The sequence below is a fragment of the Spiroplasma endosymbiont of Virgichneumon dumeticola genome, from assembly GCF_964264745.1.
GTDB lineage: Bacteria > Bacillota_I > Bacilli_A > Mycoplasmatales > VBWQ01 > Spiroplasma_E.
This window is the reverse complement of the sequence record NZ_OZ183478.1, coordinates 576,714-692,056: the sequence shown is the minus strand read 5'-3', so window position 1 is coordinate 692,056 and position 115,343 is coordinate 576,714. Positions and strand designations below refer to the sequence as shown.

Annotated in this window: 150 protein-coding genes, 1 tRNA gene and 2 pseudogenes (2 of these 153 cut by a window edge); 84 read left to right on the top strand and 69 right to left on the bottom strand. The window is 26.8% G+C overall.

The features are described from left to right. Positions 1–597, bottom strand: partial view of a LemA family protein gene (locus ACFEL4_RS04425; RefSeq protein ID WP_308149807.1) — the 5' portion only. 12 nt of this gene lie to the left of the window's left edge; the window shows 597 of its 609 coding nt (coding positions 1–597); its start codon is at positions 595–597; the stop codon falls past the left edge of the window. A gap of 203 nt (positions 598–800) precedes the next feature. On the opposite strand from ACFEL4_RS04425, the gene ACFEL4_RS04420 reads away from it, so the two are divergent. Together ACFEL4_RS04420 and ACFEL4_RS04415 are read left to right on the top strand one after the other, a co-directional pair. Beyond that, a complete protein-coding gene (locus tag ACFEL4_RS04420) occupies positions 801–1,337 on the top strand; it encodes a hypothetical protein (protein ID WP_375317285.1) in 537 nt (178 codons plus the stop codon). Next, the gene (locus ACFEL4_RS04415; protein ID WP_375318272.1) at positions 1,232–1,621 is read left to right on the top strand and encodes an IS1595 family transposase; all 390 of its coding nucleotides are present in this window, start codon (positions 1,232–1,234) and stop codon (positions 1,619–1,621) included. Before ACFEL4_RS04420 ends, ACFEL4_RS04415 begins: the two co-directional genes overlap by 106 nt. Before the next feature lie 116 nt (positions 1,622–1,737). On the opposite strand, the gene ACFEL4_RS04410 is transcribed toward ACFEL4_RS04415, so the two are convergent. The 11 genes from ACFEL4_RS04410 to ACFEL4_RS04360 form a co-directional block, all read right to left on the bottom strand. Beyond that, positions 1,738–2,502, bottom strand: a complete 765-nt coding sequence (locus tag ACFEL4_RS04410) for a Nif3-like dinuclear metal center hexameric protein (RefSeq protein WP_375318271.1) — start codon at positions 2,500–2,502, stop codon at positions 1,738–1,740. A 9-nt stretch (positions 2,503–2,511) separates the two neighbouring features. Continuing rightward, positions 2,512–3,861: a sigma-70 family RNA polymerase sigma factor gene (locus ACFEL4_RS04405; RefSeq protein WP_375318270.1), complete on the bottom strand. Its 1,350-nt coding sequence runs from the start codon at positions 3,859–3,861 to the stop codon at positions 2,512–2,514. 34 nt (positions 3,862–3,895) lie between these two features. Next, positions 3,896–5,689: a DNA primase gene (gene dnaG, locus ACFEL4_RS04400; protein WP_375318269.1), complete on the bottom strand. Its 1,794-nt coding sequence runs from the start codon at positions 5,687–5,689 to the stop codon at positions 3,896–3,898. Positions 5,690–5,702: 13 nt separating this feature from the next. Next, a complete protein-coding gene (locus ACFEL4_RS04395) occupies positions 5,703–7,109 on the bottom strand; it encodes a glycine--tRNA ligase (RefSeq protein ID WP_375318268.1) in 1,407 nt (468 codons plus the stop codon). 180 nt (positions 7,110–7,289) lie between these two features. Then, the gene (locus ACFEL4_RS04390) at positions 7,290–7,592 is read right to left on the bottom strand and encodes a DNA repair protein RecO C-terminal domain-containing protein (RefSeq protein WP_375318267.1); all 303 of its coding nucleotides are present in this window, start codon (positions 7,590–7,592) and stop codon (positions 7,290–7,292) included. Between the two features lie 270 nt (positions 7,593–7,862). Then, positions 7,863–8,624: an IS1595 family transposase gene (locus ACFEL4_RS04385; protein ID WP_375318266.1), complete on the bottom strand. Its 762-nt coding sequence runs from the start codon at positions 8,622–8,624 to the stop codon at positions 7,863–7,865. Continuing rightward, complete coding sequence (locus ACFEL4_RS04380) at positions 8,602–8,928, bottom strand: hypothetical protein (RefSeq protein WP_375318265.1); 327 nt, start codon at positions 8,926–8,928, stop codon at positions 8,602–8,604. The genes ACFEL4_RS04385 and ACFEL4_RS04380 overlap by 23 nt, the downstream gene beginning before the upstream one ends. A 2-nt stretch (positions 8,929–8,930) precedes the next feature. Then, entirely contained in the window at positions 8,931–9,827 is an 897-nt protein-coding gene (gene era / locus ACFEL4_RS04375) for a GTPase Era (RefSeq protein WP_375318264.1), read from the bottom strand. Positions 9,828–9,830: 3 nt separating this feature from the next. Then, positions 9,831–10,265: a cytidine deaminase gene (cdd, locus tag ACFEL4_RS04370; RefSeq protein WP_375318263.1), complete on the bottom strand. Its 435-nt coding sequence runs from the start codon at positions 10,263–10,265 to the stop codon at positions 9,831–9,833. A 13-nt stretch (positions 10,266–10,278) separates the two neighbouring features. Next, positions 10,279–10,752: an rRNA maturation RNase YbeY gene (gene ybeY / locus ACFEL4_RS04365; RefSeq protein WP_375318262.1), complete on the bottom strand. Its 474-nt coding sequence runs from the start codon at positions 10,750–10,752 to the stop codon at positions 10,279–10,281. A 213-nt stretch (positions 10,753–10,965) separates the two neighbouring features. Beyond that, the gene (locus ACFEL4_RS04360) at positions 10,966–11,262 is read right to left on the bottom strand and encodes a hypothetical protein (RefSeq protein ID WP_375318261.1); all 297 of its coding nucleotides are present in this window, start codon (positions 11,260–11,262) and stop codon (positions 10,966–10,968) included. Between the two features lie 18 nt (positions 11,263–11,280). Between ACFEL4_RS04360 and ACFEL4_RS04355 the strand changes: the two genes are divergently transcribed. Together ACFEL4_RS04355 and ACFEL4_RS04350 are read left to right on the top strand one after the other, a co-directional pair. Beyond that, entirely contained in the window at positions 11,281–11,817 is a 537-nt protein-coding gene (locus ACFEL4_RS04355; RefSeq protein WP_375317285.1) for a hypothetical protein, read from the top strand. Continuing rightward, positions 11,712–12,101 carry an IS1595 family transposase gene (locus ACFEL4_RS04350; RefSeq protein ID WP_375316929.1) on the top strand — a complete coding sequence of 130 codons (390 nt, stop codon included), beginning with the start codon at positions 11,712–11,714 and terminating at the stop codon, positions 12,099–12,101. Before ACFEL4_RS04355 ends, ACFEL4_RS04350 begins: the two co-directional genes overlap by 106 nt. Here ACFEL4_RS04350 and ACFEL4_RS04345 read toward each other — a convergent pair. Further along, complete coding sequence (locus tag ACFEL4_RS04345; protein WP_375318260.1) at positions 12,098–13,021, bottom strand: ATP-binding cassette domain-containing protein; 924 nt, start codon at positions 13,019–13,021, stop codon at positions 12,098–12,100. The genes ACFEL4_RS04350 and ACFEL4_RS04345 overlap by 4 nt on opposite strands. On the opposite strand from ACFEL4_RS04345, the gene ACFEL4_RS04340 reads away from it, so the two are divergent. Further along, positions 13,021–13,842 (top strand): IS1595 family transposase, encoded by an 822-nt coding sequence (locus ACFEL4_RS04340; protein WP_375318259.1) that lies wholly within the window; start codon positions 13,021–13,023, stop codon positions 13,840–13,842. The genes ACFEL4_RS04345 and ACFEL4_RS04340 overlap by 1 nt on opposite strands. 54 nt (positions 13,843–13,896) lie before the next feature. Here ACFEL4_RS04340 and ACFEL4_RS04335 read toward each other — a convergent pair. From ACFEL4_RS04335 to ACFEL4_RS04320, 4 genes and pseudogenes are all read right to left on the bottom strand, one after another. After that, positions 13,897–14,016, bottom strand: a pseudogene (locus ACFEL4_RS04335) (cysteine peptidase family C39 domain-containing protein); the annotation flags it as partial. A gap of 88 nt (positions 14,017–14,104) precedes the next feature. Next, positions 14,105–14,320 (bottom strand): hypothetical protein, encoded by a 216-nt coding sequence (locus ACFEL4_RS04330; RefSeq protein WP_308149821.1) that lies wholly within the window; start codon positions 14,318–14,320, stop codon positions 14,105–14,107. Between the two features lie 1,157 nt (positions 14,321–15,477). After that, the gene (locus tag ACFEL4_RS04325; RefSeq protein WP_375318258.1) at positions 15,478–16,602 is read right to left on the bottom strand and encodes a MupG family TIM beta-alpha barrel fold protein; all 1,125 of its coding nucleotides are present in this window, start codon (positions 16,600–16,602) and stop codon (positions 15,478–15,480) included. 126 nt (positions 16,603–16,728) lie between these two features. Beyond that, complete coding sequence (locus tag ACFEL4_RS04320; protein WP_375317188.1) at positions 16,729–17,532, bottom strand: IS1595 family transposase; 804 nt, start codon at positions 17,530–17,532, stop codon at positions 16,729–16,731. On the opposite strand from ACFEL4_RS04320, the gene ACFEL4_RS04315 reads away from it, so the two are divergent. Continuing rightward, positions 17,532–17,663, top strand: coding sequence for a hypothetical protein (locus ACFEL4_RS04315; protein ID WP_375318257.1), 132 nt, complete (start codon positions 17,532–17,534; stop codon positions 17,661–17,663). The two genes, ACFEL4_RS04320 and ACFEL4_RS04315, sit on opposite strands and share 1 nt — an antisense overlap. Before the next feature lie 145 nt (positions 17,664–17,808). Continuing rightward, complete coding sequence (locus tag ACFEL4_RS04310; protein WP_375318256.1) at positions 17,809–18,057, top strand: lipoprotein; 249 nt, start codon at positions 17,809–17,811, stop codon at positions 18,055–18,057. A gap of 168 nt (positions 18,058–18,225) precedes the next feature. Here the strand turns inward: ACFEL4_RS04310 and ACFEL4_RS04305 are convergent, their stop codons facing one another. The 8 genes from ACFEL4_RS04305 to ACFEL4_RS04270 form a co-directional block, all read right to left on the bottom strand. Beyond that, a complete protein-coding gene (locus ACFEL4_RS04305; RefSeq protein ID WP_375318255.1) occupies positions 18,226–18,903 on the bottom strand; it encodes a hypothetical protein in 678 nt (225 codons plus the stop codon). After that, the gene (locus ACFEL4_RS04300; protein ID WP_375318254.1) at positions 18,896–19,576 is read right to left on the bottom strand and encodes a ribulose-phosphate 3-epimerase; all 681 of its coding nucleotides are present in this window, start codon (positions 19,574–19,576) and stop codon (positions 18,896–18,898) included. Before ACFEL4_RS04300 ends, ACFEL4_RS04305 begins: the two co-directional genes overlap by 8 nt. Positions 19,577–19,596: 20 nt before the next feature. Next, on the bottom strand, positions 19,597–20,472 hold the full coding sequence (gene rsgA / locus ACFEL4_RS04295; RefSeq protein ID WP_375318253.1) for a ribosome small subunit-dependent GTPase A: 876 nt from the start codon (positions 20,470–20,472) through the stop codon (positions 19,597–19,599). 23 nt (positions 20,473–20,495) lie between these two features. Next, on the bottom strand, positions 20,496–21,491 hold the full coding sequence (locus ACFEL4_RS04290; protein ID WP_375318252.1) for a serine/threonine protein kinase: 996 nt from the start codon (positions 21,489–21,491) through the stop codon (positions 20,496–20,498). 100 nt (positions 21,492–21,591) lie between these two features. Then, positions 21,592–22,341, bottom strand: a complete 750-nt coding sequence (locus ACFEL4_RS04285; protein WP_375318361.1) for a PP2C family protein-serine/threonine phosphatase — start codon at positions 22,339–22,341, stop codon at positions 21,592–21,594. A 15-nt stretch (positions 22,342–22,356) separates the two neighbouring features. Then, positions 22,357–23,640 carry a methyltransferase domain-containing protein gene (locus ACFEL4_RS04280; protein WP_375318251.1) on the bottom strand — a complete coding sequence of 428 codons (1,284 nt, stop codon included), beginning with the start codon at positions 23,638–23,640 and terminating at the stop codon, positions 22,357–22,359. 353 nt (positions 23,641–23,993) lie between these two features. Then, positions 23,994–24,350 carry a SemiSWEET family sugar transporter gene (locus ACFEL4_RS04275; RefSeq protein ID WP_375318250.1) on the bottom strand — a complete coding sequence of 119 codons (357 nt, stop codon included), beginning with the start codon at positions 24,348–24,350 and terminating at the stop codon, positions 23,994–23,996. Next, positions 24,350–24,700 (bottom strand): SemiSWEET family sugar transporter, encoded by a 351-nt coding sequence (locus ACFEL4_RS04270; protein ID WP_375318249.1) that lies wholly within the window; start codon positions 24,698–24,700, stop codon positions 24,350–24,352. Before ACFEL4_RS04270 ends, ACFEL4_RS04275 begins: the two co-directional genes overlap by 1 nt. Before the next feature lie 92 nt (positions 24,701–24,792). On the opposite strand from ACFEL4_RS04270, the gene ACFEL4_RS04265 reads away from it, so the two are divergent. The 5 genes from ACFEL4_RS04265 to ACFEL4_RS04245 all read left to right on the top strand — a co-directional run bounded on the left by ACFEL4_RS04265 (position 24,793) and on the right by ACFEL4_RS04245 (position 31,807). Then, the gene (locus ACFEL4_RS04265) at positions 24,793–25,917 is read left to right on the top strand and encodes a hypothetical protein (RefSeq protein WP_375318248.1); all 1,125 of its coding nucleotides are present in this window, start codon (positions 24,793–24,795) and stop codon (positions 25,915–25,917) included. Position 25,918: 1 nt separating this feature from the next. Continuing rightward, entirely contained in the window at positions 25,919–26,347 is a 429-nt protein-coding gene (locus ACFEL4_RS04260) for a hypothetical protein (protein WP_375318247.1), read from the top strand. Continuing rightward, positions 26,347–28,476, top strand: a complete 2,130-nt coding sequence (locus ACFEL4_RS04255) for a hypothetical protein (protein WP_375318246.1) — start codon at positions 26,347–26,349, stop codon at positions 28,474–28,476. The genes ACFEL4_RS04260 and ACFEL4_RS04255 overlap by 1 nt, the downstream gene beginning before the upstream one ends. Before the next feature lie 138 nt (positions 28,477–28,614). After that, on the top strand, positions 28,615–29,826 hold the full coding sequence (locus ACFEL4_RS04250) for a hypothetical protein (RefSeq protein WP_375318245.1): 1,212 nt from the start codon (positions 28,615–28,617) through the stop codon (positions 29,824–29,826). After that, positions 29,798–31,807 carry a hypothetical protein gene (locus ACFEL4_RS04245; protein WP_375318244.1) on the top strand — a complete coding sequence of 670 codons (2,010 nt, stop codon included), beginning with the start codon at positions 29,798–29,800 and terminating at the stop codon, positions 31,805–31,807. Before ACFEL4_RS04250 ends, ACFEL4_RS04245 begins: the two co-directional genes overlap by 29 nt. Positions 31,808–31,906: 99 nt before the next feature. Here ACFEL4_RS04245 and ACFEL4_RS04240 read toward each other — a convergent pair whose 3' ends face one another. The 3 genes from ACFEL4_RS04240 to ACFEL4_RS04230 form a co-directional block, all read right to left on the bottom strand. Next, positions 31,907–32,089 (bottom strand): hypothetical protein, encoded by a 183-nt coding sequence (locus ACFEL4_RS04240; RefSeq protein ID WP_375318243.1) that lies wholly within the window; start codon positions 32,087–32,089, stop codon positions 31,907–31,909. 621 nt (positions 32,090–32,710) lie between these two features. Then, on the bottom strand, positions 32,711–33,016 hold the full coding sequence (locus ACFEL4_RS04235; protein ID WP_375318242.1) for a hypothetical protein: 306 nt from the start codon (positions 33,014–33,016) through the stop codon (positions 32,711–32,713). A gap of 182 nt (positions 33,017–33,198) precedes the next feature. After that, positions 33,199–34,416: a hypothetical protein gene (locus ACFEL4_RS04230; RefSeq protein WP_375318241.1), complete on the bottom strand. Its 1,218-nt coding sequence runs from the start codon at positions 34,414–34,416 to the stop codon at positions 33,199–33,201. A 72-nt stretch (positions 34,417–34,488) separates the two neighbouring features. Between ACFEL4_RS04230 and ACFEL4_RS04225 the strand changes: the two genes are divergently transcribed. Together ACFEL4_RS04225 and ACFEL4_RS04220 are read left to right on the top strand one after the other, a co-directional pair. Next, positions 34,489–35,592, top strand: coding sequence for an Mbov_0401 family ICE element transposase-like protein (locus tag ACFEL4_RS04225; RefSeq protein WP_375318240.1), 1,104 nt, complete (start codon positions 34,489–34,491; stop codon positions 35,590–35,592). 317 nt (positions 35,593–35,909) lie between these two features. Then, positions 35,910–36,758, top strand: coding sequence for a hypothetical protein (locus ACFEL4_RS04220; RefSeq protein WP_375318239.1), 849 nt, complete (start codon positions 35,910–35,912; stop codon positions 36,756–36,758). A 497-nt stretch (positions 36,759–37,255) separates the two neighbouring features. On the opposite strand, the gene ACFEL4_RS04215 is transcribed toward ACFEL4_RS04220, so the two are convergent. Both ACFEL4_RS04215 and ACFEL4_RS04210 read right to left on the bottom strand, forming a co-directional pair. Next, positions 37,256–37,645: an IS1595 family transposase gene (locus ACFEL4_RS04215; protein WP_375317577.1), complete on the bottom strand. Its 390-nt coding sequence runs from the start codon at positions 37,643–37,645 to the stop codon at positions 37,256–37,258. Continuing rightward, on the bottom strand, positions 37,540–38,076 hold the full coding sequence (locus tag ACFEL4_RS04210) for a hypothetical protein (protein ID WP_375317642.1): 537 nt from the start codon (positions 38,074–38,076) through the stop codon (positions 37,540–37,542). Before ACFEL4_RS04210 ends, ACFEL4_RS04215 begins: the two co-directional genes overlap by 106 nt. Between ACFEL4_RS04210 and ACFEL4_RS04205 the strand changes: the two genes are divergently transcribed. The 5 genes from ACFEL4_RS04205 (at position 38,076) to ACFEL4_RS04185 (ending at position 42,176) form a co-directional block, all read left to right on the top strand. Then, the gene (locus tag ACFEL4_RS04205; RefSeq protein ID WP_375318238.1) at positions 38,076–38,918 is read left to right on the top strand and encodes a hypothetical protein; all 843 of its coding nucleotides are present in this window, start codon (positions 38,076–38,078) and stop codon (positions 38,916–38,918) included. The two genes, ACFEL4_RS04210 and ACFEL4_RS04205, sit on opposite strands and share 1 nt — an antisense overlap. Continuing rightward, positions 38,872–40,227, top strand: coding sequence for a hypothetical protein (locus ACFEL4_RS04200; protein ID WP_375318237.1), 1,356 nt, complete (start codon positions 38,872–38,874; stop codon positions 40,225–40,227). The genes ACFEL4_RS04205 and ACFEL4_RS04200 overlap by 47 nt, the downstream gene beginning before the upstream one ends. Before the next feature lie 24 nt (positions 40,228–40,251). Further along, positions 40,252–41,301 carry a hypothetical protein gene (locus ACFEL4_RS04195; RefSeq protein WP_375318236.1) on the top strand — a complete coding sequence of 350 codons (1,050 nt, stop codon included), beginning with the start codon at positions 40,252–40,254 and terminating at the stop codon, positions 41,299–41,301. A gap of 183 nt (positions 41,302–41,484) precedes the next feature. After that, a complete protein-coding gene (locus tag ACFEL4_RS04190; RefSeq protein WP_375318095.1) occupies positions 41,485–41,814 on the top strand; it encodes a hypothetical protein in 330 nt (109 codons plus the stop codon). Positions 41,815–41,882: 68 nt separating this feature from the next. After that, positions 41,883–42,176, top strand: a complete 294-nt coding sequence (locus ACFEL4_RS04185; RefSeq protein ID WP_375318235.1) for a hypothetical protein — start codon at positions 41,883–41,885, stop codon at positions 42,174–42,176. 28 nt (positions 42,177–42,204) lie between these two features. On the opposite strand, the gene ACFEL4_RS04180 is transcribed toward ACFEL4_RS04185, so the two are convergent. The 6 genes from ACFEL4_RS04180 to ACFEL4_RS04155 form a co-directional block, all read right to left on the bottom strand. Next, positions 42,205–42,600, bottom strand: coding sequence for a hypothetical protein (locus ACFEL4_RS04180; RefSeq protein WP_375318097.1), 396 nt, complete (start codon positions 42,598–42,600; stop codon positions 42,205–42,207). Positions 42,601–42,719: 119 nt separating this feature from the next. Then, positions 42,720–42,908 carry a hypothetical protein gene (locus tag ACFEL4_RS04175; RefSeq protein ID WP_375318234.1) on the bottom strand — a complete coding sequence of 63 codons (189 nt, stop codon included), beginning with the start codon at positions 42,906–42,908 and terminating at the stop codon, positions 42,720–42,722. A gap of 320 nt (positions 42,909–43,228) precedes the next feature. Then, on the bottom strand, positions 43,229–43,417 hold the full coding sequence (locus ACFEL4_RS04170; protein ID WP_375318099.1) for a hypothetical protein: 189 nt from the start codon (positions 43,415–43,417) through the stop codon (positions 43,229–43,231). 14 nt (positions 43,418–43,431) lie between these two features. Next, a complete protein-coding gene (locus ACFEL4_RS04165; protein WP_375318233.1) occupies positions 43,432–43,557 on the bottom strand; it encodes a hypothetical protein in 126 nt (41 codons plus the stop codon). A 117-nt stretch (positions 43,558–43,674) separates the two neighbouring features. Continuing rightward, on the bottom strand, positions 43,675–44,328 hold the full coding sequence (locus tag ACFEL4_RS04160) for a hypothetical protein (RefSeq protein WP_375318232.1): 654 nt from the start codon (positions 44,326–44,328) through the stop codon (positions 43,675–43,677). Further along, positions 44,321–44,443, bottom strand: coding sequence for a hypothetical protein (locus ACFEL4_RS04155; protein WP_375318231.1), 123 nt, complete (start codon positions 44,441–44,443; stop codon positions 44,321–44,323). The genes ACFEL4_RS04160 and ACFEL4_RS04155 overlap by 8 nt, the downstream gene beginning before the upstream one ends. Here ACFEL4_RS04155 and ACFEL4_RS04150 point away from each other — a divergent pair. Then, positions 44,424–45,245 carry an IS1595 family transposase gene (locus ACFEL4_RS04150; RefSeq protein WP_375318230.1) on the top strand — a complete coding sequence of 274 codons (822 nt, stop codon included), beginning with the start codon at positions 44,424–44,426 and terminating at the stop codon, positions 45,243–45,245. The genes ACFEL4_RS04155 and ACFEL4_RS04150 overlap by 20 nt on opposite strands. On the opposite strand, the gene ACFEL4_RS04145 is transcribed toward ACFEL4_RS04150, so the two are convergent. The 6 genes from ACFEL4_RS04145 to ACFEL4_RS04120 all read right to left on the bottom strand — a co-directional run bounded on the left by ACFEL4_RS04145 (position 45,242) and on the right by ACFEL4_RS04120 (position 47,094). After that, a complete protein-coding gene (locus ACFEL4_RS04145; RefSeq protein WP_375318229.1) occupies positions 45,242–45,586 on the bottom strand; it encodes a hypothetical protein in 345 nt (114 codons plus the stop codon). The genes ACFEL4_RS04150 and ACFEL4_RS04145 overlap by 4 nt on opposite strands. After that, positions 45,564–45,734, bottom strand: a complete 171-nt coding sequence (locus ACFEL4_RS04140; protein WP_375316903.1) for a hypothetical protein — start codon at positions 45,732–45,734, stop codon at positions 45,564–45,566. Before ACFEL4_RS04140 ends, ACFEL4_RS04145 begins: the two co-directional genes overlap by 23 nt. 89 nt (positions 45,735–45,823) lie before the next feature. Continuing rightward, on the bottom strand, positions 45,824–46,045 hold the full coding sequence (locus tag ACFEL4_RS04135; protein WP_375318228.1) for a hypothetical protein: 222 nt from the start codon (positions 46,043–46,045) through the stop codon (positions 45,824–45,826). Positions 46,046–46,268: 223 nt separating this feature from the next. After that, positions 46,269–46,442 carry a hypothetical protein gene (locus ACFEL4_RS04130; RefSeq protein ID WP_375316906.1) on the bottom strand — a complete coding sequence of 58 codons (174 nt, stop codon included), beginning with the start codon at positions 46,440–46,442 and terminating at the stop codon, positions 46,269–46,271. After that, positions 46,432–46,599, bottom strand: coding sequence for a hypothetical protein (locus ACFEL4_RS04125; RefSeq protein ID WP_375317664.1), 168 nt, complete (start codon positions 46,597–46,599; stop codon positions 46,432–46,434). Before ACFEL4_RS04125 ends, ACFEL4_RS04130 begins: the two co-directional genes overlap by 11 nt. 6 nt (positions 46,600–46,605) lie before the next feature. Then, the gene (locus ACFEL4_RS04120; RefSeq protein ID WP_375316908.1) at positions 46,606–47,094 is read right to left on the bottom strand and encodes a hypothetical protein; all 489 of its coding nucleotides are present in this window, start codon (positions 47,092–47,094) and stop codon (positions 46,606–46,608) included. A 421-nt stretch (positions 47,095–47,515) separates the two neighbouring features. On the opposite strand from ACFEL4_RS04120, the gene ACFEL4_RS04115 reads away from it, so the two are divergent. The 8 genes from ACFEL4_RS04115 (at position 47,516) to ACFEL4_RS04080 (ending at position 51,755) form a co-directional block, all read left to right on the top strand. After that, complete coding sequence (locus ACFEL4_RS04115; protein WP_375318227.1) at positions 47,516–48,154, top strand: hypothetical protein; 639 nt, start codon at positions 47,516–47,518, stop codon at positions 48,152–48,154. Then, entirely contained in the window at positions 48,108–48,347 is a 240-nt protein-coding gene (locus ACFEL4_RS04110) for a hypothetical protein (RefSeq protein ID WP_375317364.1), read from the top strand. The genes ACFEL4_RS04115 and ACFEL4_RS04110 overlap by 47 nt, the downstream gene beginning before the upstream one ends. After that, positions 48,299–48,805 (top strand): hypothetical protein, encoded by a 507-nt coding sequence (locus ACFEL4_RS04105; protein ID WP_375318226.1) that lies wholly within the window; start codon positions 48,299–48,301, stop codon positions 48,803–48,805. The genes ACFEL4_RS04110 and ACFEL4_RS04105 overlap by 49 nt, the downstream gene beginning before the upstream one ends. Before the next feature lie 30 nt (positions 48,806–48,835). Next, a complete protein-coding gene (locus ACFEL4_RS04100) occupies positions 48,836–48,961 on the top strand; it encodes a hypothetical protein (protein WP_375318225.1) in 126 nt (41 codons plus the stop codon). A 156-nt stretch (positions 48,962–49,117) separates the two neighbouring features. Beyond that, positions 49,118–49,597, top strand: a complete 480-nt coding sequence (locus ACFEL4_RS04095) for a hypothetical protein (RefSeq protein ID WP_375318224.1) — start codon at positions 49,118–49,120, stop codon at positions 49,595–49,597. 45 nt (positions 49,598–49,642) lie between these two features. Then, entirely contained in the window at positions 49,643–50,410 is a 768-nt protein-coding gene (locus ACFEL4_RS04090; RefSeq protein ID WP_375318223.1) for a hypothetical protein, read from the top strand. After that, the gene (locus tag ACFEL4_RS04085) at positions 50,383–50,994 is read left to right on the top strand and encodes a hypothetical protein (protein ID WP_375318222.1); all 612 of its coding nucleotides are present in this window, start codon (positions 50,383–50,385) and stop codon (positions 50,992–50,994) included. Before ACFEL4_RS04090 ends, ACFEL4_RS04085 begins: the two co-directional genes overlap by 28 nt. After that, positions 50,934–51,755, top strand: a complete 822-nt coding sequence (locus ACFEL4_RS04080; protein ID WP_375318221.1) for an IS1595 family transposase — start codon at positions 50,934–50,936, stop codon at positions 51,753–51,755. Before ACFEL4_RS04085 ends, ACFEL4_RS04080 begins: the two co-directional genes overlap by 61 nt. A 607-nt stretch (positions 51,756–52,362) precedes the next feature. On the opposite strand, the gene ACFEL4_RS04075 is transcribed toward ACFEL4_RS04080, so the two are convergent. From ACFEL4_RS04075 to ACFEL4_RS04060, 4 genes are all read right to left on the bottom strand, one after another. Further along, positions 52,363–52,758, bottom strand: a complete 396-nt coding sequence (locus ACFEL4_RS04075; protein WP_375318220.1) for a hypothetical protein — start codon at positions 52,756–52,758, stop codon at positions 52,363–52,365. A 119-nt stretch (positions 52,759–52,877) separates the two neighbouring features. Continuing rightward, positions 52,878–53,066, bottom strand: coding sequence for a hypothetical protein (locus ACFEL4_RS04070; protein ID WP_375318219.1), 189 nt, complete (start codon positions 53,064–53,066; stop codon positions 52,878–52,880). Between the two features lie 273 nt (positions 53,067–53,339). Beyond that, positions 53,340–53,618 (bottom strand): hypothetical protein, encoded by a 279-nt coding sequence (locus ACFEL4_RS04065; RefSeq protein WP_375318218.1) that lies wholly within the window; start codon positions 53,616–53,618, stop codon positions 53,340–53,342. 3 nt (positions 53,619–53,621) lie between these two features. Next, positions 53,622–53,828 (bottom strand): hypothetical protein, encoded by a 207-nt coding sequence (locus ACFEL4_RS04060; protein ID WP_375318217.1) that lies wholly within the window; start codon positions 53,826–53,828, stop codon positions 53,622–53,624. A gap of 102 nt (positions 53,829–53,930) precedes the next feature. Between ACFEL4_RS04060 and ACFEL4_RS04055 the strand changes: the two genes are divergently transcribed. From ACFEL4_RS04055 to ACFEL4_RS03995, 13 genes are all read left to right on the top strand, one after another. Further along, complete coding sequence (locus tag ACFEL4_RS04055; RefSeq protein ID WP_375318216.1) at positions 53,931–54,752, top strand: IS1595 family transposase; 822 nt, start codon at positions 53,931–53,933, stop codon at positions 54,750–54,752. Between the two features lie 2 nt (positions 54,753–54,754). Further along, a complete protein-coding gene (locus ACFEL4_RS04050; protein ID WP_375318215.1) occupies positions 54,755–54,883 on the top strand; it encodes a hypothetical protein in 129 nt (42 codons plus the stop codon). A 98-nt stretch (positions 54,884–54,981) separates the two neighbouring features. Next, positions 54,982–56,187, top strand: a complete 1,206-nt coding sequence (locus ACFEL4_RS04045) for an HD domain-containing protein (RefSeq protein ID WP_375318214.1) — start codon at positions 54,982–54,984, stop codon at positions 56,185–56,187. A 163-nt stretch (positions 56,188–56,350) separates the two neighbouring features. After that, positions 56,351–57,448, top strand: a complete 1,098-nt coding sequence (locus tag ACFEL4_RS04040; RefSeq protein ID WP_375318213.1) for a hypothetical protein — start codon at positions 56,351–56,353, stop codon at positions 57,446–57,448. A gap of 92 nt (positions 57,449–57,540) precedes the next feature. Beyond that, on the top strand, positions 57,541–59,184 hold the full coding sequence (argS, locus tag ACFEL4_RS04035) for an arginine--tRNA ligase (protein ID WP_375318212.1): 1,644 nt from the start codon (positions 57,541–57,543) through the stop codon (positions 59,182–59,184). 53 nt (positions 59,185–59,237) lie between these two features. Beyond that, complete coding sequence (locus ACFEL4_RS04030) at positions 59,238–59,651, top strand: hypothetical protein (protein ID WP_308149954.1); 414 nt, start codon at positions 59,238–59,240, stop codon at positions 59,649–59,651. A 44-nt stretch (positions 59,652–59,695) separates the two neighbouring features. After that, positions 59,696–61,300 (top strand): CTP synthase, encoded by a 1,605-nt coding sequence (locus ACFEL4_RS04025; protein WP_375318211.1) that lies wholly within the window; start codon positions 59,696–59,698, stop codon positions 61,298–61,300. Positions 61,301–61,335: 35 nt separating this feature from the next. Beyond that, positions 61,336–61,872, top strand: coding sequence for a hypothetical protein (locus ACFEL4_RS04020; protein ID WP_375318210.1), 537 nt, complete (start codon positions 61,336–61,338; stop codon positions 61,870–61,872). After that, positions 61,767–62,156 (top strand): IS1595 family transposase, encoded by a 390-nt coding sequence (locus tag ACFEL4_RS04015; RefSeq protein ID WP_375317577.1) that lies wholly within the window; start codon positions 61,767–61,769, stop codon positions 62,154–62,156. Before ACFEL4_RS04020 ends, ACFEL4_RS04015 begins: the two co-directional genes overlap by 106 nt. A gap of 172 nt (positions 62,157–62,328) precedes the next feature. Continuing rightward, a complete protein-coding gene (gene fba / locus ACFEL4_RS04010; RefSeq protein ID WP_375318209.1) occupies positions 62,329–63,198 on the top strand; it encodes a class II fructose-1,6-bisphosphate aldolase in 870 nt (289 codons plus the stop codon). 111 nt (positions 63,199–63,309) lie between these two features. Next, positions 63,310–63,846 carry a hypothetical protein gene (locus ACFEL4_RS04005; protein WP_375317043.1) on the top strand — a complete coding sequence of 179 codons (537 nt, stop codon included), beginning with the start codon at positions 63,310–63,312 and terminating at the stop codon, positions 63,844–63,846. Then, the gene (locus tag ACFEL4_RS04000; RefSeq protein ID WP_375316929.1) at positions 63,741–64,130 is read left to right on the top strand and encodes an IS1595 family transposase; all 390 of its coding nucleotides are present in this window, start codon (positions 63,741–63,743) and stop codon (positions 64,128–64,130) included. The genes ACFEL4_RS04005 and ACFEL4_RS04000 overlap by 106 nt, the downstream gene beginning before the upstream one ends. Positions 64,131–64,287: 157 nt before the next feature. Then, positions 64,288–65,028, top strand: coding sequence for a hypothetical protein (locus ACFEL4_RS03995; RefSeq protein ID WP_375318208.1), 741 nt, complete (start codon positions 64,288–64,290; stop codon positions 65,026–65,028). 32 nt (positions 65,029–65,060) lie between these two features. Here ACFEL4_RS03995 and ACFEL4_RS03990 read toward each other — a convergent pair whose 3' ends face one another. Both ACFEL4_RS03990 and ACFEL4_RS03985 read right to left on the bottom strand, forming a co-directional pair. Beyond that, entirely contained in the window at positions 65,061–65,207 is a 147-nt protein-coding gene (locus tag ACFEL4_RS03990; protein ID WP_375318207.1) for a hypothetical protein, read from the bottom strand. Positions 65,208–65,393: 186 nt separating this feature from the next. After that, positions 65,394–65,825 carry a PPC domain-containing DNA-binding protein gene (locus ACFEL4_RS03985; RefSeq protein WP_375318206.1) on the bottom strand — a complete coding sequence of 144 codons (432 nt, stop codon included), beginning with the start codon at positions 65,823–65,825 and terminating at the stop codon, positions 65,394–65,396. 136 nt (positions 65,826–65,961) lie between these two features. On the opposite strand from ACFEL4_RS03985, the gene ACFEL4_RS03980 reads away from it, so the two are divergent. The 4 genes from ACFEL4_RS03980 (at position 65,962) to ACFEL4_RS03965 (ending at position 69,119) form a co-directional block, all read left to right on the top strand. Next, positions 65,962–66,783 (top strand): IS1595 family transposase, encoded by an 822-nt coding sequence (locus ACFEL4_RS03980; protein ID WP_375318205.1) that lies wholly within the window; start codon positions 65,962–65,964, stop codon positions 66,781–66,783. Between the two features lie 167 nt (positions 66,784–66,950). Beyond that, positions 66,951–67,379, top strand: a complete 429-nt coding sequence (gene rpiB / locus ACFEL4_RS03975; RefSeq protein ID WP_374047464.1) for a ribose 5-phosphate isomerase B — start codon at positions 66,951–66,953, stop codon at positions 67,377–67,379. Between the two features lie 19 nt (positions 67,380–67,398). Then, the gene (glyA, locus tag ACFEL4_RS03970) at positions 67,399–68,697 is read left to right on the top strand and encodes a serine hydroxymethyltransferase (RefSeq protein WP_375318204.1); all 1,299 of its coding nucleotides are present in this window, start codon (positions 67,399–67,401) and stop codon (positions 68,695–68,697) included. 86 nt (positions 68,698–68,783) lie between these two features. Beyond that, complete coding sequence (locus ACFEL4_RS03965) at positions 68,784–69,119, top strand: hypothetical protein (protein ID WP_375318203.1); 336 nt, start codon at positions 68,784–68,786, stop codon at positions 69,117–69,119. A gap of 378 nt (positions 69,120–69,497) precedes the next feature. On the opposite strand, the gene rpsI is transcribed toward ACFEL4_RS03965, so the two are convergent. The 6 genes from rpsI to ACFEL4_RS03935 all read right to left on the bottom strand — a co-directional run bounded on the left by rpsI (position 69,498) and on the right by ACFEL4_RS03935 (position 72,509). Further along, the gene (gene rpsI / locus ACFEL4_RS03960; RefSeq protein WP_375318202.1) at positions 69,498–69,905 is read right to left on the bottom strand and encodes a 30S ribosomal protein S9; all 408 of its coding nucleotides are present in this window, start codon (positions 69,903–69,905) and stop codon (positions 69,498–69,500) included. A gap of 6 nt (positions 69,906–69,911) precedes the next feature. Continuing rightward, positions 69,912–70,352 (bottom strand): 50S ribosomal protein L13, encoded by a 441-nt coding sequence (gene rplM, locus ACFEL4_RS03955; protein WP_375318201.1) that lies wholly within the window; start codon positions 70,350–70,352, stop codon positions 69,912–69,914. A 387-nt stretch (positions 70,353–70,739) separates the two neighbouring features. Then, a complete protein-coding gene (locus tag ACFEL4_RS03950) occupies positions 70,740–71,129 on the bottom strand; it encodes an IS1595 family transposase (protein WP_375317728.1) in 390 nt (129 codons plus the stop codon). Positions 71,130–71,215: 86 nt separating this feature from the next. Then, positions 71,216–71,560, bottom strand: coding sequence for a hypothetical protein (locus ACFEL4_RS03945; protein WP_375317194.1), 345 nt, complete (start codon positions 71,558–71,560; stop codon positions 71,216–71,218). Continuing rightward, positions 71,500–72,288 (bottom strand): SGNH/GDSL hydrolase family protein, encoded by a 789-nt coding sequence (locus tag ACFEL4_RS03940; RefSeq protein ID WP_375318200.1) that lies wholly within the window; start codon positions 72,286–72,288, stop codon positions 71,500–71,502. Before ACFEL4_RS03940 ends, ACFEL4_RS03945 begins: the two co-directional genes overlap by 61 nt. After that, on the bottom strand, positions 72,276–72,509 hold the full coding sequence (locus tag ACFEL4_RS03935) for a hypothetical protein (protein WP_375318199.1): 234 nt from the start codon (positions 72,507–72,509) through the stop codon (positions 72,276–72,278). The genes ACFEL4_RS03940 and ACFEL4_RS03935 overlap by 13 nt, the downstream gene beginning before the upstream one ends. Before the next feature lie 197 nt (positions 72,510–72,706). On the opposite strand from ACFEL4_RS03935, the gene ACFEL4_RS03930 reads away from it, so the two are divergent. Then, positions 72,707–73,021: a DUF6506 family protein gene (locus tag ACFEL4_RS03930; protein WP_375318198.1), complete on the top strand. Its 315-nt coding sequence runs from the start codon at positions 72,707–72,709 to the stop codon at positions 73,019–73,021. A gap of 21 nt (positions 73,022–73,042) precedes the next feature. On the opposite strand, the gene ACFEL4_RS03925 is transcribed toward ACFEL4_RS03930, so the two are convergent. From ACFEL4_RS03925 to ACFEL4_RS03915, 3 genes are all read right to left on the bottom strand, one after another. After that, positions 73,043–73,249 (bottom strand): hypothetical protein, encoded by a 207-nt coding sequence (locus ACFEL4_RS03925; protein ID WP_375318197.1) that lies wholly within the window; start codon positions 73,247–73,249, stop codon positions 73,043–73,045. 204 nt (positions 73,250–73,453) lie between these two features. After that, entirely contained in the window at positions 73,454–73,750 is a 297-nt protein-coding gene (locus ACFEL4_RS03920; RefSeq protein WP_375318196.1) for a hypothetical protein, read from the bottom strand. Positions 73,751–73,914: 164 nt separating this feature from the next. Then, the gene (locus ACFEL4_RS03915) at positions 73,915–74,736 is read right to left on the bottom strand and encodes an IS1595 family transposase (protein WP_375318152.1); all 822 of its coding nucleotides are present in this window, start codon (positions 74,734–74,736) and stop codon (positions 73,915–73,917) included. A 457-nt stretch (positions 74,737–75,193) separates the two neighbouring features. On the opposite strand from ACFEL4_RS03915, the gene uvrB reads away from it, so the two are divergent. Both uvrB and ACFEL4_RS03905 read left to right on the top strand, forming a co-directional pair. Continuing rightward, complete coding sequence (gene uvrB, locus ACFEL4_RS03910; RefSeq protein ID WP_375318195.1) at positions 75,194–77,161, top strand: excinuclease ABC subunit UvrB; 1,968 nt, start codon at positions 75,194–75,196, stop codon at positions 77,159–77,161. Next, complete coding sequence (locus tag ACFEL4_RS03905) at positions 77,162–77,635, top strand: methylated-DNA--[protein]-cysteine S-methyltransferase (RefSeq protein WP_375318194.1); 474 nt, start codon at positions 77,162–77,164, stop codon at positions 77,633–77,635. It begins immediately after the preceding gene. Here the strand turns inward: ACFEL4_RS03905 and ACFEL4_RS03900 are convergent. After that, a complete protein-coding gene (locus tag ACFEL4_RS03900; RefSeq protein WP_375318193.1) occupies positions 77,630–78,016 on the bottom strand; it encodes a hypothetical protein in 387 nt (128 codons plus the stop codon). The two genes, ACFEL4_RS03905 and ACFEL4_RS03900, sit on opposite strands and share 6 nt — an antisense overlap. Between ACFEL4_RS03900 and ACFEL4_RS03895 the strand changes: the two genes are divergently transcribed. Next, positions 77,997–78,539 (top strand): hypothetical protein, encoded by a 543-nt coding sequence (locus ACFEL4_RS03895; RefSeq protein WP_375318192.1) that lies wholly within the window; start codon positions 77,997–77,999, stop codon positions 78,537–78,539. The genes ACFEL4_RS03900 and ACFEL4_RS03895 overlap by 20 nt on opposite strands. Further along, positions 78,434–78,823: an IS1595 family transposase gene (locus tag ACFEL4_RS03890; protein ID WP_375317061.1), complete on the top strand. Its 390-nt coding sequence runs from the start codon at positions 78,434–78,436 to the stop codon at positions 78,821–78,823. Before ACFEL4_RS03895 ends, ACFEL4_RS03890 begins: the two co-directional genes overlap by 106 nt. 98 nt (positions 78,824–78,921) lie before the next feature. Here the strand turns inward: ACFEL4_RS03890 and ACFEL4_RS03885 are convergent, their stop codons facing one another. After that, positions 78,922–79,719: a hypothetical protein gene (locus ACFEL4_RS03885; RefSeq protein ID WP_375318191.1), complete on the bottom strand. Its 798-nt coding sequence runs from the start codon at positions 79,717–79,719 to the stop codon at positions 78,922–78,924. A 436-nt stretch (positions 79,720–80,155) separates the two neighbouring features. Here ACFEL4_RS03885 and uvrA point away from each other — a divergent pair, with 436 nt between their 5' ends. Further along, positions 80,156–83,026, top strand: a complete 2,871-nt coding sequence (gene uvrA / locus ACFEL4_RS03880; protein WP_375318190.1) for an excinuclease ABC subunit UvrA — start codon at positions 80,156–80,158, stop codon at positions 83,024–83,026. Positions 83,027–83,763: 737 nt separating this feature from the next. Continuing rightward, positions 83,764–83,910, top strand: coding sequence for a hypothetical protein (locus ACFEL4_RS03875; protein WP_375318189.1), 147 nt, complete (start codon positions 83,764–83,766; stop codon positions 83,908–83,910). A 107-nt stretch (positions 83,911–84,017) separates the two neighbouring features. Here ACFEL4_RS03875 and ACFEL4_RS03870 read toward each other — a convergent pair whose 3' ends face one another. Continuing rightward, positions 84,018–84,299, bottom strand: a complete 282-nt coding sequence (locus tag ACFEL4_RS03870; RefSeq protein ID WP_375318188.1) for a hypothetical protein — start codon at positions 84,297–84,299, stop codon at positions 84,018–84,020. Positions 84,300–84,385: 86 nt separating this feature from the next. Here ACFEL4_RS03870 and ACFEL4_RS03865 point away from each other — a divergent pair, with 86 nt between their 5' ends. Then, positions 84,386–84,637 carry a hypothetical protein gene (locus tag ACFEL4_RS03865; protein WP_375318187.1) on the top strand — a complete coding sequence of 84 codons (252 nt, stop codon included), beginning with the start codon at positions 84,386–84,388 and terminating at the stop codon, positions 84,635–84,637. Positions 84,638–84,676: 39 nt separating this feature from the next. Here the strand turns inward: ACFEL4_RS03865 and ACFEL4_RS03860 are convergent, their stop codons facing one another. Then, on the bottom strand, positions 84,677–85,183 hold the full coding sequence (locus ACFEL4_RS03860) for an MBL fold metallo-hydrolase (RefSeq protein ID WP_375318186.1): 507 nt from the start codon (positions 85,181–85,183) through the stop codon (positions 84,677–84,679). 255 nt (positions 85,184–85,438) lie between these two features. Between ACFEL4_RS03860 and ACFEL4_RS03855 the strand changes: the two genes are divergently transcribed. From ACFEL4_RS03855 to ACFEL4_RS03805, 11 genes are all read left to right on the top strand, one after another. Further along, entirely contained in the window at positions 85,439–86,260 is an 822-nt protein-coding gene (locus tag ACFEL4_RS03855) for an IS1595 family transposase (protein WP_375318185.1), read from the top strand. 106 nt (positions 86,261–86,366) lie between these two features. Next, entirely contained in the window at positions 86,367–87,329 is a 963-nt protein-coding gene (locus ACFEL4_RS03850) for an SGNH/GDSL hydrolase family protein (protein ID WP_375318184.1), read from the top strand. A 226-nt stretch (positions 87,330–87,555) separates the two neighbouring features. Next, positions 87,556–87,981 (top strand): hypothetical protein, encoded by a 426-nt coding sequence (locus ACFEL4_RS03845; protein WP_375318183.1) that lies wholly within the window; start codon positions 87,556–87,558, stop codon positions 87,979–87,981. Between the two features lie 85 nt (positions 87,982–88,066). Beyond that, complete coding sequence (hprK, locus tag ACFEL4_RS03840; RefSeq protein WP_375318182.1) at positions 88,067–89,011, top strand: HPr(Ser) kinase/phosphatase; 945 nt, start codon at positions 88,067–88,069, stop codon at positions 89,009–89,011. Between the two features lie 35 nt (positions 89,012–89,046). Continuing rightward, positions 89,047–90,243, top strand: a complete 1,197-nt coding sequence (locus ACFEL4_RS03835; RefSeq protein WP_375318181.1) for a prolipoprotein diacylglyceryl transferase — start codon at positions 89,047–89,049, stop codon at positions 90,241–90,243. Then, positions 90,227–91,192: a thioredoxin-disulfide reductase gene (gene trxB, locus ACFEL4_RS03830; protein WP_375318180.1), complete on the top strand. Its 966-nt coding sequence runs from the start codon at positions 90,227–90,229 to the stop codon at positions 91,190–91,192. Before ACFEL4_RS03835 ends, trxB begins: the two co-directional genes overlap by 17 nt. A 24-nt stretch (positions 91,193–91,216) precedes the next feature. Further along, positions 91,217–92,164, top strand: a complete 948-nt coding sequence (gene whiA, locus ACFEL4_RS03825) for a DNA-binding protein WhiA (protein ID WP_375318179.1) — start codon at positions 91,217–91,219, stop codon at positions 92,162–92,164. Positions 92,165–92,202: 38 nt separating this feature from the next. Beyond that, on the top strand, positions 92,203–92,511 hold the full coding sequence (locus tag ACFEL4_RS03820; RefSeq protein ID WP_375318178.1) for a helix-turn-helix domain-containing protein: 309 nt from the start codon (positions 92,203–92,205) through the stop codon (positions 92,509–92,511). A gap of 168 nt (positions 92,512–92,679) precedes the next feature. Continuing rightward, the gene (locus ACFEL4_RS03815) at positions 92,680–92,886 is read left to right on the top strand and encodes a hypothetical protein (protein WP_375318177.1); all 207 of its coding nucleotides are present in this window, start codon (positions 92,680–92,682) and stop codon (positions 92,884–92,886) included. Further along, positions 92,814–93,842, top strand: coding sequence for an IS256 family transposase (locus ACFEL4_RS03810; protein ID WP_375318360.1), 1,029 nt, complete (start codon positions 92,814–92,816; stop codon positions 93,840–93,842). Before ACFEL4_RS03815 ends, ACFEL4_RS03810 begins: the two co-directional genes overlap by 73 nt. 92 nt (positions 93,843–93,934) lie before the next feature. Beyond that, a complete protein-coding gene (locus tag ACFEL4_RS03805; protein ID WP_375318039.1) occupies positions 93,935–94,057 on the top strand; it encodes a hypothetical protein in 123 nt (40 codons plus the stop codon). On the opposite strand, the gene ACFEL4_RS03800 is transcribed toward ACFEL4_RS03805, so the two are convergent. Beyond that, complete coding sequence (locus ACFEL4_RS03800) at positions 94,032–94,442, bottom strand: IS1595 family transposase (RefSeq protein ID WP_375317080.1); 411 nt, start codon at positions 94,440–94,442, stop codon at positions 94,032–94,034. The genes ACFEL4_RS03805 and ACFEL4_RS03800 overlap by 26 nt on opposite strands. Continuing rightward, positions 94,337–94,873, bottom strand: a complete 537-nt coding sequence (locus tag ACFEL4_RS03795; RefSeq protein WP_375318176.1) for a hypothetical protein — start codon at positions 94,871–94,873, stop codon at positions 94,337–94,339. Before ACFEL4_RS03795 ends, ACFEL4_RS03800 begins: the two co-directional genes overlap by 106 nt. An 18-nt stretch (positions 94,874–94,891) precedes the next feature. Here ACFEL4_RS03795 and ACFEL4_RS03790 point away from each other — a divergent pair, with 18 nt between their 5' ends. Together ACFEL4_RS03790 and tyrS are read left to right on the top strand one after the other, a co-directional pair. Further along, positions 94,892–95,092 carry a hypothetical protein gene (locus ACFEL4_RS03790; protein WP_375318175.1) on the top strand — a complete coding sequence of 67 codons (201 nt, stop codon included), beginning with the start codon at positions 94,892–94,894 and terminating at the stop codon, positions 95,090–95,092. A gap of 375 nt (positions 95,093–95,467) precedes the next feature. After that, a complete protein-coding gene (gene tyrS / locus ACFEL4_RS03785) occupies positions 95,468–97,084 on the top strand; it encodes a tyrosine--tRNA ligase (protein ID WP_375318174.1) in 1,617 nt (538 codons plus the stop codon). On the opposite strand, the gene ACFEL4_RS03780 is transcribed toward tyrS, so the two are convergent. After that, positions 97,060–97,371: a hypothetical protein gene (locus ACFEL4_RS03780; protein WP_375318173.1), complete on the bottom strand. Its 312-nt coding sequence runs from the start codon at positions 97,369–97,371 to the stop codon at positions 97,060–97,062. The genes tyrS and ACFEL4_RS03780 overlap by 25 nt on opposite strands. Continuing rightward, positions 97,349–97,960: a 30S ribosomal protein S4 gene (gene rpsD / locus ACFEL4_RS03775; protein WP_308149382.1), complete on the bottom strand. Its 612-nt coding sequence runs from the start codon at positions 97,958–97,960 to the stop codon at positions 97,349–97,351. Before rpsD ends, ACFEL4_RS03780 begins: the two co-directional genes overlap by 23 nt. 397 nt (positions 97,961–98,357) lie before the next feature. On the opposite strand from rpsD, the gene ACFEL4_RS03770 reads away from it, so the two are divergent. Continuing rightward, positions 98,358–99,932, top strand: a complete 1,575-nt coding sequence (locus ACFEL4_RS03770; protein ID WP_375318172.1) for a sodium-dependent transporter — start codon at positions 98,358–98,360, stop codon at positions 99,930–99,932. A gap of 179 nt (positions 99,933–100,111) precedes the next feature. On the opposite strand, the gene ACFEL4_RS03765 is transcribed toward ACFEL4_RS03770, so the two are convergent. Together ACFEL4_RS03765 and ACFEL4_RS03760 are read right to left on the bottom strand one after the other, a co-directional pair. Continuing rightward, on the bottom strand, positions 100,112–100,501 hold the full coding sequence (locus ACFEL4_RS03765) for an IS1595 family transposase (protein ID WP_375316929.1): 390 nt from the start codon (positions 100,499–100,501) through the stop codon (positions 100,112–100,114). Continuing rightward, on the bottom strand, positions 100,396–100,932 hold the full coding sequence (locus ACFEL4_RS03760; protein WP_375318171.1) for a hypothetical protein: 537 nt from the start codon (positions 100,930–100,932) through the stop codon (positions 100,396–100,398). The genes ACFEL4_RS03765 and ACFEL4_RS03760 overlap by 106 nt, the downstream gene beginning before the upstream one ends. A 194-nt stretch (positions 100,933–101,126) precedes the next feature. Here ACFEL4_RS03760 and ACFEL4_RS03755 point away from each other — a divergent pair. Continuing rightward, positions 101,127–101,203: transfer RNA gene (locus ACFEL4_RS03755), tRNA-Ile, on the top strand. 482 nt (positions 101,204–101,685) lie between these two features. Here ACFEL4_RS03755 and ACFEL4_RS03750 read toward each other — a convergent pair. Together ACFEL4_RS03750 and ACFEL4_RS03745 are read right to left on the bottom strand one after the other, a co-directional pair. Then, positions 101,686–102,507, bottom strand: coding sequence for an IS1595 family transposase (locus tag ACFEL4_RS03750; RefSeq protein WP_375318170.1), 822 nt, complete (start codon positions 102,505–102,507; stop codon positions 101,686–101,688). 133 nt (positions 102,508–102,640) lie between these two features. Next, positions 102,641–103,834 (bottom strand): annotated as a pseudogene (locus ACFEL4_RS03745) (IS256 family transposase). A 222-nt stretch (positions 103,835–104,056) separates the two neighbouring features. On the opposite strand from ACFEL4_RS03745, the gene ACFEL4_RS03740 reads away from it, so the two are divergent. The 16 genes from ACFEL4_RS03740 to ACFEL4_RS03665 form a co-directional block, all read left to right on the top strand. Further along, positions 104,057–104,707 (top strand): ABC transporter ATP-binding protein, encoded by a 651-nt coding sequence (locus ACFEL4_RS03740; protein WP_375318359.1) that lies wholly within the window; start codon positions 104,057–104,059, stop codon positions 104,705–104,707. Between the two features lie 68 nt (positions 104,708–104,775). Beyond that, the gene (locus ACFEL4_RS03735; protein WP_375318169.1) at positions 104,776–105,033 is read left to right on the top strand and encodes a hypothetical protein; all 258 of its coding nucleotides are present in this window, start codon (positions 104,776–104,778) and stop codon (positions 105,031–105,033) included. A 2-nt stretch (positions 105,034–105,035) separates the two neighbouring features. After that, positions 105,036–105,821 carry an ABC transporter permease subunit gene (locus ACFEL4_RS03730; protein WP_375318168.1) on the top strand — a complete coding sequence of 262 codons (786 nt, stop codon included), beginning with the start codon at positions 105,036–105,038 and terminating at the stop codon, positions 105,819–105,821. A 264-nt stretch (positions 105,822–106,085) separates the two neighbouring features. Next, positions 106,086–106,445 (top strand): hypothetical protein, encoded by a 360-nt coding sequence (locus tag ACFEL4_RS03725; protein WP_375318167.1) that lies wholly within the window; start codon positions 106,086–106,088, stop codon positions 106,443–106,445. A 136-nt stretch (positions 106,446–106,581) separates the two neighbouring features. Beyond that, positions 106,582–108,420, top strand: a complete 1,839-nt coding sequence (locus ACFEL4_RS03720; RefSeq protein ID WP_375318166.1) for an MATE family efflux transporter — start codon at positions 106,582–106,584, stop codon at positions 108,418–108,420. Positions 108,421–108,451: 31 nt separating this feature from the next. Continuing rightward, positions 108,452–108,838: a hypothetical protein gene (locus ACFEL4_RS03715; RefSeq protein WP_375318165.1), complete on the top strand. Its 387-nt coding sequence runs from the start codon at positions 108,452–108,454 to the stop codon at positions 108,836–108,838. Between the two features lie 312 nt (positions 108,839–109,150). Further along, positions 109,151–110,464 carry a hypothetical protein gene (locus tag ACFEL4_RS03710; RefSeq protein WP_375318164.1) on the top strand — a complete coding sequence of 438 codons (1,314 nt, stop codon included), beginning with the start codon at positions 109,151–109,153 and terminating at the stop codon, positions 110,462–110,464. Between the two features lie 873 nt (positions 110,465–111,337). Next, positions 111,338–111,760 (top strand): hypothetical protein, encoded by a 423-nt coding sequence (locus ACFEL4_RS03705; protein ID WP_375317084.1) that lies wholly within the window; start codon positions 111,338–111,340, stop codon positions 111,758–111,760. Between the two features lie 4 nt (positions 111,761–111,764). Continuing rightward, complete coding sequence (locus ACFEL4_RS03700) at positions 111,765–112,058, top strand: hypothetical protein (protein ID WP_375317083.1); 294 nt, start codon at positions 111,765–111,767, stop codon at positions 112,056–112,058. A gap of 2 nt (positions 112,059–112,060) precedes the next feature. Next, positions 112,061–112,294: a hypothetical protein gene (locus ACFEL4_RS03695; RefSeq protein ID WP_375317763.1), complete on the top strand. Its 234-nt coding sequence runs from the start codon at positions 112,061–112,063 to the stop codon at positions 112,292–112,294. 35 nt (positions 112,295–112,329) lie between these two features. Beyond that, entirely contained in the window at positions 112,330–112,593 is a 264-nt protein-coding gene (locus ACFEL4_RS03690) for a hypothetical protein (protein WP_375318163.1), read from the top strand. Further along, the gene (locus ACFEL4_RS03685) at positions 112,569–112,877 is read left to right on the top strand and encodes a hypothetical protein (RefSeq protein ID WP_375318162.1); all 309 of its coding nucleotides are present in this window, start codon (positions 112,569–112,571) and stop codon (positions 112,875–112,877) included. The genes ACFEL4_RS03690 and ACFEL4_RS03685 overlap by 25 nt, the downstream gene beginning before the upstream one ends. Positions 112,878–113,089: 212 nt before the next feature. After that, complete coding sequence (locus ACFEL4_RS03680) at positions 113,090–113,524, top strand: hypothetical protein (RefSeq protein WP_375318161.1); 435 nt, start codon at positions 113,090–113,092, stop codon at positions 113,522–113,524. Between the two features lie 42 nt (positions 113,525–113,566). Continuing rightward, positions 113,567–113,830 carry a hypothetical protein gene (locus tag ACFEL4_RS03675; RefSeq protein WP_375318160.1) on the top strand — a complete coding sequence of 88 codons (264 nt, stop codon included), beginning with the start codon at positions 113,567–113,569 and terminating at the stop codon, positions 113,828–113,830. 142 nt (positions 113,831–113,972) lie between these two features. Beyond that, positions 113,973–114,362, top strand: coding sequence for a terminase small subunit (locus ACFEL4_RS03670; RefSeq protein WP_375318159.1), 390 nt, complete (start codon positions 113,973–113,975; stop codon positions 114,360–114,362). After that, a protein-coding gene (locus tag ACFEL4_RS03665) for a phage terminase large subunit (RefSeq protein WP_375318158.1) crosses the window boundary here: on the top strand, positions 114,356–115,343 show its 5' portion. 365 nt of this gene lie beyond the right edge of the window; only the first 988 of its 1,353 coding nucleotides appear in the window; the start codon lies at positions 114,356–114,358; its stop codon lies beyond the right edge, outside the window. The genes ACFEL4_RS03670 and ACFEL4_RS03665 overlap by 7 nt, the downstream gene beginning before the upstream one ends.

Here is a 115,343-nt window from a genome sequence, read left to right as displayed (position 1 = left end):
TAGATCAATTTTAACATCTTGACGATCGTTTTCAGTAGCAGCAAAATAGTCTTTTGAAATTAAATGTAATGATTCAGCTATAACATTACTAGGAAATGTTTTAATTTTACTATTAAATACTTTAATATTAGCATTGTAAAACCTTCTTGCAGCAGCAATATTGTCTTCACAATCTTTTGCTCCTGACTGTAATTGTAAAACCGTTGTATTAGCTTTTAAATCAGGATAGTTTTCTAATAGTGCATTAAACTTACCAAAGGCAGAATTAAGTCCACTGTCAACTTTAGAAAAATCTTGCATTGTTTCCATTTTTCCATTTCTTAAAGCAACAATTTGTGATAATGTTTCTTTTTCAAATTTCATGTACCCTTTAGTAGCATCCAATAATTTTGTTAACAAGTCAAAACGTCGTTTTAGTTGTACATCAATATCAGAAGCTGTTTCCTCAATTGATTGTTGTAATCGTAAAAAGTTATTACGAGAAACAATAAATATAATAATAGGGATAATTAAAATAAAAGATAAATATATTATAATTTTCCCTAAAAGTGATGGTTTTGCTGTAAATGATTCGTTGCTAGGTTTGATTGTTGTCATAGTGTTTCTCCTTTCTTGAATATATAAATTAATAAACTAAGATTAATATTTAGTTCGAATTCTAATTTAAATATTTCCTTTACACATTTAAACCACAATCATTTTACTATATTTTTTAGTACTAAGTTATTAAATATTTTTTTTATTTAATTTTATAATATTTTTTATCGGACTTCTCCCCACATGTACTTGTGGAGGAAACAATGAAATTGAATGAGTTCAATAATACTTTTCAAACTGAAAAACAATGTCTTGCATATATAGCAAGTTTGAAACAAAGCAAATGTATTAGGTGTTCTAGTTTTAATTTGAATACTTCTAATTTAAGAAAAATGAGATGTTTGAAATGTCATCAAACATTCAGTATTCTCACGGGCACTATATTTTCAAAGTCACAAACACCTTTAATATCTTGGTTTTATCTCATCTTTAGATGAATAAACACCAAACATGGAATTCCATCAACTGATGTTGCAAAAGAATTGGGAGTGACCTTGAAAACAGCTTGAAGAATGGGTCATAAAATCCGAAGTGCCATTGCTAAACAAGAACCTCAATTCATTGTTGAGGGCATAGTGCAAATGGATGAAATGTATCTTTCACATATGGGTTTAAAAAACAAGGAAGATCCTTGTTGAACAAAACCTTGATTGTTGGTATTTATGAAAAAACAACCAACAATCTGATTGTGAAAGTATTGAAAAACGCAAACAGTAAAAATCTTTTGCAGTTTGCAATAAGCCACATTTCTTCAAAGTGTGATGTACATACTGATTCTTGAAAAGGATATCGCGATTTGAAATCGGTTTTCACTAAGCATGAAACAGTTAAACATCAAGATGGCTATGTTTCAAAAACTGGTGTAAATACCAACCAAATTGAGTCAGTATGAAAACATATACGAAGAACATTTAAAACACATATCAAAGTTGCAAAACATCATATTCATTTATATGCAAAAGAAGCTACATATAAATTCAATAACATACCTAGTTTTGAAACTGTAATGCTATGTTTAATTTAAAAATGTGGGGAGAAGTCCGTAGATAGGCTTTTCTCAGCATTTATGTGATAAAATTTAAAAATAGTACATAAAGGGAGAAAAGCCTTTTTTAAAATTAAAAAAATGAATAGACTACACTATATTATTGTGAGTGGTTGTTGGTGTTTATACTTAATTACTTCTAATTGACCATTAAATGTTTGATTTAAAAAATCATAGATAAAATCAACAAATTTTTGTTCCATATAATGACCAACTAAAAGTACGTTAATTCCACAATCTTGAGCTTCAATGATATGATGTCATTTCATTTCTCCAGTAATAAATAACTGAACATTATTAGGCAAGATAGTAATGGCATCACCGCCAGCACCACCAGACAATGCAACATTTCTAATAATTTGGTGTTGATTACCAATTAATTGCAAATATTCAATCTTAAAATAATTCTTAACATTTTTGATAATCGTAGAAACTGATAGTGCCTGATTTAAATTACCAACAACTGCTAATTTTTCTTGACCTAAGAAATTAATGTTTTCTAAATTTAAATCCTGCGCCATTAAGACATTCATACCTTTGTCATCTTTATCAAAATTAGTATGAAGAGTATAAACGTTTATATCATTATTTTTAATTTTTTGATATAATTTCTTTTTTCATGGCGAAATAGTAGGATGATTAATATCGCTAGCAAAAACAAGTGGATGATGACAAATTATTAACTCAATATCAGCAGCAAGTGCTTGGTCTAAAACAATATTAGTAATATCTAAACATACTAAAATTTTATTAATAGTAATTTTTCCTTTAATTTGTCATCCTGTAAAATCTCATAAACAAGCATTGGCAAGCGGAAACTTATCCTCAATGACAGTAATGATTGTTTTGATGGGTAACATGTTAATAATTTATCCTTTATAAAATTCTTTAATATGTTTAGATTTTGATGGACGTTTTAGTTTTCTAATCGCTTTAGCTTCGATTTGTCTAATTCTTTCTCTAGTAACCGTAAATTCTTTTCCTACTTCTTCTAATGTTTTAGGTGAATCATATTTATTAATGTGTTTATGTACTACTTTATCACGTAATAATTCTGTTTTGTCTAAACTGGTATCATAATGTAATTGTAAGGTGTTAACAACCATTTTTAGTTCATTGATTTCAGTGTCATCTTCACATAGTTCTAATAGTCTTCTTAGTTTTGTTGGTAAAATTCCAAAACGCATTCTAATAACTTTTTCTTCACGTTTAGTTAAAACTTCGGCAAAGACACGATCTAATTGCTCACTTAATCAATGTCTTTCGGCATATTCATCAGGTGATAACATGTTTTTATCTTTAATAAAATCACCAAAGTGAGTGTCATCTTCTTCACCAATGGGTTTTTCTAATGAAACTGGTTCAATAGCTAATTTTTTAATTTCTCGTACACGGTCTGCTGTCATGTTTTGACCCATCTTTAATGCAATTTCTTCATGGGTTGGATCACGACCTAATTCTTGAGTTAAGTTTCTTTCAATTCTTGTTAGTTTATTAATTCGTTCTACCATGTGCACAGGAACACGAACCATTTTTCCTTGATCTGCTAAACTTCTAGTAATTGATTGTCTAATTCATCAAGTAGCATAAGTTGAGAACTTGTAACCACGACGATAATCAAATTTATCAACGGCTTTAATTAAACCAATATTTCCTTCTTCAATTAAGTCGGCAAAATCTAAACCACGATTTAAGTGTTTACGTGCAACAGATACTACTAATTTTAAATTTGATTTAATTAATTGTTCACGGCCATATGTACATTCTTCATCATCTTTTGATTCTAACATTTTGGCATATTTAATTTCTTCTTCTTGGCTTAAAATTTGACTAGTTCCTAAAATATTAAAATATGATTTAATTCCATCTTTTCTTCGTGTGTCATTAGAAATACCCATTGTATTTTTAAAACTTAAATCGCTAGCTAGAATATCGATATCTAAATCAACAGAAACTTGGTATTCATCAAGTTCTAAAAGACTAATATCATCTTCGTCTTCATCATCTATTAAGATGTCGGTAAAAATAGCGCCTTCTTTTTCTAAACGATCAAAGATTTCTTCAATTGTATCATCATCTAATTTTAAATGACTAAAGGCTTTAATAACTTCTTCTTGTTTGATATCTTTATTGTTTTCCAATTTAACAATTAGATTACGTTCTACTTCTTCTAACGTTAGTAGTTTTTTTAGTTTAGCAGTTGGGTTTTCTTTAGCCATGTTTACACCTTATCCTTATTGTAGTTTAGTTTACTTATTGTTTAATTTTTGTTTTTAAAAGTGATATTTGTTTTAAAAGTTGAATTTGAGTAGTAAGATTGGTTTCGTTTTTTAATTGCTCATTAATACCTCTTATCTCATATTCAATTAATTCATTATTAATAATTTTTAAATAATCAATAATAATTCGTGGTTTTAAATCAAATTCTTTATCTTTGTATTGATTAATAATGGTTTGTAAAGTATCTAATAATAAATTTGTTTGAAGTTCATTGATAATAGTTCTGAAGTCAATATATTTGATAGTTTCATTTTGATAAATTTGACTAATTAAGAAATATAAGGTCATATAATCTTGATGTGGAAAAATAAATTTTTCCTTTTCTAAAATTACATAAACATCACGTGACATTAATACTAGAAATATAAGCTGCTTTTGGGCTTCAATAATTTTATTTTTAGTTACTAATCTAGTTTGTGGTTTTTGATAATTACTAATAACTGGTTTCGAAATTATCGTTTCTTTATGTAGTGGTTTTTCTAGTAACAAAATTTGTGTTAAATCATTAATTGTTAAATTGGTAATGGTTACTAAGTGATTTAAATAAAATCTTTTAGTTACAATGTCGGTCATTGTTTCCCATATTGGTAATAGTGATTTAAGAAAGGCATTAAGTTGATAACTATCTTTTTTAATGTCATTTTGGGTTAAACCTAAGTTAATAGCAAATTCAAAGGGATGAATAGTACTAGCAATGATATTTTTAAATTGGTTAGGATGTTTATTAATTAATTCATCAGGGTCATATTTAGTATTATTATTAATAATTTGAACTTTGAAATTTTGTGACAAGAGAACAGTGGCAATTTTTAAGCAAGCTAGTTTACCTGGAATATCACCATCTAAAAAAATAATAATATTATTAGTGGCTTTTTTTAAAAGTATAATATGTTCTTGTGTTAAGTTAGTTCCCATTAATGCCACACTAGTTTTAATATTAATTGTGCTTAGAGCAATAGTGTCCATAAAACCTTCTGTTAAATAAATGGTATCATCTTTTTTTAAATGTAGTTTGACTTGTTCAAAATTATAAAGAATATTACCTTTTTTAAAGATTTGTGATTGGGGGCTATTAATATACTTAGCACTTTTATCATCTTCAAGGTAACTACGAGCTGAAAATCCAACACAATTACCATTATTATCTTTGATAGCAAAAATAATACGATTGAAAAAACTATCAATAACTTGGTCATTATTGTTAATTTTTGCTAAACCTAAGTTAATTATGTCACTGTCTTTATAACCTTGGGCACGCAAGTAATCTCGTAATTCATTATTACTAGGAGCATAACCTAAATTAAAATTTTTAATAGCATCATAATTAATATTACGAAATTCTAAATAGTTCATGGCTTTTTTTCCTGAATCAGTTAGCAATTGATAACTAAAAAACTGCATGGCTGTGTTATTGATGGTTAGTAATGGATTAGTTTTTGGTTCGATAATATTATCATTAAGATTAATATCATACTCTTTTAAATTAATACTAGCACTTTCTGCTGCTTCTTTTAAGGCATTAATAAAACTAATGTTTTTAAATTTTTGTAAGAATATAAAAACATTACCTTGTTCACCACAAGCAAAACATTTATAAATTTGTTTGGATTCTGAAATTGATAGTGATGGTGCTGAGTCTTCGTGAAATGGACAGATAGTTCAAAAATTATTGCCTTTTTGAATCAAATTTAAATATTTGCTGATTACTTTAACAATACTAATTTTTGCTTTAATTTCACTAACTTTTTTATTAAACTCTAAATCCATATTTCACACAACTTTAACAAATAATATCTAATTTGTTATATAAATATTTTTTAAGACTACTTAAAGGTACTATTTCTTGTTGAGTAGTATTGCGGTCACGAACAGTTACAGTACCTTGTTCTTCAGTTGCATAGTCAACTGTCACACAATACATAGTGCCAATACCATCTTGATAACGATAAGATTTTCCAACATTAGCAGCAGTTTCATATATTACTTTTAATTGAGTGTACTTTAAATTATCAAAGATTTTAGTAGCAAGCGCACCAAATTTATTTTTATTAGAAGGCATAATTGCAACTTGAAATGGAATAATGTTTTTATCTAATTTTAACACTATTCTTTGCCGACCGTCAGTTAAAACTTCTTTAGTGTAAGCTTCACAGATTAAAGCTAATAAAAGTCGTTCGACACCCATTGATGGTTCAATAACTGATGGAATTACCATTTTTTTAGTAGCAACATTAGGGTCTTGAACTTCCATTTTAACACCAGAACTTTCGCTATGTTTTGTTAAATCATAGTTACCACGGTTGCAAATACCACATAATTCACTCATGCCAAAGGGAAAATTATACTCAATATCAGTAGTTGCCAGTGCATAATGCGCTAATTGATTGGGTTCATGCTGTTTAAAACTAAGATTTTTAGAATTTGATAATCCAACACTTGCTAGGAATATTTTACATTGATTAACTCAATAATCAAATCATGTGTTATCATTTTGGTTTTGTGGAATAAAGAAAAACTCTAATTCCATTTGTTCAAATTCTCTAGTACGGAAAATAAAATTACTGGGAGTAATTTCATTGCGAAAACTTTTACCAATTTGACCAATGCCAAAGGGAATATTTTGGTTAACGCTTTTTCTCACATTATTAAAATTAATAAAAATACCTTGTGCTGTTTCAGGACGTAAGTAAATTTTATTATGTTCATCTTTGATTACACCTTGATGAGTTTCAAACATTAATTGGAACTGACGAATTGATGTTCAATCTTCTTGATTACATTTTAAGCATTTAATATGATTATCAACAATAAACTTTTCTAATTTTTCACTGCTTCAACCATCAAAGATAATGTCAGGGCGCTTAACATTAATTAGATTATCAGCACGAAAACGTGCTTTACAAGATTTGCAATCAATTAATGGATCACTAAAATTACTAAGGTGACCAGAAGCAGTTCAGACTTTAGAATTCATTAAAATAGAGCTGTCTAATCCTACATTGTATTGGTTTTTTTCAACAAAAAAATTTCATCATTGTTGTTTAATATTATTTTTAAGTTTGACCCCAAGTGGTCCATAATCTCAAGTGTTAGCAAGTCCAGAATAAATTTCTGAGCCTTGAAAAATAAAACCTTTTTCTTTTAAATGGATAATTATTTCTTTAAATAAACTATCATTACTAGCCATATTTTCCTCCTTTTATTATCTTATATATTTCTTTATAAAATAATGATACATGTTATTACCATTTATAGTATATAAAATGGTAATAACATGTTAATTTTTCTATATTAAAAATTAAAGTAGTAATTGTATTTTAAAATAATTATTTTAATAATATTGACTTATTTTGGTTTTGTCAACCGTTTATAAGTATTTATTAATCCTAATAATAGGAATACCACTGTATGTTTGACAATGGAATTCTAAAATATTAATAATATACTTAAGTTCTTTCTGAGTAATTTTTCAATTATTAATATTATTTAACTTCATAAGTGTATTAAATAATGGTAAGTTATTAGTTATTACTAGTGATGGCCCAAAACAATTGTAACAAATAATACCACCTAATTGTGAATTAAAATCAATAATACTACTGTTAGCACCACAATTAATACAGTTTTTAAAATTAAATTGAATACCTTGTAATGATAAGGTATGAAACAAAAGGAAAGCATATATTTTTTCTAAATTACTACTATTTAAAATTAATTCTTGATAACAATTTAATAAAAAGTTTAAGGTAGTATTATTATGATATTTTGTTTCGGAATTAATAACAATTTTATTAATGGCTTTTCTCCCTTTATGTACTATTTTTAAATTTTATCACATAAATGCTGAGAAAAGCCTATCTACGGACTTCTCCCCACATTTTTAAATTAAACATAGCATTACAGTTTCAAAACTAGGTATGTTATTGAATTTATATGCAGCTTATTTTGCATATAAATGAATATGATGTTTTGCAACTTTGATATGTGTTTTAAATGTTCTTCGTATATGTTTTCATACTGACTCAATTTGGTTGGTATTTACACCAGTTTTTGAAACATAGCCATCTTGATGGTTAACTGTTTCATGCTTAGTGAAAACCGATTTCAAATCGCGATATCCTTTTCAAGAATCAGTATGTACATCACACTTTGAAGAAATGTGGTTTATTGCAAACTGCAAAAGATTTTTACTGTTTGCGTTTTTCAATACTTTCACAATCAGATTGTTGGTTGTTTTTTCATAAATACCAACAAACAAGGTTTTGTTCAACAAGGATCTTCCTTGTTTTTTAAAACCCATATGTGAAAGATACATTTCATCCATTTGCACTATGCCCTCAACAATGAATTGAGGTTCTTGTTTAGCAATGGCACTTCGGATTTTATGACCCATTCTTCAAGCTATTTTCAAGGTCACTCCCAATTCTTTTGCAACATCAGTTGATGGAATTCCATGTTTGGTGTTTATTCATCTAAAGATGAGATAAAACCAAGATATTAAAGGTGTTTGTGACTTTGAAAATATAGTGCCCGTGAGAATACTGAATGTTTGATGACATTTCAAACATCTCATTTTTCTTAAATTAGAAGTATTCAAATTAAAACTAGAACACCTAATACATTTGCTTTGTTTCAAACTTGCTATATATGCAAGACATTGTTTTTCAGTTTGAAAAGTATTATTGAACTCATTCAATTTCATTGTTTCCTCCACAAGTACATGTGGGGAGAAGTCTGTTATTAAAATAATAAATAAGTTTTAAAATGTCACGATTTTTTAATAATTGCTTAAAACTTGATAGTTGTTCATAGGGAATCCAAACTTCATTTTTATTATTACTGACAATAAACGTTCACACATCTAAGATGTAATAATTATGGAAATATTGTTGGAGATTGGATAATGATACAACTTTAATACCGCTATTGTCTGTTAAAATTGTAATATTACGATTTGGAAAATAAGCATCAATTTTTAAAATCACTCCTGTGGTAATATTAAACATTTTTAACTATAGCCTAAATCTTTTAGTTTTCGTGGATTATTACGTCAATCTGGTATTACTTTGACAAAAGTTTTTAAAATAATGTGTGAGTCAAAAATACTTTCTAATTCCATTCTTGCTAACATCCCAATTTCTTTAATCATAGAACCTCCTTTACCAATAATAATTCCTTTTTGTGAATCACGTTCTACAACAATTACAGCATTAATTTCAGTAATATTAGTTTTGGCTTTATAATTAATATTTTCAATCAAAACAGCAACACTATAAGGAATTTCTTCTTCAGTTAAATTTAAAATTTTTTCTCGAATAATTTCTTTTATTAAAGTACTATCAGAAACATCATCAACATTTTCTACTAAGTAATTTCTATTACCAACTGGTAAATATTGATGGATTTTTTTAAAAAGAATATCAAGATTAACATCTTTAGTTGAAGAAATGGGAATAATTTCTTGAAATGGTAGTAAATCTTTTCATTCATTAATTTTTTTCATTAACTGCTCTTTATTAACAAGATCAACTTTTGTTAGTAAGAGAAAGATGATAGTATCAACGCGTTCCGATAGTAATTTAATAATATGTTGATCACTGCCACCAATATATTCGTCGCAAGGTGCTAGTAAACAAATAATATTAGTTTCTTTCGTGGCACGATTGGATGTTCGATTCATCATACGACCTAATTGATTATGTTGTTTGTGAATTCCTGGTGTATCAAAGAAAATAATTTGCATATCTTCACTATTGTAAATGCCTTTGATTTGGTTTCTTGTTGTTTGTGGTTTATTAGAAACAATGGCTACTTTTTCTTTTAAGATAGTATTTAGTAAGGTTGATTTACCAACGTTGCTTCTTCCGACAAAACTAACGAATCCTGACTTAAAATATTCACTCATAAATTAATTTCCTTTCAATGCATTGGGTTTAAAGGCCATCGGTAATAGGTCTTTAACAACAATACTAATAATAGATTTAATGTCATTGTTATCATTTTTATTACTAATATAAATAATTGCTTCACTAGGCATAGTTTCAATCATGAATTGACGGCAAACACCACAAGGCGAGCCAATTATTTTACTATCAGTTATTAAAAATAAATAACTAACATCATTTTTTTGATATCCTTGCGCAAAGACTTGGGCTAAAGCATTTCTTTCAGCACAAATACCAGCAGAGTAAGCAGCATTTTCAACATTAACACCAGTAATGTGGTTACCATTTTTTAATGTAACAATGGCAGAGACTCTAAATAAAGAATATGGTGCATAGGCATAGGTTTGTAATAACTTAGCTTTTTTTAATAATGCTTGTAAATCTACTGTTTGTTTCATATAAGACAACTCCTTAGTTTCTAGTAATATTAAGTTGATTTAAAATTTCATCTTGTAAACCAAACATAATAGTTTCTTCTTCAACAGTTTGATGATCATATCCTAAAGTATGAAGTAGTCCATGAAGGAATAAGAAACATAGTTCTCTTATTAAACTATGAACATAAGTTTGGGCTTGATTAACAGCCTTGGCATAGCATATATACACATCACCTAAATCTCTAATTTCATTATCTTCTGTGGGGAAGTTGTCATCTTCATTGCCAAATGATAGGACATCAGGTACATAATCTTTTTGAAGATAATCAATATTCAATTGCTGACTTGTGGTTTCATCACTAAAAATAACAGCAATCATCCATGGCTTCTTGGCATTTAATTTACTAGCAAGCGTTTGCAAAATTTTTTGCGAAAAAACATTAAAGGTGTTAATATCATAACAATGTTCATTGTAAACATTTACTATATTTAAATTTTTAGTGACCATTTTTCTTCCTAGTTTCTTTTTATTTAAATTATATCAATATTTACATTTATGTTGTAAAATTATTTCAAATAAATGTTAATAAACTTTCATTTTGGGTCATTATTAGGACTGGTTGGTTAGCATATGTATTATCATTCATGTTTTTAGTAACCAAAAATTGTTCATTATTAATTCATTGTGGAAAGTTAATTGTAAAGTAATTGTTGTTAGAAACTAAAAAATAGTAATTTTATTAGTGTGCATTTGTGTAAAATTCGTTTTCTTAAAATTAACAACATAAGCAAATTGTCCTTGTTGCTCATATTTACTGTCATTAATAAAAATGATTTGACTACTAGTAGCTATAACTTGTGGTTTTGTAATAATGCTTAACATTAAAAGTAAACTTATAAATAAACTTGTAATCATAATGGTCATGGAAATAACTTGATAATGGGTATTTCATTTCATATTATTTTCTCCCTTCTGCAATCAGTTCTTGTAAATTAATAATCGGACTTCTCCCCACATGTACTTGTGGAGGAAACAATGAAATTGAATGAGTTCAATAATACTTTTCAAACTGAAAAACAATGTCTTGCATATATAGCAAGTTTGAAACAAAGCAAATGTATTAGGTGTTCTAGTTTTAATTTGAATACTTCTAATTTAAGAAAAATGAGATGTTTGAAATGTCATCAAACATTCAGTATTCTCACGGGCACTATATTTTCAAAGTCACAAACACCTTTAATATCTTGGTTTTATCTCATCTTTAGATGAATAAACACCAAACATGGAATTCCATCAACTGATGTTGCAAAAGAATTGGGAGTGACCTTGAAAACAGCTTGAAGAATGGGTCATAAAATCCGAAGTGCCATTGCTAAACAAGAACCTCAATTCATTGTTGAGGGCATAGTGCAAATGGATGAAATGTATCTTTCACATATGGGTTTAAAAAACAAGGAAGATCCTTGTTGAACAAAACCTTGATTGTTGGTATTTATGAAAAAACAACCAACAATCTGATTGTGAAAGTATTGAAAAACGCAAACAGTAAAAATCTTTTGCAGTTTGCAATAAACCACATTTCTTCAAAGTGTGATGTACATACTGATTCTTGAAAAGGATATCGCGATTTGAAATCGGTTTTCACTAAGCATGAAACAGTTAACCATCAAGATGGCTATGTTTCAAAAACTGGTGTAAATACCAACCAAATTGAGTCAGTATGAAAACATATACGAAGAACATTTAAAACACATATCAAAGTTGCAAAACATCATATTCATTTATATGCAAAAGAAGCTGCATATAAATTCAATAACATACCTAGTTTTGAAACTGTAATGCTATGTTTAATTTAAAAATGTGGGGAGAAGTCCGTAGATAGGCTTTTCTCAGCATTTATGTGATAAAATTTAAAAATAGTACATAAAGGTAGAAAAGCCTTAATAATATTAGTAAATAATGGTTTTAATGTTAAATCATGACCAGCATAAATAATAATAGTATGGGGTAAGGTTGCTACTAATAATGTTATTAAAGCAACTTTTATTTCATTATTAACATTACTTAAGATTTCGTCTAATAATAGCACTTGACAATTACTAAAAAATAAACTACAAAAGACAATGATTTGTTTTTGACCTTGACTGAGATTAGAACCATAATCATGACACATAGAAAATGATGTTAGACCTATAGCTTGTAAAATATTATCAATCCCTAGTTGTTGTCACAAAGATAATTTTTCGTTAGTAGCGAAAAATGATAAAATATTTTCCAAAACACTACCATGATAAATATAAGGATTAGAAGATAAATAAATACATCTTTTTAGTCATGTGTGACGATTAATAGCTTGTAAATCAATAGTATCATTAATATTAATACTTCCACTTGTAGGAATATATTTGTGCGCAATTAGCATTAGTAATGAAGTTTTACCAATTCCTGATGTTCCTACTATCATATTAGTGTTTTGTAATGTTAAATTAATGTTAGTAAACAAAGTTTTGTTATCCAATTTAAAATAACAATTTGTGATATTGATTTTGGTAATCGGTGGTAAAGTTGTTATTTTATTGTTACTATCTATTTTTTGATTCAAATTAAAAAAAGTGTTAATCCGTTGTTGAAAGTTAGTAAAATCTGGTCAAAATATGAAAATGCTACCAAGATTAGTAAAGAAATTAACTAAATAAACATTAATAGAAGTAATTAAAATTAGTTGTGATAAATTAATTTTCGGACTTCTCCCCACATGTACTTGTGGAGGAAACAATGAAATTGAATGAGTTCAATAATACTTTTCAAACTGAAAAACAATGTCTTGCATATATAGCAAGTTTGAAACAAAGCAAATGTATTAGGTGTTCTAGTTTTAATTTGAATACTTCTAATTTAAGAAAAATGAGATGTTTGAAATGTCATCAAACATTCAGTATTCTCACGGGCACTATATTTTCAAAGTCACAAACACCTTTAATATCTTGGTTTTATCTCATCTTTAGATGAATAAACACCAAACATGGAATTCCATCAACTGATGTTGCAAAAGAATTGGGAGTGACCTTGAAAACAGCTTGAAGAATGGGTCATAAAATCCGAAGTGCCATTGCTAAACAAGAACCTCAATTCATTGTTGAGGGAATAGTGCAAATGGATGACATGTATCTTTCACATATGGGTTTTAAAAAACAAGGAAGATCCTTGTTGAACAAAACCTTGATTGTTGGTATTTATGAACAAACAACCAACAATCTGATTGTGAAAGTATTGAAAAACGCAAACAGTAAAAATCTTTTGCAGTTTGCAATAAACCACATTTCTTCAAAGTGTGATGTACATACTGATTCTTGAAAAGGATATCGCGATTTGAAATCGGTTTTCACTAAGCATGAAACAGTTAACCATCAAGATGGCTATGTTTCAAAAACTGGTGTAAATACCAACCAAATTGAGTCAGTATGAAAACATATACGAAGAACATTTAAAACACATATCAAAGTTGCAAAACATCATATTCATTTATATGCAAAAGAAGCTGCATATAAATTCAATAACATACCTAGTTTTGAAACTGTAATGCTATGTTTAATTTAAAAATGTGGGGAGAAGTCCGTAGATAGGCTTTTCTCAGCATTTATGTGATAAAATTTAAAAATAGTACATAAAGGGAGAAAAGCCATTTACATTTTGTTTTAAATCATTAATTAAAATTTTACGTTTAAAAAAATAACGATAAAGCATTGCTAAACATGCTAATCCACAATCATTATTTGTTTCTTGTTAAATAAAAGGATACTTCATAAAAAAATCACCGCCAATGATTAATTGACGATGATTACCAAAATTTCCTTTTTTACTATTTACGAATTTTCTTTTTCTTAGCGGCAGTTGCACGTTTTTCACGAGTTTTATCACGTGAAGAAAGATAATGGTCGTGTCTTTTTTGCGCTCTTTTTGTTTCTTGCGCTTTTTTACTGAAGTTTTTTAACGCTTTTTGAAAGTCTTGCTCACCAATTGTTCGCTCTTCATTTTCATTGTTATCTGCTTGTGGTGATTGTTTCACTGATTGCATTCATGTCAGCTCCTATATTTTCGTTTTACTTAACAATTATATTAGTAAATCATAAAATTAGCAATAACTTTCAACGAATAATGAGGTTTTATTTTTAAAAATAAAAAAAATAAAGTACACCATTAGTATCATTTGCCTAATATTATCAATAATTATTAGTCAACATTAGCATTTGAAATTTTTATATTTACTAATAATTGTTTTTTTGATATTTCAAAGATATTTTATCATATTTTATTAAACATGAGAATTGGTTTTTGATTTTCAATGTATTCACTAACTCATAAGTAATCAATTTTATTTTGATTATTAACTTTAATAATTTTGCGATTTTGCAATTACCCAATAGTTAAATCTTTATGGATTGATTGTAAACATAAATTAAAAATTGTGTTGGCACTGGCAATCACATTGATTTTTAATTTTTTGTTTTTACTAATAATAGTAAAAATGCGTTGTGATTCGCTAATTCGTGAAGTGTATTTATTTTTACTTAAATTTTGTTTTTTAGCTTGTAATTCTATTAATAAATGTTAATTCATTTTCGGCAAAATATTCCATATTTTACAATTCTTCTTTTTTTCATGGTTTACATTGTATAATGAATAATGTCAATGAAGCCTGCTTTTTCTTGATTTTTGCCAAAAATAATTTCCGTTTCATAATATAATTTAGCAGAAATTTTATTAAAGACTTGACTTGGGCTTTAAGGAAAGTCAAGAATTCTGGTCCTAATAGAGTTAAATCACCTGCTAGGATAATAACTTGTGGATTTAAGGCATAAATCATAGTTGACATATGGGGAGTTAGTTAGTGCCTCAAGAGTGTGAATAATAATGCTAGCAGCTTCGTGAAATTGAGGACTAGTTTTCTCATGTTCTAATAATTGTTTTAATTCCATAGTAGAAATTTCATCAATATTATTAAGTTGTGCTAAAGTTATCATTAATTAAAATTAAGTTTTTGGCAATTTTGATGTCTTCAGGTTATTTATGATAAAGGTCATTCTTGACATTCATTCCTTCAAAAAAACGATTTTTTTCAATTTTAAAGCAGTGGTCTCAGAAGGTTTGGTTGGGGCTTTGCCATCAATGGCAAAAGCACCTTCAGTTTGAGGACCAGAAAAGGCACTATCTCATAAAAATTTGTCAGGGAAACTATATTTTTTCGTGATTATTACCTCCAATAAATTTAAAGGGACGATTGGAGACTAAGTAAGGAATGAAATTTAAATCTTTGGGGGCTAATTTTCCTACAACATTACGAATGCCATCATTTTTAATTTTATTAGTAATAATATGAAGTTCACCACGATAGTTTTGCGCATCATTATTAAGGATTACTACATCACCAATTTCCAATCACTCATTAGTTCTTTGATTGGGAATTGATAAATCTTTATACGTAATACGAGGCATAGAACTACGAATTAAATCTTGGGCTAAATCAGGACGAACAATATGAATATTGTCATCAAAAATAATAGTTTTTTCATTGTTAGTAACATTTTTACTTAACTGAATATTTAAAGATAGGGTTTCATAATCAATATTGTTCATTTGAACTAAATCATCTTCAGTTAAAAACTGATTAGCAACAATAATCATATCTAAACATAAAGCAACGTAGTGGCGAATTTGCGTTGTTAATGGTCAATCACGGTGCATTTCTAATGCTGGTAAATTGTCATTGTAAGCTCATGGTCCGACCTTGTCTTTTCCCAATAAAGTAACAAATGAAGCAAACGGAATTTTATTCATAATACTTTCTGCTTGATTTAAAGAAAAAAATTCAATATCAGCGCCTGTATAGCGTTGAGGGTAGAAGTTGTAACAGCTAATTAAATTTTTAGCATTAGCATTATATTGTAATAATAAACGTTCTACTTCCTCAATTGCATGTGAACCATTAATAATAATTTTAAAATTTAATTTATTTTGACTCAGTTTAGCTTGTTCTTGGATGGCAATCCCTTCATCGCAACGAATTCCGGTAAAACCTTGATTTTTAAATCATTTAATAAAATCATCACGTTTGGTAATATTAAGTTTAAAATTATCAATAAATTCTTGGTTAATATCAACATAAACATCCATATTATATTTTTTAGCAGTTGTTGTTAAGACTATTAACTTTTTTAATTGTTCTTTTTCGGTTGGTTTAAAATTAATTAAGGTTGTGAAAATGATTTGTACTTTATTTTCACCCAACAATTGGGTGTAACTAGTAAGTTGTTCTAAGGTTGTTAAATGTAAATAAATTGATGCACCAATTTTTGTCATATTTGTTTCTCCTATAATTTCTTAAGGCTTTTCTCCCTTTATGTACTATTTTTAAATTTTATCACATAAATGCTGAGAAAAGCCTATCTACGGACTTCTCCCCACATTTTTAAATTAAACATAGCATTACAGTTTCAAAACTAGGTATGTTATTGAATTTATATGCAGCTTCTTTTGCATATAAATGAATATGATGTTTTGCAACTTTGATATGTGTTTTAATGTTCTTCGTATATGTTTTCATACTGACTCAATTTGGTTGGTATTTACACCAGTTTTTGAAACATAGCCATCTTGATGGTTAACTGTTTCATGCTTAGTGAAAACCGATTTCAAATCGCGATATCCTTTTCAAGAATCAGTATGTACATCACACTTTGAAGAAATGTGGTTTATTGCAAACTGCAAAAGATTTTTACTGTTTGCGTTTTTCAATACTTTCACAATCAGATTGTTGGTTGTTTGTTCATAAATACCAACAATCAAGGTTTTGTTCAACAAGGATCTTCCTTGTTTTTTAAAACCCATATGTGAAAGATACATTTCATCCATTTGCACTATGCCCTCAACAATGAATTGAGGTTCTTGTTTAGCAATGGCACTTCGGATTTTATGACCCATTCTTCAAGCTGTTTTCAAGGTCACTCCCAATTCTTTTGCAACATCAGTTGATGGAATTCCATGTTTGGTGTTTATTCATCTAAAGATGAGATAAAACCAAGATATTAAAGGTGTTTGTGACTTTGAAAATATAGTGCCCGTGAGAATACTGAATGTTTGATGACATTTCAAACATCTCATTTTTCTTAAATTAGAAGTATTCAAATTAAAACTAGAACACCTAATACATTTGCTTTGTTTAAAACTTGCTATATATGCAAGACATTGTTTTTCAGTTTGAAAAGTATTATTGAACTCATTCAATTTCATTGTTTCCTCCACAAGTACATGCGGGGAGAAGTCCGTTTCTTAATATAATAATATCAAGTTGAAAATCATTATTGGTTTTCCTGTATCATTACCAAATATTTTTTTATTTTTTTCCGTTTTGTGTAAGTTAGTTAAGTATTAACAATCTATTGTCTATTAAATATTTATTCCCTTTTTAATCTAATTACTGAAGTAAGTGTAAATAAATTAAGATTTTATATAAACTAATTTTATTAAGTATAATTAACAAATAAAATATCAGGAGGTATTTAAAATATGAAAAAAATATTATCTATTTTAGTGACAACATTTATAGCAACAACAGCAAGTACAAATGTTGTTGCATGTGGAACTAAATCTAACGCATCCCCAGTACCAACACCAGATTCAAAAAATTTTACTGAAGTAGTAACCACCGGAATTGCCGGTCACCTTAGTGGATTAATAAATGTGAATGGAACTATTTATGCAGTTGCTGTTTCTGGCTCTGGTTCTACCATATCAACAAAATTATATAAATCATAAAATAGACTTGGTCATACTATAAAGTTTAACTTATAACTGATTAATTACCTTTTGAAAAAATGAACACTTATAATAAAAAAATAGACACAAAGCAATTCTTTTTTTTGTGGTGAAGTTTTTTATAAGTGTTCACTTTTTATATATAATAAATTTGATTTTCCTATATCATTACCGAATATTTTTATGTAAAAATATTAAGCAATTACCTTGTTTAATTTTTAAATTAGGAGTTTGATTAGGCAAGATTAAAAATTCATTACTAAATGATTGAGTATCATTAGCATTAATGATAATGTCTTGATTAGGATAATATTTACAACCACTAAAATTATAAATAACTGGTTGGTTGCCATAATTAAAAAAAGAAATATAATCATAATTAAGTTGGTGTGGGGTAAAGGTATAGTGTTGATTATTTTTTAACATAAAACAATAATTATTTTCTCCGACTAAAATTAGATTATATTGTTGATATTTCAAACAAATATTAATACTTGCCATTAACATATCTCAACGTGTGCCATCTGCTACTAACACAATTTGTTGAAAATTTAGTTTTCGTTCTAAAGCTAATATAATTGCTAGTTCACTGTCAAGTTGGTCTTTGACACTATTAAAAACAATGCTTTCTAAGTGCAAATTTTTCTTATCTTTAATTACTTTTGATAATTGTTGTTTTGTAATCGTGTCATTGTCTCCACAAATAAAAGCCATCGTTTTATTATGCTTTAATAAATTTATAATCCCAGTTTCCACCCCCACATAAATGGGATTAATAAATTGTTTAAAATCAATTTTATAATCACGACAGACAATTACTAATTGTCGAAAGTTATCCTTATTCATAAAAAAATAACTTATCCACTTGAATTTTAATCGGATTACTACTATTTAATAAATAACTACCTGCTACTAAATAATTAGCGCCAGCATTAATACAAGCAGAGACTGTTAAATCATTAATACCCCCATCAACAGCAATCGTTAAATTAGGAAAATTATTAGCAATATGTTTTACTAATGATTTAATTTTATTAGTACTATCAGCAATGAATGTTTGACCACCAGCACCTGGTTTGACACTCATAATTAAAATAGTATCAAGATATGGTAAATGTTCATAGACTTTAGAAATAGCAGTTTCTGGATTAATAGCTAAACCTTTTTTGAATCCTGGCTCTTTTCACATCAAAAATTCTGTTAGTTGTTCTGTTGTTAATGCTTCATAGTGTAAAGTAATGTTTTTTACTTGCGGTAACATAAATGGTTTTAAATAATCATGAACTTTGGGTGTTGTGATTTTAACCATTAAATGACAATCAAGATTAAAATTAGGACTAAATTGACAAATATCACTTAAGATTTTCGGACCAAAACTTAAATTAGGGACAAAATGATGGTCCATGACATCAAAATGAATTCAATTAATTCCTGCTTTTTGTAAGTTTGTTAAATCATCTTTTAAAGATAAATAGTTAGCTGTTAAGACACTAGCTGCAATCGTAACATTAGTTTTCATATAATGTTTACCTCCATAAATTATTTTTTAGTATGTTGAAACTCTCCTACAATTTTACAATAATCTTCATAAAAAAATGTCGAAATAACTTTATTTTTCACAGCTAATTTAATAGCGCATTCTGGTTCTTGTTGATGTAAACAAGTGCGAAATTTGCATTTTTGTCAAATGTTATTGAAGCTAGGAAAGTTAGTAGCAATATCAACATTAGTTAGACCTTGTAGTTGAAAAACGGAAAAACCAGGCGTATCAGCAATAATACCACCAAGACAAAAATATAACCGTGATTTAGTTGTCGTATGCTTACCACGATTTAAAGCAACAGAAATATTTTGTGTTCACAATTTTAAATCTTTATCTAAGCTATTTAAAGTTGTACTTTTTCCAACACCTGATGTACCAGTTAAAAGTGATAGTTTATTAGGAAAAACTTGTTTTAAATCTTGTAAGCCTTGTTTAGTAACATTAGAAAGCAATATTGATTGGATTCCTAAATCTTGATAGGCTTGGACTTTAGTTCATACTTCATGGTCTTTAGTTACTAAGTCCGTTTTTGTGAAAACTAAAATCATTGCTAAATGGTAGAAATTAAAAATCGTTAGTAACTTGTTTAGTAAAAAACTACTAAACGCCGGTTGCACTAAAGCACTAACAATTAATACTTGGTCAACATTGGCGATACTAGGGCGATATAGTTCATTAATGCGTGGTAAAATCCTTTCAACTAATGGATAATCTGGATCTGAAAAGTTGACTTCAACATAATCACCAACTAAAATTCTAGGTTTGCTAAACTTCAGATTACCTCTAATTAAACAACGATGAATAATTTGATTAATGGCCACATCAACAAAATTATTAGCAACGTTAATAACGATTGCTTGTTGGAAATGCATTGCTTAGTTCCTTTCCTTAAGTATTAGACTAATAATGTAATCATAACACCAATTAAACCGCAAATTATGATAATTAAAATAAATAAAAATCATCTTTTAGCATAGAAGGGTTGTTTTAACTTATCAACATTGAGATTAACTGTTTTATTTTTGAGAATTATGACTTGTGTTTTATTAGTTCGCTTTTCATTTTTACGTGCACTTTCTAAACAAGTAGCAAGATCGATTTGTAATTCTTCAATCATTTGGTAGCGACCAGCAACGGTTTTACAAGTGGCTTTCATAATAATATTTTCCAAACTTTGGGGGATATTATTATTAATATTACGAACTAAGGGCATGGGTTCTTTAATATGTTTAGATGCTAAAATTTGGGGATTTTTATGGAAAAATGGTGGTTCACCAATTAATAGTTCATATAAGATAATTCCCATCGCGTAAATATCACTTTGTGTCGTTGGTTGTTGAAAGAGAACTACTTCAGGAGCAATGTATTTCATAGTCCCAACAACTTGATTAGCATGTTTTTTTACTTCATAATTATCAATGACAGCAATTCCAAAATCTAAAACTTTGATTGCACCGCTGGCTGTTAGAATGATGTTTTCTGGTTTTAAATCACGGTGAATAATACCTGCTACATGACAAGCATTAATTCCTTTTAAAATTTCTTGAGTAATAGCCACTGCTTCGCTAACTCCTAAGACCGAATTAGTAGTTAAATATTCTTTTAAAGTTTTACCTTCTAGTAGTTCAAATACTAAACATCAGTCAGCTTTATCAATAAAAACATCATAAACTAAAATGACATTAGGGTGTTTAATACGTGTTACAGCATTGATTTCTTGTAAAAATCGTTCTTTAATCAAATCATCTAATGGGGAAATAGGATTAATAATTTTAAGGGCCACTTTACGGTCTAAAAATTTATCATGAGCTTCATAAACTTTAGCCATGCCACCAGCACCGATTTGTTTAGTAACTTGATATCGGTTGTTTAAGATTTTATTTATTGCCATTAGATTCACCAATACTCTAGTTTTAATTGTCGTCTAATATATTTTACATTAAAATGTATTTATATTACTATATCACAATTACTTAAAAAGAACTTTTTTATTAATTAATTTCTATTAATAATACTGTTACGTTATCAGTTGAAGCATTATTTAGTGCTTGTTTAATTAATAGCTTAACTTTGATATTAGGACTAACTTTTTTCATTAAAATACTAGTAATTTCGTGGTTTTCTAGAAAGTCATGAGCACCATCACTTGTTAATAAAAAATAAGTATTTGTGAAAATTGGTAAATGAAAAATATCAGTTTTTAAAGTTTTAGATGGTCCTAAGGCACTCGTTAATGCTTTTCAATAAGTTTGATTTAAATCTACTAGTTCTTGTTGTTCTTCTTGTTGAGTTTTTAAATATAAATTTAAAACATTATGGTCAACAGTTAGTTGTTTTAAACCATTTTCATTAAATAAATAAATTCGTGAATCACCAATATTAACTAAGTAAGCTTTATTATTAGCAATTAAGACAATGACCATTGTCGTTCCCATGTCCATTGCTTCATGATTGGATAAACTATAATCATACATAGCTTCATGAATGGTATCAATTTGTACTTGTAGTCAAGCATGAATTTGCATATCGTGTTTTAATTTATTAAAATCTGTCGTTTGAAAAACATTTTTTAACATCTTAATAGCCATGTTACTGGCAATTTCTCCACACTTGTGGCCACCTAAGCCATCACAGACAGCAGCTAAACTTTGTCCAGTTTTATTTTCAATATATAAAGCAGCATCTTGATTATTTTTACGATAGTTACCAATATCAGTTTTGTAACTAGCAATTATTTTCATAGTTACCACTCATCTCTATACTTCTTTTTTTAACTTGCAAATGTAGAAGCCATCTGTTCCTTCATGAAAGCCAAAGATTTGTCGTTCTTCAATAATCGTCATTTTAGAGAATTTTTTAATTAATGTTTCAATTTGATTTTGATTTTCTTCGATGTTAAAAGTACAAGTTACATATAATAATATGCCTTGTGGTTTTAATTGATGATATGCTTTTTCTAGTAGTTGTGTTTGAACAGTAATTAAACTATCAATTTCTTCTTTGCTTCAGTTAATTAATTTAACTTCTGGTTTGCGTTTAATTAGTCCTGAAGCAGTACTTGGGGCATCAATTAAAATTTTATCAAACTTTTGTTTAAAATTAAAGGTAATAGCATCGCAAACTATGATATTGGTGTTAGTTACTCCTAGTTTAATTAAATATTGATGAGCAAATTTCAAACGATTGGCATTAATATCGGTAGCGATAATCGTACCTTTATTAGTCATAAGGGCTGCAATATGGGCAGTTTTTGAACCAATCCCTGCACACATATCTAAAACTTCATCATAAGGTTTAGGAGCAAGCATGTGACTCACAATCATGCTTGCTTGGTCTTGCTTAATAATATTTCCTTCTTTATAAAGTTTAGTATTGAAAATTGATTTATTACTAATAATGCCATCGGAAACGATATTACTTGGTTGAAAACCAAAGGTTTGGTAATGAGCATTAGTTAGCACATGTTGAACTGTTGTTTTTAAGGTGTTAACACGAAAACTAATTAATGGTTGTTTCAGATTATCTTTCATTAATTGTAAAGCGATGTTCGTACTAAATTGTGATTCTACTAGGTTGTAGAGTCATTGTGGATAACTATGTTTTATGAGTCTGATGGTACTGCGTTTGGCTTTTGGTAAATTAAATTCTGATCTGAATTCAGCAAAGCAAAGTTCTAATAATGTCGAACTAATATGAACCATATTTTTATTAATTGTCTTAACGATATTTAAAATATCTTCAGTAAACAATTGTCGGTCAGTAATTTCTAAGAAATAAATTTCATAAAGGACTGTTCATAGAAAGATTGTTAATTTAAAGGGGATACTGACAGTTGGTTGTAAACGTAATCAAATTTGGTTTAAAATATAATCTAAATAAATTTGATTTTTTAAAGTACCAAAAACTAGTTTTTCAATTAGTTCTTTTTCAAACATAGAGAGATCTTTATCTTGCATCATGTTTTCTAATAAGACATTACAGTAACCTTTTTCTAATATGACTTTTAATAAAATTTTATATGCGATAGTTTGTATATTCATTGTTCTAACCCCACTATATCCTTTTTATTAGTTAAATATATTATAACTTAAATTATTTTTTTTAAATTTTGGAACAGAGAGGATAGAGTTAAATAATTACTTTTTACATATATAAGCAAGTTTAAATAAGTACTTATTTAAAGGAAATAAACCTGAATTGTAAATAAGAATAGGTTTTGATAATGTCCCATTATTTCACTCCAGAAGAAAATTTAGCAAATTATGTTTTTTATTATATGTGTCCAGACTTTGGATTTAACAACTCAGGATAATTAAAAATGCATCAATTGATGCATTTTTAAGAAATATAATTTAAATTAAACTATTGATTGTAACTAAACTAAACTTGAATTTTATTTTAGATTAATTTTACCTTTTCATTTTTTACAATCTTCGCCATATTTGTACATATTATTAATTTTAATGCCTAGAATGATACCTGATCACATAGCACACGGTGTATTAGCACAAATAACAACTAAATCTTTCATTAAGATTGTTGATTCACTAGCACCAAAATATGCAAGGTGACATACACCTCATAATACTCAAAGACTGCTAGCAATAGTGTAAATAATAAATGTTGATAAAGAAATACCGTTAGTTTTTTTAGTTTTTACTGTTCGTAATGACTGTGGAAAGAATGCTACTACTGCAATTAAAGTAGCAATAAATCCAATCGTTGTTACAATTAATCATTGACCTCCCATTATGAATTTACCTCCAAAGTTCCAGCTTTTTCGCCTAGTGTTTTCATATTTTTTACTTTAACATAAATACAGTTAGTAGCAATAATTGTCGCTGTATAAGGTAAGATTAAAGTTGAGCCTCATAAGACAATTGATAGTGTAGTTGCCCCTGGTGCCCACATTACTGGTAAGGCAATTGACAATACCCCAAACAACAAGAAAAATGAATTAGCAATATTATAAATAATATATGTTAATAATGTTATGTGTTTAGTTTCTTTAGTTTTTATTGTTTTGATAGCTTGTGGTATAAATGTTATAACAGCTAAAATTCCTGCTAAATAACCAATAATTTGAATAAAAATTTCCATTTTATTCCTCCTTTTTCTGTGAAAAAATTCCCTTGCTTATTTTTAAAAAATAATAAAGTTAAATTAATGAACGGACTTCTCTCCACAAGTACATGTGGGGAGAAGTCCGTTTTAAAAAATTAGAAGAACAAGAGTTAAAAGATTACTTGTTATTACAAAATACATTAATAAAGTTAAGTCCACAATTAACTCCAAAATTTAAAATCAAAGATATAGATAGAGTAAATAACTTTTTAAAACAATATAATATTGAATTTAAAGAAGTATTAAATATGAACCAACATGAATGATTAAATTTAGTTCATACTTTACAAATACAAAATAAGGGTAAAACGTTGATTTTAACTTTAGAACAAATACGTGCTAATGCAATAAAATTTAATTTTAAAAATAGTAATATTCATAAATTTGTTTTAAAAACTAATAAAACTTTTAAATATTTTGACATTAGATTTTATTTAAGAACAGGATTAAATAAATTTTGAAAAAATACACCTTATTTTGAAAAATTACGAGAGAAAATCTATAAAATACAAGAAAGATTTGAAAAGTTAGAAGAAAAAGCAATAGCAAAAATTAATAAATTAAAAGAAAAAGCAAGTGATTTATTTACTAGTGCTGAGAAAAAAGCAATTAAACATGCACAATTAATACCTTTAAATTCACCAGTATTTATGGGATGTAAAATTCAACCATTATCACTAGATAAATGTGCTATTACTATTTATCACCGTAATCCTAAATATAAGCCATTTGTTGTTATTGATACTATTATTAAAGCAGAAACTTTTGTTACACAAGTGCATCCTTTTCATTGATATCGCTGAAATAGTGGTTGATATATTGGTTATGGAGTTAATACTAATAAATGATTAAAAACAATAGCATTTGCGCCACCAGTTGTTCAACAGATTATAAGAGATGCTTTTAAGCTACATCGTGAAATATTAAGAACAATAAGAACTTATCATAAAGTTATTAACGTTATTAATAATCCGGTTGAAAATATTAATAAATCTTTCAAAAGTGTCAGTTTAAAATTTAGCGTTCATACTTTGTTTGGTACTGGGTTATTACATCATTTAGAAAAATTTACTTATAGTCAAGTGGTTGAAAAAGGTAAGAAGAAATTACAAAAAGAAATTATACATATCGCACATAGAAAAACTAAAAAACGTACTAAACATTATAAAAAAGCATTTTTTAAGGAATGATAATATGATAAAAGAACTTTGAACTGATATTAGTCTAGGAAATTATAATAAGTGATATCCATTAACTGGACCAATTAATGACACTCCACAACAATATGTAAATACATGACCAAATGCTAATGAATGATTTACTACATTTGCTATTCGCGCACAAAATGATATTAATGCTTATCTTAATTTTATTTTATATAAATTTCCTTTTGATAGTTTTAAAGATAAATTAATTCAAGAAACATTAAGAGATATGGTTTATGTAATGATAGAACATTGAGTATTTAATCGTACTCCAATTGAATTTAATGTTGATGCTAATATTCAATTTAATAATGGTACACAGTTTAGTGCAAGTAGTATTCCAACAATTAATGTTTGAGATTTAGCACCAAGTAGAATGAAAATACTAGCTCAATTAACACAATTAAAGAGGTACTAATGAGCTATGATGAACAAGAAATTGATGTTGATAAAATTGATTTAGAAGCATTTTATACAAGAAATCAAGTAGATGAATTAATTGAAAATGAAAAAGAACAAAGAATTAGTGGTGATAAAGATAATCATGATTTTATATTAACTAAACAAATAAAATTATATGATGATGTTGTAAGTGAAAAAGAACATGAAGTATTTCGTGGTGCAGTTACTAAACTTGTAAATAAAAGTTATGTAGCAACTGAATATGACCCTGAAACTGAAACAATGATTTTAAATTGACCAAGTGAAATTGGTACATTACCACCTGAAACATTACAAAATAATCCACAAGAGGGTGATTTTACTCATGCTCCAACTGCTGATTTTTCTGCTAAACAACAAAAACGGATTACTAGTAATGAAAATAATATTAAGTTAGCGAATACAGAAATTGAAAATATTAAAAATAATTGATTTAATATCGAAACAAGTCCTTTATGAAAATTATATACAAATCCAATTGTTGATTCTGATATTAATAAATTATACTTAGTTATTTGAGAATATGGTTATGAAGACTTAAATCATCCTGAGAATTTTTATGGTGTTACCCAAAAAATTTCAAAATTTAAATTACTTTGAGAACCTAGTAGTTATCAGCCAACAAATGTTGTATTAGATAAATTAATTTTAAATGATGATGTTAATATAACATTATTATTTAATATAAGCGAAAGAAAAATTTATATTACCTCTAATAATCCTAATTATACTACATATATTATTAAATTTTATCAATATCAAGGTAATGCAACACCTACTGAACTTATAGCAGAAACTAATAATAATGATAATTATTATACTAAAAAAGAAACAAATACATTATTAGATAAAAAACAAGATATTAGTGACGAAAATTTACAAACAAAAAATAAAACTATTGTTAGTGCTATTAATGAAGTTAAAAATGTTAATGATACACAAGATTTACATATTAGTCAAATTAAGACTGAAGTAACTAATGTACAAGGTGTTTTAGTTTTAAAACAAAATAAGTTAATTGCTGGTACTAATATAACTATTGATAAAGATAATAAAATTAGTGCTACTGGTGGTAAAACTGATTTAACTGATTATTATAAAAAAGAAGAAACAAATAAATTATTAGATAAAAAACAAGATAAAATAGAGAATTTACAAGATAAAATTTTTAATAATAAAGATGATAAAGATAGTACTACAAGATTAGTTAATGATGTTATAAATGTTGGAAATAGAACATTAATTTATAAAAATAAAAGTGGTCCTTCAGTAACAGATGATAATGATATTCCAAATAAAAAATATGTTGATGAAAAAATAAAATCTTTAAATGTTATTAAATGAAAAAATGTTGGTACAAAAGAAAGTAATATTAAAATTAATTATGATTTTAAAGTAAATACTTTATATAGAGTCGGTTATTGTTGAAAAAATGTAGAAAAAAGTCCAATTATATATATGCAATTTTTATGACAAGGTGATGGTGCAGTATTAGCTAGTTTTTTTAAAGGTATTTCTGGAAAAAGAATTACTGAAGCTTATGTTGATTTAGTAGTTATTTCAAATGCTATTGCAATGGATAGATTTAATGATGATGAAGGTAAAATATATTCATTAGAAGAAGAATTAAAAGAAAATACTTATAAAATCACTAGTAATACATTAGATATTACTTCACCAAGTATAATTAATATAGATAAACCAATTAAAATTAATTCAAAAAGTTTAGAAACTAATGAAATAGAAGACAATTGTTGAGATATTGAATTAAAAGATAATCCAACACCAAATCCTAACCCAAGTGTTCCACAATGAAAAGAAGTAGCAGTCAGTACTGATTTAGTAACAATTAATTATAATTTAAAAAATAAAAATTATTATAGAGTATTCTATAATGGACGTACTAGAGATTTAATTACTAATATTGGGAAAGGTACACATGAAATAAAAGAATTTTATTATCAAGATAATGAAAATGCTTTTATGTTAGGTATTTTTAATATGATGTTAACTGGAATGCCTATGTATATTAAAAATAATGGAGTTAGTTTATATGCTGAAGCACGGATGTGTAATTTATGAAAATTAGAAGAATTACAGGAATAATATTATGTTTAAAATATTAAAAATAATTTTAAGTATATTAGGTATTTTGATTAGTTGTTCATTTGTTGGTTTAATGTTGTTTATTATTTATAAAGTTATATTAATAGTTAATAAAGTATTATAGAAAGGTAAATTATTATGAAAATATTTAAAAGAAAAGAAAAACTAAATGAAAATGATAATACAAAGTTATTTAGTTTAAGTAAAGAAAAAACCATACATGCTTCTATATTAGATTTTTTTGGATTTAATAGTTTTAATCATGAAACTCATTTTACTGATTTTGTAGCAGAAAATAATGCTAATTTATATAATGCACCATTAGAAATTAATAACGATAAAATTAAACAATATTTAATTAATCAAGACTATTATCGTAAAAATTGAAATTCTATTTTTAAATTAAGTAAATTAGGAATTAGTGGATATTTGATTTATATTGCTAATGATAATCTATATTTTCAATTAGTAGATATACAACAAAGAAATTATGATATTACTGGTAAATTAATTCAATGTACTATTTTTTATGAGAATTATCAAAAAAATGCTCAAACAGTAAGATTATTTGAAATTTATACTTTAAATAATGAACAAGTAACTATTAATCGTGCAATTTATAGTATTAGTGATAATAAAAAACAATTTGTATTAGATTTTAAAACATATAACAATAATCCTAACTTAGAACAAGAACAAATATTAAACATTAATTATATACCAATAGCAATTATGCGTAATCGTGCTAATGAAGAACCTGACTGTAATAAAGTAATGGATAAAATTAAAGCATTAGATATTTTCTTTGAACAAATCATTTTAGATGTCATTTTAAACTCACCTAAATTTGTTTTTAATAATATTTATGGTAATAATCAACAATTAATTGATGATGCTATAAGAAAATTAATTGCTAAAAACTATTTATTTACTGATAAAAGTCCTAATGATGCTCCTAATGGTTTAGTAACTGTTATCCAAGGTAATTTTAAAGGTAAAACATTAAGCGATGTTTATGATTGATTAATTAATGAAATATCTAAGCGTTGTGGTTTACATATACCAAGTCAAAAGAAATCAGCACAACAATCAGTTCCTGAAAGTACTGCTGTAAATATTTCAACAGTTAATTATATTGAACAAAAACTATGACAATTTAATATTGATACTCTTAAATTTATTCAATTATTAGTACGTATTGATAAAGATTTATTAGATAGTAAAACATTTGAAATTAAAGATGAACAAGCAATTGAAAATTTAACTGTTAAATTAAATTTATTTAATCCAGTAAATAATCAATTAGTAGGAGAAAATGACAATGGACAACAACAACAAACCACAAACTAAGTTTCCACAAAAGCAAACTAAACTCAATCAAGCAGAAAATGATTATTTAATAGATAATATACCTTATGATTTTTCAAACCTTATGGGTAATACTAGTGACCCTGATATTAATAGAATATATGATAAATTTAAAAAAAGAACAATCTATATTTATGAAATTGAACGTTTATTCAAAAATAATGATAATAATACTTTAAAATTCTCACCTAATACTATTAAGATTGGTTTTATTGATATTGAGAAAGTATTAACTACTAATGCTGTTGAAACATCAGACTTTAATATGCAATTAAATCAAAGAGCAAGTACTAATATTAATGATAATGCCATTGAATATAGTATGACTGATATTAAAAATTTAATCTTTCAAGAAATAGATTTATTAAATCAATTTAAGTTATATGCTGTTAGTATAAATGAAACTTTAACTGAAAGTAATATTGATAACTTATATATCATTAATAGTTATTCACAACCTTATCAAAATCCAAAAACAAGAAGTACCAAAAGCATTACTATAATAAAAATTAAAGATTTTAAAACAAGAGATGGTTATCCAATCATTATTAAATTACAAAAACCATTAGATAAAGATACAAAAGTTATTGGTTTAAAAATTAAAGCACCTAGAAGCATGCTCTTTGGCAATATAAAGGTACTTGGTGAAGTTGATAATATGGAAGTATACCCTAAGTTATTTGTTAAAGATAAGATAGCATTTCCACTATTATCAATGCCGATTGAAACTCAACCAAAAGTTAGAATACTAGAACAATGATTTAGTGAACAAATATTACCTTGAAATTTAGCAAAACAATTTATTGGACAAGAAAAATCAATTTTAGATTTAATTGCTATTGGTGGTGGTAGAGAACCAAGAAAAGAAATTATTAGCAATGCACGTGTCACTAATGCTTGATTAGGTTATTCAGATAATGCTAATCCTACATGACCATTAACCGAAGAAAAGGAATTAAAAGATAAAGAAATATGAAAATTACATAGTGGAATATCTATTTTTTATCCCAATGTTTCAACTAATAATAAATTTCATGATGTTGAACTAGAAATAAATGATAAACCACCAGTTGATAGTTTACAAAAAGTATTATTAGATATGTTAACTTATACATATACTTATAACAGAAATTTTGATGGTTTTGACCCTACAATTTTAAAAGATGACATATCAAAATTACGTGCTAAATTTGAAAATCAAAAACCTGATGATGTAATAACAAATTTATTTAAACAATGAAAATTAGATTATCCAAATTATATAAACTTACCACAAATACAAATTTTTAAGCAAATAGTGTGTATGTTATCAAGTAATATTTATTCTAATATGTCAATTAATAAAGGCTTAAACGATGATAATAAAATATTATTACCTTATTATTTTGAATTAAAATCAAACCCAATTCATTCGGTACCAGATAAAGTTTGAGAATTTAAAGATGCAAAAGTAGTATTAAAATCTGTATATTTTGATTTTACAGATATTTATAATATTAAATTAAAAAATGATGATATTAGTCAAAATCCATTATTTAAACTTGATGATAATCAATTTAACTGATTATCCATTACAAATGAGTTAGAAAGTAATAATATACCTTCATTAATTCCTTCTGATTGAACATTAGGAAATGGTGAATATGGAAAATACTTTACAAGAGCAATTATTGATAAAACTAAAATTAAAAATGCTCTAAATTTATATGGTTCAAATAAATCACAATTATTTTCTAAATTAGAATTTTATAAAGAAATATTAAAAATTGATAATACCAATGAATTTGAATTACAAATTGAAAATCCAATTAGTGAATTAAATAGAATTGAAATGAGTGGCATATTTGGCACTGGTAATTATGATTTAATTTTAATAACAGATAAACAAGAAATCAGTTTAACTAATATTAATTTATTTGATAAATACAATGAAAATATTTCTTATATAAATTTAGAAATTTAATCAAAATATCCACTAGGATATATACCATCTCATTTACTGTCTTCTTTATGTTTTGGTTTAATGTCAAAATATAGTCATATTTTATGTTTATCACTTACTTTATATTCTCATATAGTTGCCCCCCCAGTGCGCATTACCTTCATAATCTAAATAATAAGTTAGTTCATTTGTTTTATGATGTGCTACTGAACCAATTATCAAACCAGTTACTCCACTTACAGCACCAATTAGTGCTAATGCTAATGTTATTTTGCTTAAATTTGTTTGTATTCATGTTTTCATATTAAATAACTCCTTCTTTTATTTTGTTAATTTTTTTTACTTCTCCATTTATTATAAGTTCTAAATTATTATTAATTTCTTGATATTTTTCTATTTTGTTCAATTTTTCTAATAACTCAGGTAATATTTTATTTTGATATTCTTTTGTATGTTCTTGACAAAGAAAATAATCACGTATTATTGCTTCACTTAATTTTAATTGAATATGATTAACAGATTTATTATTACATTTTTTTCTTTCACAAATTTCAATTTCTTCATCTATAAAATAATCTTGAAGTATTGGTGCTTCTTCATCAAATTTTATTTTATGTTCTTCACAAAAGTATAAATTTCCTAAATTTTGTACTTCAATTATTTCGCTTCAATTTTTAATGCATTTTTCTCAATAACAAATAATATTATTTTTTTCTTGATTATTAAATTTATTTTGTTTTTTTAATTTTTGTTTTTGTCTTACATCTTTTTTTGCTCATAAACCCTCCTTTTTTCTTAATTTTACTAGTAAATTGTACTTAATTTTTGTATTTTTTGCAAATATGCTTTAAACGTTAAAATAACGCCAAATACAAGGCGTTAATTTTGTGATACCTATCCTATTACTAGTATTGTTTTCGTTGGTTATATGGCATAAGAAAAAACACTTATTTTAGTAGAAGCATTATTTTTACCCCTAATTATATTTTTATAGGGATATAGTGCATAAAATAACGCATCATAAGGGTCTTGATACATAGTTTTGTCAGGAATGTTAGTTTTGATTTGGTCATATCGTAATTCTTCTAAACATTGTGTCGTTTTGCATAAATCATTTTGATTAGCATAAAAATTACCATAACTCATAATATTCCGCATTCATACACAACGGTCAGTTAATCCTGCTTCTTGGTTAAGACTTGAAGAATGCTTAATAGCAACTTGACTCATAATTAAGATATTATGTTCATCTGCTAATTTTTGACTTATTCAATCGATAGCGGTTTTTGCTTTATCGTCATAATAATAAATTGCTTGGTCAAAATTTTCAAAATTATCAAGTAATCCGCAAATTTCATCAACATAAGCATTAATCTTTTCATTTTCATTAATAAAATCATTGGGAGTAACTATTAATTCACAAATAATATAAGGGTCATAATAACCACTATTATTATATTCTTTAATCCAGTTACCATAAGTACGCTATGGTCTTTACTACCTGTTGCTCAATCCACACCAACACTATAAAAATCAAATTTATAAGTATCTTTTTCTTTATTATAGAATTCTTGTAAATTATATGGTTGTCAATATTTTATTGCTTTTAGAAATGGAAAAACAGTTGCATCACTATCTAAATATTCAAATCCATAATAAACAGTATTAAATTCATCAGGATTTTTCTTTTTTAATTCTAAAATTATTTTTTGTGTTACTGGTTCTAATTTTTTTCAAAATGGTAATAAAGTAAATCTTAAAATAAATAATCCTAGACCTGAAAACGCTTCCGTATCTTCATAGTAGACCTTACCAATTTTTTTAAGAGTATCTATAGCTTGCTCATTTAACGGCAAATAGGGGATACAGTAGAGCAAATAAAAGGGGTGGTATTTATCATAGGGATTACAAGTAAAAGCAATAAAGTGATTTTTATAAAAATAACGAGTAATTTTTTTACCATAAGTTGGACTAAATATATTTCTATCAGTAAATGTTCAACTTCAGTCTTGAATTGGTTCATTAGATACTTTAATACGATTACTACGAAACATTGATAATTTTAAACGCTCATAACGTTGTGTTAATTGTTTTTCACTTAAAGTTTCTTTTTCTTCGGCCATAATAATTTCATCAGTTCTAGAACATAAATAACTAGAACCACCAACTGATTTTCCAAAAATCTTATTACCATTAGCATAACCAATAAAATCTATTTGTTGATTATTAGGAAAGATAATACAACCACCATCCTTAGTAATTTTTCATTTAATACCATGGGGATTATTAGGTCCTAAGTGAATATCATACTTATCTTCTAAATATTGACAAACATCCATTAAAGAACCAATAGTTGTTTCATTATGAGTATTTTCATAACGTCTTACTTCTTGAACAGAACTATCATTAAAATTACAGCACACAAATAAATCAAACGCTAAACAATTTCATGTTTTTCTTGTTAAACGTGCTGTTGGTACAAAACGATAAAAACAATTAGTAGTGAAAAATTCTGCTCATTGTTCACCAACAAACTCTTTAAAAACATCCCAACTAAATCCATAATTATTATCACTAAAATTAAGGTCATATTTTTTATTTAATTGTGCATAACTACTAATAAGTTTCATATTTGATCACCTAACCTTTACTATAAATTAAAATATTAATGTATCAAACATTAAATAGAACGGAGACATATAATGTCTTGAAATTATCGAGAAGAATACCAAAAAATTAATCAGTTAACTTTAGAATATATTAAAAAAAGATGAGAAAAACTAGACCTAAAATTATTTAAAACAAGAGATAAAAGCAAATATATTATTGTTGACTTTGAAAAAAGAAAAAGAAACACAATATATGGTGTAGTAATTTACAAACGACGTATTTACAAATATTATAACACAGAACTAAACCAATGAGTATATATTTGTCTCGTTGATGAAAAACTAGAACTACCTAAATATAAGAGAATTGGAGAAGATATTGAACAAAATGCCTTTGCTTATTTTGCTGATGGAAAAAGATACAAAGATATCTGTCATACAATGTTACTAGCAAATGTTAATCGTATGACTATTTGTCGCATATTTAAGAAATATGTAGTTGTCATGCAAAATATTAGTAAAATTAAACTAGAACCAAACCAACCTATTTATATTAGTATTGATGATGGTCATCGAAAATTTTGAGAATATAAGCGTAAAATTAAGCAATATTCCATGCGCTTAGTAGTATTTTATACAGATAATATTAATCATACATTAGTTAATAAAAGAGCAAACGTTATCATTAGACCAAATAAAACTGTGCTTGGTGCTAGCAAAACTGCTGACTTTATTTTAGAACAAGGAAAGCAATTTTTTGAAAATTTTGACCAAGCACAAGTAATTGTTTGTGGTGATAGTGCTGGGTGAATTAAAAAAACTGCTGAACATCTTAATGCTAAATTTATTTTAGATAAATTTCATTTAATTAAAGTATTATATCTTGGCATTATTGCTGGTAATAAAGGTAAGTATTATCAAGAATATAATACTTGTCGCAAATACATTGAAAATGGTGAATATGATAAATTACTTGATTATCTTAAAACTTTAAAACATAAAAAACTAAAGAAAAAATACTTTCTTAATAATAAAGAAGGCATTACTAATCAATCTTGTAAAGAAAATATTGGTTGTTTTGCTGAAAGTAATGTTTGACATATTTTAAAGTCAATGCTTGGTAATCGCACGTATAGTATTGAAACATATAAGAAAATGATTATCTTTAAATGTCAAGAAATTAATTTAAAACCATAATCTATTTTTAAATTAAATCTTAAAAACTTATTAAATGTCTGTTTAGTAAGCATTTTTGTTATGGACTTCATATACTAAACTATTGAAAATAATTATAATATGCATTTTAATTGCAATTATTTATTATTAGGAGTATTATTAAATTACAATTACATAAAAATTCTTAATTATTTCTCGTCTCAAATGATAATTAGACAATATTGAATAATTAATTCCGGATTTTTGTTATACTCCCAAAGAAATTATACATATAGCACATAGAAAAACTAAACAACGTACTAAACATTATAAAAAAGCATTTTTTAAGGAATGATAATATGATAAAAGAACTTTGAACTGATATTAGTTTAGAAAATTATAATAAGTGGTATCCATTAACTGGAATAATTAATGATACTCCACAACAATATGTAAATACATGACCAAATGCTAATGAATGATTTACTACATTTGCTATTCGCGCACAAAATGATATTAATGCTTATCTTAATTTTATTTTATATAAATTTCATTTTGATAGTTTTAAAGATAAATTAATTCAAGAAACATTAAGATATATGGTTTATGTAATGATAGAACATTGAGTATTTAATCGTACTCCAATTGAATTTAATGTTGATGCTAATATTCAATTTAATAATGGTACACAGTTTAGTGCAAGTAGTATTCCAACAATTAATGTTTGAGATTTAGCACCAAGTAGAATGAAAATACTAGCTCAATTAACACAATTAAAAGAGTTACTAATGAGTTATGATGAACAAGAAATTGATGTTGATAAAATTGATTTAGAAGCATTTTATACAAGAAATCAAGTAGATGAATTAATTGAAAATGAAAAAGAACAAAGAATTAGTGGTGATAAAGATAATCATGATTTTATATTAACTAAACAAATAAAATTATATGATGATGTTGTAAGTGAAAAAGAACATGAAGTATTTCGTGGTGCAGTTACTAAACTTGTAAATAAAAGTTATGTAGCAACTGAATATGACCCTGAAACTGAAACAATGATTTTAATTGACCAAGTGAAATTGGTACATTACCACCTGAAGCATTACAAAATAATCAACAAGAGGGTGATTTTACTCATGCTCCAACTGCTGATTTTTCTGCTAAACAACAAAAACGGATTACTAGTAATGAAAATAATATTAAGTTAGCAAATATAGAAATTGAAAATATTAAAAATAATTGATTTAATATCGAAACAAGTCCTTTATGGAAACGTATCGATGAGCAAATTCCAATTCCTAATGATGATATTAACAAATGATTTATAGTTTTTTGAGATTATGGATTTCAGAATTATGATGATTTATATCTTGTTAAAAAAACTTCAAAATTTCAATTCGTTAAAAATCAAAATATCTCACCAACAGATGTCATATTAGATAAATTAATCTTAAAAGATAATGTTATTATAACATTATTGCTAAATCTTAAGACAAACATAATTTATTTCAATAGTAATAGTAATAATTATGGCGCCAATATTGATAAAATATATAAATATCAAGGCATAGGAAAACCTACTGAACTTATAGCAGAAACTAATAATAATGATAATTATTATGGCTTTTCTCCCTTTATGTACTATTTTTAAATTTTATCACATAAATGCTGAGAAAAGCCTATCTACGGACTTCTCCCCACATTTTTAAATTAAACATAGCATTACAGTTTCAAAACTAGGTATGTTATTGAATTTATATGCAGCTTCTTTTGCATATAAATGAATATGATGTTTTGCAACTTTGATATGTGTTTTAAATGTTCTTCGTATATATTTTCATACTGACTCAATTTGGTTGGTATTTACACCAGTTTTTGAAACATAGCCATCTTGATGGTTAACTGTTTCATGCTTAGTGAAAACCGATTTCAAATCGCGATATCCTTTTCAAGAATCAGTATGTACATCACACTTTGAAGAAATGTGGTTTATTGCAAACTGCAAAAGATTTTTACTGTTTGCGTTTTTCAATACTTTCACAATCAGATTGTTGGTTGTTTTTTCATAAATACCAACAATCAAGGTTTTGTTCAACAAGGATCTTCCTTGTTTTTTAAACCCATATGTGAAAGATACATTTCATCCATTTGCACTATGCCCTCAACAATGAATTGAGGTTCTTGTTTAGCAATGGCACTTCGGATTTTATGACCCATTCTTCAAGCTGTTTTCAAGGTCACTCCCAATTCTTTTGCAACATCAGTTGATGGAATTCCATGTTTGGTGTTTATTCATCTAAAGATGAGATAAAACCAAGATATTAAAGGTGTTTGTGAATTTGAAAATATAGTGCCCGTGAGAATACTGAATGTTTGATGACATTTCAAACATCTCATTTTTCTTAAATTAGAAGTATTCAAATTAAAACTAGAACAACTAATACATTTGCTTTGTTTCAAACTTGCTATATATGCAAGACATTGTTTTTCAGTTTGAAAAGTATTATTGAACTCATTCAATTTCATTGTTTCCTCCACAAGTACATGTGGGGAGAAGTCCGATAACTAATTTACCAATTATAAATTTATATGGTAATGCAACTACTTTAAATGCATATCCAGATTGTACAGCAGTATGAGATTTAATATATGATTTAAATCGTGTTATTAGACAAAAAAGATTAGAAAGAGAATTAAATGTTACTACTTTATTTGCTTCATTACCTAATGATGTAATTAAAGAAATGCAAGAAAATGGTAATATTGCAGAAAATCCTAAAAAAGATATGTTTGTTAATGTTGGTAGTGCAGGGTATGATAAAAATGGTAATGGTGGTATGCAAATTATTCAAGGTGACCCTAAATTTAGTGAATATTGATTAGATTATAATGGTACTGCTAAAGCCATATTTAATGGTGCAGGTTATGATTATGATGAACATGGTAATGATGTTTATACAAATAAAACACAAAGTATGTTTAATAATAAATTTGATATGGAAACAACAGAAATTAAAATAGCATTTTATAGTGCTTATTTTTATCGTATATTTGATTTACTTCTTATTAGTGAAAATTTATGAAATGGTATTGGTGAAAGACCTTATTCATTTAAATTTATACCTATAGCAATGACTGACCAAATTATTAATTCAAGATTAAATAATGGCACAATGACAGTAACTGAAGCCATTGGTGAATATGATAATATTGACCAACTTATGGCTGAAAATAAATTAGAAACTATTATTACAGAAAATAAAAAATTAAATAAAGAATTAGGAGATAATGAAAATGAGCAATCATCAAAGAATTCAATTAATGAAACACGCACATCTACATCTAAAGAGACAACAAGCAATAATTAAACGTTTAAGTCATTGAAAAATATTTCCATTTATAATTAATAATGGAGCAATACCTTTAACTGAAACTGGTTATAAACCTATTGATAGTAAAATTAGTGATTTTGGCCAATATGAATTAATACTTTCTGGTAATACTCCAGTTGTATGTATTTGAAAAAAAAGTACTAATATATATCAAAAAAATAAAGGTATTACAGACCTAACTACTCATAAAACAACAGGTCAAAATCAATATTATACTAAACAATATAAAATTGGTGATTATTGAAATGATTATTTAATTGATGATACAAGTGGTGTAGATTTTGGTGGTTTACCTAATAATAGTTTATTTAAAACAATTTCTACTACAAGACAATATACATTAGTTATGTTTGAAGAACAAATTACAGTAGATGATTATTTACAATTTTTTTGTGTATTTAATGATAAAAATGAAAATATTGGTGGTAATACAGGTAAAAATCAAGATAGACAATTATTATATATTTCAAATGTAACTAATTATTATAGTCCTTATAATGGTGAATTTAGTATGCAAGTATTAACTTTTAGTTCAGTTAATGATAGAGCAGTAACAAGTGGTCAAAATACACTTGATTATGTACAATATGCAAGCCCTGGTAGTGGTTATGCTTTCCCTACTATTCAAGAAGGAGAAGTAACGTTAAATCGTACTTTAATGCGTGATATTGGAGTTAGATATAGTCATAGACAATCTTATGGTTTAGAATTATTATCAAGTTGTTATTATTATGGTAGACCAATTATTCAAGGTCAAGCGCCAATACAAAAAGAAAATGAAGAAATATTTGAACAAAAAGTATTTGCTTCAAGAAGATTATTTATTGCTGGTAATAATGACCATTCAAGTACATCAATTAAAAATAATGGTGGTTTATTAGCAGGTATTAATGATAAAATAACTACTAATAGTCATCCAGAAACTACATTTTATAATTTAATGGATGCAAAACCTACTGGTTATCTTAATTTTAAAAATTTTACAGAATGATTAAAAACTTCATTAAATTTTCAAGATAATTTATTTGTTACAAAAGATTTTAAAGGTATGTTAGCATTTGATAAAACAAAAGCAACTAATAGTAATGGTACAGCAATTGGAGAAGCTAAATTCTTTTGAGATAGTGAATGAAATATTAATAATTTAACTGGTAGCTATAATGTTGATATGTCTAGTAATTTTAAATATAAAGACCCAGATACTAATTTAATTATTGGTTCACCAACTGTAGATTATTCACAAATAAGCCAAAAATATATGAGTGCTATATTAAATTTTAATTAAGTAGTATTTAGTAGTTTAATTCAAATGCCTTATGATTCAAATCAATGATTACCATTTGCATTAAGTGATATACCATTAATTGGTAAATTATTAAATGCTTTAACATTAGGTATTTGAAGTAGTTGAGTTATTACACAAAATGTTAAACAATATAAAAAAATGTTATATTTTAATGGTTTTATGTCTGCATTTTTTACAAGTAATTTAGAAAATATTATCGGTAATGGTGGTTTAATTCCATTAAATGTATTTACAAATGAAAATGATTTTGCTATTGGTAAATTATTAGGTGCAAATGTTAGTACAACTGCTATGACTATGAAATTAAGTGATAGAGTTAGTGTTTATCCATGAGACCCTACTACTGGGAAGAAATTAAGTGTAAAAGAGCAAATATCAACTGTTGATTTATCACAAAAGAAAAATAATAAAGTTTATATTTTAGCAGAAGATACAGAGTTTTTAGATATAGCAAGTCAATTTACTAATGAAGATAAAGATTGTCAATGAAATCCTAACCCTAATGGAGTTAGTGATGGTTCAAATTATGCTTATATTATTGATACAATTGTAACTCAATCATTACATCAAGGTGAAGAAAGACATACATTTTATAGTGATAATCCTTTTACTTATCAAGGTGATTATAATGAACTTTCAGTTGCACAATTTAGATATAAAAATAAAGGTGCTTTAACTGGTAATGCTTTTAATTGAACTACTTTATATAAATTAAATCATGATGAATATAAAGAAACTGAAGAAACTACCTTTAGTTATCCAGCAGAAATATTACCACCAAGTCCACAAAACATAGCAAAAACTATTATAATAATTCCAAAAAATCCAAGTATAACAGAAACAGTGAATTCATATCCAACTTTATTATATAAGGACAAAGAGCATTTAGAATATGATAAAAATACATGAATTAATAATAATAAAAATTTAAAAAATTTAGAAATTGATATTAATTTTAAAGATTATTTAGACCCAACATTATTAATTTATACTTTTAATGATTTAAAAAGATATTATAAAAGTATAGATATTTATCTATCATGAGACTACTAAACAATTGAAAGTAAACAAGGTAATAAAAATAATCTTTTAACTTCAGAACAATTTATACCTACAAAATCACAAAGTTATTTTTTTACTAAAAATTTATCTGAACTAAATACTTATAATGAAATTAAAACATCAAATAATTATGATAATTATAAAATTATAGAATACCCAGCCAGTGAAAGTTATGTGTTTGATAATTATGGAGTTTCAGTAATAGCAAAAGAACCAAATAATATTGATTGATTATATACAATTTCTAAATGTTCGCTTAAATCAGAAGCTAAACTTCTTAAACCATTAATGATGGAAAAAGATAATTATACTTATTTAGGTTTTTGTGATATTAGTGATAAAGAATTTAAATTTAAAATACAGATGTTTCCTATAATAACTCAAGTACAAGTGATATATCAAGACCGTAATACATTAAATCCTAGTTTTCATGATTCTCAAATTTTAAGATATATAAATAAATATTATTTAAGTATTGATAAAATAGTATTTAATTCACAATAATTTAAATAATATGTTAATATTAAAATATATTATTAATCAGGTTTTAATACCTTTATGAAAGGAAAACTATGAAAGTTGATGTAAATTATTTAATAATAATAATATGTATTATTTATGCATGGATAATGTTATTTTCTATTCCTTTTGGTATTAGTTTATGTAAGAAAAATCATTCTTTAGGTATAATATTATTATTTATAGGCTTAAATTTTATTGGATTAGTAGTAGCTTTGATTATTATTAAGAATAAATGTGATAATTTAATAAAAGAAATAGGGCATGATAAATTTAAAATAAATTTTTACAAGTTTAAATTCAAAAGAAAATCTAAACAAAATACTATTCCCTCACAATCTAATTAAAAAGTTACCTTATTGGTAACTTTTTTATTTATAAAATAATACAATGATTATGATTAGAATGATTATTGGTATTTAATAAATTTTCTTCATTATTTATATTTAATATGTGTTCTTGTAATAATGGTGTTGATTCGTTTATCAATTGATTTGGAATATTTTCTATTCTTTGACTTTCAAAAAATTCTCTATAAGCTTCTCTTTCTGAACGTTCCTCTATACAATCAGAAATTAAGCTACTAACTAAAAAGCCAGAAAATCCTCCTACAAACGAACCTATACATGCAATAATAGATAAATCATTATCAAAATTTTTATTTGTTCTTATTTCTATACTTTTTTCAAAAACTTTTAAAAATGAAAAGGTAAATCCCATACCTCCAATTATTATTCCTGATAATGTTCCACATAAAATTTTCTTATTCATATTTAATTGACTCCTTTCAAAATAAAAACTCATTTACTTTAAAATAAAGCAATGAGTTAAAAACTATTATTAAGTTTATATTATTTTTATATCATAAATATTTATTAAATATACATAATTTAATTATTAAGTGCCATTTCTCTAAGTAATTCTAAATTTGTATTTTCTTTTTCTTGCATAACTCAATAATGATATTTTTTATCAATTATGTCTTTTAATATTTTTATTGAATTATTATCTTTTAAATTATTATCTAAAATATTAACTAAATCTTCTATAGTAATAGCAATTAGTATTTTATTTTCCATTATTTATTTCCTTTCATATGATATTTTATATATTTAATATAGATAATTTAGTTATTAATCTTAATTAAATTCAGTAAAACTATCTTCTATTACTTGCATATATTCTTTATCATTATTTTTTCTTGCTTCTAATCATTGTTCCATTAATCATTTTGCAAAATCTCATTTAGTCATTTTTTACTCCTTTTATAAATTTTTTCTTATTAAATTATTAAATAAACTGTAATTTTACTTTTATGAAAATTTTGATGTAACATTGCTCTTCATAAACTAAGATAAACATTATCACAAGAACAAATAAATAAATATTTTTTCATTTTTTACTCCTTATTTTTTATTTTATTATCATAATATTCTTTTATTTCTTTTACTTTATTATTAAAATCTAATTGATGTTTTTTACACATTTTAAAAAATTGAATAGAAGTATTTTCTAAATCTGTAGATTGTAATTTAATTAATACTTTTTTATTACATTCTTTAACAATACATTTTAATTTAGTATTCATTATTTATTCTCCTATTAATCAAAATCTTCATTATTTCAACATTTATTACATAAATACATTTCAAATTTAGTATCTTTATCTTTTAATTTTCTATTATTTAATTTAATACTTGCTTTTTTATTACAGTAATAACAAATCATTATTTATTCTCCTTCTCCCATTTTATGTTTAATAGACATTGGTAACATTCACATTTATTACCATAGTATTCATTACAATAGGCAATTTCGCATTCATTACATCAATATACTGTCATTTTATTTCACTTCCTTATTTAAATAATATCAACCAATTAATAAACTTTCTGCTTCATCATGATTTGATATTTTTATATTTCGATTATTTATAATAGTTAAATAATTAACAATTTTTATAGATAAATCTTTATTTCATTTATTATTAGGATGATTTGCAATCCCTATATTTTCATTTTCATTATAAATTAATGTATCAATAATATTTTCTTGATTTAAATATCATTTTCTTCATTCACTACTACTAATTAACATATCTTTAGTTAATAATTTATTAAATTGTCCAGCAATAAAACCTCTTAAATGGTCTAAAGTTTCTTTACCACGACCCATTTTTGGATTAAATATACCACGTTCAATAATTAAAGTTAATTTACTCAGTATATTATCAATATCACTTTGTTGTAAAAAAGTATTTTTTTTAACAGTTAACATTGAAAAAATAAAATCATTAATTAAATCATTAAAATTATTTGTAATAAAAGAATTAACTTCACTTTTCTTATTAAAACTATAACTTTCTATTAATATTGGTTTTCAATATTCATATGGTGTATTATCTTGATTTTTTTTTCAATCTTTACTTATATTTTTTTCTCATAATGTAAACCCAGTATTTTTCATACTTGGGTCTACTGATAATAAGTATTTATTCATTACTAAATACCAACTTATCTAAATTATTTATATTATTTTGTATTTGTTCATAATTAATATCGGACTTCTCCCCACATGTACTTGTGGAGGAAACAATGAAATTGAATGAGTTCAATAATACTTTTCAAACTGAAAAACAATGTCTTGCATATATAGCAAGTTTGAAACAAAGCAAATGTATTAGGTGTTCTAGTTTTAATTTGAATACTTCTAATTTAAGAAAAATGAGATGTTTGAAATGTCATCAAACATTCAGTATTCTCACGGGCACTATATTTTCAAAGTCACAAACACCTTTAATATCTTGGTTTTATCTCATCTTTAGATGAATAAACACCAAACATGGAATTCCATCAACTGATGTTGCAAAAGAATTGGGAGTGACCTTGAAAACAGCTTGAAGAATGGGTCATAAAATCCGAAGTGCCATTGCTAAACAAGAATCTCAATTCATTGTTGAGGGCATAGTGCAAATGGATGAAATGTATCTTTCACATATGGGTTTTAAAAAACAAGGAAGATCCTTGTTGAACAAAACCTTGATTGTTGGTATTTATGAAAAAACAACCAACAATCTGATTGTGAAAGTATTGAAAAACGCAAACAGTAAAAATCTTTTGCAGTTTGCAATAAACCACATTTCTTCAAAGTGTGATGTACATACTGATTCTTGAAAAGGATATCGCGATTTGAAATCGGTTTTCACTAAGCATGAAACAGTTAACCATAAAGATGGCTATGTTTCAAAAACTGGTGTAAATACCAACCAAATTGAGTCAGTATGAAAACATATACGAAGAACATTTAAAACACATATCAAAGTTGCAAAACATCATATTCATTTATATGCAAAAGAAGCTGCATATAAATTCAATAACATACCTAGTTTTGAAACTGTAATGCTATGTTTAATTTAAAAATGTGGGGAGAAGTCCGTAGATAGGCTTTTCTCAGCATTTATGTGATAAAATTTAAATAGTACATAAAGGGAGAAAAGCCTAATATTATTTATTAATTTATCTTTAATATTATTAATATTTATATTTTTAAAATATAATTCTGCTACTTTATGAACAGTTTCTCCTCTTAATCTAGCATTTTCTAATCTATCAAAAGGTACATTTTCATAAGGATTTTTATTACTATATAAATAATATTGAATAATTTTAGATACTGATATTTTTTCTTGATTATTTAAAAAATATTGATGTGTATCTTTTTTAAAAATTAAATTATTATTTTGATTGTTTAATTGCATTTTTAATTAAATTCCTTACAAAATTAGTAATTGACATATTATTATTTTCTAAGCAAAGTTTTTTTAATTCATAATGTTCTTCTTTAGTTAATCTAACAAAAATTTGTTTATTAATTAAATCTTCTATTTTTTTCTTATGTGCTGGCATTAAAATCACCATCCTCTATATCTTTTAATAAATCTTTAATATTAATATATTCTTTCACTGTAAGTTGTAATTCTAAATAATTTCTTAATTTATCCATTATTATTCACTCCTTTAATATCTAATTCCATTACTAATATTTCATAATTTGTAATAAATGCTTTTGTAGTAACTATTCTTTCATAAGTATCATTTAATATAGGATGTTTATAATTTTTATGAAAATTAATAGCATTTTCAATTTTAGTAAATACTTTATATTTTATTTCATCAGTATAATGAACTTTATATTTTAATAAATAAGCATATTGCATTATCTTTTCTCCTTTCTTAATTATTTTAAAAATAACAATCAATCTTTAACTAATTGTGGCATTTCATTAATTATTTTTTTATAATCATTAATTGCTTCTTATAATATGTTAATTTCAGTAAATTTAAAACAATTCTCAATATGTAAATCAAAATCTCTATCAATTTTGATATCATGTTTTATATATTTTTCATTAAATTCATTTCTAGTCATTTTATTTCTCCTTAAAAATTTTCTAATTGTAATTCATTAATATAATAGTTATATAAACTATCAGAATTATCACTTGTTAAATGTATATCTTCTTCAATCATTTCATTAATATCTTTATTACAATAATAAGAATTATCTATTTCACTAATTCAAATATATTTTTCATTATGAATATTACATTTCATTATTTTCACCCATTAATTTATAAAAACATTTATTACAAGTTCTATTAGCAACTGAAGATTGTTTATGACAAATATCACAACTATGAGTAATAATATTATTTAAATAAGTTTTTTTATATTCAAGGTTTTCTTTTCATAAATACATATAGATATTCATTCCTTTCTAATATTTTAAATAAAATATTTTTTCATTATGAGTTAATATATCTTTCATTGGTGTTACTATATAATTTATGAATAAATCATTATGATTATATGGATTATTTATTTTAAAACTTTTTCTATCTTGTTCTCATGTAATGTTATATTTAAAACATTCTTCTTCTTTATCATTTTTAAAAATATAATAACCATTATATTGTTCATAAAATTCACAAGATATTAATTCATTTTCATTAGCAGTAACATTTGGTATATTTTTTACATATTTTAAAATTTCACTACCTTTAATACTAGAAATATCATTTGTAATAGATTTTTTACCTAATTTATAATTTCAATCTTCAAATATTTTTATTAATATTTTTTTATTTTTATTATCAATAGTAGTATATTGTGTAGAAAATCATGTTTCATATTCACCAATTTCTAATAATATACCTTTCTCTGTTTCTCTAACTTTACTTTTTAATTCTAAATTAATAGTTGTCATATATATTTCCTTTCTATTACGTATAAGCCTTATCACTTACAGTGATAATAGGCTTATATACTAAATACTTATATCTTCTACTACTACGTAAGGCTTATGCTACTGTAAGTAGCAAAGCCAAGGGTAGGGGGTTGTAGGGGGAAGGGAACCAAAATTTCTTAAATTTTAAAAGAGCATGACAAAAATTACTATTAGTTATATCTGCACTATAGCCTTTAATAATTTTTTATTTAGTTATGTAATAATTAATTACTTTCATAAAGTACAGATTTATCAAAATAATTAATTATAATTGTTTAACAATTAAAAATGAGAGTATTATCTCTCATTTAAGTTCTTATTAATCTAACCATTAACTTGATACGCCCAATTAAATGTTACTACTTTATTTGCTTCATTAGATAATGAAACAGCAAAAGAAATGCAAGAAAATGGTAATATTATTGAAAATCCTAAAAAAGATATGATAGTTAATGTTGGTAGTGCTGGATATGATAAAAATGGTAATGGTGGTATGCAAATTATACAAGGTAATCCTAAATTTAGTGAATATTGATTAGATTATAATGGTACTGCTAAAGTAATATTTAATGGTGCAGGTTATGATTATGATGAACATGGTAATGATGTTTATACTAATAAAACACAAAGTATGTTTAATAATAAATTTGATATGGAAACAACAGAAATTAAAATAGCATTTTATAGTGCTTATTTTTATCGTATATTTGATTTACTTCTTATTAGTGAAAATTTATGAAATGGTATTGGTGAAAGACCTTATTCATTTAAATTTATACCTATAGCAATGACTGACCAAATTATACAAGACCAAATTATTAATTCAAGATTAAATAATAGCACAATGACAGTAACTGAAGCCATTGGTGAATATGATAATATTGACCAACTTATGGCTGAAAATAAATTAGAAACTATTATTACAGAAAATAAAAAATTAAATAAAGAATTAGGAGATAATGAAAATGAGCAATCATCAACGAATTCAATTAATGAAACACGCACATCTACATCTAAAGAGACAACAAGCAATAATTAAACGTTTAAGTCATTGAAAAATATTTCCATTTATAATTAATAATGGTGCAATACCTTTAACTGAAACTGGTTATAAACCTATAAATAGTAAAATTAGTGATTTTGGTCAATATGAATTAATACTTTCTGGTAATACTCCAGTTGTATGTATTTGAAAAAAAGTACTAATATATATCAAAAAAATAAAGGTATAACAGACCCAGTAACACATAAAACAACAGGCCAAGATGAATTTTATACTAAACAATATAAAATTGGTGATTATTGAAATGCTTATTTAATTGATGATACAAGTGGTGTAGATTTTGGTGGTTTACCTAATAATAGTTTATTTAAAACAATTTCTACTACAAGACAATATACATTAGTTATGTTTGAAGAACAAATTACAGTAGATGATTATTTACAATTTTTTTGTGTATTTAATGATAAAAATGAAAATATTGGTGGTAATACAGGTAAAAATCAAGATAGACAATTATTATATATTTCAAATGTAACTAATTATTATAGTCCTTATAATGGTGAATTTAGTATGCAAGTATTAACTTTTAGTTCAGTTAATGATAGAGCAGTAGCAAGTGGTCAAAATACACTTGATTATGTACAATATGCAAGCCCAGGTAGTGGTTATGCTTTCCCTACTATTTAAGAAGGAGAAGTAACGTTAAATCGTACTTTAATGCGTGATATTGGAGTAAGATATAGTCATATACAATCTTATGGTTTAGAATTATTATCAAGTTGTTATTATTATGGTAGACCTATAATACAAGGTCAAGCACCAATACAACAAGAAAATAAATAAATATTTGAACAAAAAGTATTTGCTTCAAGAAGATTATTTATTGCTGGTAATAATGAAAAATCTACAACAGGTACGAAAACTAATGGTGGTTTACTTGCTGGTATAAATGATAAAATAACTACTAATAGTCATCCAGAAACTACATTTTATAATTTAATGGATGCTAAACCTACTGGATTTACTAATTTTAAAAATTTTACAGAATGATTAAAAATTTCATTAAATTTTCAAGATAATTTATTTGTTACAAAAGATTTTAAAGGTATGTTAGCATTTGATAAAACAAAAGCAACTAATAGTAATGGTAGTGCAATTGGAGAAGCTAAATTCTTTTGAGATAGTGAATGAAATATTAATAATTTAACTGGTAGCTATAATGTAGATATGTCTAGTAATTTTAAATATAAAGACCCAGATACTAATTTAATTATTGGTTCACCAACTGTAGATTATTCTAAAATAAGTCAAAAATATATGAGTGCTATATTAAATTTTAATTCAGTAGTATTTAGTAGTTTAATAAAAATGCCTTATGATAGTGTACAATGATTACCATTTGCTTTAAGTGATATACCATTAATTGGTAAATTATTAAATGTTTTAAGTTTAGGTATTCCAATTGGTTTTTATTATTAATAAAAATAATCAACAATATAAAAAATGTTATATTTTAATGGTTTTATGAGTGCATTTTTTACAAATAATTTAGAAAATATTATTGGTAATGGTGGTTTAATTCCATTAAATGCTTTTGCTAATGAAAATGATTTTGCTATTGGTAAATTATTAGGAGCAAATGTTTCTACAACTGCTATGACTATGAAATTAAGTGATAGAATATCAGTATATCCATGAGACCCTACTACTGGTCATAAATTAACAACTAAAGAACAAATCAGTACAGTTGATTTATCACAAAAGAAAAATAATAAAGTTTATATTTTAGCAGAAGATACAGAGTTTTTAGATATAGCTTCACCATTAACTAATGAAGATACAGATTGTCAATGAAATCCTACCCCTAATGGAGTTATTGATGGTTCAAATTATGCTTATATTATTGATACAATTGTAACTCAATCATTACATCAAGGTGAAGAAAGACATACATTTTATAGTGATAATCCATTTACTTATCAAGGTGATTATAATGAACTTTCAGTTGCACAATTTAGATATAAAAATAAAGGTGCTTTAACTAATAATGCTTTTAATTGAACTACTTTATATAAATTAAATCATGATGAATATAAAGAAACTGAAGAAACTACATTTAGTTATCCAGCAGAAATATTACCACCAAGTCCACAAAACATAGCAAAAACTATTATAATAATTCCAGATTTAAAAATAGAAATGACAGCAAATAATATTCCCTTAACAAATATAAATGTTAGACCATATAAATCTAATAATAACGAATGAAAAAAAATAATCCAAATAAATTAGTTAATTATGAAATTAATTGAAAATCATTATTAGACCCAACATTATTAATTAATACTTTTAATGATTTACAAAGATATTATAAAAGTATAACTATATATTATGGTTATAATATTGAAACTAAAGAAGAAATACAAAATTCACCAGATAATAAATTAATAAAATATTCAAGTATTGAAAGTTTTAATCCTGCTAAAATAGAAGATACCAGCACCACTATCGAGTTAAAAGATTTAAAATTTAATAAAGATAAACCCCAAGAAAATCTTTATGAAAATACTTGATATCACACAGCAAATAGTGATACTACTTCTGGTATGGCATATAATTATTTTTTTAGTGATAATAGACAAATGCCTTATGAATTAATTGGTTATAATTTTAATCTATCTATATTTTTTGGTACTGGCACAAAAGTAGATGAAAGTTATGAAAATAAATCATGTATTAGTATGAGTATTGTAGATAATAATTTAAGTTGAATATTTTATCGGACTTCTCCCCGCATGTACTTGTGGAGGAAACAATGAAATTGAATGAGTTCAATAATACTTTTCAAACTGAAAAACAATGTCTTGCATATATAGCAAGTTTGAAACAAAGCAAATGTATTAGGTGTTCTAGTTTTAATTTGAATACTTCTAATTTAAGAAAAATGAGATGTTTGAAATGTCATCAAACATTCAGTATTCTCACGGGCACTATATTTTCAAAGTCACAAACACCTTTAATATCTTGGTTTTATCTCATCTTTAGATGAATAAACACCAAACATGTAATTCCATCAACTTATGTTGCAAAAGAATTGGGAGTGACCTTGAAAACAGCTTGAAGAATGGGTCATAAAATCCGAAGTGCCATTGCTAAACAAGAACCTCAATTCATTGTTGAGGGCATAATGCAAATGGATGAAATGTATCTTTCACATATGGGTTTTAAAAAACAAGGAAGATCTTTGTTGAACAAAACCTTGATTGTTGGTATTTATGAAAAAACAACCAACAATCTGATTGTGAAAGTATTGAAAAACGCAAACAGTAAAAATCTTTTGCAGTTTGCAATAAACCACATTTCTTCAAAGTGTGATGTACATACTGATTCTTGAAAAGGATATCGCGATTTGAAATCGGTTTTCACTAAGCATGAAACAGTTAACCATCAAGATGGCTATGTTTCAAAAACTGGTGTAAATACCAACCAAATTGAGTCAGTATGAAAACATATACGAAGAACATTTAAAACACATATCAAAGTTGCAAAACATCATATTCATTTATATGCAAAAGAAGCTGCATATAAATTCAATAACATACCTAGTTTTGAAACTGTAATGCTATGTTTAATTTAAAAATGTGGGGAGAAGTCCGTAGATAGGCTTTTCTCAGCATTTATGTGATAAAATTTAAAAATAGTACATAAAGGGAGAAAAGCCTATTTTATTTACAAGCCAATTTAGGTAAAATTGAATGTAGATGAGATAATTACACTGCAATAAGTTCGTTTTCAACTTATGGTATGAGATATATAAATACTATAAAAACGAATATTACTAAAATAGTATTAAATGCAAGATAAAAAAATATTTTTATGTTATAATCTTAAAAGTTAATTATTTTTATGGAGTATATTTAAATGAAAAAAAGTTTAAAAAAATAAAATTTAAAGAAAAAAAACATTATTAATAGTTTTTAGTATTATATTTTTATTTATAGCGTTATATTATTTAATAACATTAATTTATTGAGATAATTATTTTAGCAATTTAAATATTTTAACTGATAAGATAGGAATTTATTTTAATAGCGATAGATATTTTTTAATAAAAATGTTAGTGTTAATGTTATTCTGTTCATTTACTTTTGTAATAACTTGATTAATTTTAAAAACTAGAAAAATTGAAACTAACATTTCCTCACAATCTAATTAAAAAGTTACCAATAAGGTAACTTTTTAATTTATAAAATAATACAATGATTATGATTAGAATGATTATTGGTATTTAATAAATTTTCTTCATTATTTATATTTAATATGTGTTCTTGTAATAATGGTGTTGATTCGTTTACCAATTGATTTGGAATATTTTCTATTCTTTGACTTTCAAAAAATTCTCTATAAGCTTCTCTTTCTGAACGTTCCTCTATACAATCAGAAATTAAGCTACTAACTAAAAAGCCAGAAAATCCTCCTACAAACGAACCTATACATGCAATAATAGATAAATCAATATCAAAATTTTTATTTGTTCTTATTTCTATATTTTTTTCAAAAAATTTTAAAAATGAAAAGGTAAATCCCATACCTCCAATTATTATTCCTGATAATGTTCCACATAAAATTTTCTTATTCATATTTAATTGACTCCTTTCAAAATAAAAACTCATTTACTTTAAAATAAAGTAATGAGTTAAAAACTTATATTAAGTTTATATTATTTTTATATCATAAATATTTATTAAATATAGATAATTTAGTTATTAATTACTTTTAATTTAAGTAATTCTAAATCTGTATTTTCTTTTTCTTCCATAATTCAATAATGATATTTTTTATCAATTATTTCTTTTAATATTTTTATTGAATTATTATCTTTTAAATTATTATCTAAAATATTAACTAAATCTTCTATAGTAATAACAATTAGTATTTTATTTTCCATTATTTATTTCCTTTCATATGATATTTTATATATTTAATATAGATAATTTAGTTATTAATCTTAATTAAATTCAGTAAAACTATCTTCTATTACTTGCATATATTCTTTATCATTATTTTTTCTTGCTTCTAATCATTGTTCCATTAATCATTTTGCAAAATCTCATTTAGTCATTATTTACTCCTTATTTTCTCTTCTTTTATTTCTTTCAATTTTTAATTTATGTTTATGTAATTTTTTATAACCTATTTTCTTTCATTTAATTTTCATTATTTACTCCTTATTATAATTTAATCTTTCTTCTTTTGTTTTTGGAAAATGATTATAATTACACAGTTCTTGATTATCTAATTCAATAAAAACTTTAATTTCTTCTGGATATTGTTTATATGATAATACTTTTCAATCTGCTAATTCATAACCTAATAAAGTACGGTCATCATCTAATTCACTACTTCCACCATTTCATGAAAAATATATTTCTGTATTTTTTGTATATATTTTAAAAACATTATATTTATCACTATATTTTAAAAAGTCTCATAAATTCATTATTTACTCCTTAATTTTTATTTTATTATCATAATATTCTTTTATTTCTTTTACTTTATTATTAAAATCTAATTGATGTTTTTTACACATTTTAAAAAATTGAATTGATGCTTCTTCTAAATCTGTAGATTGTAATTTAATTAATACTTTTTTATTACAATCTTTAACAATACATTTTAATAATACTTTTTCTTGTTTTTGTTTTTGCATTATTTCACTTCCTAACTAATAAATACTTTTAATGTTTGTTCATTATCTTGTAAATCATATTCAATTTCGGACTTCTCCCCACATGTACTTGTGGAGGAAACAATGAAATTGAATGAGTTCAATAATACTTTTCAAACTGAAAAACAATGTCTTGCATATATAGCAAGTTTGAAACAAAGCAAATGTATTAGGTGTTCTAGTTTTAATTTGAATACTTCTAATTTAAGAAAAATGAGATGTTTGAAATGTCATCAAACATTCAGTATTCTCACGGGCACTATATTTTCAAAGTCACAAACACCTTTAATATCTTGGTTTTATCTCATCTTTAGATGAATAAACACCAAACATGGAATTCCATCAACTGATGTTGCAAAAGAATTGGGAGTGACCTTGAAAACAGCTTGAAGAATGGGTCATAAAATCCGAAGTGCCATTGCTAAACAAGAACCTCAATTCATTGTTGAGGGCATAGTGCAAATGGATGAAATGTATCTTTCACATATGGGTTTTAAAAAACAAGGAAGATCCTTGTTGAACAAAACCTTGATTGTTGGTATTTATGAAAAAACAACCAACAATCTGATTGTGAAAGTATTGAAAAACGCAAACAGTAAAAATCTTTGGCAGTTTGCAATAAACCACATTTCTTCAAAGTGTGATGTACATACTGATTCTTGAAAAGGATATCGCGATTTGAAATCGGTTTTCACTAAGCATGAAACAGTTAACCATAAAGATGGCTATGTTTCAAAAACTGGTGTAAATACCAACCAAATTGAGTCAGTATGAAAACATATACGAAGAACATTTAAAACACATATCAAAGTTGCAAAACATCATATTCATTTATATGCAAAAGAAGCTGCATATAAATTCAATAACATACCTAGTTTTGAAACTGTAATGCTCTGTTTAATTTAAAAATGTGGGGAGAAGTCCGAAAAATAATTTATAAACCTATAAACTTTTTAAAATTATTAACTATAAGAATTTTAAAATTAATTTTAGATAAGATTAACCTACCAACTTTTAAGTATGGTACAATAAATTAAACTAAATTTATTTGATATGAGAAATATTGCTCTGTAAAAATAAATTTACACAAGATTCGGAACTTAACCAAAAACTTTTATTATGAAAGGATAATCATATGCCAAATATTCATTTTAAACAAACTTTCATTCGTGACGCTGTTCATAAAAATATTAACATTAGTGAACCAGTCATTAAGGCGCTTGTCGGGTGTAAAGAATTTCAAAGACTAAGATGAATTAGTCAACTTGGAGGAGCTCAAATTGCTTTTCCTAGCGCTACTCATACGAGATTTGGACATAGCCTTGGTGTTTATCATATCTTAAATCGAGTTCTTAATGAAGTCACTGGTTCTGAACAGATTAGTAATGAAGAAAAAATAAGTATTAAAATTGCTGGTTTATTACATGATTTAGGTCATGGTCCTTTTTCTCATAGTTTTGAAAAAATATTAAATCTTAATAACGTTAGTAAGCATCAATTTACTCATGAGCAATATAGTTGTGATATTATTAAAGATAGCAATACTGAAATTAATAGCATTTTAAAACAATTTAAAATTGATGTTGACACTATTATTGGCATTATTAAAAAGAACTATCTTAACCATCCTAAATATCAAATTCAATTAGTATCTTCACAATTAGATTGTGACCGTATTGATTATCTAATGCGTGATGGTTATTTCACAGGTGTTAATTTTGGAAGTATTGATTTAGAATGAATTATAACTAGTATGATTATTGATGTTAAAGTTGGATTAACTTTTTCTCAAAAAGCTATTTCTGCTATTGAAAACTATTTAATAACTAGATTTCATATGTATTCACAAGTCTACTATCATAAAAGTGGAATTGTCTTTGATAGTTATTTACAACAATTATTTAGTCATTTAACAACATTGCATAATGATAAAAATTATAATTTTGCAATTAATGTTGATGAATTTATGCCAATTTTTATAGGTAATAAGATTAATATCACTACTTATTTAAGTTGAACCGATGCTACCATTATCAAATTATTACAAGATATTATTTTATTAGAACAAGATAGTGTCTTGCTAGATATTGCTAAAACTATTCTCTTTTGTCACGAATGGCAAGAACAAGTAGATTCATTAAAAATTAATGTTACTACCACCGATAAAGGTTTTAAACGAAGATTAAATAATGTACTTTATGATTTGACTAAAGACCCTATTTTAATTAAAACTACTAATGGTAACTACGTACCTTTAGAAAAACTTTCACAAATTTTACAAAGTCCCACTAAAATTCAAACTACTACGTATTTTTTTAAAAAAAATAGTAGTTATTACTAACTACTAATTGTCAATACTTAAATCTTCTATCTTATAAGTATCTATTAAATTATACACGCACTTTTTTTGTTTTAAAACAAAAATTTCTATACTGTATATGAATAATTATATTAAAATTACCAAATTAAAAGTTGATAATAAATACTACTGTAAAGAGGTTATCATGGAAATTAGAACCACAGTTCAAAAAGTTTTATTAAAACCTCAAGTTTTAGATTTAACACCTAGTGATTTTTATCTTAAAGCTCAAGAATATGATTTGGAAACTCAAGAACTAGTTATTGTTTTAGGTGTGCTAATTAATAAGGAAAAACTAGATGGTGCAATTAAAACTTTAAATCTAACGTGAGAAAATAATGACGAAAAAATAGTTACTTATTTTGCTATTTTTGCTTTTCTTTTTATTGGCGCGGAATATAATGATTTAAAATCAGTTAAAAGCAATATTCCTTATTTAGATAGTAAAGAATTACAAATCAAATTTGAAGAGGTATTAACAATTGTTATTAAATATTTACCACGTACACTTAATTTAACTAGTGTACTTGGCAACGATAATGATCGTGCTAATATGTACGCTGTTAATGCGATTTTAAATATTAAAAAAGGTATTGGCTACCATAACTTTCATATTATTTTATTTTCTGTTTATCAATCACTAGAATTAAAATTAAAACATTGTTTACGCAAATATATCCAAGTTGAAGCTTCGGCCAAAAAGAAAAAATTTAATTTTCACAACTTAGTACGCTTAATTAAACTTATTAGTACGACAAGAGTTGAAGATAAGAATATGAGTAATATTTTGCTAAATCTTCGTGAACGTTTACGTTACTTTGAACAAATTAATCCCGGTGGTCAAGCAGCACGTTATGAAGCTGATGATAATCATAGTTATTTTAGCAATTTAACATCAGATATTATTAATGAACAAGAGTTATTAACTAATTTTGTGCAAGGTCTAAGTTTACTACAAGAGTTATATTTAAAGCTAATTGAATTATATGATATTGAAGAACAGCATCAAGAACAAATAACACAAAAGAATATTGATGTTGAATTAGCAAAAGTATCAGGAATTAGTAAATCTGATGATCCACATAAAGTAAATGAAAAACTACGGAATGTTTTAGATAATCAAATATTTGGTAACTATCAAGAATTAATTAGTTTAAGTTATGATGATGTTGCCATCTTGGAATTTTTAATTAGAATTGGATTTATGCAATATGTTAACAATGCTATTGAACAACTTTTGTAAAAAAACTTTATTTTTATTATTTAATGTGATATAAACTGAAAATGTAAGTATAATAAAGAGATTGTGTATTGAGAAAGGAGTTTAAATGTTTTATGAATAGTTATGTTATTAATGAGTTAACAAATATTGTTAAAGATGCACTAGTTAATACTAAATATGAAATAGATGAAAATCTAATTGTCGTTGAAATTAATAAAAATAGCGCATTAAGTGACTATGCTATTCCCATTGCCATGGTGTTGGCTAAGAAGTATAAGCAAAGACCATTAGATATTGCTCAAACTTTGGTTAAACATATTCATCAAAAATATCCGTTAATTAAAAAAATTGATTTTGTTGCCCCTGGTTTTATTAATATTGATATTAATCCTGAAGTCTTTAGTGTTTTATTAATGAAAATTATTAAAGAAAAATTTGATTATGGTCGTATTGAAAAAAGAAATATTATTTTCAATGTTGAATTCATTAGTGCTAATCCCACAGGTTTATTACACTTAGGTCATGCCAGAAATGGTGCCATTGGTGATAGTTTATCTAATATTTTAGCATTACGTGGCTATGATGTTATTCGTGAATATTATATTAATGATGCAGGTAAACAAATCAGTGTATTAGCTAATTCAATTTATGTTAACTATCAAAATCTTTGTGGTGCTAGATTAGAGTTACCTGAAGAAAGTTATCGTGGTACTGAAATTCACGATGCAGCTATCGCTTTTAAAAAAGAACACGCTACCAAATATTATAAAGAACCTTTTGCAGAATCTACAAGTCTAATGTTTCAAAAGTTTGGTATTAAGTATATGTTAAACGAAATTAAAAAGGATTTAAAAAAATTCAATATTAAAATTGATAAATGGTTTTCTGAATTAACTTTATACCAAAATAATATTATTCCTAATTTAATTAAGAAACTAGAAGAACAAGGACATACCTATTTATTAGATGGTGGTCTATTCTTAAAAACCACACCTTTTGGTGATGATAAAGATCGTGTTATTGTTAAAAAAGATGGTAGTTATACTTACATGTTACCCGACTTAGTATATCACCATGTTAAGTATCAACGTAGTGATTTACTAATTAATGTCTGAGGTGCTGACCACTATGGTTATATTCCTCGTATTAAAGCAGGGTTAACAATGATGGGTCATAATGCTAACAACTTAGATATTTTATGTATGCAAATGGTAAAAGTTATTGACAATGGTAAAGAACAAAAAATGTCAAAGCGGGCTGGCACATCGATTACTTTACGTAATATGTTAGACATTATTGGAACTGATGCTTTACGATATTTCATGGTTTCGCGAAGTATTGAATCATCATTAGACATTGAACTAGAAGTTGCTAAAAAACAAACAACTGATAATCCAGTCTTCTATGCCCAATATGTTCATGCTCGTATTAATCAAATTATTAAAAATCAACCTAACTTTAAGGTCGTTAATGAAATTAATTTATTAACTAATCATAAAGAAAAAGAATTATTAATCACTCTAGATGAGTATTTATTAGTTTTACAAAGAATTGAAAACCAGCATCAACCCCATTTATTAACTAATTATATTCAAAAATTAGCAAAATTATTTCATTCGTACTATAATGAATACAAAGTTATTGTGCCAGATGAACCTTTAATAACAACACAAAGATTAACCTTAGTTTTAGCAATAAAACAAATTATGGCTAACGCTCTAAATTTGATTGGCGTAAAGGCACCAGAAAAAATGTAAAAAAATACATTTTTTTATAATTTATGATATACAATGTAGAAGGTGATTAGAACATGCAAAAAAAACCAACATTAGTTGAAGAAGCATATAGATTTTTATGCAAAAACAAAAAAGCTGATTTTAAAGAAATTTTAAAACACGTTAAAAAGCAATGTAATATTGCTAAAGAGGATGAAGAAAAAGTTGGTGGTGATTTATACACTGCCATGATTTTAGATACTAATTTTTTCTTAAAAAATGATAAAATTTGATACCCTCGTAGTGAAGTTTCATTAGAAGAAATCAAAGAACAAATGATAAGAATTGAACTGCCAACCAGTAAAGAAGATAGCAGTGATATGACTGTTGATTTAACATTAACGACAGACCTAACTAAAACATTATTAGATGATGACGAATTTGATGAATCAGAAGATGAAGATGATGCCATTGGTATAAAAATAGTCGAAGACAACTATGATGAGTAATATGAATTATATTACTCATATTAACATTTAGGAGAAAAATAACTATGAATTCAAAATATATATTTATTACTGGTGGTGTTGTTTCATCACTAGGAAAGGGTATTACTGCTGCTTCAATAGCAAGACTTTTAAAACAAAAAAATATTAAAATTTTCATGCAGAAATTTGATCCATATATCAATGTTGATCCAGGTACTATGAGTCCTTATCAACATGGTGAAGTGTATGTGACTGGTGATGGTGCTGAAACTGATCTTGACTTAGGTCATTATGAACGTTTTATTGATGAAAATCTGACTAAAGATTCTAACATTACTACTGGTAAGGTTTATCAGCGAGTTTTACAAAAAGAACGTGATGGATTTTATGAAGGGAAAACTGTGCAAGTGGTACCTCATATTACTGATGAAATTAAAAATCATATTTTTAAATCTGCTAGAAATAGTAAAGCCGATGTTATTATCACTGAAATTGGTGGAACCGTTGGTGATATTGAATCATTAGCTTTCGTTGAAGCGATTAGACAAGTACAAAATGAAAAAGGTCATGATAATGTTATTGTTATTCATACTACTTTAATTCCTTATTTACATGCGATTGGTGAATTTAAAACTAAACCAAGTCAACATTCAGTTAAGGAATTATTATCATTAGGAATTCAACCTGACATTTTAGTTTGTCGTAGTGAATTTATGCCCCCTGACCATATATTTGATAAGTTATCATTATTCTGTAATATTAAACGTGCTAATGTTTTGGCGATTCCTGATTGTGATAATATTTATAAAGTGCCATTATCATTAGCACAACAAAAAGCCGACGTTGTAATTTCTGAATTATTAAATTTAAATAATACTAAACCTGATATGAGAGAATGACAATTGGTAATTAAAAAATTAGAAACTATGAATCATGAAGTTACTGTTGGAATTATTGCCAAGTATGCTGATTTAAGTGATGCTTATTTATCAGTAATTGAATCGTTAAAAATTGCTGGTTATAATCTTAGCACCAAAGTTAGTTATAAAATTATTAATGCTGAAACATTAGATAGTAAAAACTTAAAAGTAATTTTAAGTACCTTCCAAGCATTAGTAGTGCCTGGTGGTTTTGGAATTCGTGGTGTTGAAGGTAAAATTCTTGCCATTAATTACGCACGAATTAATAAAATTCCATTTTTAGGGTTATGTTTAGGAATGCAATTAGCATGTATTGAATATGCACGAAATGTATGTAATTTAAAAGACGCTCATTCTACTGAATTTAATGAACAAACGACAAGTCCGATTTTTGACTTACTACGTGGTAAAACTAAAACTGACCAAATTGGTGGAACATTACGCTTAGGAAATTATCCAACCACATTAGTTGATGGTTCATTAGCAAAAACACTTTATAAACAAACAGTAGTTATTGAACGTCATCGTCATCGCTATGAATTCAATAATGAATATAAAACATTGTTTGCAGAAAAAGGTTTAATTTTTAGTGGAACATATGCAAAAGAAAATTTAGTAGCAGTAATTGAACTACCAACCAAAGTTCATCCTTATTTTATTGCTAGTCAATACCATCCTGAATTTACTTCACGAATTAACAAACCAAATCCTTTATTTTTGGGATTAATTAAAAATATTATTAATAAATAACGGACTTCTCCCCACATGTACTTGTGGAGGAAACAATGAAATTGAATGAGTTCAATAATACTTTTCAAACTGAAAAACAATGTCTTGCATATATAGCAAGTTTGAAACAAAGCAAATGTATTAGGTGTTCTAGTTTTAATTTGAATACTTCTAATTTAAGAAAAATGAGATGTTTGAAATGTCATCAAACATTCATTATTCTCACGGGCACTATATTTTCGAAGTCACAAACACCTTTAATATCTTGGTTTTATCTCATCTTTAGATGAATAAACACCAAACATGGAATTCCATCAACTGATGTCGCAAAAGAATTGGGAGTGACCTTGAAAACAGCTTGAAGAATGGGTCATAAAATCCGAAGTGCCATTGCTCAACAAGAACCTCAATTCATTGTTGAGGGCATAGTGCAAATGGATGAAATGTATCTTTCACATATGGGTTTAAAAAACAAGGAAGATCCTTGTTGAACAAAACCTTGATTGTTGGTATTTATGAAAAAACAACCAACAATCTGATTGTGAAAGTATTGAAAAACGCAAACAGTAAAAATCTTTTGCAGTTTGCAATAAACCACATTTCTTCAAAGTGTGATGTACATACTGATTCTTGAAAAGGATATCGCGATTTGAAATCGGTTTTCACTAAGCATGAAACAGTTAACCATCAAGATGGCTATGTTTCAAAAACTGGTGTAAATACCAACCAAATTGAGTCAGTATGAAAATATATACGAAGAACATTTAAAACACATATCAAAGTTGCAAAACATCATATTCATTTATATGCAAAAGAAGCTGCATATAAATTCAATAACATACCTAGTTTTGAAACTGTAATGCTATGTTTAATTTAAAAATGTGGGGAGAAGTCCGTAGATAGGCTTTTCTCAGCATTTATGTGATAAAATTTAAAAATAGTACATAAAGGGAGAAAAGCCTAAATAAAATATTAAATAAAGATTTTACACATAAAATTGTTATAATTTTTATGAAATACATATTCACAATAATTCAAGGAGGAAGAAAATGATAAAATTCGTTAGTGCAGCAAGCATGATTAACAAAGCCAAGACAGGTAGATATGCTGTTGCCCATTTCAATATTAATAACTTAGAATGAACAAAATCAATCTTAGAAATAGCGCAAGAAACTAATTCACCAGTAATTATTGGTGTTTCAGAAGGTGCTATGAAATACATGGGCGGATATAAAACTGTTCACGATATGGTATTTGCTTTATTAAATGATTTAAAAATTACTGTGTCTGTTGCATTACATTTAGACCACGGCCAATCAGTAGAATCATGTAAGAAAGCTTTGGATGCCGGATTTAGTTCTGTTATGTTTGATGGTTCACATTTAGAATTTAATGAAAACGTAAAAGGAACTAAAGAAGTAGTAGCATATGCTAAAAAAACTCATGCTTCAGTAGAAGCAGAAGCTGGAACTATTGGTGGCGAAGAAGATGGCGTTATTGGTAATGGTGAAATCGCTAGTGAAGAAGACTGTATGGCACTTGCTGATTTAGGTATTGATTTCTTGGCTGCTGGAATTGGAAATATTCATGGTAAATATCCTGCTAAATGAGATGGTTTAAAATTTGATGTGTTAGAAAAACTATCTGTTGCTTCGAAAAAACCAATGGTATTACATGGTGGTTCAGGAATTCCCAAAGATCAAGTGTTAAAAGCTATTAGTTTAGGAATTAGCAAAATTAATGTTAACACTGAGTTGCAAGAAGTTTTTGCTGACGCTATTGAAAAATATGTTACCTCTGGTAAGTTAAAAGAAGATAAAGGTTTTGACCCAAGAAAAATCTTTAAGCCAGGAATGGAAGCTATTAAAACTAAAGCCAAAGAATTACTAACCGAATTTGGTTCATTAGGGAAAGCATAGTTATAAATAATTAGTAAAAAGGTTAACTTTTTTGTGTATAAAATAAGTGTTTTTTTAAAATGTGTATATAATTTAACGGACTTCTCCCCACATGTACTTGTGGAGGAAACAATGAAATTGAATGAGTTCAATAATACTTTTCAAACTGAAAAACAATGTCTTGCATATATAGCAAGTTTGAAACAAAGCAAATGTATTAGGTGTTCTAGTTTTAATTTGAATACTTCTAATTTAAGAAAAATGAGATGTTTGAAATGTCATAAAACATTCAGTATTTTCACGGGCACTATATTTTCAAAGTCACAAACACCTTTAATATCTTGGTTTTATCTCATCTTTAGATGAATAAACACCAAACATGGAATTCCATCAACTGATGTTGCAAAAGAATTGGGAGTGACCTTGAAAACAGCTTGAAGAATGGGTCATAAAATCCGAAGTGCCATTGCTAAACAAGAACCTCAATTCATTGTTGAGGGCATAGTGCAAATGGATGAAATGTATCTTTCACATATGGGTTTAAAAAACAAGGAAGATCCTTGTTGAACAAAACCTTGATTGTTGGTATTTATGAAAAAACAACCAACAATCTGATTGTGAAAGTATTGAAAAACGCAAACAGTAAAAATCTTTTGCAGTTTGCAATAAACCACATTTCTTCAAAGTGTGATGTACATACTGATTCTTGAAAAGGATATCGCGATTTGAAATCGGTTTTCACTAAGCATGAAACAGTTAACCATCAAGATGGCTATGTTTCAAAAACGGGTGTAAATACCAACCAAATTGAATCAGTATGAAAACATATACGAAGAACATTTAAAACACATATCAAAGTTGCAAAACATCATATTCATTTATATGCAAAAGAAGCTGCATATAAATTCAATAACATACCTAGTTTTGAAACTGTAATGCTATGTTTAATTTAAAAATGTGGGGAGAAGTCCGTAGATAGGCTTTTCTCAGCATTTATGTGATAAAATTTAAAAATAGTAAATAAAGGGAGAAAAGCCTAATTTAAAATAAGATAATACAAGGGGGGTAAGAAGATATGAAAAAAACTTTAAAATATTATCAGCAATTAGTTTGACAACACCATTGTCGGTTAGTGTTATAGCTTGTGGTCCTGATAATAATGTTAAGCCTTCATATTTGACTGATTTAGGTTTTAAGACTAATGAGGCATATTCCTTATCATCAACAACTACTATTCTTAGTTCTGGTACTAATCAGAAAGCTTGATTTTTTGACAGTTCTAAACCAGTAGGTAGCCAGTTAACAGATTTAAATCATTTTATAAATACTTTTTATCGTCTTAGTGATAAAACAGGAATATTTTTATTAGATACTATGATATGTTCTAATAGAAATGCTTGATTTTTTGATGTTACTAGTGGACAACCAGTATTTACAGATTTAGGAATAAAAGTAGGTGCTGGAGGAATAAGAGGTGTTTATCGCCTTAGTGATACTAAAGCTATTATTCAAAATGGTCAAAGTAATGATGTATATTATTTTGATGCGCCTACTATTAATTTAGGAACTGCCTTAAGTAAAAAAATTACCAATTTTTATCGCATTAGTGAAACAACAGGTATTTTTATTGATGATACAACAGGTTCTGCCAGTAATTCTTTTTTCTTTGATGGTACTAATGCTGTAACAAATCCTTTTACTGATTTAAATAAACGAATTACTAGTGTTACAAGATTATCAGATACTAAGGCAATTGTTAGTGATGCAACAAGTAGTTATTTATTTGATACTGTTGGTAATAATTTTACTGATTTAAAACAAGATATTAGGTTGTTTACTACTATGAGTTAAACAACAGGATTATATAGTAATGGTACAGCTAGTTATTTATTTGATATTACTAGTGGACAGCCAGTAAATACTGATTTAAAGCAAGATTTAAATCTTCAAACAATTAAAATACTATCGCCAACAACTGCAATTGTTAATACTAATTCATTTAAAACATTATTTTTTAATGTTGTTAACATTACAACTACACCTTTTATACAATTAGATCAAGTATTAATAAATTTTTATCCTTTTTCAGAAACAACAGGTATTGGTATAGGATCAAATGATAAAACATATTATTTTGAGTACAAATAATTTACAATTCAGGTTAAATAAAAAACTTATATCCATAGAATAGTTTCTATGGATATAAGTTTATGTTTTTAAATATCTCAAACATGGAAGTTTGACTTGCTATCAATTACTTGATAAATTTGCTTGTCACTTAAAACATCAACAATTATTTCAGCCTTGATAGCAACTTTAGCATCACGCATATGACCACCAATTACTTTAAAATCATCATCACCAATGGTACTATGACAATGGATAATAGGTGTCATATTTTCTTTATCTCAACTAATAGTACCTGTTCCTGAAAGTAATTCTCATTGGTTTTTAAATGTTTTTCATACATACTCACTATTTTTAGGTGGTACATATCCTAAAGTAATATCAGTAACAGAACCAATCATTTGAAATTGAGCCATTCCAATCTTTTCACTATTAGCAAATTGACTTAATATCTCAATAATCATTTCATCTTTTTCAATAATTAAGGCATATTTATTACCTAACATTTTTTTAATTTTCATATTTATTACCTCACTGTAGAAATTGTCTTTATCTATTGTAACACACACGTTAAGAATAGAAAATTTATTTTTTTATAATCCTTTAAATGATAATTATTTAACGGACTTCTCCCCACATGTACTTGTGGAGGAAACAATGAAATTGAATGAGTTCAATAATACTTTTCAAACTGAAAAACAATGTCTTGCATATATAGCAAGTTTGAAACAAAGCAAATGTATTAGGTGTTCTAGTTTTAATTTGAATACTTCTAATTTAAGAAAAATGAGATGTTTGAAATGTCATCAAACATTCAGTATTCTCACGGGCACTATATTTTCAAAGTCACAAACACCTTTAATATCTTGGTTTTATCTCATCTTTAGATGAATAAACACCAAACATGGAATTCCATCAACTGATGTTGCAAAAGAATTGGGAGTGACCTTGAAAACAGCTTGAAGAATGGGTCATAAAATCCGAAGTGCCATTGCTAAACAAGAACCTCAATTCATTGTTGAGGGCATAGTGCAAATGGATGAAATGTATCTTTCACATATGGTTTTTAAAAAACAAGGAAGATCCTTGTTGAACAAAACCTTGATTGTTGGTATTTATGAAAAAACAACCAACAATCTGATTGTGAAAGTATTGAAAAACGCAAACAGTAAAAATCTTTTGCAGTTTGCAATAAACCACATTTCTTCAAAGTGTGATGTACATACTGATTCTTGAAAAGGATATCGCGATTTGAAATCGGTTTTCACTAAGCATGAAACAGTTAACCATCAAGATGGCTATGTTTCAAAAACTGGTGTAAATACCAACCAAATTGAGTCAGTATGAAAACATATACGAAGAACATTTAAAACACATATCAAAGTTGCAAAACATCATATTCATTTATATGCAAAAGAAGCTGCATATAAATTCAATAACATACCTAGTTTTGAAACTGTAATGCTATGTTTAATTTAAAAATGTGGGGAGAAGTCCGTAGATAGGCTTTTCTCAGCATTTATGTGATAAAATTAATAGTACATAAAGGGAGAAAAGCCTTATTTAAATAAATAAAAAATGTATTATCTTTGGTAATTTGTTAGTATAATAAAATCAAGGAAGTGATAACGTTGAAAACAAAAAAGTTAGTAGTTGCTCTTGGTAATGACCATACTGCTTATGAATTTAAACTACCAATTATTGAATATTTAACAACAGCGGGTTATGAAGTATTAGATCTTGGTACTAATAGTTGTGAACCAGTGGATTATCCTGATTTTGGACAAGCCGTGGGACAAGCGCTTGCTAATAAAAAAGCTGATTTTGGTATTGTTATTTGTGGTACAGGTATTGGTATTAGTATTGCTACTAATCGAATTCGTGGCATTAGATGTGCACTATGTTATGAAGAAGAAACAGTGAGAATGGCACGATTACACAATGACGCTAATGTCTTAGCGATGGGTGCGCGAATTATTGCTAGTCATAAAGCTGTAGAATTAGTAAAAGTGTTTTTAACAACTAAAACTAGTGACCAAGCAAGACATAAATCACGAATTAAAAAATTAAATTAAGATAAGGAAGTAATTGTAAATGGATAAATCTTTTAAGAAGGGTCTTGACCCAGAAATCAAAAAAGTTATTGAACAAGAATTAAATCGTCAACAACATCATGTGGAGTTAATTGCTTCAGAAAACTACGTATCACCAGCAGTTTTAGATATTGCCGGAACTGTTTTAACTAATAAATATGCCGAAGGCTATCCTAATGCTCGTTATTATAATGGTTGTGAATTTGTTGATAAAGTTGAAACCTTAGCTATTGAACGTTTTAAAAAATTATTTGATTGTCAACACAAACCAGGAGCATGTAAGAAAGGTAACTTTCATGCTAATGTGCAACCCCATGCTGGTAGCCAAGCCAATGCCGAAGCTTATGCTGCTATTTTAAAGCCAGGAGATGTTATTTTAGGGATGGAACTTGACGCTGGAGGACACTTAACACATGGTTATAAAATTAATTTCTCAGGTAAAACTTATCATGGTGTTGGCTATGGTGTCAATAAAGATGAATTACTAGATTATGATGAAATCTTAAAAATTGCTAAAGCATGTAAACCACAAGTTATTGTCTCTGGCGCTAGTGCTTATTCTCGCGCCATTGATTGATCTAAATTTCGTAAAATTGCTGATGAAGTTGGTGCGTACTTGATGGTTGATATGGCACACATTGCTGGTTTAATTGCTGCAGGATTACATCAAAATCCTATTTGTTATGCTGATATCACTACTACAACAACTCATAAAACATTGCGTGGACCACGTGGTGGTGCTATTCTTTGTACAGAAGCTTTAAAAAAGAAAGTTGATAGTGCTGTCTTTCCTGGTAATCAAGGTGGACCATTAGAACATATTATTGCTGCTAAAGCACAAGCATTCTATGAAGCATTACAACCTGAATTTAAGATTTATCAACAACAAGTAATAAAGAATGCCCAAGCTTTAGCAAAAACATTTAATGAAGCTGGTTTCCATGTTGTTGCTGGTGGTACAGATAATCATTTATTAACTATTAATGTTACTACTATTAATGGCTTAAATGGTGCAGTTGCTGTTAATATTTTAGAAAAAATCAATATTGTTGCTAATAAAAATAGTGTGCCGTTTGATAAATTACCACCAATCACTACGAGTGGTGTTCGTTTTGGTAGTCCTGCTATGACAACGAGAGGGTTTAAAGAAAAAGATTTTATTGAATTGGCGAATATTATTATTAAGGCATGAAAATTACCAAAAGGAATTGAGGATAATGGTTTCCATGATTTACGAAAAGAAGTAGATAATTTATTAAAAAAATTCCCAATTTATGAAGGTATGAAATTACCAGAATAAAATAATACCTAAACTAAACATAAGTTTTTACCCATTACTTTAGTACGAAGTAAATGGGTTTTTATTTTTAAAAGGAGAAATTAAACATGCCAAAAAAAGATACTAACAATTTGTTTAAAAAAATAATTGATAGCAGTATTAATAAACCTGAAGTTTTTGAACAAAGCCAGTGAGATTCATGAATGAACCAAACTGAAACAAAAAAAGATAATTGATATAAATCCGTTAAAGAGAAATTTGAACAAAACATTAAAAATTGAGTAAAAATAAAAAAGATTTCCGAAGAGTTCTCATTATTTTTAAATGAATTATTTGATAAAAATAAGAATATTGAAAAAGATTTAAATTTGGAACGCATTAGAATTGAAAAAATAAGAAATTTACTTGCAAAATCTGGTCATTTAATAGTATACTTGCAATAAAAACAGTACATGATAATTATGAAGATGAACATCCACCTCAATACTTTGATGTTTAACCAGTAGATGATTTTATTTTAACAAATCAAGGTGATTGTGAATTTGAAGAATTACTGGAAGAAGTAGATGGGTTGGAAATAAAATTGTCATCAATATAGTTTCCAGAATCTGATTGTGAGAGTATATCAAAATCATCTAAGACTACTAGTTTATAGTAAACTTGGTATAGAACCGAGTTGTAATACTTTTAATTCACCAACCATAATATCTAGATTTTAATCATCATAAAATTAATTTAAAATACCTAATGAACATATTTTTAAATTATAAGTAGTAAAAAAGAGTTCTACGAACTCTTTTTTCATATATACCAATAATATCTTAACGCTTTGAAAATTGGGGTGCTTTACGAGCAGCTTTTAAACCATATTTTTTGCGCTCTTTTTTACGTGCATCACGAGTTAATAACCCGAATTGACGTAATAATACTCTATAATCTTCTGATACTTTCACTAAAGCATTTGATAATGCTAAACGTGCAGCACCAGATTGACCAGTTCTTCCTCCACCTTCAACTTTAATGTTGATTTCAAAACTTTCTAAAGTGTTAGTTACTTTTAAAGGTAATAACATATCTTGAACTAGGATTTCTTGCTCTAGATACTTTATTGGTTCTAAACCGTTAATTAAAATCTTTGTTTTACCACTGTTTTTTAAATGCACACGTGCAGTTGACGTTTTACGCCCACCTGAACTTGAATAAGTTACGGGTTTGTTAGATGTTGTCATAAAAGTCTACTCCTCTTGGCCTAGTTTTAAAACTTCAGGGTTTTGGGCTTGGTGTTGGTGTTGGTCATGATTATAAACATGAAGATGTGTAAATTGCTTACGACCTAAAGTAGTGCTTGGAAGCATGCCTTTAATAGCTATTTCTACTAATTCAGAAGCATTTTTAGCAATCATACTTTGGGCATTACGTGTACGTAATCCGCCAGGAAATTGTGAGTGATTGTAATACTTCTTGTCTTGTAGTTTATTACCAGTTAATTTAATTTTGTTAGCGTTAATAATAATAATATAATCTCCACAATCAAGATGAGGTGTGAATGAAGGTTTATTTTTACCACGCAATATCATTGCAACTTTAGTTGCAAGACGTCCTAAAACTAAACCGTTGGCATCAATAACATATCATTTTTTTTCATTGTTCTTGAAATTCATTGTTGTTTGACGCATATTTTTCTCCTTACAGTGTAATTTTACCGGGACTACATTGCTTAAAGCATTAATAATTATATATAATATTAAAAACAAAAACAAGATTAATTGTCAATTTTAATACAAATATTTTTTAAATTAGTTGGTATATAATAACATTAAGTAAATTGTATCGTAAAATCAACAATATTTTACATTTTTAATTTAAGAAGGTGTGTTTTTTTAATTAATATTATCATTTTTCAATTAATTTTATTAGTTGATTTCCAATGAAATGATGTCCTCATTTAGTTGAATGAACAGCATCAAAGAAAAAATAATGGCTTTTCTCCCTTTATGTACTATTTTTAAATTTTATCACATAAATGCTGAGAAAAGCCTATCTACGGACTTCTCCCCACATTTTTAAATTAAACATAGCATTACAGTTTCAAAACTAGGTATGTTATTGAATTTATATGCAGCTTCTTTTGCATATAAATGAATATGATGTTTTGCAACTTTGATATGTGTTTTAAATGTTCTTCGTATATGTTTTCATACTGACTCAATTTGGTTGGTATTTACACCAGTTTTTGAAACATAGCCATCTTGATGGTTAACTGTTTCATGCTTAGTGAAAACCGATTTCAAATCGCGATATCCTTTTCAAGAATCAGTATGTACATCACACTTTGAAGAAATGTGGTTTATTGCAAAATGCAAAAGATTTTTACTGTTTGCGTTTTTCAATACTTTCACAATCAGATTGTTGGTTGTTTTTTCATAAATACCAACAATCAAGGTTTTGTTCAACAAGGATCTTCCTTGTTTTTTAAACCCATATGTGAAAGATACATTTCATCCATTTGCACTATGCCCTCAACAATGAATTGAGTTTCTTATTTAGCAATGGCACTTCGGATTTTATGACCCATTCTTCAAGCTGTTTTCAAGGTCACTCCCAATTCTTTTGCAACATCAGTTGATGGAATTCCATGTTTGGTGTTTATTCATCTAAAGATGAGATAAAACCAAGATATTAAAGGTGTTTGTGACTTTGAAAATATAGTGCCCGTGAGAATACTGAATGTTTGATGACATTTCAAACATCTCATTTTTCTTAAATTAGAAGTATTCAAATTAAAACTAGAACACCTAATACATTTGCTTTGTTTCAAACTTGCTATATATGCAAGACATTGTTTTTCAGTTTGAAAAGTATTATTGAACTCATTCAATTTCATTGTTTCCTCCACAAGTAAATGTGGGGAGAAGTCCGAAAATAATTATCAATATTATCAGGATTAACACCAGGATTATATTTTGGACTAAAAGTACCATCTTTTAAAAGTCCTTTAAAATCAATAGTTACTGCATTATCAGTGATATTGTGGTTAGGATTTTGTTTAAAAGTGCTTATTGCTTGATTCATACCATTAAATAAACTATAAGTTTTAATAGGATTATTATACTTTTCATTTAAGCTATTAATCATTACTGTTCATTTATCATTAAACATGTTAACAAATTCTTTAACTCTTGAACTTTTAGCTATATGTTTATTAAACATAGGGATTGTACTAAAATCTGGTAAATTAGCAACTAAAATATGATTTTCCCCCTTAGTGATTAATTTTTCTAGTGCTGTTTTTTCATTAAAAATAGCATCATTAATAATAATATCTTGTTCACAATTGAAAACTTTTGTCATTGCATAAATAATATCATTACCACCAATTTCTAAAAAGATTTTATCATTCTTTTGTACTGTATGTTGGTCTAATAAAGCATCAACTTGGGTATTAATATCAAATTTATTAATAAATATTCCTTCGACATCAACACAAATACTAGATTGCGCCCCGCCAACGGCGTAGTTATTGCCTACTTGTTGATGTGTTTTAAGATTTAAATCATTAAATTTTCAACCAGGTGTTAATTTAACTCCTAATTTATCTGCTACAATTTGCATAGCAACGCGACCATTTGAAAATGAACTATTGTAAATCGAGGTTCTAATTTTACTTCTTTAAATGTTGGGAAATAATAAACTGCTTGCTTGAAAAATTGTGTTCCAGCCCCAGCTAAGGCTCCTGTATCTGATAGACTATCTCCTAAAACATAAAGATTAGTGTTGGTAGTTGTTTTATTATTAATAGTGTTAGTAATGATTGGTGTTAATGATGTACTCACTAACACTTTTGTAATAAGTCCTAAAAGGGATTTCATACTTTTTCATCTCATTTCTATCTTCTTGGTAAATATCTAAAAAGTAATACTTACTAATTTATTATATTACATTAATTTAATATTAAAAGTGTTATTTTATAATAATAATTATACTAGTAAAAGAAAATAGAATAATTTTCAAAGGAAAGCGAGAAAGTTATATGGCACTTATTTCATGAGCATTTATTTATTTAAACCCTGGTTTCAATGAGCAAAATAATAGTTTTAAAACTAAAGTTGGACCATGTCAATTTCAAGTTATTGCTTTAGATGTTAATGAAAAAGCACTAGCAATTGATATTGCTAAACGTTTACTATCAGAAGGGGTACAAACCATTGAGTTATGTGGTGGCTTTGGACCACAGTGGGTTACTAAGATTAGTGAGGCTATTGAGTATAAAATCCCAGTTGGTGGGGTTATGTATGGACCTGAGTTTCGTAAATCTTTATATGAATTAATGAATTTTAAAAAGTAAATTATATTAGGGTAGGGTGACTTAAGATAAATAACTAGGGAGTTTTTTAGTGAAAAAGTTATTTAATAGTTCTCAATTTCAAGTACGATTGTTTTTTGGTGTATCTAATCATTGGTCAAATGCTTCAGCAAAAAAATCATCCTTTTTTTTATCTAAGTTCTCGATGTTTTTAAGTCAGTAAGAACGTCCATAATTACTACGAACCAATTGAATTGGCGTTAATTTCAACTTTATTTTTTAAAAGTAATGTAGCGGTTTTTTTCTCATTTTTGTGTAACTAGATGTAGGGCTGTGAAACCTTTACTAGTATTGGCGTTAATGTCAGCTTTATTTTTTAAAGTAGTTCAACAATGTTTGCACGTCCTTCTTGTGCAGTTAGGTGTAAAAGAAATTGTTTTTCATATTCACTAAGTACTAAATTATTGTATAGAGTTATAAGTATTGAAAATAGTTCATTGTTATTACTCATACTAGCAAGAGTTCTTCATTAGAACTAATAGGTTGATTTTGGTTTTCACAATATTTTTTTAATTTTTTTAAAGATAAAATATGAGATAGTATTTGTTTTGATGTTTCTTCATTTTTTATTTGATTAAATATTTCGTTCAGTTTCGTAATTTTAAATTCTGTCTTATATATTCACTTTCTATTATCTTTATAAAAATCATTAAAACTTTTTTTTGAATAAATTTTCTTCATTAATGAAACGTGTTTATCAGTATATGGCATATATTTCAACTCCTTATAATATTCATAGTAAAATTTTACGGTTATTAGTTAAAATTTACTTTTTTTAATAAATAATTTAAGGCTTTTCTCCCTTTATGTACTATTTTTAAATTTTATCACATAAATGCTGAGAAAAGCCTATCTACGGACTTCTCCCCACATTTTTAAATTAAACATAGCATTACAGTTTCAAAACTAGGTATGTTATTGAATTTATATGCAGCTTCTTTTGCATATAAATGAATATGATGTTTTGCAACTTTGATATGTGTTTTAAATGTTCTTCGTATATGTTTTCATACTGACTCAATTTGGTTGGTATTTACACCAGTTTTTGAAACATAGCCATCTTGATGGTTAACTGTTTCATGCTTAGTGAAAACCGATTTCAAATCGCGATATCCTTTTCAAGAATCAGTATGTACATCACACTTTGAAGAAATGTGGTTTATTGCAAACTGCAAAAGATTTTTACTGTTTGCGTTTTTCAATACTTTCACAATCAGATTGTTGGTTGTTTTTTCATAAATACCAACAATCAAGGTTTTGTTCAACAAGGATCTTCCTTGTTTTTTAAAACCCATATTTGAAAGATACATTTCATCCATTTGCACTATGCCCTCAACAATGAATTGAGGTTCTTGTTTAGCAATGGCACTTCGGATTTTATGACCCATTCTTCAAGCTGTTTTCAAGGTCACTCCCAATTCTTTTGCAACATCAGTTGATGGAATTCCATGTTTGGTGTTTATTCATCTAAAGATGAGATAAAACCAAGATATTAAAGGTGTTTGTGACTTTGAAAATATAGTGCCCGTGAGAATACTGAATGTTTGATGACATTTCAAACATCTCATTTTTCTTAAATTAGAAGTATTCAAATTAAAACTAGAACACCTAATACATTTGCTTTGTTTCAAACTTGCTATATATGCAAGACATTGTTTTTCAGTTTGAAAAGTATTATTGAACTCATTCAATTTCATTGTTTCCTCCACAAGTACATGTGGGGAGAAGTCCGTAATTTAATTAGAATAATTTTAAATACTGATTTTTTTTACGATGATTATATTTAAAAAAATTCACTTAAGTTAATTTCATAAATCCTAATTAAAAGTATTTCTTTTAATTAAAATGTAAATAATCACTATTATAATTAGTTTGTAAAAATAATACAAATGAGTAATTCATATTTTCAGTAACTATTATAACATCAAATTTAAGTTTTTTAACATAAGAAATAACGGAATTATAAACTTAGAGTGGATATCATCGTTAAGACTAAACACTAATTAAACTAAAAAATATATTCATAATAAATTCCTATAAAACAAACGTTTTTAACTGCTTGTTTTTCTTATTTACTGTTTAATAATTTAATTTAGTTAAAATAATGGTATATAGTAAATATAATAAACAATCTATTACTGAAGGAATGATAACATGTTTAAACTCGTAGCTCCATATCAACCAACTGGTGACCAACCAACTGCTATTAAAGAATTAGTAGCTGGTATTAACCAAAAAATTAAACATCAAGTCTTATTAGGCGCCACAGGAACAGGTAAAACTTTTACGATGGCTAATGTAATTGTCCAAGTTCAAAAGCCAACATTAATTTTAGTTCACAATAAAACTTTAGCTATGCAACTATATGGAGAATTAAAAACTTTTTTTCCTGAAAATCGTGTTGAATATTTTGTTTCATATTTCGATTTTTATCAACCCGAAGCCTACTTACCAAAAACTGATACTTATATTGATAAGAATTCTAAACAAAACCAAGAAATTGAAATGTTACGACTAAGTGCTTTAAATGGACTTTCTATTAGTAAAGATGTCATTGTTGTCGCATCAGTTGCTGCTATTTATGGTGAACAAGAACCAGCAGAATATAAAAACAATTTTTTTGAATTACGCAAAGGCCAAGCAATTAATCGGAAAGATTTACTTTTAAAATTAATCAAAAATGGTTATGTTCGTAATGATACTACTTTATACCCAGGAAGTTTTAGTGTGAAAGGTGATTTGATTAAATTAGCACCATCATGAAATGACCAATACTATTTGCGTATTAGTTTATTTGGTGATGAAATTGAAGAAATTGCCCGCATTGATACCTTAGGTGCTAATGTTTTAGAACGTTTTCCTTTTGTGACAATCTTCCCTGCCCAAAACTATATTACTAGTAAAAATCGTGTTGATAAAGCAATTGTTAAAATAAGTGAAGAATTAAAAATAAAATTAGCGCAATTGAAAGCCGATAATATGTTAGTAGAAGCCCAACGTTTAGAACAACGCACTAATCATGATTTAGAAGCATTAACTGAGTTTGGGATTTGTAGTGGCATTGAAAACTATTCTCGTCATCTCGAAGGACGATTAGCTGGGACACCACCTTTTACGTTAATTGATTTTTTTCCTGATGATTTTTTAACGATTATTGATGAATCACATATGACTATTCCCCAAGTGCGTGGAATGTATAATACTGATCGAAGTAGAAAAGAAACATTAGTTAAATATGGTTTTCGTTTACCTAGTGCCATGGATAACAGACCACTGAATTTTAATGAATTTTCTAATAAATTAAAACAAATCATTTATACATCAGCAACGCCATCTGATTATGAATTAGAATTAATTAAAGATGCACAACCACCATTTAATGTGCCTGTTCAACAAGTTATTCGCCCCACAGGATTATTAGACCCAACTGTTGAAGTTAAGCCAACAGTTAATCAGATTAATGATATTATTACGCAAATCGGAGAACGAATTAAAAATAACGAACGTGTTTTCATTACGACATTAACTATTAGAATGGCCGAAGAGTTAACTAACTTTTTACAAGAAAAGAAAATTAAAGTGGCATACATTCATAATGAATTAAAAACTCTAGAGCGAACGAAAGTTTTATTAGATTTACGAAAAGGAGTCTTTGATGTAATTGTCGGAATTAATTTATTACGAGAAGGTTTGGATGTACCTGAAGTTTCATTAATTTGTATTCTTGATGCTGATAAAAGTGGTTTCTTACGTAATACTAAATCTTTAATTCAAACCATCGGAAGAGCTGCACGAAATGTTAATGGTCATGTTATATTATACGGTGATATTATTACTGATGCTATGACACAAGCGATGAATGAAACTAAAAGAAGACGCGAGATTCAAATTGCTTATAATGAAAAACATAATATTATTCCCATTACTGTAAAAAAACCGTTAAGTGAAATTGTGAGTACCAGAGAATTAGATAATGATTTAAAACTATTAAATTCTAGTAAGGGGAAAGCTAAAATTATTGCTGATTTACGTGTGGAAATGTTACAAGCAGCTAAGGATTTGGAATTTGAAAAAGCAGCAACATTGCGTGATTTAATCTTGAGTATTGAAAGTGAAAAATAAATGATAGGAGAAAGTGCTTATGAAAAATATGGATATTTTAAAAGTAAGACTGGAATGATTGAAATCATTATTGAAAATGAACAATTAACTAACCTTAGCTTTGTTGATAAATCACAATTTATTAATAGTAAAGATGATATAGTAATTGCTAACTGTTTACAACAATTAGCAATGTATTTTGATAAAAAAATAACTAAATTTTCAGTACCGATGGGATTGAAAGGGACACCGTTTCAAGAATTAGTGTGAAGTAAAGCTTGTGCTATTCCTTATGGTACTACTTTAACTTATGAACAATTGGCTATTAATATTGGTCATCCTAAAGCAGTACGTGCTGTAGGGACAGCATTGGGTAAAAATCCGATTGCAATTATTGTACCTTGTCATCGGGTGGTTAGTAAAAATAAAAATATTATTAATTATCGTTATGGTAGTGATATTAAGATGTTTTTGTTAAAACATGAGCAATTATAGTTTATTAGTACTAGTTGATGGTGCATCTTGATTTGATGATGTTTCATGAGTAGAACATATTCTTTGTAAATCTGATATTTGTTCTGTATTATTTTTCATGATTTCTTCATGCGATGGTGATGGTTCTTTTGGTATTAAAGTATCTGAATTTAAATTATTCATGCTTGTGCTTTTTCGTTTATTAAGTAATGGAGGAATGAGGTAATTTTGATTTGTTATTTGACATGGTGGTTTATTGTCATTTGTAGTTGATACAAGAGCTTGTTTAAACTGTTTTGTATTAGTAGTCACAAGATCTAAAAATCAGTATTTTTTGAAATTTCATACGGACTTCTCCCCACATGTACTTGTGGAGGAAACAATGAAATTGAATGAGTTCAATAATACTTTTCAAACTGAAAAACAATGTCTTGCATATATAGCAAGTTTGAAACAAAGCAAATGTATTAGGTGTTCTAGTTTTAATTTGAATACTTCTAATTTAAGAAAAATGAGATGTTTGAAATGTCATCAAACATTCAGTATTCTCACGGGCACTATATTTTCAAAGTCACAAACACCTTTAATATCTTGGTTTTATCTCATCTTTAGATGAATAAACACCAAACATGGAATTCTATCAACTGATGTTGCAAAAGAATTGGGAGTGACCTTGAAAACAGCTTGAAGAATGGGTCATAAAATCCGAAGTGCCATTGCTAAACAAGAACCTCAATTAATTGTTGAGGGCAAGGGCATAGTGCAAATGGATGAAATGTATCTTTCACATATGGGTTTAAAAAACAAGGAAGATCCTTGTTGAACAAAACCTTGATTGTTGGTATTTATGAAAAAACAACCAACAATCTGATTGTGAAAGTATTGAAAAACGCAAACAGTAAAAATCTTTTGCAGTTTGCAATAAACCACATTTCTTCAAAGTGTGATGTACATACGGATTATTGAAAAGGATATCGCGATTTGAAATCGGTTTTCACTAAGCATGAAACAGTTAACCATCAAGATGGCTATGTTTCAAAAACTGGTGTAAATACCAACCAAATTGAGTCAGTATGAAAACATATACGAAGAACATTTAAAACACATATCAAAGTTGCAAAACATCATATTCATTTATATGCAAAAGAAGCTGCATATAAATTCAATAACATACCTAGTTTTGAAACTGTAATGCTATGTTTAATTTAAAAATGTGGGGAGAAGTCCGTAGATAGGCTTTTCTCAGCATTTATGTGATAAAATTTAAAAATAGTACATAAAGGGAGAAAAGACTTTTTTATATATTTTTATGTTTGAGGTGTCATTGTCATCAGTTTCAATAGTTGTTTTAGTAACAGAATCTGGTTTTCTAGTAAGAATAATATGTTGTTTTTTGTAAGATCCAATATTAAAATTAAATTTCAATGCTCCTCCTGAAGGTAAGACAAGTTCTTTATTATTAAGTTTGATTTCAAGAATATTTGGATCATTTTTTCAAAGATTCCTTTAATAATACTTGCTAATGTATTTGGAGCACTGCTGTTTGATGGTACATAATATTCAGGATAAACTGCAGCAAGGGCATTATAAGTTTGTTCAAAAATTGTTTGATAAACTTTAGGAATTTTAATAGTATTACATTCTCCAATAAAGTTATTGTGTTCACTAAGTATTTTTTTAAGTTTATCCATATTTTCTTTACATTTTTCAAACATTAAAAAAATGTTTTTTATATTTCCGTTTAGATTATTATCCGTGGTATTCTCTTGAAGAATAATAATCTTTTCTTCGGTTTTTTTAATTCAATCTTCACGAATTAAATCATTATATTTACTAATGTAGTTAGAAAGTTTTGTTTTTAGTTTAATTAATTTTTCCAATTTGTTTTCTATATCTTTAATTTTCATGAATTTAGCTAAGAAGAAAGTTCTATTAATAGTTTCTATAGCTTTATTTTTGTCAAGATAATAACTTGCTAATTTTGTTATCTTAATATGTAAAATAATATTAGCTTTTAATATTCTTATAAAATCATCACTTTTAATGATATTTTTGCTAATTTTTTTACTATCTTTTTTTTGTGCATAAATACCATATATATTCATTAAAATGGTATTGATTGTATAATCTTTAATATAATCAATAATGTTATAAAGATTAATTTCAGGTTCATTTGGTGAAGAAGGTATTTTCTTTGTTATTAAATTTGTTAAAAGTTTGTGTGTTTCTGCAATTTATATTTTTAAATCTCTTGGAATAAATAGAGTCTCCTTTTTTGTTTTTTTGACATAAAAAACCTAATTATAGCAAAATGTTATAATTAGGACTTAAAGTCTAAAATTAATTTTTAGTACTACTATTATAGTAATACTAAACTTATTATAAATAAAATTATAAAAAATAACAACTTAAAATATTAATTTAATACTATAAATGTTTTATTATCACTATTAACATCATTTTTCTAGGTTAATAATTATTGGTAAAATATTACGTATATAGTATAATTAAACAAGAAAATGAAAGTAAATGGAGGAACAAATGAATAATAATCAAAAATATATTACTGTTAAAGGGGCACGTGAACATAATTTAAAAAATATTGATATTAAAATCCCCAAAAATAAACTAGTAGTAATTACTGGAGTTTCAGGTAGTGGTAAATCATCACTAGCATTTAAAACGATTTATGCTGAAGGTAGAAGACGTTATGTTGAATCATTATCAGCATATGCCCGTCAATTTTTAGGTAATAATGAAAAACCTGATGTTGATGCCATTGAAGGTTTAGCACCTGCTATTTCGATTGACCAAAAAACAACAAGTAACAATCCGCGAAGTACAGTCGGAACAGTAACTGAGATTTATGATTATGTGCGTTTATTATATGCACGAGTAGGAACACCATATTGTAATAAAGGTCATGGTCCGATTAGCAGTCAAACCTTAAAAGAAATGGTTAACAAAGTTAGAACCTTACAAGATAATACTAGTATTGAAATTTTATCACCAGTAGTTGTGGCAAAAAAAGGTAGTCATCAAGAGTTATTAGTTAAATTAAAAAAAGAAAATTTTTTACGTGTTAAAATTAATGGTAAAATCTATAGTTTAGATGAAGAAATTGATTTAAACAAATCATTACGTCATGATATTGACATCGTTATTGATCGCGTTAGATTCATTAATAATGATAATATGATCTCTCGCATTCATGATGGTTTAGAAGTTGCTCTAAATCATAGTGGTGGTTTAGCTAAAATTATTCTAACTGATAATAATGAATCATGATTATTCTCACAAAAATATGCGTGTAAAGTTTGTGGATTTGCTATTCCTGCTTTAGAACCACGTTTGTTTTCTTTCAATGCCCCTAGTGGTGCCTGTTTTGAATGTAAAGGATTGGGAATAAAATTAGAAGTTAATGAAGATTTACTAATGCCTGATACTAAACTGTCCATTAATAATGGTGGAATTGAATACTATAAAAATGTGGTTGATACTAGTAATTTAGAATGACAACGTTTGAAAGTGCTTTGTCATCATTATTTAATTGATTTAAATCAGCCATTAAAAAACTTAACGAAAGAACAAATTAATTATATTATGCGTGGTAGTGATGAAATTATTAGTTACAGTTTAGTTTCAGCCAACGGTCGTAAATATCCTAATCATGATTATATTGAGGGAATAAGCACCTTAATTGAACGCCGATATTTAGAAACAACTAGTGATTTTGCTCGTGAGTACTATCGTAAATACATGAGTGAACGTACCTGCTTAACATGTAAAGGAACAAGACTAAACGAATTTGCTTTAGCAGTTAAACTTACTAATGAAAAAAATCAAAAAGTAAATATTAGTGAATATACTAACTTAGATATTGAAGTAAGTTTAACATTTATTTTACAATTAAAACTAACAAACAACCAACAAGAAATTGCGAAACTAATTTTAACAGAAATTATTAATCGCTTAAATTTTTTAACTAATGTCGGATTAGGTTACTTAAATTTATCACGAATGGCACAAACCTTATCAGGTGGTGAATCACAACGTATTAGATTAGCTACGCAAATTGGTTCACAATTAACAGGAGTTCTATATGTTTTAGATGAACCTTCGATTGGTTTACACCAACGTGATAATGCTAAACTTATTGAAACGTTAAAAAAAATGCGTGATTTAGATAATAGCTTACTAGTAGTAGAACATGATGAAGATACAATGTGAGCAGCAGATTGGTTAATTGATGTTGGACCCATGGCTGGAATTTATGGCGGTGAAATCATCGCTGAAGGGACACCCCAACAAGTAGCAGATAATTCTCAATCAATTACTAGTCAATATCTAAACGGCAGTAAGTATATTACCTTGCCAAAAACACGAAGAAGCGGTAATGGTAAAGACATTGAAATTCAAGAAGCACAAACTAATAACTTGAAAAAAATTAATATTAAATTTCCATTAGGTAAGTTTATTTGTGTAACTGGAGTTTCAGGTAGTGGTAAATCAACTTTAGTCAATGATGTTTTATTAGCCAGAATTCAAAAGAATTTAGGCATTAAAGGTGAACGACCAGGATTATGCAAAACTATAAAAGGTATGGAATTTATTGATAAAATTGTTCCTATTTCCCAAGAACCAATTGGTAGAACGCCAAGAAGTAATCCAGCTACGTACACTTCAGTATTTGATGATATTCGTGATTTGTTTACCCAAACTCCTGAAGCAAAAATCCGTGGTTATTCGAAAGGACGTTTTTCATTTAACGTATCAGGTGGCAGATGTGAACGTTGTTCTGGTGATGGTGTCATTAAAATTTCTATGCATTTTTTACCTGATGTTTATGTTACATGTGAGATTTGTGAAGGACAACGTTACAATAGTGAAACTTTACAAGTAAAATATAAAGGTAAAAATATTTTTGATGTGTTGGCATTACCAGTTGATTTGGCATTAAATTTCTTTGCTAATCATCCGAAAATTAGTAAAAAATTAAAAATGATGCAAGAAGTTGGATTAGGTTATATTACCTTAGGACAACCAGCCACGGAATTATCAGGTGGTGAAGCCCAACGAGTAAAACTGGCCAAAGAATTACAAAAACGAGCAACAGGTAAGACTATGTATATTCTTGATGAACCAACAACGGGATTACACGTGCATGATATTAAACATTTAATTGAAGTGTTAAATAAAATTGTTAATCATGGTGATACTGTGGTCGTTATTGAACATAACTTAGATGTAATTAAAGTTGCTGACTATATTATTGATTTAGGACCTGAAGGTGGTAAATATGGTGGTGAAGTAATTGCAACAGGGACACCTGAGCAAGTTGTAGCAGTTGAAAAATCTTATACTGGTCAATATTTAAAGAAAGTAATAACTCGTGATTTAAAACGAAAATAGAGTGTACTTTCAACACGTAGTAAACAAGAGTAAAAAATTTCAAAATATCTTTATAGGCTGTGTAGTTAGCTATGCAGTTTTTCTTTATAACACTTAAAATTTTATTTATTCCAAAAATAAGCATATTAAGAAGTCTATTAAAAAAATTATGTAGAATATAACTGGATTAAGTATCATAAATATTAGGGGAGTGTTTTATATGCCAATTGTTACAGTCAAATGCTATTTATCGTCATGTGAAAAAGAGCAAACATTTGATTCTTTGTATCGTGATAAATTTCTATATTGCAGTGGAGAATGCTATCAAAAATCATTCGATAACACAATAACAAAATATGAACAAAAATAAACATATGAAGTAGTATTGTTATACCTATTTAATTTTAATTAAGTAACTTCATTGTTGACAAACAATAAATAAAAACTGTTATATGATTCTTTCATAAATTAAATATAAGTTTTTAAACCAATGCTTTAATTTTCAAAGTAAATGGTTTTTTTAAATTACTAAATTGTAAAGAGGAGTGTATTATGAGTAATGAAAACATTGCTTCAGATAAATTTATGAATTATATATAAAATTTAATTAAAGAAAGATTAAGAAAAAAGTTAGACAGGAATATTGATTTTGCTCTTTTTGATGAAATTAAAAAAGAATATAAAGAATTAGACAACAAAATTAAAAAAATAATCAATGAGTTGTCAACAATGTACCCTCCTCTATTTCTGATGAATTTATGAACAATAGAGAAGATTTTTTAAAAAAGTTAGTAGAAAAATTAATTAGCCTTAAATCACAAAAAAACAAATTAGATAATAGAATTATTAAAATGGTTAGTAACTTAAAATTATTTGAAAAAATTTTATTTAGAAAAATTTTGTAGAAGTCATGTAAAATGGTATAATTAATTTTTAACAAAAGTAGTGATACATGATAGAATGTTACTTATATTAATAATTGACATTCAAGATTTTAATTAGTCAACAAAAATTAATTATAAATGCGACGTGATAGTAAAAATTGTTCCATTACTTCCTTTTCTATAAAATTAAAACAATTAATTATATCTTTTAAAAAAGTAGTTGCTACTTTGGAAAAAAGAGTATACTTTTTAAAGTTTAATAAAAAAATTCTTAAAATGGACTTAATAAGTTTTGGTTCTGGTTTAATTGGTATAATTTTAGGAATCCTAAGTATTTTGGCGCTTCAACCTTTTTGAAATAGTGATAAAGCATCACTTTGACTCACTGTTATCGCAATTTTATTTGACATTACCAGTTTTATTTTTGCTTTTATGCCTTTTTTTAATGTACCGTTTAATTAGAATAAAAAAGACTTTAATCAAACAAAATATAGTATTGTATCGAAAAGACCAAATAAGTATTTCGCTTGATTTTATAAGTTTTTTCTTAGGTTTTATCGGTACAGCTTGTGAAATTATTAGTATTATTGTTCTTTTACCTGAATTTAATAATACAGTTTTTTCATATCAAATTACGATTGCTGCTGTTATTTTAGATGTTATTAGTTGTATTACCTGTTTAATAGCAATATTAATTACTATTAATATTATTAAAGATTATCGAAAAAGAGGGAATTCCATTATTTAATAAATTTTATTAATATTTCATTATTTGTTAAAACATCTTTTAAAATATATGAATCTCAATGGCCTGGATAAACTTGATATTCTTTATTAAGTTTAGTCAATTCAAGTAATGACTTTTTAAAATACTCATAATCACAATAAGGAATGCCATGATAACCAATTTTATCTTTAAAATAGTATACCCAATAAAGACAGCATTTAACTCTTTAATTAAAATATACTGACTACCAGGGGTGTGACCAGGAATATGCTGACATAAAAAGTCATACCCAATTAACTTAAGAGCAGTACTGCCAATAATAGGAATCAAATTAATGTTGGTTTTAGTTGCTTCACTAATTTGTTCATGGTCAACTAACATTTTGTAATATGGATGATGATAAATAAAGTTTTCATCTCATTGATTAATATAGACAGTTAATTGAGGATATTGACTAATTAAAGTATTTAAACCAATAATATGGTCCCAATGACCATGAGTAATAATAACAGCTTTTAATTGTAATTTTTCATTTACTAAATAGCTAATAATTTCTTTAATACACATTCTTGTTTATTAATAATAAAATATGATTTTTGATTGTTAATCATAGGGTTGATAAATTCTTTTATCATTAAATAATTTCCTTTCAATAGTAATTGTTTATATATGAAATTGTAACATATTAGTTTGAAAATTATTTGTTTGTCTCATAAATTTACTCATATATGAGAATAAATTTGGTATTTGTTTTCTTTAGGTATTATAATTTAAGTAAATATATTTACGGACTTCTCCCCACATGTACTTGTGGAGGAAACAATGAAATTGAATGAGTTCAATAATACTTTTCAAACTGAAAAACAATGTCTTGCGTATATAGCAAGTTTGAAACAAAGCAAATGTATTAGTTGTTCTAGTTTTAATTTGAATACTTCTAATTTAAGAAAAATGAGATGTTTGAAATGTCATCAAACATTCAGTATTATCACGGGCACTATATTTTCAAAGTCACAAACACCTTTAATATCTTGGTTTTATCTCATCTTTAGATGAATAAACACCAAACATGGAATTACATCAACTGATGTTGCAAAAGAATTGGGAGTGACCTTGAAAACAGCTTGAAGAATGGGTCATAAAATCCGAAGTGCCATTGCTAAACAAGAACCTCAATTCATTGTTGAGGGCATAGTGCAAATGGATGAAATGTATCTTTCACATATGGGTTTTAAAAAACAAGGAAGATCCTTGTTGAACAAAACCTTGATTGTTGGTATTTATGAAAAAACAACCAACAATCTGATTGTGAAAGTATTGAAAAACGCAAACAGTAAAAATCTTTTGCAGTTTGCAATAAACCACATTTCTTCAAAGTGTGATGTACATACTGATTCTTGAAAAGGATATCGCGATTTGAAATCGGTTTTCACTAAGCATGAAACAGTTAACCATCAAGATGGCTATGTTTCAAAAACTGGTGTAAATACCAACCAAATTGAGTCAGTATGAAAACATATACGAAGAACATTTAAAACACATATCAAAGTTGCAAAACATCATATTCATTTATATGCAAAAGAAGCTGCATATAAATTCAATAACATACCTAGTTTTGAAACTGTAATGCTATGTTTAATTTAAAAATGTGGGGAGAAGTCCGTAGATAGGCTTTTCTCAGCATTTATGTGATAAAATTTAAAAATAGTACATAAAGGGAGAAAAGCCTATATTTATTCAAGGAGGAAATATGAATCATCGTCAATTGTTAAATGTTAAAGCACAACCAACAATGTATGTTATAGGTGATAGTTTATCAGACACTGGAGCATTAGTTAGTGGCGCAACTGCATTATTTAAGCATTTAAAAATGCCTAAAATCGTAAAAATGTTACCACCATTTTATAATAATTCGTTCAGTAATGGTCCTGTAGCAATTCAAATTGTAGCAGAACACTTAGGAATAACCTTAACTTCAGGTTGAAAATTTGAAGTATTTGGTTTTAGTGATGAGCAAATTGGTAATAATTATGCCTTTGTTGGTGCATTAGCAAGTAAAATTAATGAATTTGGTGTTGACTCATTTATTTATAATCATTTTGATAGTTATCATCAAGTACAAGCGTTAGTGCAACAACATCATTTTCATGAAAAAGACTTAATTTTTATTGGCATTGGTGGCAATGATATTCTCCGTGCTATTAAAATTAAAGATTTAATTGAACAAGAAAAAATAATTGATAGTGCCATTGAGGCTTTAAATTACAATATAAAACTATTATTGGAAAAAGGAGCAACTAATATTATGGTTGCTAATGCTCCTGATATTAGTATTGTTCCATTATTTAAAAATAATGATACTGTTAAAACTCGTGCCTTAGCGTTAACTAAGAGATTTAATAGCGCACTATTTACGATGATTGATACAATTAATAATAAAAGTAAGACCATTGTTAAATATGATTTATTTACTAGTATGCACAATGCTATGAATAAATTTAAAAGTCTCAATGAAAATCATAATACGATTGATGGAGCAGTTAAAACTAACTTTAATTATTTTATTAAAGATGGTGTTATTACTACTCATTTTAATAAGGGTGTTAATGAATCTAACATTGATGAATATTTCTTTTTTGATGATGTCCATCCTAACAAATGAGTTCATAATTATATTGCTCAAGATATAATTGCCCTTATTAAGAATAAATAATCAAATCAATAATATTAAATTTGTTGTTTCACCAATTTTTAAATACCAAGGACAATGAAATAAAATAACAATAGTTTAGTTTTAGTTTAGGAATGAATACTACCAGTTGCTTATATTTTTAATTTTGTTTTAGTATAATGTTTATAAACTAAATATGGTTTTTAACTCATTTCTTGTTTTTACAAGGAAATGGGCTTTTTATTTTAAAGAAAAAGGATAAGAAATAATGAAAAGTAGTATTGAAAAAAGAAATTATATCTTACAAAGAAATCAAGTAAGTTTATTAAGAAAAAAGAAACGAAAAAAATATCAAACTATAGTTAAAGAAAAAACACCTTTATTAAAAATAAATACTAGAAAAGATGAAAATGCTTTAAAAATTGACTTAAAGCAAAGAGTAAATGAACAGGTAGTAAAAATTGAAAAACAACTGCAACAATTAGAACAAGAAAAAGAAAATTTAATGAAAGAAAAAAAGAAATGATGAAAGAATATTTGAACTACAGTTATTTCTTTAAGATTTGAAAATGAAAATTTTTTATTTTTAGAATTATTTTCAACAAAATCATTAAGTTTTTGTATTTGATTTTTATTTAGTTCATTTTCTATTTTTTTGTTTAAATCCCAAAAAACTTTATTTAATTCAAATTAAATAATAATTAATCAGATATTAGATGTAATTAATTACATAATTATAAGTTTTAAAAAATACTTTACAATAAAGGTAGGAAACAAAAATGAACAACTTTACCATTAATGAAATTGTAGAAAAATTTAATTTAAAAGTTCTACACGAAAATTCTAAAGAGCCTATCACTAAAAGAGTTATTTCTAGTATTGGAACTAACCGTGGTGGACTTGAACTAACAGGGTTTAAAACTAAACAAGTATCACGTAGCCGCAGAATTATTTTACTAAGTAGTAAAGAAAGTGAATATATCGCCTCTTTAGAAAAAAATGATTATAACAATCATTTTAAAAATATTTTAGAAGATCATATTCCAGGAATTTTTGTTACCCCTAATTTTAAATATATTAAAGAATTATGTGCTTTTGCCCAAGAAATCAATTCCACAGTCCCTATCATTGCTGTTCCATTTTTTACTTCAGAATTTGCTGCTACTGTTTCTATTTACATTGTTGAACGTTTAGCTGAAATAAAACGTGTTCATGGTACATTAGTTAATATTTTTGGTTATGGTGTTTTAATTATGGGAGAAAGTGGAATTGGTAAATCAGAAACTACTTTAGAATTAATTCGTAATGGTCATCTCTTTATTGGTGATGATAGCATCGATATTTTAAAGATTAATAACAAGTTAGTAGGCAAAGTTAACCCTCCTGTCAAAAATTTGATTGAAATTCGGGGAATTGGCATCCTAGATGTTACCAAAATGTATGGATATCATGTTATAATGCATGAGAGCCAAATTAATTTGATTATTAGTTTAAATCGAATTGAAAGTGAAGGCTGAAGTAAAATTGACCGTCTTGGTGACCAAAATGATTTTGAGACATATTTTGAAATTAAAATCCCTAAAACAATCATTCCTGTTAGCCCAGGAAGAAATCTAGCTGATTTAATTGAATCAGCCGTTATTAGTTTAAAATTAAAAAATGAAGGACAAGACGCTACAAGTCAATTTCAAGCACGTATTATTAGTGACTTAACAAAAAAATAAATAATTTATTCATTAAATTATCAAAAGGAAATATTATGTTTAATTTTTTAGGATACAATGATGCGATTGACGATATCCCAGGAACTAGTATTCACATTTATTCAATCTTAGTAGCAATCGGATTTATTGTTGCTATTGTTGCTTCATGAATTAAATTATATCGTCGTAATATTCCTACTAAAACCTTAGAGTGAGGTTGTCTAGTAATAGCATTATCTGGAATTATTGGTGCACGATTATGATTTGTTGTAAGCGATACTAAGGATATGGATACTATCCTTGATGTGATTGCTGTTTGACGTGGTGGTATGGCCATTGAAGGTGGTGTAACAGTTGGTATGGTAGTTGGATTCTTTATCTTCTATCGTGCTTCCAAGCAATTACAAATTTCTATGTGAGTATTTATGGATTGTATTATTCCTAATATTTTATTAGGACAAGCGATTGGACGATGAGGTAACTTCTTTAACCAGGAATTATTGGGTGCTAATATGGGACATCCATTTAGTTGATTACCAACATGAATGAATAATCATTTACATTATTCTGGTGATAAACCTGTTCCAGTTGAGGTTTATCGACAACCATTATTCTTGTACGAATCGATAATTTCGTTATTCGGATGAGGATTTTTAACTTTTTTTGTTCCTAAAGCTGGACAAATGTTTAGTAGAAAACCATGAAAACTATTTGCTGGTGAATTTGTTTCACCATTAAAAGCTAACCCTATTACTAAAAAAGATTACGTTTTACCATGAAAAGCTATTAAAAAGTATCATGGTTATAGTCAATTTAAAAAACAAGCATGAAATACTGCTTATTTTGATTTTAATCCAAATTCAAATATTGTGAAAAAAACATTAAAAAGTGTTATTATTAACAAGGAATATAAGCGAAATATCAAAGATAAAATCAAACAAAAATTTCAAAAATTTAAATATTACATGCAACCACATGCCAAACCTTTAACCGACGCATTTAATCCTAATCAATATCGCATAACATACACTGGTGTATGCGGAAGTCTATATTTTGCTTTTTATGGTATTATTAGAATGATTTTAGAACCATTACGTAATAGTCGTGATATTATGATGATTGGTAATGTCTCAATATCAATGTTATTATCAGCCATATGGGTTATTTTTGGTGCCACATTAGCAATATGTGCCCAATTTTTTGCTCCATCAAGATTTCGTAAAGGAGAATGATTGTATGAAAGATCATACTAAAGATAAAGTTAAATATGATTATGATTTAATAGTAGTTGGTGGAGGTCCTGCTGGAATGACCGCAGCTATTTACGCGCAAAGAGCTAATTTAAAAACCGCTATTATTGAAAAATATATTGTTGGTGGAAAAATGATTAAAACTTCAGAAATTGAAAATTATCCTGGTTATGATTATATTTTAGGGCCAGATTTATCAGAAAAAATGCAACAACAAGTAGAAAAATTAAAAGTTGAATTCATTTATGATGAAGTAAAAACTATTATTGATAATAAAAATCATACATCTAAAACAGTAGTCATGCTTTGTGGTAATAAAATTACAGCTAAAGCAGTTATCATTGCTACGGGTTCTGTCGAGCGTAAAATTGGTTGTCCTGGTGAAGAAGAATATGCTAATCGTGGTGTATCTTATTGTGCTGTTTGTGATGGTGCATTATTTAAAGGTAAAATCATTACCGTTGTTGGTGGTGGTTATGCTGCTTGCGAAGAATCATTGTATTTAACAAGATTTACTAAACAAGTTAATTTAATTCATCGTCGAGACCAGTTCCGTGCTGATGAAAAAACCGTTAATAAAATTAAAAATCATCCTAACATTACTTTAATTACAGATTATGTAGTTACAGAAGTAATAGGTGATGATTTAAAGAAAAAAGTTATTAAATTAAAAATTCAAAATGTCAAAACAAAAGTGATAAATGAAGTTGCTACGGATGCGTTATTTCCGTATATTGGTTCAGACCCGGTAACAAGTTTTGTTAAAGAATTGGATATTTGTGATAGTAATGGATACATTATTACTAATGATAAATGTCAAACAAAAATCCCTGGATTGTACGCTGCCGGTGATGTAATTGCTAAAAATTTACGACAAATCGTGACTGCAGTCAATGATGGTGCTATTGCTGCACAATATTTAATAAATTTTATTGATAATTTCAATGAATAAAGTGTACAATTTAGGAGGGTAGTAATGGTATCATTTACAACAACAGTTAAAGATGAAATTTGTCAAAAAAATTTTAAGCCTTGTTGTCAAAAATCCTTGCTATCTTCCTATACATTAATTAATGGAAAAATTATAAATCAGCAAGGTATAAATTCTGAGATTATAGTTCATAGTTTCCATAATCGAACAACGAGATTAGTGTATAAGTTTTTCAAAAATCAGTATCCAGATATCAGTTTAAAAATAATAGTAGATATTTTACACAAATTTGAACGCCCAAAGGTGTATAATATTCATATTAATAATAATGTTGATTTTATTATTAATGACCTTATGTTTTTAGAAAAACATCTTTATATTGATAAAGAAAAAAACCAGCAGCATTTAGTAAAAGAGCATTGTACTAGAGCATATATTGCCGGAATCTTTCTTGTAATTGGTTCAATCAATTCGCCTTCAACTTCTAATTATCACTTAGAATTACAATTTAGTGATGATTTGTTAGCAAAGAAAATTAAAAAGATTTTATTGCAAAACTTTAAATTAACTTTTAAATCAATAAAACGTCGTAATAAAACGGTGCTTTATTTAAAAAAATCTAATGCAATTTCTGACTTTTTAAAAATAATTGATTGTCCACAAGCAGTTTTCGCTTTTGAAGATAAACGTATATCGCGAGAATTATTTAATAATATTAATCGTTTTAATAATATTGACATTTCTAACCAACAAAAATCTTTAAATGCTGCAAATCAACAAGTTGAAATGATTAATTTTTTAAAAGACAAAAAAGTCTTTAGTGAATTATCATTGAAAACGCAAACTATATCAAATTTAAGGGTACAAAATCCAGAAGTATCACTTTTGGAATTATGTGATCTTTATCAAGTAGCAACTGGTTCTGTAATTACTAAATCAGGTGTTAACCATTTAATTCGCGAAATTAAGAAGAAGTATCAAGAGTCATTATAATTTATTATGACCAAAAATTTATTTTGGAGGAAAAAAATATGAGGAAAACCAATACAATTTTACACAAAAACCGTCAAGATGTTTTAAACGCTTTTGGGAAAAGAATGAAAGTTTTACGCAATCAAAAAGGTAAAAAGTTTTCACAAGAAAAACTTGGAGAAGCAAGTGGACTACATCGTAACTACATTTCAGATGCCGAAAGAGGAACAAGAAATGTTTCATTAGTAGCTATTCTAAAAATCATTCAAGGATTAGATTCAACTATTAGTGAATTCTTTGCACAAGGATTTGATAATGTTGATTCATCTGCCTTAATTAGTTTAGGCGATGCTATTATCGTTGAATAGTGAAAATTTATTAATATATGAACACCTATTTATATAATAAAGGTGTTCATTTTTGGTTAAGTCTAAGATTGTGTGTAAATTTAAAAAAGTAATAAAAAATGAGCCATATACCCCTCCTTATCAAATATAATTAGTTTGAAAATAAAAACTAGATAGGATGAGAAATATATGACTCCATTAAATTTTACAATAGATTCTGAAATAATGAAAAAATTTCTTTCAAAAGAGACTAAAAATGAAGGCATAAGATTGCTTATTGAATTATTTTTAATAAACTTTTCAAAAATCAATCAGATGATCAAATTGGTGCTAATAATTATGAACGAAATGAAGCAAGAACAGATTGCCGTAACGGTTATTATCAGCGTGATTTAAAATCTGTAAATGGAATTTTGAATTTAAATGTCCCTAGACATCGTAATAAATCTTTTGAAACTGAAATTTTCGAAAAGTTTAAACATTCAGAACAAGCATTATTATCTACCATGATGCAAATGGTAATTGACGGTGTATCAACAAGGAAAGTTGATAACATAACAAGAGAATTGTGCGGTATTAATTATTCTAAATCTACTGTATCTAATATTTGTAAAGAATTAACTGAAGTAATAGGCACATGAAAAAACCGTGATTTAAGCGCAAATTCCTATCCTTTTATAATTATTGATGGAGTACATGTTAAGGTTCGAGAAAATAATCCAGTAATCTCTAAAGCAGTTTTTATAGCCCTAGGTATAAATGACCAAGGTCATAGAGATATTTTAGGAATGATGGTTGGTGATTCAGAATCAGAAACTACATGAAGTGAATTCTTTTCTTCATTGAAAGAACGTAACTTAACTGGTCTTGATTTAGTTGTTTCTGATGCCCATAAAGGGTTAGTTAAAGCAGTTCAAAAACATTTTCAAGGCGTGCAATGACAAAGATGTCAAGCACATTTTATGCGTAATATCTTGGATAAAACACCTAAAAAGGATAGAGAAAAAGTCGAAAGAGATGTTAATGCCATTTTCAACGCTAGTAGTATTAAAATGGATAGAATGATTCTTAAAGAAATGAAAGATAATTATTCCCATCTTTTAGACTCGGCATTACGAATTCTTGAAAATGGATTTGATGATGCTTTAGCAATTTTAAGCTTTCCACTGTATTACCATAAAAAATTAAGAACTAGTAATCACATTGAACGCCTAAACCGTGAAATTCGAAGAAGAGAAGGTGTTGTTACCATATTTCATGGAGTTGATAGTGTATATCGAATAATAGGTTCAATTTTAATGGAATTTAATGAAAAATGAATGATAAATCGTGTTCATATTAATATGGACTAATATAATAATTTTAAAATTGAAAAGGCTTAAATTATTGCTTAACTACTTTGTATTAAAATTTTATTCTTTATAAATAACTGCATTTCTTTAAAATGACTTTTTGTTGTGATTATTTAGAAAAAAATAAGGCTTTTCTCCCTTTATGTACTATTTTTAAATTTTATCACATAAATGCTGAGAAAAGCCTATCTACGGACTTCTCCCCACATTTTTAATTAAACATAGCATTACAGTTTCAAAACTAGGTATGTTATTGAATTTATATGCAGCTTCTTTTGCATATAAATGAATATGATGTTTTGCAACTTTGATATGTGTTTTAAATGTTCTTCGTATATGTTTTCATACTGACTCAATTTGGTTGGTATTTACACCAGTTTTTGAAACATAGCCATCTTGATGGTTAACTGTTTCATGCTTAGTGAAAACCGATTTCAAATCGCGATATCCTTTTCAAGAATCAGTATGTACATCACACTTTGAAGAAATGTGGTTTATTGCAAACTGCAAAAGATTTTTACTGTTTGCGTTTTTCAATACTTTCACAATCAGATTGTTGGTTGTTTTTTCATAAATACCAACAATCAAGGTTTTGTTCAACAAGGATCTTCCTTGTTTTTTAAACCCATATGTGAAAGATACATTTCATCCATTTGCACTATTCCCTCAACAATGAATTGAGGTTCTTGTTTAGCAATGGCACTTCGGATTTTATGACCCATTCTTCAAGCTGTTTTCAAGGTCACTCCCAATTCTTTTGCAACATCAGTTGATGGAATTCCATGTTTGGTTTTTATTCATCTAAAGATGAGATAAAACCAAGATATTAAAGGTGTTTGTGACTTTGAAAATATAGTGCCTGTGAGAATACTGAATGTTTGAAATGTAATCAAACATCTCATTTTTCTTAAATTAGAAGTATTCAAATTAAAACTAGAACACCTAATACATTTGCTTTGTTTCAAACTTGCTATATATGCAAGACATTGTTTTTCAGTTTTAAAAGTATTATTGAACTCATTCAATTTCATTGTTTCCTCCACAAGTACATGTGGGGAGAAGTCCGTTTTTTTAACTTTAATATTCCGCCAACTGACTTTGATAATTTTGTTAAAGATGATGTTAGTTTACAAGAAATTTATGAATATATAACAAATAAAACAACTGCGTTTTTAGCAAAACAAAGTATTATTGGAAATATCGCTTGAGTTAATTCCAATCTTTCAAATTCAACACAAAAAAAACATTAGCAATAGTTCATACTTAATAATTACAAAGAAACAGATATATTTAGAAAGAATAGCATATATATGAAGATTAATATCAATGGTAATGCTTTTAGTTTTAGTTTTAATCCATCCAATAATTCTGGATGCGCATTTTCTATTACTAGTTCTGCCGATGCCAAGTGACCTTCTTAATTAAATAGTTAACAATGTTAAATAATAGTGTCATGATTTGATAATCATGACATTTTACTTTTCTTAACTTATATTTTAAATAAGGTAGAATGTTAACACAAAAACTTATCAATAATAATTCCAATTATATCATTACTAATGATACAATAATAACTATAATTAACTTATTAATTGATAACATTTAAATAAAAAATAGGAGTTACCATGGATAAAACAACAAACAATAACATTATTGAAGAATTAAAATGACGTAATATTTTAAAAGATATTAGTAATATTGATAAAGTAATTAACGCAGGTAAATTAGGCAAAGGAATCTATTGTGGATTCGATCCAACCAATGATTCACTACACCTAGGAAATTTATTACAAATTATTTTACTTCACCGTTTTGCTACTTTTGGTTTTCAACCAATTGCCGTAATTGGTGGTACAACTGCTATGATTGGGGACCCTAGTGGTAAAAGCAAAGAACGTACTTTATTGAGCGAAAAAGTTTTACAATATAATGTTAAACAAATTAAAACGCAATTGACATCATTACTAAACTATGAAAGCATTGAAAAGTTATCAAGTTTAGAACTAATTAAAAATTATCAACTATTAGATGATAAAGAATATGAAATATTAGAAATGGTTATCAAGAGTATTAACCCAAACAACCAATATCATGGTACATTAGTTGCTATCTTAAAAAATTTGCCATTACCATGAGAAGAATTAAATTTGCCATTGCCATTAATGAAAAAAATGTATGAAGTTTGTAATTTAGATTCAAAATGATTATTAATCAAAAATAATTTACCTAATGCTTCATTTAAAGAATTATTAAATTATTGTGATAGCTTTGTTCAAACTTGAATTGCTTTTTCAAGATTACCAATGGGAGAAGTTAATAAAAATATTAAACCATTGAAAATTGTTAATAATCAAACATGACTAGCACCATTAACTATTACTACTTACTTACGTGATATTGGTAAACATTTTACTATTAATCAAATGTTAAATAAAGAAATGGTTGCTAATCGTTTAGAAATTGGAATTTCTTATACTGAATTTTCATATATGGTTTTACAATCTTATGATTTTTATAATTTATATACACAAGAAGAATGTTATGTCCAATCAGGTGGTAGTGACCAATGAGGTAATATTACTTCTGGATTAGAGTTAATTAGGAAACAAAAAGGCGATGACCATAATGCTGCTGGCATTACTATTAACTTACTAACTAAATCTAATGGTGAAAAATTTGGCAAAAGTGAAAAAGGTGCTATTTTCTTAGATAAAAACAAAACTTCTGCTTACGAACTATATCAATTTTTATTTAATCAAGAAGATAAATATTTAGCAAGTTTCTTTAATTCATTAACATTATTTAATCAGCAACAAATAACGAGCATTTTAGAAATTCATAAAAGTGATATCAAACAACATTACGGTCAAAAAATTTTAGCAAGTTTATTAACAGTATTTATTCATAAATTAACAGGTTACTTTAGTTCTATTAATATTACTAATGCTTTATTTCATGATCGAATTCATCAAATGAAAGCTGTTGATATTTTACGAGTGTTAAAAGATGTTCCACATTTTGATTTAGCACGAGATGAAACTATCGTTGATGTGCTAGTTAATAATCAAATTTGTGCTTCTAAACGAATCGCAAGGGAATTAATTGGTCAAAATTCGATTATGATTAATGGTCAAAAAGTTAGTGATGTTAATTTTATGGTTAGTAAAAATAATGCTATTAATAAACGGTTAACTGTTATTAAAAAAGGAAAACGTCATTATTTTGTAGTTGTGCATCAATAGAAGGATTTAACTATGATTTTTGTTAATATATCACCGTTATTTTGAGATTTAATTGTTGTAGGAATACTAGTATTTGGCTTGGTTACTGGACTTTTTATTGGTGGTCGTGCATTAGTTTTTATTAGTTGTGGTAATTTATTAGCTATTGGATTGATGTTAGTATTTAAATCTTTACTACTAGGGTATTTTAAAATATGAATACTGCCGTTATTTAATATCGGACTTCTCCCCACAAGTACATGTGGGGAGAAGTCCGATAAAAAATTAACTGCGACCGTATGATTCAACAACTAATGCTTCATTAATATCAGTATTTAGTTCTTCACGTAATGGATGACGCACATATGTTCCAACAAATGATTTTTTGTTAAATTCAACAAAAGGCAATGTTGATGCATTTGTAGCAATAGCTTCAAGAATTTTTGCATTCTTTTGCGCTTTTTCCGTTAGGGTAACTTTATCACCAAGTTTAACACGATATGAAGCAATATTTACTTTTTTACCGTTAACTAAAACATGGCCATGGTTTACTAATTGACGAGCACCGTTTCTTGTTAAAGATAGTCCTAAACGATAAACAATATTATCTAATCTTGATTCTAAGAAAATTAACAAGTTAGTTCCAGTAACACCATGTGTATTTTTTGACTCATCAAATAAGTTTTTCATTTGACGTGCGTTTAAACCATAAGTGAAACGAATTTTTTGTTTTTCTTGTAATTGTAAACCAAAGTTAGAAAGTTTGATTCTTTTTTGCCCATGTTGACCAGGAGCGAAAGTACGTTTCTTACCTTTAGCAAATTCTTTGCCAGTTTCAAGAATTGAGAAGTTTAATCTTCTTGATTTTCTGAACACTGGACCTGTATATCTTGACATAATAAGTCCTCCTTGAGATTGTATACAAACACAAAGAGACTTTAATAAGTTCTTATTAAGACAGTTTACAGTTCGCCAGAACAGCACTGGTTACTATTGAAATTAGTAGAACTTTAGAGTTTTGCTAATAAAAAGAATAATCTTTGGGTAAACTATTTGCAACTTAATAATACTTATTTGCTGCTTTTGTGAATGCCTGTTAATTATAAGGTAAGTAGGTGTTTTTGTCAATAGGTGTAAATTAGATGTATTCCGTAACTAATTTGCTGTGTTGTTATCATTTAGATAACAGAAAACGATATGAACTATCTCTGTAATTAAAATTATGAATATTTTCTATAAAATTCACATTTAATATGTTAATATTACTATTTTATGAAAGTTGGGTGCTATATTTATGAGAAAGCAAAAAAAGATCAACATTACAGCTTGAGGTTTTATCATGTCAGTATTAGGCGCTGCCGTTGGTTTAGGTGGAATTTGAGGATTTCCTACGCAAATTAATAAACACGGTGGGATGTTTTTAATCCCATTTTTAATTGCCTTGATAGTTTGTGCCTTACCAATTTTATTAATTGAAATTAATTTAGGTAATAAATATCGAAAAAATCATGTTGATATTTTCACTGACTTAGCTAAAGTTCCAGGCACATTCTTTGGCTTTTTACAAACAGCAGTTGTATGATTAATGAGTGTTTTTTATAGTGTCTTAGTTGCTTGGTCACTATTGGCATTAGTTATGGCTTTTTTACCAGGTTTAAATCAAAACGGTTTTTTCTTAGATAAACTAATTGAACAAACTAATAGCAATCCTCAAAACTTCAGTCAACTAGGAAATATTAGCCCTTGAGTTTTAATCAGTTTAATTGTTGTGTGAATACTAACAGGAATCATTTTATTAGGCGGAGTAGCAAAAGGAATTGATTTAGCTAATAAGATTTTTATTCCTGGACTGTTTGTAATGATTGTCTTAATGATGATTTATGTTTTAACATTACCTGGTGCTACTAATGGTTTGCAAACAATGTTTGCTTTTCATGGTAAGTCATTATTAACAAGTAGTATCTGAACTGATGCCTTTGGTCAAGCATTCTTTATGCTTTCCACTTGTACTGGAGCAATTATTATCTTTTCTAGTTGTGCTACAGTTGGTAAAAGTAATACTAATAAAGGATTAATTATTATGTTTGGGACAATAGTGGTAGCATTACTAACAGCTTGTACTGTATTTGGCGCGCTTGGAGTTATTGCTCATCAGTCAGGTAAACCGATTGATGAAGTATTTGTGCCTGGTCCAACTTTAATCTTTCAAGTATTTCCTCAAATTTTTGCTATCATTACCCAACAAACAGGCTTATCGTTTTTGAGCCATATGTTAGCAGTATTCTTTTTCTTATCAGTGTTCTTTGCTGGTATATCTTCGTTAATTACCATGGCCGAAGCTGTCGTTAATCCATTAATTAGTAGATATCAAATTAAACGTTATCAAGCATTATTATTAACAATAATTAGTGGGTTTGCAATGGGAATTATTTTCTGTTTTAATAACAGTGGTTCGTTAATTGATGGTTTAGCCACTTGAGTTGCTGGAATTTGACAAATGATAATCGGTATCTTTGAATTAATTGGTACCATTCTAATTTGAAAATGTTATGATGACCTTGCTGAATTTAATAACAAGTATTCTGCTATAAAGTGATATAAATGATTTAAGTACTTATGTTTAATTGTCATTCCATTAATTATTTTAATTAATTTAATTTTTGCTTTCTATAAGTTGTTTAATGATATTAGTACTAACCCATTTGTCTTTTTAACCATTGGTGTAACAATGGGAGCAGTTAGTGTTTTATTATTTACTTTCATTTTTACTTATTACAATAATATTAAAAAAAATATTGTCAAACTTAATAATAAAATCTTGAAAGGAAAAGATAACTTAGAAAATAGCAATCTCATTGAAAATAATTAACTTTAATAATCAGTCTTTGTCTTAGAAAGACTGATTATTTTATTATTTGAATTGTAAATCTAAAAAAATAAAAAAAGGGTCATGTAAATTCTTTAGGCTTTTCTCCCTTTATGTACTATTTTTAAATTTTATCACATAAATGCTGAGAAAAGCCTATCTACGGACTTCTCCCCACATTTTTAAATTAAACATAGCATTACAGTTTCAAAACTAGGTATGTTATTGAATTTATATGCAGCTTCTTTTGCATATAAATGAATATGATGTTTTGCAACTTTGATATGTGTTTTAAATGTTCTTCGTATATGTTTTCATACTGACTCAATTTGGTTGGTATTTACACCAGTTTTTGAAACATAGCCATCTTGATGGTTAACTGTTTCATGCTTAGTGAAAACCGATTTCAAATCGCGATATCCTTTTCAAGAATCAGTATGTACATCACACTTTGAAGAAATGTGGTTTATTGCAAACTGCAAAAGATTTTTACTGTTTGCGTTTTTCAATACTTTCACAATCAGATTGTTGGTTGTTTTTTCATAAATACCAACAATCAAGGTTTTGTTCAACAAGGATCTTCCTTGTTTTTTAAACCCATATGTGAAAGATACATTTCATCCATTTGCACTATGCCCTCAACAATGAATTGAGGTTCTTGTTTAGCAATGGCACTTCGGATTTTATGACCCATTCTTCAAGCTGTTTTCAAGGTCACTCCCAATTCTTTTGCAACATCAGTTGATGGAATTCCATGTTTGGTGTTTATTCATCTAAAGATGAGATAAAACCAAGATATTAAAGGTGTTTGTGACTTTGAAAATATAGTGCCCGTGAGAATACTGAATGTTTGATTACATTTCAAACATCTCATTTTTCTTAAATTAGAAGTATTCAAATTAAAACTAGAACACCTAATACATTTGCTTTGTTTCAAACTTGCTATATATGCAAGACATTGTTTTTCAGTTTGAAAAGTATTATTGAACTCATTCAATTTCATTGTTTCCTCCACAAGTACATGTGGGGAGAAGTCCGATTCTGTATTGTAATTTCAAGTGCGAAAATTTAATAGGTATTATTTTAACCTTAGATTGAGACATTATCATAAGATAATGACAAAATTTTAAAAAATATTGATAATAGTTATTGCAATCATTATTGAACAAATATATAATATCTCTGTTGTCTCTTTTCGGGGCTATAGCTCAGCAGGTCAGAGCGCACGCTTGATAAGCGTGAGGTCGATGGTTCAAGTCCATTTAGCCCCACCATTAATTTAAAAACAACTTTATTAAATAAACATAACTGTTTGTTTTTTTTATAAAAAAACTTAATTTTAGATAAGAAAATGTGATATAAAAGATACTACCTGAACTATATAAAATTTTGAAGACCGATTCATAAATTTGTTAATTCTACAACATCGTGTAAAATAATATAGATATTGTGAAAAAACTTATTACAAATAGTTTTGTTCTATCTGAGTTAAGGTTAAGTCCCGAATCTTGTGTAAATTTATTTTTACAGATCAATATTTCTCATATCAAATAAATTTAGTTTAATTTATTGTACCATACTTAAAAGTTGGTAGGTTAATCTTATCTAAAATTAATTTTAAAATTCTTATAGTTAATAATTTTACAAAGTTTATAGGTTTATAAATTATTTTGGCTTTTCTCCCTTTATGTACTATTTTTAAATTTTATCACATAAATGCTGAGAAAAGCCTATCTACGGACTTCTCCCCACATTTTTAAATTAAACATAGCATTACAGTTTCAAAACTAGGTATGTTATTGAATTTATATGCAGCTTCTTTTGCATATAAATGAATATGATGTTTTGCAACTTTGATATGTGTTTTAAATGTTCTTCGTATATGTTTTCATACTGACTCAATTTGGTTGGTATTTACACCAGTTTTTGAAACATAGCCATCTTGATGGTTAACTGTTTCATACTTAGTGAAAACCGATTTCAAATCGCGATATCCTTTTCAAGAATCAGTATGTACATCACACTTTGAAGAAATGTGGTTTATTGCAAACTGCAAAAGATTTTTACTGTTTACGTTTTTCAATACTTTCACAATCAGATTGTTGGTTGTTTTTTCATAAATACCAACAATCAAGGTTTTGTTCAACAAGGATCTTCCTTGTTTTTTAAAACCCATATGTGAAAGATACATTTCATCCATTTGCACTATGCTCTCAACAATGAATTGAGGTTCTTGTTTAGCAATGGCACTTCGGATTTTATGACCCATTATTCAAGCTGTTTTCAAGGTCACTCCCAATTCTTTTGCAACATCAGTTGATGGAATTCCATGTTTGGTGTTTATTCATCTAAAGATGAGATAAAACCAAGATATTAAAGGTGTTTGTGACTTTGAAAATATAGTGCCCGTGAGAATACTGAATGTTTGATGACATTTCAAACATCTCATTTTTCTTAAGTTAGAAGTATTCAAATTAAAACTAGAACACCTAATACATTTGCTTTGTTTCAAACTTGCTATATATGCAAGATATTGTTTTTCAGTTTGAAAAGTATTATTGAACTCATTCAATTTCATTGTTTCCTCCACAAGTACATGTGGGGAGAAGTCCGATTATTTTTTTCTAAATAATCACAACAAAAAGTCATTTTAAAGAAATGCAGTTATTTATAAAGAATAAAATTTTAATACAAAGTAGTTAAGCAATAATTTAAGCCTTTTCAATTTTAAAATTATTATATTCGTCCATATTAATATGAACACGATTTATCATTCATTTTTCATTAAATTCCATTAAAATTGAACCTATTATTCGATATACACTATCAACTCCATGAAATATGGTAACAACACCTTCTCTTCTTCGAATTTCACGGTTTAGGCGTTCAATGTGATTACTAGTTCTTAATTTTTTATGGTAATACAGTGGAAAGCTTAAAATTGCTAAAGCATCATCAAATCCATTTTCAATAATTCGTAATGCCGGGTCTAAAAGATGGGAATAATTATCTTTCATTTCTTTAAGAATCATTCTAGCCATTTTAATACTACTAGCGTTGAAAATGGCATTAACATCTCTTTCGACTTTTTCTCTATCCTTTTTAGGTGTTTTATCCAAGATATTACGCATAAAATGTGCTTGACATCTTTGTCATTGCACGCCTTGAAAATGTTTTTGAACTGCTTTAACTAACCCTTTATGGGCATCAGAAACAACTAAATCAATACCAGTTAAGTTGCGTTCTTTCAATGAAGAAAAGAATTCACTTCATGTAGTTTCTGATTCTGAATCACCAACCATCATTCCTAAAATATCTCTATGACCTTGGTCATTTATACCTAGTGCTATAAAAACTGCTTTAGAGATTACTTGATTATTTTCTCGAACCTTAACATGTACTCCATCAATAATTATAAAAGGATAGGAATTTGCGCTTAAATCACGGTTTTTTCATGTGCCTATTACTTCAGTTAATTCTTTACAAATATTAGAGACAGTAGATTTATAATAATTAATACCGCACAATTCTCTTGTTATGTTATCAACTTTCCTTGTTGATACACCGTCAATTACCATTTACATCATGGTAGATAATAATGCTTGTTCTGAACGTTTAAACTTTTCGAAAATTTCAGTTTCAAAAGATTTATTACGATGTCTAGGGACATTTAAATTCAAAATTCCATTTACAGATTTTAAATCACGCTGATAATAACCGTTACGGCAATCTGTTCTTGCTTCATTTCGTTCATAATTATTAGCACCAATTTGATCATCTGATTGATTTTTTAAAATTTTATTTAAAAATAATTCAATAAGCAATCTTATGCCTTCATTTTTAGTCTCTTTTGAAAGAAATTTTTTAATTATTTCAGAATCTATTGTAAAATTTAATGGAGTCATATATTTCTCATCCTATCTAGTTTTTATTTTCAAACTAATTATATTTGATAAGGAGGGGTATATGGCTCATTTTTTATTACTTTTTTAAATTTACACACAATCTTAGACTTAACCTGAGTTAAAACATATTATTTTGAATATTGCAGACTACATTTAAGTTCAAGTAATATAATGTCACCAACCCCTGATACTAAAAATTAATCTGGTGCCAAAAATTCACCTATTAAAAACTTTTTTAGTCGTTATAACCGCAATGTAATAGTTAATCCTGAAGATGCTGAATATGCTATTTTAATTCGAGATTTTAGTAAAATCTTTAAAAAATTTAAAGCTGTTGACAATGCTACTATTAAAGTTAAAAAAGGCACTATTCACGGTTTTATTGGCCCCAATGGTTCAGGTAAGACTACTATTATTAAGTGTTTAGTTAGCGCCATGGTGGAAACAAAAGGTGACTTAATTGTTCATGGTAAACGTTCATGAACAGTTGAAGCTAAAAAACAAATCGGATATATTCCCAAAGCTGCCAGATTTCCCAAACGAATTACTACTTATGACTATTTAGTATCAATGGGTCAAATTAGTGGTTTAACTTATAAAATGGCCAAAACAAAAACAGAAGAAATCTTAAAGGGATTAGATTTATGAAAATTTAAAAAACGTAATCCTAATGCTTATTCTTCAGGAATGAAGAAAAAGGTATTATTAGCACAATCATTGCTTAATAATCCTGATGTTCTAATTTTAGATGAACCTGCTGCTAACTTAGACCCAACAGCCAGAACAGAATTATTTAATGATTTAAAAAATTACGTGACCAAGGAAAAACTGTTTTTATTTCCTCTCATATTTTATCTGAATTGCAACATCTAACTGATGAAGTTACTGTTTTAAACTATAGTAAGGTTGTTTATAGTGGTACTGTTAACAAGAGTGACAGCATGTATGAAATAAGCACTACTAATAGTAATGATAAGTTAATGAAAATATTATTAGATAATAAATTTCACACTGAAGTTCATGAACAATGTTTATTAGTAAATATTAAAACCGAAGTTGAAGTTGCTAAAGTCTTAGAACTTTCTTTTCATGCTCATATTATTATTACGTATTTAAAACCATATACCGTTGATTTGCGAGCAATGTATGAACGCATTGTTATGGAAGCCAAGCAAGGTAGCCAGAAAGGAGATAAGTAGAGATGCCAATATTTCGTTATACGTTTAAAAAAATGTTATTAACGCCATCGACTTGAATTATTCTTGTGATGACTGTTGCTTTTTTAGCACTTTTTAATTCATTACCATTGACATCACTTGGTAGTGATGTTATTAGTTATTTTTCAGCTGAAGGAGTGTTAATTTTTTATTTACCTATTTGAAAGATGTTAGTATTTCAAATATTTTTAGGTTTAATGTTGTTTATCTTTATTGCTGTTAAAGCAACGCAAGTATTTCGTGATGAAATTGATGATGGAACATTATTAATTTTAGTTTCAAAACCAGTTAGTAGAACTAAAATTTGAACAGAAAAATTATTATCTTTACAAACTATGATACTTTTATTTATATTTTTATCAATTTTCATTTCTGGTATTTTTATTGCCATTCCTGGCATTGGTTCAGGAGCTAGTTATAGTAAAATGTTTCCTTATATGTGAATTTTATTTGGTGTAGGCATTATTTTTGATTTAATTGTTTCATCAATTCCTATTTTATTATCATTAGTAATGAATGCCAAAGCTATTATTGCTATTATGATTGGTTTTGCAGCATTATTGCAAATATTATCATCATCTTTAATTATGAACCAAATAGCTGCACCAACTAATGAATATATGCAAGCCTCACAAGCTGCTGCTGTTTATAGCACTGCTAAAAGTAAACTTAATGCTTCAGATTTAACATGGTTAGATAGTTATATTGCTGATGGTACTACTAATACTAAAAAACTAATTACTGATGATCTTACAGCAATTTATACTTAATATATCAATGGTGTAAATTATCCTACTGATTATAATTATAAGTTAGAACAAGAATTTGTTACTAAAATCGCTAAAGGTGAAATACCACCAACAGGGGGTATTAATCTTGATTTAACTAAACATATTCTTGCTGTTGCTAACGTTTTTCGCCAATGAAACCAACAAAGTTTTAATCAATTATTAACTTGTGAACGTGTAGGGCCCCTTCCTACTGGTGGTTCTTCTAATGCTGGGCAAAATAAAGTTGATTACTCAGTTAAAGATATGATTGATGGTCTTACTGAAACAATTACGCAAAAAGAATATGAAGTTTCTAATAGTCAATTGTTAAAAACTAAAGTACTACGTTACTTAAAAATTTTTTATCATTTAGGATACATTTGAGATCGTATCTCAACACCAGATGGTGGACGTTTTATTGATTCTGGAAAATATACTAGCAATTATGACCCTTACTTATTTAGTTGAAAGAAAAATGCAAATGGCGAATATCAAGTAGATACAAGTAAGAAAGCTGATAGTAAAATTATTAGTTTCACTGCTGATTTAACTGTTTACCTTATTATTGGATTAATCTTGTTTGCTTCATCATGATTTGTTTTTAACCGTAAAGACTTTGCATAAATTACCAATAATTATCATTTAATATTTAAAACCAACAGTTTCTACTGTTGGTTTTTTACTTTATCTATATTCTAATTTTTCTTAATGAAATCATGTATTATTAATAATAATATAGTTTATTTATGAGGGTGAAAAAATGAAACATATTGGATTTAAAATTAGTAATAAATCACAACCTCATAAAGTTAGCAGTTTCTTTACTACTAAAAAATGATATTTATTAGCATTGATGGTTATTATCCCTGCTGTTTTACAACAAATATTATCAGCATCTATGAACTTATTAGATAATATTATGGTTGGTAATTTAAGTGATAGGTTTATTCCAGATTTAAACCCCATGAATGCTAATATTAAAACTATTTTTACTGATTTAGGGTTATGAGAAAAGAAAGATTGATGGGTTAATAATGGTTTAGAACATTTTTTTCAATTACATTATTCAGCAGGTCAAATCGCCGTATCGGGAGTTACAGGTTCTAATCAAATCTTTGTTATTATCTTTGCCATCATGGGTGGTTTTATTAATGCGGTGGGCATCTTTGGTGCCCAGTTTTATGGTGCTGGTCGATATGGTTCTTTACGACAAACAGTACGAATGAAAATTATTTTTGGTTTCTTAGTTGGGACATTAGTTATTATTTTGTCTTATACGATTGGAACTTATTTAATCTCTTATACAACAAGTCCTGCAACAGCTTTGGAGAAGTTTAATGAATTGTGTAATGCTAAAGGTTTAGCTAACAATGACATTGAGCATTTAAAAAATATTCTTGATTATAATAATCCATATGTTACAAATGATATTACTAACTTTATAAATGCTAGAGGTATTGCTAAAGATGATGTGCAATTTACACAAATCATTTTACGTTACTATGAATATCGTTCTGCTCAATTAGCTACTATTCAAGGAGCTAGTTATAATCAGTGAATTGTCTTTTCTTATCCGTTGTTAGGAATTAACTTTGCTTTTGTTTCAGTATTTCGTGAAACCAAGCATGGTTACATTCCGTTATTTTTAACATTCGTATCAGTAATCATTAACTTTTTATTAAACTTAATTTTAATTAATGGTTTAGGTGCGATTGGTGGAATTGGCGCTAGAGGTTCAGCAGTTGCAACATTAACAGCACGGATTGTGCAACTGGCATTAATTAGTGGCTTTGTGATGTGGAAAAAGTATGAATTTCAACCTAAGATTTTAAAAATGTTTAAAATTAGACGTGATTTATTTAAAAAGATTTTAATTAAAGCATGGCCATTAATGTTGAATGATTTATCATTTGCTATCGCTTCAACGATGATTATTCGTTTAATTTCGCAATGAAGTTTTGACGCATTAAGTGGTTCAGCCATTGCTTCAACAATTAATACTATGTTTTATACACTTTATATTGGATTTGGTATTGCCTCCTCGGTGTTGATTGCTAATCGGTTAGGTGCTAATGATATAGTTGGTGCTAAATATAATGCCAAACATTTAATTCGATTAGGATTTATGGTGTCATTAGGCTTTGCTGGTTTACTAGTACTTTCTTCATTCTTTTTACCACAATTATTATTTAGTGCTACAAATGAAGCTTTACGAATTTCTAGTTGAATGATGCGAATTGATGCTATGGTATTTAGTGCATATACTATTTTATATACTTGTATTTATGCATTTAGAGCTGGAGGATTAGGAATTACAGTTTTATTAGTAGACAGTGGTTTTACTTGAATTTTTACAGTTTTAGCTTTATTTTTACAAGTAAAATATAATCCTTTAGATATTATTTTTATTTATGGAATTATGCGTACTGCTGATGTGGTGAAAATGATATTAGTATGATTTATTTATCATTATGGAAAATGAGCACGAAACTTAGCTGGTAATATGAACAAACCATATCCCGAAACACCACCACCAATTGTTATTGTTACTAGTGAACAAGGAAAATCTAAAGATAAAATGAAGATTGCTAACTTTTAATTTAAAAAAACATTAAGGGGGTTATTAAAATATGAAAAAAATACTAAGTATGTTAGGAACAACTTTTTTAAGCATAATAACTAGTATCAGTATTGTAGCATGTGATAAAGGAGAAAAACCAATTTCACCATCAATAAAAATTGATATTTCAAATAAAATTCCAAGCATTATAAATTTAGACCAATTTGTAACAAAAAATGTAGTTGTATTTAAAATTGAATTACAAAAGCAATTAAGAAAATTAAATGAATTAAAAACAATTCAAATTACTGATTATGATATTTACAAAGCTGGTGAATATATGATTGATTTACAAACTTGAGATATTTTTCATAATTCTTCATTAGATATTAAAATCATTGCTAACGGTAATCACTTTGTTGGTACTGCCAACAATATTATAGTTAACTACAGCTAGTAACTTTTAAACTAATTTAGTGTTATTATATAAATTTTTCTATTAAATCTTCAATAATTTGTTAGTTTGTAACTAAATTTATAAAACATTATAAAGTGTTAATAATATTAATAATCAACACCCATAAATTTATTTAACCAATAAAAATTGCTTAAAATTCACTATATATATGTTTTTTTATAGAAAAAAACTAGTTTATCACTACTTTTTACAAAAGCAAAGACAATTTCCTTATTTGGGTCATAACCATCTTATAACCTTTTTTATGATAAAATTCATTATATATAGTTGTAGATGTTATGAGGTTTTGTTATGGAAAAACAAATTATTGGGCAACAAAATAATACTACTAACATAGACCCAACTACTGAAGTTGTCACAACAGTGGTTAGAAATAATATTAAAGGTTTTATTCGCGGTGGTATTATTATTAGTTCAACATTAATGAGTATTACCTTTATTGTTGGTTGAATATTATGATTAACGGTTTTTAAAAGTAACATTGAAGAGATAATTACTATTGTTAATACAGTAATTACTAAGAAGGGTATTAACTTTGATATTACATTTCAAAATTTAACAATTGCTATTTTAGGTATTGCAATTGTCACATTAGGAATTACTACTTTTCCCTTCATCTTTTTAAAAAAGAAAAGTATAGTTACATTAATTTTAGGAATTTTAATGCTCGTAATTTCAACATTATTAATTACTGGTGCTGTTTTATTTGGTATTTTTGGTTATTGTGAATTTTACAATTATGTTGTTAATAAAGATAATATCGTTGATATTTTATTTTTTGCTATTCCTATAGGTTTGGAAATGCTTTATTGTGTGGTTTTAGTGATATTTTGTACATTATTAATCTTTACAAGTTTTAGAAATAAGAAAAAGATGTTTGAATTAGAAATTCCCGTTGTTAACAAGGCTAAGGAAAACAAGTCATTAGTTAGTCAAGGCATGTCACTTTTTTCAGAACCAAGTTCGCAACCAATACCATTTGTTGAACCTAAAGCAGAAATGGTAGCTACAGATGCCAATCATATCACTAGCGGTCAAAGTTCACCAAGTACTCCTGTTGGTCAACAAGGGATTAATATTATTATTACTAATAACTCTTCTTTACCTCAATTTCCCACTCAATCCCCAGTACCAGTTATTCCAATAGTTCCAAATACTCCTGTATTTAATCAACAACCTCCTTCCCAACCATCAGTAGCAGTCCCAAATACTCCTGTATCTAATCAACAATCTTCTCAACCATTGCTAGCAACAGGTGAAATGGTATGGTCTAGTCAACAAATTGAGGAAGTATGAAATAAAGGTGAAATCATTCGTAATTTTAACCCTTCACTCTATCGTAAAGATTATGCTGGTGCTTTAATGTACAAAAATAGTTTCCTTAATCATGTTCGTTTAAACGATGATATTAAAAGTTTTAACTGAACCATTATTCATCAAAAACCGTTATCATCTGGGGGTACTAATACTATTAGTAATTTAGTACCTTTAAACAATACCAACGCTATTAGTAAAGCAAATAATTATCCGAAATGAAAAACAACTGTCACTTATAATGGTAAAGAAAACGTTTTTAAAGAAAAATCTTGAAAAGATAAAAAATAAAACTTGGTTATCATTAGTTAAATTTAATATTTTGTTTGGGGGCGTAACAAACTTCCGTAGTCATTATTCTATTATCAATAATTTATCTTTAAAAGACTCAATTCCTTTTTTATTAAAATACAATTAGCACAAAAGACGAGAAATAAGTATCGTCTTTTTTTGTAATTGTAAGATTTGCAAATTTTATAACCGTCTTTAGTACTATTATCAACACGTGCTAGGGACATAAAATAGTGAACCATAACACAGTTGTTCAAAATAGTGGCTAGCATGTGGACTTGCATGTAAAAATAAAAAGTGGAGTGATACCTAATAAAATATACTAACCATGAATAATGGTAATCCTTGGGGTGGGAGCGGATTGGCAACTAGTGTATATAGACCCGTTTTGGGGGACGTACTGTATTAGTTCTTAATTTCACCAACACCAATACCGCCACCCCCAGTGAGCGGTTGTTTGGTAGGTGTTGGTGGTAAATTTAAAAAAATTTTGTGGCCGAGAAAATAATTTTTAAACTTGTAAAAAAATTAAGCAGGGCTGGTTCAATATAAATATAACTTGCTAAATGCAAGTTATTAAAAATTGAATCAAATGCCTTAATGTTTTTTAAAATTTTCAAATTATTTACGAGGCCAATTTTCCTAGCAAAAATTAATAATATTAGTGTTATAGAATTGAATTTTAATGAAAGGATAATAAATAATGGAAAATAAAATTATTGAATATAAAATAGGATTAATTAAACATATTGATATTTTACAAAAAGATAATTTAGTTTGTGGACATAAAGAATTTATTGAATAATGTAAATACTGTTGAGGTAATTGTTATTTAGAAATTATTAAAACAATTCTTAGAGGTTAATTTGATTAATGCAATATGACTTAATTATCGGAATTGACCCCGCAGGAATTGGTAATAATGGAATTGTTATATATTCAAGCGAAACTAATAATATTATTTTTAATGAAACATTTAAAACAAAAACTGTTCTAGAAAGTAAAAATCTATTTAAAGAATACTTTTTAATAATTAAACAACATTTTGAAAATAAAAAAATCTTAGTTATTGTAGAAAATTTCTTTTTAAATTCAAAACAATTATTAACTAATCCCCTAGCAACACCGAAAATTATTGGTGCTTTAATGGTATTAATTCAAGATGTAATGAATTGAGATTATCAAGAAAGTGAACCAAAAAACAAAAATAAAATAGAAAATTATAATGGAAATATAAAATTTACAAAACATGAACAAGATGCTTATAAGCACATTCAATATTATTTAAGGAACTAAAAAAATGAAAGATAAAGTGAATTACATTAAATTAACAGTAAAACTTAGTAACAGTATAGAAGCAAAATATCATGAGAAAGTTAATAAAGAATTATATTATACTGTTCGTGCTCAATGAAATGGATTAAACTATGTTACCTTAATTTTTAATAATCCCAAATTTTATAAACGATGTATTTTATTAAACAAAAATGATGAAATTATGGTAACTGGACAAATCTTTAATACTTTAAATATTCCAAAAAATCGTGCATTTTGTTCCATTAATGTTAAATGATTTAAAAAATGAAAGGAATAAATATGATTATACTACCTACTTTATTTGGAAATAAAGATGAGATTGAAATATTATCACCATCTCCGCAGGCACTTCATACACATAATGATATTAGAGCAATTATCCTGATGAAATATCCTAATGTTAAATCAAAACATATAGTTATTTCTGACCCCGAAGATAATGTTGCTTTAATAGTTGGTGATAATGAAGTCTATCAAGGATGAGTCAAAGTTTGAATTAAAAAACAAACTTAAATAATACAGAAAAATAGGAATGGGAGGTTAAAAATATGACTAATTATTTACTTTCAATTAATCCAAGTATGAAAAATACTGGGTTTACATTATGAGAAAATAAAAAACCAATATTAATAACTAGTCTTAATTTTTCTAAAAAAGATTATCATTATTTTACTGATTTTATTAATATAGTTTTTCTACAATGTCAAACTAATAATTTAGGTTTAATTGATGATAAAACAGATTATAGTTTATATTTAGTAATTGAACGTGGTATATTTAATCCAAAATGGGTCGTGGTAAAGAAACATTAGATCATTTAAGGGGATTTATAGCTGGACAATTTAATAAATTATTAACAAAAGATATGTTAATAAGTCCAAGTGAATGAAAAAGTTGATGAAGTAAAAGTATTAATGAAGATATTATTAAGTTTGATTGAATAGGAATTGGTCCACGTGCTTGAGATAAAGAATTATCATTAGAAATAGCAAATTGATTAATTAAACAAAATAATTGAAATATTGAAATTAATGACCATGACCAAGCAGAAAGTTTATTAATTGGTTGATATTATTTGAATAAGGAAGTGAAATAAAATGACAGTATATTGATGTAATGAATGTGAAAATGACTATATACATTGTGAATGTAGAAACTCTAAAAATTGAGAAAAATTAGACTAAAGGAAAAAAGAAAATGAAAACTAAATTAAAATGTATAGTTAAAAATTGAAAAAAATAAAAGAAGAGAAAATAAGGAGTAAATAATGAGAAATATGAAATTTAAATTTATAAAAGGAGAATAAATATGGAAACAAATAATTATACTTTAACTAAATTAATTAGAACAGGTATAAGTCCAATTTCAGCAATGATTGGAACTAGTGCTTATTATGGACAATTAATAGGTAATCCAATATTAGGTTCAATTAATAGTTTATTATTTGGTAAAAAATTAGGTTTAGATATATGAAATTTAAATCAAAGACCTTCTTCTAAAACTAAACTAATTAATAGTTCTAAAAAAATATTATTAGGTTTAGGAACAATTGGGTTAGCAAATTATACTAAATGAATAGAAAATAATATTAATCCAACTCCAATTCCAACTACTACCACAGAAACACCACCATGACCATTAATGGTGAATGAAAATAATAATCTTAATAATTGAATGGATTGAGATACTTATATTTCATTAAATGCTTATGGTATTTCAAATCTTATAGCAGGAATTACATAGTTAATACCTAATAAATTTGAAACTATTCGTAAAGTAGTAAATATGGCAAATGGTGGATGTTTAATATCAATTGGTGTTGCTATTGGTATTAATAATGGTTTTGATAATGCAAGTGCTATTCCTACTATTATTGCTGGTGCAAGTGAAATTACACATAGTTTATTACCGATAGAAACAAATCATGATAGAGAAATGCAAGAAACATCATTTACTAATGAAACAGCAAGATTAATTAATAATGATATTGATAATAGATTTCTTCTGCAAGGGAAAATGCTAACCCTTAATTATAATTTTGTGATATAATATAATTATAAAAATTAAAGAAATAAATATATGAACTATTTAATAAAGTTTTATAAGTTATTGTTGTCAGACCTAACTTAAAAGTTATATTAAGTATATCATAAATTTTTGTATTTTAAAACAAAATTAAGGAGATTTTTATGTGCAAAATGAAAAATTAAGAACAATTTTTAATGATGCAAAAGTATTAAAACAAGAATTAGTAAATTATTTTACTCATTGTGAAACTAATAAAGAAATTCCTACAAAATTAGGTATGTTAATTTATTTAGATATAACTGAAAGTACTATTAGAACTTGAAAACAAAAGAAAAGAAATACTTTTTTACAACAAATTAATTGAGCACATTCTCAAATTGAACATTTAAATTTACAAAGATATTTAACTTCAAATGCAAATACTTCATCATGATATTTAGAGAGAGCATATGTTAATAAATATCATTTATCTACAAAAATTGATATAAAAAGTAACGATAACGTCGCCCCTATAGCAATTAGTTTAGAAAATAAAGGTAAAAATAAATGTTAAATAATTTTGGTTATTTATTAGATATTGCTAAAAGAATGTATTTAAAAAAATCTTTAAATATTACTAAAATTAAACAATTAGGTTCACGTAAATCAGGTAAAACATTTAGTGATATTGAATTCTTAGGTATTTTATTAATGTTAGATAATATTAAAGTACATGCTTATTTAATTCGTAATATGTCAAAACAATTAAATGATAGTTGACAAGAATTAAAACAAATTATTAAAGCAACATATCCAACAATTGATTTTATTATTAGTGAAACTAAAAAAACTATTGAATTTAATGGTAGTAAAATAACTTGTAAATATTTACATGCACAAGATAATAGTAATGTTAAATTAACTGGTTTAGCCAGTAATTATTTATATGATTATGTAATTATATGAAGTGATGAAAGATATGAAATTACTGAAAATGATTATCAAGATTTAAAAGATGCTATTCGTGGTGCAAAACAATTATTAGAAATAGAAAGTTGTAATCCTTGAAGTATTTTAAATGAATTTATTAAAAAAACTATAAATGCTTCTCCCCAAAATGAAAAGCAAATTATTAATGAATATGAACAATTTACTATTATTGATAATACTATTTATCATTATCAAAATTGAAAATTAAATACTTATTTAGAAGATAGTGATAAATATCAATTATTAGAAATAGAAAAATTAGACCCTATTAGTGCAAGAGTTAGAAGTCATGGTTTAGTAGGTTATGAAAGTGGGGGTATATATTCACATCTTATTCATAAAATTAGTAGATTATTACAACCTAGTTATAGATTTAGTGCAGGTTTAGATTATGGTTTTAAAGATGATGCTATGGCATGTGTATTATTAGGATTTGATTATGATTTTAAATTTGTAAATGTTATTGATTGTTTAAAAATAGAAAATAAATTAGTTAGATATGATAATAAACAATTAGCAAGATTAGTAGTTGAATTTTATATTAAATTAGCAAAAGATTATAACT